At 60.0% G+C, this 115,343-nt stretch carries 107 protein-coding genes (1 of these 107 cut by a window edge); 53 read left to right on the top strand and 54 right to left on the bottom strand.

Annotation, left to right across the window (positions count from 1 at the left end; translation table 11 throughout):
* Positions 1-66: 66 nt before the first annotated feature.
* The 5 genes from ppa to ABJ076_RS06320 form a co-directional block, all read right to left on the bottom strand.
* Positions 67-600: an inorganic diphosphatase gene (gene ppa / locus ABJ076_RS06340; protein ID WP_348191877.1), complete on the bottom strand. Its 534-nt coding sequence runs from the start codon at positions 598-600 to the stop codon at positions 67-69.
* Between the two features lie 185 nt (positions 601-785).
* Positions 786-983 (bottom strand): hypothetical protein, encoded by a 198-nt coding sequence (locus ABJ076_RS06335; RefSeq protein WP_348191874.1) that lies wholly within the window; start codon positions 981-983, stop codon positions 786-788.
* Between the two features lie 79 nt (positions 984-1,062).
* Positions 1,063-1,917 (bottom strand): metallophosphoesterase, encoded by an 855-nt coding sequence (locus tag ABJ076_RS06330; RefSeq protein ID WP_348191871.1) that lies wholly within the window; start codon positions 1,915-1,917, stop codon positions 1,063-1,065.
* Positions 1,907-3,169: an MFS transporter gene (locus tag ABJ076_RS06325; RefSeq protein WP_348191868.1), complete on the bottom strand. Its 1,263-nt coding sequence runs from the start codon at positions 3,167-3,169 to the stop codon at positions 1,907-1,909. The genes ABJ076_RS06330 and ABJ076_RS06325 overlap by 11 nt, the downstream gene beginning before the upstream one ends.
* Before the next feature lie 123 nt (positions 3,170-3,292).
* Positions 3,293-3,772, bottom strand: coding sequence for a hypothetical protein (locus tag ABJ076_RS06320; protein ID WP_348191865.1), 480 nt, complete (start codon positions 3,770-3,772; stop codon positions 3,293-3,295).
* Between the two features lie 212 nt (positions 3,773-3,984).
* Between ABJ076_RS06320 and ABJ076_RS06315 the strand changes: the two genes are divergently transcribed.
* A complete protein-coding gene (locus ABJ076_RS06315) occupies positions 3,985-5,187 on the top strand; it encodes a pyridoxal phosphate-dependent aminotransferase (protein ID WP_348191863.1) in 1,203 nt (400 codons plus the stop codon).
* Between the two features lie 71 nt (positions 5,188-5,258).
* Here the strand turns inward: ABJ076_RS06315 and ABJ076_RS06310 are convergent, their stop codons facing one another.
* Both ABJ076_RS06310 and pcaD read right to left on the bottom strand, forming a co-directional pair.
* Positions 5,259-5,897, bottom strand: a complete 639-nt coding sequence (locus ABJ076_RS06310) for a LysE family translocator (protein WP_348191860.1) — start codon at positions 5,895-5,897, stop codon at positions 5,259-5,261.
* 72 nt (positions 5,898-5,969) lie between these two features.
* Positions 5,970-6,755, bottom strand: a complete 786-nt coding sequence (gene pcaD / locus ABJ076_RS06305; RefSeq protein WP_348191857.1) for a 3-oxoadipate enol-lactonase — start codon at positions 6,753-6,755, stop codon at positions 5,970-5,972.
* Positions 6,756-6,974: 219 nt separating this feature from the next.
* Here pcaD and ABJ076_RS06300 point away from each other — a divergent pair, with 219 nt between their 5' ends.
* From ABJ076_RS06300 to lepA, 3 genes are all read left to right on the top strand, one after another.
* Positions 6,975-8,375: an ATP-binding protein gene (locus ABJ076_RS06300; protein WP_348191854.1), complete on the top strand. Its 1,401-nt coding sequence runs from the start codon at positions 6,975-6,977 to the stop codon at positions 8,373-8,375.
* A gap of 193 nt (positions 8,376-8,568) precedes the next feature.
* Positions 8,569-9,573: a lipid A deacylase LpxR family protein gene (locus ABJ076_RS06295; protein ID WP_348191851.1), complete on the top strand. Its 1,005-nt coding sequence runs from the start codon at positions 8,569-8,571 to the stop codon at positions 9,571-9,573.
* Between the two features lie 89 nt (positions 9,574-9,662).
* Positions 9,663-11,465: a translation elongation factor 4 gene (gene lepA, locus ABJ076_RS06290; protein WP_348191848.1), complete on the top strand. Its 1,803-nt coding sequence runs from the start codon at positions 9,663-9,665 to the stop codon at positions 11,463-11,465.
* Positions 11,466-11,588: 123 nt separating this feature from the next.
* Here lepA and ABJ076_RS06285 read toward each other — a convergent pair whose 3' ends face one another.
* Both ABJ076_RS06285 and ABJ076_RS06280 read right to left on the bottom strand, forming a co-directional pair.
* Entirely contained in the window at positions 11,589-12,464 is an 876-nt protein-coding gene (locus ABJ076_RS06285) for a 3-keto-5-aminohexanoate cleavage protein (protein ID WP_348191845.1), read from the bottom strand.
* A gap of 43 nt (positions 12,465-12,507) precedes the next feature.
* Positions 12,508-12,903, bottom strand: coding sequence for a cyclic nucleotide-binding domain-containing protein (locus ABJ076_RS06280; RefSeq protein ID WP_348191842.1), 396 nt, complete (start codon positions 12,901-12,903; stop codon positions 12,508-12,510).
* Between the two features lie 94 nt (positions 12,904-12,997).
* Between ABJ076_RS06280 and ABJ076_RS06275 the strand changes: the two genes are divergently transcribed.
* Both ABJ076_RS06275 and ABJ076_RS06270 read left to right on the top strand, forming a co-directional pair.
* On the top strand, positions 12,998-15,295 hold the full coding sequence (locus ABJ076_RS06275) for a heavy metal translocating P-type ATPase (protein WP_348202632.1): 2,298 nt from the start codon (positions 12,998-13,000) through the stop codon (positions 15,293-15,295).
* Positions 15,296-15,587: 292 nt separating this feature from the next.
* Positions 15,588-17,165 carry a SulP family inorganic anion transporter gene (locus ABJ076_RS06270; protein ID WP_348188669.1) on the top strand — a complete coding sequence of 526 codons (1,578 nt, stop codon included), beginning with the start codon at positions 15,588-15,590 and terminating at the stop codon, positions 17,163-17,165.
* A 21-nt stretch (positions 17,166-17,186) separates the two neighbouring features.
* Here the strand turns inward: ABJ076_RS06270 and ABJ076_RS06265 are convergent, their stop codons facing one another.
* A complete protein-coding gene (locus ABJ076_RS06265; RefSeq protein WP_348188667.1) occupies positions 17,187-18,569 on the bottom strand; it encodes an amidase in 1,383 nt (460 codons plus the stop codon).
* Between the two features lie 205 nt (positions 18,570-18,774).
* On the opposite strand from ABJ076_RS06265, the gene ABJ076_RS06260 reads away from it, so the two are divergent.
* Genes ABJ076_RS06260 through ABJ076_RS06245 form a run of 4 tightly spaced genes read left to right on the top strand, consistent with a single transcriptional unit; the run spans position 18,775 to position 21,519 of the window.
* The gene (locus ABJ076_RS06260) at positions 18,775-19,179 is read left to right on the top strand and encodes a tellurite resistance TerB family protein (RefSeq protein WP_348188665.1); all 405 of its coding nucleotides are present in this window, start codon (positions 18,775-18,777) and stop codon (positions 19,177-19,179) included.
* A 17-nt stretch (positions 19,180-19,196) separates the two neighbouring features.
* A complete protein-coding gene (locus ABJ076_RS06255; protein ID WP_348188663.1) occupies positions 19,197-20,105 on the top strand; it encodes an NAD(P)-binding domain-containing protein in 909 nt (302 codons plus the stop codon).
* Complete coding sequence (locus ABJ076_RS06250) at positions 20,102-20,728, top strand: HAD family phosphatase (protein ID WP_348188661.1); 627 nt, start codon at positions 20,102-20,104, stop codon at positions 20,726-20,728. The genes ABJ076_RS06255 and ABJ076_RS06250 overlap by 4 nt, the downstream gene beginning before the upstream one ends.
* Positions 20,729-20,772: 44 nt before the next feature.
* Positions 20,773-21,519 carry a sulfite exporter TauE/SafE family protein gene (locus ABJ076_RS06245; protein WP_348188659.1) on the top strand — a complete coding sequence of 249 codons (747 nt, stop codon included), beginning with the start codon at positions 20,773-20,775 and terminating at the stop codon, positions 21,517-21,519.
* Positions 21,520-21,607: 88 nt separating this feature from the next.
* Here the strand turns inward: ABJ076_RS06245 and groL are convergent, their stop codons facing one another.
* Positions 21,608-23,263: a chaperonin GroEL gene (gene groL, locus ABJ076_RS06240; RefSeq protein ID WP_348188657.1), complete on the bottom strand. Its 1,656-nt coding sequence runs from the start codon at positions 23,261-23,263 to the stop codon at positions 21,608-21,610.
* Positions 23,264-23,280: 17 nt separating this feature from the next.
* A complete protein-coding gene (gene groES, locus ABJ076_RS06235) occupies positions 23,281-23,571 on the bottom strand; it encodes a co-chaperone GroES (protein WP_348188655.1) in 291 nt (96 codons plus the stop codon).
* 195 nt (positions 23,572-23,766) lie between these two features.
* Here groES and ABJ076_RS06230 point away from each other — a divergent pair, with 195 nt between their 5' ends.
* Positions 23,767-24,024, top strand: a complete 258-nt coding sequence (locus ABJ076_RS06230) for a hypothetical protein (protein ID WP_348188653.1) — start codon at positions 23,767-23,769, stop codon at positions 24,022-24,024.
* An 83-nt stretch (positions 24,025-24,107) separates the two neighbouring features.
* Here ABJ076_RS06230 and ABJ076_RS06225 read toward each other — a convergent pair whose 3' ends face one another.
* Entirely contained in the window at positions 24,108-24,872 is a 765-nt protein-coding gene (locus ABJ076_RS06225; protein WP_348188651.1) for a hypothetical protein, read from the bottom strand.
* Positions 24,869-25,507 (bottom strand): helix-turn-helix domain-containing protein, encoded by a 639-nt coding sequence (locus tag ABJ076_RS06220; protein WP_348188649.1) that lies wholly within the window; start codon positions 25,505-25,507, stop codon positions 24,869-24,871. The genes ABJ076_RS06225 and ABJ076_RS06220 overlap by 4 nt, the downstream gene beginning before the upstream one ends.
* A gap of 487 nt (positions 25,508-25,994) precedes the next feature.
* Here ABJ076_RS06220 and ABJ076_RS06215 point away from each other — a divergent pair, with 487 nt between their 5' ends.
* Together ABJ076_RS06215 and ABJ076_RS06210 are read left to right on the top strand one after the other, a co-directional pair.
* Positions 25,995-27,074 carry a COX15/CtaA family protein gene (locus ABJ076_RS06215; RefSeq protein ID WP_348188647.1) on the top strand — a complete coding sequence of 360 codons (1,080 nt, stop codon included), beginning with the start codon at positions 25,995-25,997 and terminating at the stop codon, positions 27,072-27,074.
* Between the two features lie 85 nt (positions 27,075-27,159).
* On the top strand, positions 27,160-28,440 hold the full coding sequence (locus ABJ076_RS06210; RefSeq protein WP_348188645.1) for an ArgE/DapE family deacylase: 1,281 nt from the start codon (positions 27,160-27,162) through the stop codon (positions 28,438-28,440).
* A gap of 96 nt (positions 28,441-28,536) precedes the next feature.
* Here the strand turns inward: ABJ076_RS06210 and ABJ076_RS06205 are convergent, their stop codons facing one another.
* From ABJ076_RS06205 to ABJ076_RS06195, 3 genes are all read right to left on the bottom strand, one after another.
* A complete protein-coding gene (locus ABJ076_RS06205) occupies positions 28,537-29,964 on the bottom strand; it encodes a hypothetical protein (RefSeq protein WP_348513295.1) in 1,428 nt (475 codons plus the stop codon).
* Between the two features lie 1,403 nt (positions 29,965-31,367).
* Positions 31,368-31,661 (bottom strand): 50S ribosomal protein L28, encoded by a 294-nt coding sequence (rpmB, locus tag ABJ076_RS06200; protein ID WP_028467733.1) that lies wholly within the window; start codon positions 31,659-31,661, stop codon positions 31,368-31,370.
* A gap of 157 nt (positions 31,662-31,818) precedes the next feature.
* Positions 31,819-32,331, bottom strand: coding sequence for an Lrp/AsnC family transcriptional regulator (locus ABJ076_RS06195; RefSeq protein WP_036555324.1), 513 nt, complete (start codon positions 32,329-32,331; stop codon positions 31,819-31,821).
* A gap of 211 nt (positions 32,332-32,542) precedes the next feature.
* On the opposite strand from ABJ076_RS06195, the gene ABJ076_RS06190 reads away from it, so the two are divergent.
* Positions 32,543-32,932: a ribbon-helix-helix domain-containing protein gene (locus ABJ076_RS06190; RefSeq protein WP_348188640.1), complete on the top strand. Its 390-nt coding sequence runs from the start codon at positions 32,543-32,545 to the stop codon at positions 32,930-32,932.
* An 8-nt stretch (positions 32,933-32,940) separates the two neighbouring features.
* Here the strand turns inward: ABJ076_RS06190 and ABJ076_RS06185 are convergent, their stop codons facing one another.
* From ABJ076_RS06185 to ABJ076_RS06165, 5 genes are read right to left on the bottom strand one after another with little or no spacing between them, the layout of a single operon-like run.
* On the bottom strand, positions 32,941-33,798 hold the full coding sequence (locus ABJ076_RS06185; RefSeq protein ID WP_348188638.1) for a TIGR01459 family HAD-type hydrolase: 858 nt from the start codon (positions 33,796-33,798) through the stop codon (positions 32,941-32,943).
* 59 nt (positions 33,799-33,857) lie between these two features.
* The gene (locus tag ABJ076_RS06180; RefSeq protein ID WP_348188636.1) at positions 33,858-35,075 is read right to left on the bottom strand and encodes an EAL domain-containing protein; all 1,218 of its coding nucleotides are present in this window, start codon (positions 35,073-35,075) and stop codon (positions 33,858-33,860) included.
* Positions 35,076-35,096: 21 nt separating this feature from the next.
* Positions 35,097-36,161 carry a quinone-dependent dihydroorotate dehydrogenase gene (locus ABJ076_RS06175; protein ID WP_348188671.1) on the bottom strand — a complete coding sequence of 355 codons (1,065 nt, stop codon included), beginning with the start codon at positions 36,159-36,161 and terminating at the stop codon, positions 35,097-35,099.
* Between the two features lie 10 nt (positions 36,162-36,171).
* Positions 36,172-36,537: a DUF952 domain-containing protein gene (locus ABJ076_RS06170; RefSeq protein ID WP_348188634.1), complete on the bottom strand. Its 366-nt coding sequence runs from the start codon at positions 36,535-36,537 to the stop codon at positions 36,172-36,174.
* Between the two features lie 42 nt (positions 36,538-36,579).
* Positions 36,580-37,392 (bottom strand): alpha/beta hydrolase, encoded by an 813-nt coding sequence (locus tag ABJ076_RS06165; protein WP_348199317.1) that lies wholly within the window; start codon positions 37,390-37,392, stop codon positions 36,580-36,582.
* 80 nt (positions 37,393-37,472) lie between these two features.
* On the opposite strand from ABJ076_RS06165, the gene ABJ076_RS06160 reads away from it, so the two are divergent.
* Entirely contained in the window at positions 37,473-37,829 is a 357-nt protein-coding gene (locus ABJ076_RS06160) for a MerR family transcriptional regulator (RefSeq protein WP_348188630.1), read from the top strand.
* Between the two features lie 163 nt (positions 37,830-37,992).
* Positions 37,993-38,838, top strand: coding sequence for a branched-chain amino acid aminotransferase (locus ABJ076_RS06155; RefSeq protein WP_348188628.1), 846 nt, complete (start codon positions 37,993-37,995; stop codon positions 38,836-38,838).
* Between the two features lie 99 nt (positions 38,839-38,937).
* Here the strand turns inward: ABJ076_RS06155 and ABJ076_RS06150 are convergent, their stop codons facing one another.
* From ABJ076_RS06150 to ABJ076_RS06125, 6 genes are all read right to left on the bottom strand, one after another.
* Complete coding sequence (locus ABJ076_RS06150; RefSeq protein WP_348188626.1) at positions 38,938-39,399, bottom strand: dihydroneopterin aldolase; 462 nt, start codon at positions 39,397-39,399, stop codon at positions 38,938-38,940.
* Between the two features lie 106 nt (positions 39,400-39,505).
* A complete protein-coding gene (locus tag ABJ076_RS06145; protein ID WP_348188624.1) occupies positions 39,506-39,829 on the bottom strand; it encodes an NIPSNAP family protein in 324 nt (107 codons plus the stop codon).
* A gap of 111 nt (positions 39,830-39,940) precedes the next feature.
* Positions 39,941-41,461: a 5'-nucleotidase C-terminal domain-containing protein gene (locus ABJ076_RS06140; protein ID WP_348188622.1), complete on the bottom strand. Its 1,521-nt coding sequence runs from the start codon at positions 41,459-41,461 to the stop codon at positions 39,941-39,943.
* 86 nt (positions 41,462-41,547) lie between these two features.
* A complete protein-coding gene (gene cobT, locus ABJ076_RS06135; protein WP_348188620.1) occupies positions 41,548-43,419 on the bottom strand; it encodes a cobaltochelatase subunit CobT in 1,872 nt (623 codons plus the stop codon).
* Positions 43,420-43,443: 24 nt separating this feature from the next.
* Positions 43,444-44,445: a cobaltochelatase subunit CobS gene (cobS, locus tag ABJ076_RS06130; RefSeq protein ID WP_348188618.1), complete on the bottom strand. Its 1,002-nt coding sequence runs from the start codon at positions 44,443-44,445 to the stop codon at positions 43,444-43,446.
* 68 nt (positions 44,446-44,513) lie between these two features.
* Positions 44,514-45,092, bottom strand: coding sequence for a J domain-containing protein (locus ABJ076_RS06125; protein WP_348188616.1), 579 nt, complete (start codon positions 45,090-45,092; stop codon positions 44,514-44,516).
* Between the two features lie 115 nt (positions 45,093-45,207).
* Here ABJ076_RS06125 and ABJ076_RS06120 point away from each other — a divergent pair, with 115 nt between their 5' ends.
* Both ABJ076_RS06120 and ABJ076_RS06115 read left to right on the top strand, forming a co-directional pair.
* Positions 45,208-45,474: a BolA family protein gene (locus ABJ076_RS06120; protein ID WP_348188614.1), complete on the top strand. Its 267-nt coding sequence runs from the start codon at positions 45,208-45,210 to the stop codon at positions 45,472-45,474.
* A 143-nt stretch (positions 45,475-45,617) separates the two neighbouring features.
* The gene (locus tag ABJ076_RS06115; protein WP_348188612.1) at positions 45,618-45,950 is read left to right on the top strand and encodes a ribbon-helix-helix domain-containing protein; all 333 of its coding nucleotides are present in this window, start codon (positions 45,618-45,620) and stop codon (positions 45,948-45,950) included.
* Here the strand turns inward: ABJ076_RS06115 and ABJ076_RS06110 are convergent.
* From ABJ076_RS06110 to ABJ076_RS06090, 5 genes are all read right to left on the bottom strand, one after another.
* The gene (locus tag ABJ076_RS06110) at positions 45,932-46,498 is read right to left on the bottom strand and encodes a DUF2889 domain-containing protein (protein WP_348188610.1); all 567 of its coding nucleotides are present in this window, start codon (positions 46,496-46,498) and stop codon (positions 45,932-45,934) included. The genes ABJ076_RS06115 and ABJ076_RS06110 overlap by 19 nt on opposite strands.
* A 101-nt stretch (positions 46,499-46,599) precedes the next feature.
* The gene (locus ABJ076_RS06105) at positions 46,600-47,049 is read right to left on the bottom strand and encodes a CBS domain-containing protein (protein ID WP_348188608.1); all 450 of its coding nucleotides are present in this window, start codon (positions 47,047-47,049) and stop codon (positions 46,600-46,602) included.
* Positions 47,050-47,097: 48 nt separating this feature from the next.
* The gene (locus ABJ076_RS06100; protein WP_348188606.1) at positions 47,098-48,456 is read right to left on the bottom strand and encodes an HlyC/CorC family transporter; all 1,359 of its coding nucleotides are present in this window, start codon (positions 48,454-48,456) and stop codon (positions 47,098-47,100) included.
* Positions 48,456-49,586: a 3-dehydroquinate synthase gene (gene aroB, locus ABJ076_RS06095; RefSeq protein WP_348188604.1), complete on the bottom strand. Its 1,131-nt coding sequence runs from the start codon at positions 49,584-49,586 to the stop codon at positions 48,456-48,458. Before aroB ends, ABJ076_RS06100 begins: the two co-directional genes overlap by 1 nt.
* 39 nt (positions 49,587-49,625) lie before the next feature.
* A complete protein-coding gene (locus ABJ076_RS06090; protein WP_348188602.1) occupies positions 49,626-50,207 on the bottom strand; it encodes a shikimate kinase in 582 nt (193 codons plus the stop codon).
* Between the two features lie 414 nt (positions 50,208-50,621).
* Here ABJ076_RS06090 and ABJ076_RS06085 point away from each other — a divergent pair, with 414 nt between their 5' ends.
* The 6 genes from ABJ076_RS06085 (at position 50,622) to ABJ076_RS06060 (ending at position 59,384) form a co-directional block, all read left to right on the top strand.
* Complete coding sequence (locus tag ABJ076_RS06085) at positions 50,622-52,454, top strand: hypothetical protein (protein WP_348199316.1); 1,833 nt, start codon at positions 50,622-50,624, stop codon at positions 52,452-52,454.
* Positions 52,455-52,458: 4 nt separating this feature from the next.
* Positions 52,459-53,379, top strand: coding sequence for a site-specific tyrosine recombinase XerD (gene xerD / locus ABJ076_RS06080; RefSeq protein ID WP_348188598.1), 921 nt, complete (start codon positions 52,459-52,461; stop codon positions 53,377-53,379).
* A gap of 82 nt (positions 53,380-53,461) precedes the next feature.
* Entirely contained in the window at positions 53,462-54,418 is a 957-nt protein-coding gene (locus ABJ076_RS06075; RefSeq protein WP_348188596.1) for an acetyl-CoA carboxylase carboxyltransferase subunit alpha, read from the top strand.
* A gap of 122 nt (positions 54,419-54,540) precedes the next feature.
* Complete coding sequence (locus ABJ076_RS06070) at positions 54,541-55,527, top strand: HlyD family efflux transporter periplasmic adaptor subunit (RefSeq protein ID WP_348188594.1); 987 nt, start codon at positions 54,541-54,543, stop codon at positions 55,525-55,527.
* On the top strand, positions 55,520-58,258 hold the full coding sequence (rbbA, locus tag ABJ076_RS06065; protein ID WP_348188592.1) for a ribosome-associated ATPase/putative transporter RbbA: 2,739 nt from the start codon (positions 55,520-55,522) through the stop codon (positions 58,256-58,258). The genes ABJ076_RS06070 and rbbA overlap by 8 nt, the downstream gene beginning before the upstream one ends.
* Positions 58,259-58,262: 4 nt before the next feature.
* Entirely contained in the window at positions 58,263-59,384 is a 1,122-nt protein-coding gene (locus ABJ076_RS06060) for an ABC transporter permease (RefSeq protein WP_348188590.1), read from the top strand.
* A 9-nt stretch (positions 59,385-59,393) separates the two neighbouring features.
* Here ABJ076_RS06060 and ABJ076_RS06055 read toward each other — a convergent pair whose 3' ends face one another.
* The 3 genes from ABJ076_RS06055 to ABJ076_RS06045 form a co-directional block, all read right to left on the bottom strand.
* Positions 59,394-60,254, bottom strand: a complete 861-nt coding sequence (locus ABJ076_RS06055; protein WP_348188588.1) for a carbon-nitrogen hydrolase family protein — start codon at positions 60,252-60,254, stop codon at positions 59,394-59,396.
* 24 nt (positions 60,255-60,278) lie between these two features.
* Positions 60,279-60,545 (bottom strand): glutaredoxin 3, encoded by a 267-nt coding sequence (gene grxC, locus ABJ076_RS06050; protein WP_348188586.1) that lies wholly within the window; start codon positions 60,543-60,545, stop codon positions 60,279-60,281.
* A gap of 112 nt (positions 60,546-60,657) precedes the next feature.
* Positions 60,658-61,398 carry a ComF family protein gene (locus ABJ076_RS06045; RefSeq protein WP_348202631.1) on the bottom strand — a complete coding sequence of 247 codons (741 nt, stop codon included), beginning with the start codon at positions 61,396-61,398 and terminating at the stop codon, positions 60,658-60,660.
* Between the two features lie 78 nt (positions 61,399-61,476).
* Between ABJ076_RS06045 and ABJ076_RS06040 the strand changes: the two genes are divergently transcribed.
* Entirely contained in the window at positions 61,477-62,418 is a 942-nt protein-coding gene (locus ABJ076_RS06040; RefSeq protein ID WP_348199313.1) for a methyltransferase domain-containing protein, read from the top strand.
* Positions 62,419-62,652: 234 nt separating this feature from the next.
* Positions 62,653-64,365: a cache domain-containing protein gene (locus tag ABJ076_RS06035; protein WP_348191176.1), complete on the top strand. Its 1,713-nt coding sequence runs from the start codon at positions 62,653-62,655 to the stop codon at positions 64,363-64,365.
* 57 nt (positions 64,366-64,422) lie between these two features.
* Here the strand turns inward: ABJ076_RS06035 and ABJ076_RS06030 are convergent, their stop codons facing one another.
* The 6 genes from ABJ076_RS06030 to ABJ076_RS06005 form a co-directional block, all read right to left on the bottom strand.
* On the bottom strand, positions 64,423-65,073 hold the full coding sequence (locus tag ABJ076_RS06030; RefSeq protein WP_348199312.1) for a carbonic anhydrase: 651 nt from the start codon (positions 65,071-65,073) through the stop codon (positions 64,423-64,425).
* 79 nt (positions 65,074-65,152) lie between these two features.
* Positions 65,153-65,986: a sugar phosphate isomerase/epimerase family protein gene (locus ABJ076_RS06025; protein ID WP_348191170.1), complete on the bottom strand. Its 834-nt coding sequence runs from the start codon at positions 65,984-65,986 to the stop codon at positions 65,153-65,155.
* 212 nt (positions 65,987-66,198) lie between these two features.
* Positions 66,199-67,788 (bottom strand): DUF3369 domain-containing protein, encoded by a 1,590-nt coding sequence (locus tag ABJ076_RS06020; protein WP_348191167.1) that lies wholly within the window; start codon positions 67,786-67,788, stop codon positions 66,199-66,201.
* The gene (locus ABJ076_RS06015) at positions 67,781-70,015 is read right to left on the bottom strand and encodes an ATP-binding protein (protein WP_348191165.1); all 2,235 of its coding nucleotides are present in this window, start codon (positions 70,013-70,015) and stop codon (positions 67,781-67,783) included. The genes ABJ076_RS06020 and ABJ076_RS06015 overlap by 8 nt, the downstream gene beginning before the upstream one ends.
* A gap of 217 nt (positions 70,016-70,232) precedes the next feature.
* Complete coding sequence (locus tag ABJ076_RS06010) at positions 70,233-71,621, bottom strand: PAS-domain containing protein (RefSeq protein WP_348191162.1); 1,389 nt, start codon at positions 71,619-71,621, stop codon at positions 70,233-70,235.
* Between the two features lie 8 nt (positions 71,622-71,629).
* Positions 71,630-72,142 carry a PAS domain S-box protein gene (locus tag ABJ076_RS06005; protein ID WP_348191188.1) on the bottom strand — a complete coding sequence of 171 codons (513 nt, stop codon included), beginning with the start codon at positions 72,140-72,142 and terminating at the stop codon, positions 71,630-71,632.
* Here ABJ076_RS06005 and ABJ076_RS06000 point away from each other — a divergent pair.
* The 8 genes from ABJ076_RS06000 (at position 72,023) to ABJ076_RS05965 (ending at position 81,098) form a co-directional block, all read left to right on the top strand.
* The gene (locus tag ABJ076_RS06000; RefSeq protein WP_348199318.1) at positions 72,023-72,568 is read left to right on the top strand and encodes a hypothetical protein; all 546 of its coding nucleotides are present in this window, start codon (positions 72,023-72,025) and stop codon (positions 72,566-72,568) included. The genes ABJ076_RS06005 and ABJ076_RS06000 overlap by 120 nt on opposite strands.
* A gap of 672 nt (positions 72,569-73,240) precedes the next feature.
* On the top strand, positions 73,241-74,002 hold the full coding sequence (locus ABJ076_RS05995) for an SDR family oxidoreductase (protein ID WP_348191156.1): 762 nt from the start codon (positions 73,241-73,243) through the stop codon (positions 74,000-74,002).
* Positions 74,003-74,039: 37 nt separating this feature from the next.
* Entirely contained in the window at positions 74,040-75,203 is a 1,164-nt protein-coding gene (locus ABJ076_RS05990) for a M20 family metallopeptidase (protein ID WP_348191153.1), read from the top strand.
* 116 nt (positions 75,204-75,319) lie between these two features.
* Positions 75,320-75,943, top strand: a complete 624-nt coding sequence (locus ABJ076_RS05985) for an NAD(P)H-dependent oxidoreductase (RefSeq protein WP_348191150.1) — start codon at positions 75,320-75,322, stop codon at positions 75,941-75,943.
* On the top strand, positions 75,943-77,814 hold the full coding sequence (locus ABJ076_RS05980; protein WP_348191147.1) for a monovalent cation:proton antiporter-2 (CPA2) family protein: 1,872 nt from the start codon (positions 75,943-75,945) through the stop codon (positions 77,812-77,814). The genes ABJ076_RS05985 and ABJ076_RS05980 overlap by 1 nt, the downstream gene beginning before the upstream one ends.
* A 90-nt stretch (positions 77,815-77,904) precedes the next feature.
* On the top strand, positions 77,905-79,974 hold the full coding sequence (locus ABJ076_RS05975) for a radical SAM protein (protein WP_348191144.1): 2,070 nt from the start codon (positions 77,905-77,907) through the stop codon (positions 79,972-79,974).
* Between the two features lie 90 nt (positions 79,975-80,064).
* Positions 80,065-80,637, top strand: a complete 573-nt coding sequence (locus tag ABJ076_RS05970; RefSeq protein ID WP_348191141.1) for a nitroreductase — start codon at positions 80,065-80,067, stop codon at positions 80,635-80,637.
* Complete coding sequence (locus ABJ076_RS05965) at positions 80,634-81,098, top strand: GNAT family N-acetyltransferase (RefSeq protein ID WP_348191138.1); 465 nt, start codon at positions 80,634-80,636, stop codon at positions 81,096-81,098. The genes ABJ076_RS05970 and ABJ076_RS05965 overlap by 4 nt, the downstream gene beginning before the upstream one ends.
* A 12-nt stretch (positions 81,099-81,110) precedes the next feature.
* On the opposite strand, the gene ABJ076_RS05960 is transcribed toward ABJ076_RS05965, so the two are convergent.
* Positions 81,111-82,019, bottom strand: coding sequence for a homocysteine S-methyltransferase family protein (locus ABJ076_RS05960; protein WP_348191135.1), 909 nt, complete (start codon positions 82,017-82,019; stop codon positions 81,111-81,113).
* Positions 82,020-82,174: 155 nt separating this feature from the next.
* On the opposite strand from ABJ076_RS05960, the gene ABJ076_RS05955 reads away from it, so the two are divergent.
* The 3 genes from ABJ076_RS05955 to ABJ076_RS05945 all read left to right on the top strand — a co-directional run bounded on the left by ABJ076_RS05955 (position 82,175) and on the right by ABJ076_RS05945 (position 86,409).
* Positions 82,175-83,143 carry a TAXI family TRAP transporter solute-binding subunit gene (locus ABJ076_RS05955; RefSeq protein WP_348191132.1) on the top strand — a complete coding sequence of 323 codons (969 nt, stop codon included), beginning with the start codon at positions 82,175-82,177 and terminating at the stop codon, positions 83,141-83,143.
* 78 nt (positions 83,144-83,221) lie between these two features.
* Positions 83,222-85,021, top strand: coding sequence for a TRAP transporter fused permease subunit (locus ABJ076_RS05950; protein WP_348191129.1), 1,800 nt, complete (start codon positions 83,222-83,224; stop codon positions 85,019-85,021).
* Between the two features lie 38 nt (positions 85,022-85,059).
* The gene (locus ABJ076_RS05945; RefSeq protein ID WP_348191126.1) at positions 85,060-86,409 is read left to right on the top strand and encodes an adenylosuccinate lyase family protein; all 1,350 of its coding nucleotides are present in this window, start codon (positions 85,060-85,062) and stop codon (positions 86,407-86,409) included.
* 3 nt (positions 86,410-86,412) lie between these two features.
* Here the strand turns inward: ABJ076_RS05945 and ABJ076_RS05940 are convergent, their stop codons facing one another.
* Positions 86,413-87,171 carry a phytanoyl-CoA dioxygenase family protein gene (locus ABJ076_RS05940; RefSeq protein ID WP_348191123.1) on the bottom strand — a complete coding sequence of 253 codons (759 nt, stop codon included), beginning with the start codon at positions 87,169-87,171 and terminating at the stop codon, positions 86,413-86,415.
* Between the two features lie 125 nt (positions 87,172-87,296).
* Here ABJ076_RS05940 and ABJ076_RS05935 point away from each other — a divergent pair, with 125 nt between their 5' ends.
* From ABJ076_RS05935 to ABJ076_RS05920, 4 genes are all read left to right on the top strand, one after another.
* Entirely contained in the window at positions 87,297-87,941 is a 645-nt protein-coding gene (locus ABJ076_RS05935) for a bifunctional 4-hydroxy-2-oxoglutarate aldolase/2-dehydro-3-deoxy-phosphogluconate aldolase (protein ID WP_348191120.1), read from the top strand.
* Positions 87,938-88,879 (top strand): sugar kinase, encoded by a 942-nt coding sequence (locus ABJ076_RS05930; protein ID WP_348191117.1) that lies wholly within the window; start codon positions 87,938-87,940, stop codon positions 88,877-88,879. The genes ABJ076_RS05935 and ABJ076_RS05930 overlap by 4 nt, the downstream gene beginning before the upstream one ends.
* A gap of 210 nt (positions 88,880-89,089) precedes the next feature.
* Positions 89,090-90,562 (top strand): inorganic phosphate transporter, encoded by a 1,473-nt coding sequence (locus ABJ076_RS05925; protein WP_348191114.1) that lies wholly within the window; start codon positions 89,090-89,092, stop codon positions 90,560-90,562.
* Positions 90,563-90,642: 80 nt separating this feature from the next.
* Positions 90,643-91,659 (top strand): NAD(P)-dependent oxidoreductase, encoded by a 1,017-nt coding sequence (locus ABJ076_RS05920; protein WP_348191111.1) that lies wholly within the window; start codon positions 90,643-90,645, stop codon positions 91,657-91,659.
* Between the two features lie 12 nt (positions 91,660-91,671).
* Here ABJ076_RS05920 and ABJ076_RS05915 read toward each other — a convergent pair whose 3' ends face one another.
* The 3 genes from ABJ076_RS05915 to ABJ076_RS05905 form a co-directional block, all read right to left on the bottom strand.
* Complete coding sequence (locus ABJ076_RS05915) at positions 91,672-94,872, bottom strand: efflux RND transporter permease subunit (protein ID WP_348191108.1); 3,201 nt, start codon at positions 94,870-94,872, stop codon at positions 91,672-91,674.
* Positions 94,869-95,990, bottom strand: a complete 1,122-nt coding sequence (locus tag ABJ076_RS05910; RefSeq protein WP_348191105.1) for an efflux RND transporter periplasmic adaptor subunit — start codon at positions 95,988-95,990, stop codon at positions 94,869-94,871. The genes ABJ076_RS05915 and ABJ076_RS05910 overlap by 4 nt, the downstream gene beginning before the upstream one ends.
* Positions 95,991-96,160: 170 nt before the next feature.
* Positions 96,161-97,582 (bottom strand): M20 family metallopeptidase, encoded by a 1,422-nt coding sequence (locus tag ABJ076_RS05905; RefSeq protein ID WP_348191102.1) that lies wholly within the window; start codon positions 97,580-97,582, stop codon positions 96,161-96,163.
* A 226-nt stretch (positions 97,583-97,808) separates the two neighbouring features.
* Here ABJ076_RS05905 and ABJ076_RS05900 point away from each other — a divergent pair, with 226 nt between their 5' ends.
* Complete coding sequence (locus tag ABJ076_RS05900) at positions 97,809-98,651, top strand: isocitrate lyase/phosphoenolpyruvate mutase family protein (RefSeq protein WP_348191100.1); 843 nt, start codon at positions 97,809-97,811, stop codon at positions 98,649-98,651.
* A 20-nt stretch (positions 98,652-98,671) separates the two neighbouring features.
* Here the strand turns inward: ABJ076_RS05900 and ABJ076_RS05895 are convergent, their stop codons facing one another.
* The 4 genes from ABJ076_RS05895 to ABJ076_RS05880 all read right to left on the bottom strand — a co-directional run bounded on the left by ABJ076_RS05895 (position 98,672) and on the right by ABJ076_RS05880 (position 100,851).
* Positions 98,672-99,487, bottom strand: a complete 816-nt coding sequence (locus ABJ076_RS05895; RefSeq protein WP_348191097.1) for a TIGR00282 family metallophosphoesterase — start codon at positions 99,485-99,487, stop codon at positions 98,672-98,674.
* Positions 99,484-100,095 (bottom strand): 5-formyltetrahydrofolate cyclo-ligase, encoded by a 612-nt coding sequence (locus ABJ076_RS05890; protein WP_348191094.1) that lies wholly within the window; start codon positions 100,093-100,095, stop codon positions 99,484-99,486. Before ABJ076_RS05890 ends, ABJ076_RS05895 begins: the two co-directional genes overlap by 4 nt.
* A 197-nt stretch (positions 100,096-100,292) precedes the next feature.
* Complete coding sequence (zapA, locus tag ABJ076_RS05885; protein WP_348191092.1) at positions 100,293-100,625, bottom strand: cell division protein ZapA; 333 nt, start codon at positions 100,623-100,625, stop codon at positions 100,293-100,295.
* Between the two features lie 4 nt (positions 100,626-100,629).
* The gene (locus ABJ076_RS05880) at positions 100,630-100,851 is read right to left on the bottom strand and encodes a hypothetical protein (protein ID WP_348191089.1); all 222 of its coding nucleotides are present in this window, start codon (positions 100,849-100,851) and stop codon (positions 100,630-100,632) included.
* Positions 100,852-101,146: 295 nt separating this feature from the next.
* Between ABJ076_RS05880 and tkt the strand changes: the two genes are divergently transcribed.
* The 4 genes from tkt (at position 101,147) to thiE (ending at position 105,909) form a co-directional block, all read left to right on the top strand.
* Positions 101,147-103,165, top strand: coding sequence for a transketolase (gene tkt, locus ABJ076_RS05875; RefSeq protein ID WP_348191086.1), 2,019 nt, complete (start codon positions 101,147-101,149; stop codon positions 103,163-103,165).
* Positions 103,166-103,229: 64 nt separating this feature from the next.
* Positions 103,230-104,237: a type I glyceraldehyde-3-phosphate dehydrogenase gene (gene gap / locus ABJ076_RS05870; RefSeq protein WP_348191082.1), complete on the top strand. Its 1,008-nt coding sequence runs from the start codon at positions 103,230-103,232 to the stop codon at positions 104,235-104,237.
* Between the two features lie 27 nt (positions 104,238-104,264).
* Complete coding sequence (locus tag ABJ076_RS05865) at positions 104,265-105,194, top strand: class I fructose-bisphosphate aldolase (RefSeq protein ID WP_348191079.1); 930 nt, start codon at positions 104,265-104,267, stop codon at positions 105,192-105,194.
* Positions 105,195-105,270: 76 nt separating this feature from the next.
* On the top strand, positions 105,271-105,909 hold the full coding sequence (gene thiE, locus ABJ076_RS05860; RefSeq protein ID WP_348191076.1) for a thiamine phosphate synthase: 639 nt from the start codon (positions 105,271-105,273) through the stop codon (positions 105,907-105,909).
* Positions 105,910-105,924: 15 nt separating this feature from the next.
* Here thiE and ABJ076_RS05855 read toward each other — a convergent pair whose 3' ends face one another.
* Both ABJ076_RS05855 and ABJ076_RS05850 read right to left on the bottom strand, forming a co-directional pair.
* On the bottom strand, positions 105,925-106,275 hold the full coding sequence (locus tag ABJ076_RS05855; RefSeq protein WP_348191185.1) for a GNAT family N-acetyltransferase: 351 nt from the start codon (positions 106,273-106,275) through the stop codon (positions 105,925-105,927).
* Between the two features lie 24 nt (positions 106,276-106,299).
* Complete coding sequence (locus ABJ076_RS05850) at positions 106,300-106,458, bottom strand: hypothetical protein (protein ID WP_348191073.1); 159 nt, start codon at positions 106,456-106,458, stop codon at positions 106,300-106,302.
* 278 nt (positions 106,459-106,736) lie between these two features.
* Here ABJ076_RS05850 and efp point away from each other — a divergent pair, with 278 nt between their 5' ends.
* The 6 genes from efp to ABJ076_RS05820 all read left to right on the top strand — a co-directional run bounded on the left by efp (position 106,737) and on the right by ABJ076_RS05820 (position 113,060).
* The gene (efp, locus tag ABJ076_RS05845; RefSeq protein ID WP_348191070.1) at positions 106,737-107,303 is read left to right on the top strand and encodes an elongation factor P; all 567 of its coding nucleotides are present in this window, start codon (positions 106,737-106,739) and stop codon (positions 107,301-107,303) included.
* Positions 107,304-107,375: 72 nt separating this feature from the next.
* Entirely contained in the window at positions 107,376-108,179 is an 804-nt protein-coding gene (locus ABJ076_RS05840; protein WP_348191067.1) for an inositol monophosphatase family protein, read from the top strand.
* Positions 108,180-108,284: 105 nt separating this feature from the next.
* A complete protein-coding gene (locus ABJ076_RS05835; RefSeq protein ID WP_348191064.1) occupies positions 108,285-109,397 on the top strand; it encodes an OmpA family protein in 1,113 nt (370 codons plus the stop codon).
* Positions 109,398-109,519: 122 nt separating this feature from the next.
* Entirely contained in the window at positions 109,520-110,656 is a 1,137-nt protein-coding gene (locus ABJ076_RS05830; RefSeq protein ID WP_348191061.1) for a flagellar motor protein MotA, read from the top strand.
* Between the two features lie 13 nt (positions 110,657-110,669).
* Positions 110,670-112,262, top strand: a complete 1,593-nt coding sequence (locus ABJ076_RS05825) for an OmpA family protein (protein ID WP_348191058.1) — start codon at positions 110,670-110,672, stop codon at positions 112,260-112,262.
* Between the two features lie 348 nt (positions 112,263-112,610).
* Complete coding sequence (locus tag ABJ076_RS05820) at positions 112,611-113,060, top strand: hypothetical protein (protein ID WP_348191055.1); 450 nt, start codon at positions 112,611-112,613, stop codon at positions 113,058-113,060.
* Positions 113,061-113,262: 202 nt separating this feature from the next.
* On the opposite strand, the gene ABJ076_RS05815 is transcribed toward ABJ076_RS05820, so the two are convergent.
* Positions 113,263-115,053 (bottom strand): ABC transporter transmembrane domain-containing protein, encoded by a 1,791-nt coding sequence (locus ABJ076_RS05815; RefSeq protein WP_348191053.1) that lies wholly within the window; start codon positions 115,051-115,053, stop codon positions 113,263-113,265.
* Between the two features lie 126 nt (positions 115,054-115,179).
* Here ABJ076_RS05815 and rpmE point away from each other — a divergent pair, with 126 nt between their 5' ends.
* Positions 115,180-115,343: the 5' portion of a 50S ribosomal protein L31 gene (gene rpmE / locus ABJ076_RS05810; RefSeq protein WP_028467674.1), read on the top strand. The gene runs 55 nt beyond the window's last position; 164 of the gene's 219 nt are visible here — the first part of the coding sequence; it begins with the start codon at positions 115,180-115,182; its stop codon lies off the right edge, out of view.

Raw genomic sequence — 115,343 nt, 5'->3', positions numbered from 1 at the left:
AAAACCGCGCCGCCCCTTACGGGCCGGCGCGGCTGCATTCAGATAGCGCTTTCGGAAGGTGGCGCATTACTTCGCGGTCTTCGCCCGCTCGATCGCTTCCAGGATCGTGGTCCGGGCAGACTCGGCGTCGCCCATTTCGATGAACTTCACCCACTTGTCCTGTTCGAGGTCCTTGTAGTGCTCGAAGAAATGGACGATCTGCTGGATCAGGATTTCCGGCAGATCACGATAGCTTTTCACCCCGGCATAGTAGGGATGCAGCTTTTCGACCGGCACCGCGATGATCTTCTCATCCATGCCAGCTTCGTCTTCCAGATGAACGACCCCGATCGGGCGGCACGGGATGACCGCGCCCGGAATAACGCCGGAACCGGTGATGACGAGGATGTCGGCCGGATCGCCGTCGTCGGAAAGCGTGTTCGGAATGAAACCGTAATTCGCCGGGTAGAACATGGCGGTATGCAGGAACCGGTCGACCATCATCGCGCCGGAATCCTTGTCCAGCTCGTACTTCACCGGAACGCCGCCCTGGGGAATCTCAATAACGGCATTAACTTCGTACGGCGGGTTCGGTCCGGTCGAGATCTTACTTACGTCCAAGGGTCTTGCTCCATTCGCACGGGACACCTAGCGAGCAGACCCTCGCACACGGTATTCCCGCCTTGTATCGGATTGGCGACAGAAAACTTTTGCGGCGCAGCATTTGCGGCAATGCGGCACGAAGGTCAAGTGTCGAATGGACGCAGCCATGGAGAAAGCCCGGACGGCAGGCTGATCAAATGCTGTTACTTATCGGATTCACCGTGCTCGCCGACATAGCGTGGCTTAGGCTTGCGGCTGCCTGGCGCCGAAGCTTCACGAATGGAATTCTCTACCACTCGTACAAGATGATCGCGCATATCGTCGGCGATTTTACCTCCATTCAAAGTCTGCAGAAGGCTCTCGGCAGCTTCGAACTCAAAGCTCAGATTAACAGTGCGCATCGATCAATTCCCCTTGCCAGTGGATTGGCACCATCCTCGCACGCACAGAGACGATTTCAACCCTTCGCTGTTTTGGAAATCACATCGCGGAGCCCGGTGTAACGTCACGAAGATAGTCTCCGATCCCTTTCGACTGATTCCATTGCCGCGGATAACCGAGAGAGACCTCGTGGAAACGAGTCCCGTCGACAACGTCAGTCCTGCGGGTATGCAGGTGACCGGTGACAACATTGATGGCGCGGAACCGGCGATGCCAATCATGGGTCATCCGGGTGCCGCACCAGGGCACGAACCTCGGCACCCGGGGAATGTGGATGAGGTCCTCACGCAGTGGCCAATGATTGATCAGCACGGTCCGTGCGCCTTCTGGCAACGCCGAAAGCCGGGCTTCGGTCTCCGCACAGCGGGCCACGCACCAAGCGGGCCGATCCGGATATGGATCGGGATCGAGCAGCAATTCATCCACCGGCACCGCATGCTTCTCCCTCACCCAGTCTTTCAGACCGTCAAGCGATACATCGTTCGGCCGGAAGCTATAATCATAGAGCAGAAAAAGAGGTGCGATGAAGACTGGCCTTCCATCAAGATCCACAGGCCATCTGGGATATGGATCTTCCGGAGTGACAACCCCCGCCGACCGCGCAAGTTCGACCAGATGGCGGTAGCGGAGGTCACCCCTCCGGGGCACCCCACCGGGCCTCTGATCGGTCCAGAGATCGTGGTTCCCCGGGACCCAGATCAGTTTTCCGAACCGTGACCCCAGGAAATTCACCGCGTCGGCGAACACTTCCTCCCGCTCGGCGATATCCCCCGCCAGGATCAGCCAGTCGGCGCCATGATCAGGCATTTCGGCAAGCGCGTTTCTGTTCACCTCGGAGGCGAGGTGGAGGTCGGAAATGGCCCAGAGCCGAAGCGTATCCGGTTCAACCATCATGCTCGGGACCCGTGCGCCGTGCTTCCATGGCATCGCGGATGGTGGTCCGTCGCCCAATTATCAAGAACAGTGCGAGGCACGCGATGGCGCACCCGGCCACCAGCGGCCATTGCAAACCGGCCCAGTCCGAGACCCAGCCCATGACCAGGGCTCCGATTGCCGGGCCGCCGCGGAACAGCATGCCGTATAGCGCAACCACCCTGCCCCGCATATCCTCATCTACCGTCGCCTGTATCAAGGTCTGCGCACCCGCGCCATGAGTGACCATCGCGGCACCGGCGAGAGCCAATGCAACCAGCGCCACCCAGAAATTCGATGTCAGACTGAAAACCAGCAACGACGCGATCATCGCCCCAACACTGACAAAAGAAAGCTGCACCAGACCTTCGAGGCCGCCGCGCTGACCGAGATAAAGTCCTCCGATCACAGCGCCGATCCCGGTGGCCGTCGCCATCATCGACAGCCCCTCGGCTCCCCTGCCGAAGATCTCGGCGGCGAAACCCGGTAACAGCTCGAAGACCGGGCGCATGGCAATGCAGGTGATCAGCATCAGGATCAACATCGGACCGATGCCGGGATGGGTCAGCGCATAGCGATAACCGTCGGTCATCTGAGTGAAGATCCCGACGCGGTGTTTCGGCTTATTCCCGATCATCGTCGGCCGGATGATCCAGAGTGCTACGATGAACGGCAGATAACTCAGTGCATTGGCCAGGAAGGCATAGCCCGCGCCATAGCCGACAATGACCACACCAGCGATGGCCGGGCCGACAAAGCGGGCCGCATTGAAGATCACCGAATTGATCGCCACCGCCGAGGCGACATCCTCGCGCCGGACCAGATTGGGGATCATCGCCATTCTGGCCGGCTGCCAGAACGAGACAACGATCCCTGTGAACAGCGCAAGCGAGAACAGCCACCAGATGGTCAGCGCGCCGGAAAGCGTCAGGATGGTCAGCGCCGTTGCCTGAACCATGTTGAGACATTGCGCGACCCGGGCAATCGACAGCCGGTCGAGCCGGTCGGCAAGGGTTCCGGCAAGCGGGCTCAGAATGACCACGGGGAACAACTCGGCAAATGCTATGATGCCGAGCCAGGTCGGGCTCTCGGTCAGCTCCCAGGTTACCCAGCCGACAGCAATCCGCTGCATCCACAAACCAATGACGGTAAGAGAGCTGCCGGCGCAATAAATGGCGTAATCGCGATTGCGGAACGCCTGACAAAAGCGCGCCACGGATGTTTTGAGGGACATGATTTGTTTGTAGTCCAATGTCCCGGACTTGGAAAACACTTAGAAACGGAATGGAACACGACCGATTTCGGAATCAGTTATGTCCACCGAGGGGCGAGGGGCAAGGCATGCGCCGGGCCGGAATCAATCCGCCGGGAGTTTTTGGCCCATCGAGAGAAGCACCACGCAGGATGCGTTATGCAGCATGTTTTCGAGATCGTCGTGTTCGAGCCGTGCCAAGAGGTGGAACGCCTTGACGCAAACGGGATTGTATTTCGACTTGCTCGCCTCTTCGGACATATCGTTCAGCCATTGCCGAACAGGCTCCGCTCCGGGCTTGCGGGGCATGTTCCGATACCGATCCATCATGCCGCCCATCAGCGGCAGCAAGCCATGCTTTCCGCGCCAGACCGCCTCCTCGCGCCGAAATTCATGACGGTCGTGTACCTTGCCCAGCAGATAATGCATCAGACCACAAAGAAACTGCTCCAGCCGCCGCATCTCCAAGTCTTCGACATCGAGCACGGAATCGCACATAGAACGCGCGAGATCGCGCGCCCAGACATCGCGGTCGAGAGTGCCGGCGCGGGGTATTGCATGTTCTGATCTACGTATTGGGTCCATAGCGTTGTTCTTACACTCTAAACTCTTTAATTTACTATGAATCTCTCGCCGGTTTTCTGAATTTCAAGAGATTTTCCTGCCAACTTAGTGCTGTCCGGCCAAATTCTGATCCAAAGCCACTTCAAAGTCAGGACATTCCCGCGCTTGAATGCACAAGGTGCCGGGCGTAGGCTCTGCCTTCCGTCTTATCAGCCAGCTTTTCCGAGGAAATAATGAGCTTCATCGCTGACCGTCTCGGCCGGATCAAGCCGTCACCCACCATCGCCATCAGCGCGAAAGCGCGCGAGCTTAAAGCCGCGGGCGGCGACGTCATCGGCCTCTCCGCAGGCGAGCCGGATTTCGACACACCGGCCCATATCATCGAAGCCGCCATCGACGCGATGAAGCGCGGCGATACCCGCTACACGGATCCGGACGGTACGCCCGAGTTGAAGGACGCGATCTGCCGCAAGTTCAAGCGGGACAACAATCTCGACTATTCGCGCAACCAGATCACCGTCGGCACTGGCGGCAAGCAGGTGCTCTACAACGCTCTGATGGCCACGCTCAACCCGGGCGACGAAGTCATCATCCCGGCACCCTACTGGGTCTCCTATCCGGACATGGTGCTTCTGGCCGAAGGCGAGCCGGTCATCGTCCCCTGCCCGCAGGAGATGGACTTCAAGCTGCAGCCGGAAGATCTGGAGAAGGCGATCACGCCGAAGACCAAATGGATCATCCTGAACAGCCCGTCGAACCCGTCCGGCGCCGGCTACACGAAGGAAGACATGAAGAAGGTCACCGACGTGCTGATGAAGCACCCGCACGTCTATGTCATGACCGACGACATGTACGAGCGGCTGGTCTATGACGATTTCGAGTTCTGCACCCCGGCTGAAATCGAGCCTGGGCTGTATGACCGGACGCTGACCGTAAACGGCATGTCCAAGGCCTTCTGCATGACCGGCTGGCGCATCGGCTTCGCGGCAGGCCCAGTGGAGCTGATCACCGCGATCCGCAAGATCCAGTCCCAGTCGACCTCGAACCCGTCCTCCATCAGCCAGGCTGCCTCGATCGCCGCGCTTGATGGACCGCAAGACTTCATCGCCCAGAACAACAAGGCTTTCCAGGCCCGTCGCGATCTCGTGGTCTCCATGCTCAACCAGGCCAGTGGCCTGAACTGCCCGACCCCGGACGGCGCCTTCTATGTCTATCCGTCCTGTGCTGGTGTCATCGGCAAGAAGAAACCGGACGGCAAGGTGATCGAAAACGACGAAGATTTCTGCACGTACCTGCTGGAAGCGGAAGGTGTCGCGGCAGTGCATGGCGAGGCTTTCGGCCTCAGCCCGCATTTCCGGATCTCCTATGCGACCTCGGACGCAGTGCTGGAAGATGCCTGTGAGCGTATCCAGCGGGCCTGCGCCGCGCTGAGCTGACGCTCTTCAGAGACCTGAACAAAAAGCGCCGCCCGGAGGATTTCGGGCGGCGCTTTTCTTTTTGAAACGGATCAGCGTTCTGTCAGGGCCAGTTTTACCGCGAATCCGGCGAAAGCCGCCGCAAAGGTTCTTTGCAGCCAGCGCATCGCCCTTGCCGAGGCAAGAACGCGTTTGCTGACTTGCTCCGCCGCAAAGCCGTAGATCACGAACACCGCGAACGTCATGACCATGAAAGTCACCGCCAGCAGAAAGAAGCGCGCGATCGCATCCGGTGCGCCTTGCGGGACAAATTGCGGCAGGAAAGCGAGAAAAAAGATCGAGAGCTTTGGATTGAGAATGTTGATCAACGCACCTCGCGCCATGATCCGAAGATGCCCTTTGGTAGAGCCGTGCTCATCATCCGGACGAGCGACCGCAAGCGCACCGCTTTCCCGCCACAGCCCCCATGCCAGATAGAGCAGATAGGCGACACCCAGCAGTTTGACCACCTGAAAAGCCACCGCACTCGTATGGAGCAACGCCGCCAAGCCGAGCACACTCGCCAGCAGGTGCGGAACAATTCCGAACGTGCATCCAATGGCCGCGGTCATACTCTGACCCGGACGCCCGAACAGGCCATATGAAAGGGTGTAGATAACGCCCGTACCCGGTGCGAGCACGACGAGCAGGGCGGTTAGCAGAAATTCTGGCGAAAGCGAATCCAGCATCATGATCGGTCCTAACCAAAACTGTATCTGGAAAACGGTACGGAAAAACAGTCACGCCGCATGAACGGTCGAAAGTCAGGTATTAAGAAACTTAAGCATCTCTTTAGTAAAGGCTGCGGGCTGTTCGTAATTCGAAAAATGTGCCGCCTCCGGGATCTCGACAAAGAGGGAGCTCTTGATCAGGCCATGGATTTCCCGCGCATGTTCCGGCGTCGTCGCCGGATCGTCGGCGCCGACGATGACCAGGGTCGGTGTATCAATGCTGCCGATGGTCTCGCGCTGGTCCATGGCCTGAATAGCGCGGCAGCAGCCGATGAAGCCCTGTGGCGGGGTGCCGAGGATCATCTCCCGGACGGTATCGATATCCTGCTTGAGCCGCAGTTGGCTCGCCGGGGTGAACCAGCGCTCGATGGTGGCATCTACAACCGCCGCCATACCGCCCTTCTCAACCGTACGGACGCGACCGTCCCACATTTCTTTTGTCGGCATATGCGCGCTGGTATCAGCGAGGATAAGTTTCTTCACCCGGTCCCGGTGCCGCACCCCGAGCATCTGGCCAACCATTCCGCCCTTGGACAGACCGCAATAATCCGCCGTATCGATACCGATCCCGTCGAGCAACGCCACCGCGTCGTCGGCCAGCATCTCGATTGAATAAGCGCCGCCCGGTGCATCGGATTGACCGTGCCCCCGGCTGTCATACCGGATCACCCTGAACCCGGCGGACGTCAGGTCGGTTATCTGCGGGTCCCACATGTGGAGGTTTGAGGCGAGAGAATTGGACAGCAATAGTGGACGGCCATCCTCCGGGCCGTCGATCCGGTAATGCAATCTGATCCCGTTGGCTTCGATATGCAGCATGTTTTCCTCCCATCGTTCCCGAACAGTTTTCTGTTTTCAAGGAACGTTAACACCGTGTCCCGAGGCCAGTCCCGCCCATCACCGGCATATAATTGTTGCGGCGCCGGAAACTCGGAAAAATATTGATTTATTTCAAATACCAGCAATCATTATCTGGAAACCTGCTCTGATGCGTCTCTGCTGGCACAACAAAGTTGGCACCACGTGAAGGATGCGAGCATGATTACGCCGGAAAACCTGCTGGTTGGTTATTCTGCTCTGACGAACCTTATCGTTAGCGCGGCTTTCCTCTTCCTATGGAGTCGGCTGCGTTGGCAGCGACTTATGAGTTTCGGCATTTCTTTTGCGGCCATCAGCCTGGTCCTCATCTATATCGTCTCGGGACGTTACATGGGCACGCACCCCTTGCATCACCCACTCGGAACGGCGGCGGCTTTAGTCGGCCCTGCATTCCTTCTCGCAGGATGCATCGACCATGTGGGTAAAAGAGTCCCGTGGCGCTTAATTGCAGGAGCAGCAATCGCGCTCTGGATCGTTACCCTGGTTCTCTTCGAGACGACCGGAACGCGCAGTATTGTTTTTTTACCAGTTGTGTTCGGCGTGATGTTTGTCTTTTGTGCCATTTTGTTCTGGCTGCATCAGAAAACGCTCGGCGGGCGGATACTCTCCGGCCTCTTCCTGTTGCGCGGAATTATCATGCTGCCCTGGCCTTTCGTCCTCTTCACACCATCGATGAGCGTGATTTTGGTGGCAGCCCAGGTTCTGGTGCTTGCGACCGGATTGGCCCTAATCGTCGCCGAACTATTGCGGGCTCAAAGTGACCTTGCCGGAGCCAACACAGCCCTGCATAAGCAAACTATTGCATTGCAAGCAGCCAACGAAAAAATCGGCGCCGAGCGGCAACTCGCAGTCAGCGCGAGCAATGCAAAATCGAATTTCCTGGCCAACATGAGCCACGAGCTCAGGACCCCGCTGAACGCAATTATGGGCTTTTCGGAGATCATCGCGAAGAGCCCCGCAGAGCAAACGGCGAGCCGATATATGGGCTATGGAGCGGATATTCATCAAGCGGCCACTGCCCTTCACGATTTTGTTGCTCAGGTTCTCGAGCTCTCGCGGATCGAGGCCAACAGGATCGATTTCAACCCGGAAACGGTCGATGTCGAGGCGCTGGTCGGCAAGGCTGTCTCCGCCGCACGCCTGAAAACCGGCTCAAGCCCGGCGGAAATCATCCGTTATTTCGACGAAGGGACGGGCTCGATCGAGGGTGACGAAAATCTCCTGAAACAGGCACTTTCAGGCATTCTGATCCGGGCGCTCCGGTTCACCGGGGGCAGAGGGACAGTCCATGTCAGCGCAGGACCAGAGGCCGATGATGGCGTCCGCATCGAAGTAAGAGACAATGGCCCCAGTCTCACGGACAATGAAATTGCCGACGCCTTCAACGCGTTCAATACAACCAACGCCACGGTCGCCCATACTGGAGGCGGTATAGATCTCTCTCTACCTCTAGCAAAACGCTTCGTGGAAGTGCATGGCGGAGAAATCTCGATCAACAACAACGCGGAGACGGGAAGCGTTGTCGCCATTGATCTGCCCAGGCGCCTGTTGCGGCATTGACGCTCCGGGGCAGTAGCGCAAGTCTTTGTCCCGCAAACCGTTTTCGCATTGCAGCCCCCCGGACGCGGCCCTATTCTCGCCTTACGACCTGTTAAAAAGAATGCTTTGTAACAACGCCGCTGCTGTTTCTGTCTCGGCAGACGGGTGGGCTATGCCACCAGGGAAACCAAGCAAAATTGGCATCGAGAAACTCATGAGAGTGATCCGCCTTGCAGTGCTGGCCATGTCTGCCGCCGCGTTTTGCCCTGCTTTCGCTGGGCCGGCACAGGCTGACCCGGTAAACAAAGAACGGGACTGGACGGTAAACCTCACCTTCGAGAATGATCTCGTTAACGGCGCCGACCGCGATTACACCAACGGCGTGGCCTTGCAATGGACCGACACCTTGAACCGGGATCCCTATGGCGTCCGCTCCGCGCTGGCTCCGTTCATCGATCCGAGCGCGGATTTCCGCGTGACCTACCAGCTCGGCCAGAACCTTTACACGCCGCAGGACATAGAGCGAAAGACTCCCGACCCGGCGGACAGGCCCTACGGGGCCTGGCTCTATGGTGCAGTAGGGGTGCTCGCGGATACTGGCGACAGCGTGACCTCGTTACAGCTCAGCCTCGGCGTGGTCGGCCCGGCCGCCCTCGGCGAGCCGGTACAAAGCTTTGTGCACAGCCTGATAGACACCCGCGAGCCGCGGGGCTGGGACTCCCAGCTGAAGAACGAACCCGCGCTGTTGCTGACGGCCGAACATAAATGGGCCAACCAGCTCCTCGAGGCCCCCGAAGGCTTCCAAATCGACGCCTCGCCCTATATCGGCGGCGCGCTCGGCAACGTCTTCACCCATGCCAACGCGGGCATGATGGTCCGCTTCGGCAAGGACCTGCCGTCTGACGATTACGGGCCGCCGCGCATCCAGCCAGGCACGCCAGGTTCGGGCTATTTCGTCCCCCGCGACAATTTTGGCTGGTACCTGTTTGCCGGGATCGAGGGCCGGATGGTTGGCCGCAACATATTCCTCGACGGCAATACCTTCCGGGATAGCCCCTCGGTCGACAAGAAGCTGATGGTCGGCGATTTCACCTACGGGATCGTCTTAAATCTCGGCCGGACCCGAGTTTCCCTGACCCAGGTCATACGGACGCCGGAATTCTCTACCGACCGGGACTTTTCCAGTTTCGGCTCCCTCGGCGTGGCATACAGTTTCTGAAGCAGATCAGCCTCCACCGTTTCCGCATTGCCACATTGCCCGGTCGGCCCTATTTTCCCGGCCAGCAACTTTGACGGTAATCACACTGCATGACCGACCTCAGCCATATCCGTAACTTCGCGATCATCGCCCATATCGACCACGGCAAGTCCACGCTGGCCGATCGGCTCATTCAACTCTGCGGCGGCCTCGCCGACCGGGAGATGAAGGAGCAGGTTCTCGACAGCATGGATATCGAGCGCGAGCGCGGTATCACCATCAAGGCGCAGACAGTGCGGCTGATGTACAAGGCCGACGACGGCGAGACCTATCAGATCAACCTGATGGATACGCCCGGCCATGTCGATTTCGCCTACGAGGTCAGCCGGTCTCTGGCCGCCTGCGAGGGCTCCATTCTCGTGGTTGATGCCAGTCAGGGTGTCGAGGCGCAGACCCTCGCCAATGTCTATCAGGCCATCGAACAGGACCACGAGATCATCCCGGTCCTGAACAAGGTCGATCTACCCGCCGCCGACGTGGCCCGGGTGAAAGAGCAGATCGAGGACGTGATCGGCATCGACACCTCCGACGCCGTCGAGGTTTCGGCAAAGACCGGCCTTAACATCAAGGCCGTGCTGGAAGCGCTTGTGAAGCGCCTTCCCGCACCGACCGGCGACCGCGAAAAGCCGCTTCAGGCAATGCTGGTCGACAGCTGGTACGACGCTTATCTCGGTGTCATGGCACTGGTCCGGGTGCGCCAGGGCGTGCTGAAAAAGGGCCAGAAGGTCAAGCTGATGCAGACCGGGGCAACGCACTTGGTCGAGAAGGTCGGTGCCTTCACGCCGAAGCTGACCGAGTTCAAGGAAATCGGTCCGGGCGAGGTCGGCTTCATGAGCGCCTCGATCAAGACCGTCGCGGATTGTCAGGTCGGGGATACGATCACCGAGGAAAAACGGCCCTGCGACGCGCCGTTGGAAGGCTTCAAGCCGAGCATCCCGGTGGTCTTCTGCGGCCTCTTCCCGGTCGATGCCAACGACTACCCGGACCTGCGCGACAGCCTCGAGAAGCTCCGCCTGAACGATGCCAGCTTCAGCTTCGAGGCTGAAAGCTCCGCCGCGCTTGGCTTCGGATTCCGCTGTGGCTTTCTCGGCCTGCTCCATCTGGAAATCATCCAAGAGCGGCTGGAGCGCGAGTTCAATCTCGATCTAATCACCACCGCGCCGAGCGTGGTCTACCGGATCAACCTCACCAAGGGCGAGCAGATCGAGCTGCACAATCCGGCGGACATGCCGGACGTGATGAAGATCGAAAGCATCGAGGAGCCCTGGATCAAGGCAACGATCATGGTGCCGGACGAGTATCTCGGCCCGGTCCTATCGCTGTGCACCGAGCGGCGCGGCGAGCAGATCGAGCTGACCTATGTCGGCAGCCGGGCCATGGCGGTCTACAAACTGCCGCTGAACGAAGTCGTCTTCGACTTTTACGACCGCCTGAAAAGCATCTCGCGCGGCTATGCCAGCTTCGACTATGCGCTGGAAAGCTATGAAGAAGGTGATCTGGTAAAACTCAGCGTGCTCGTGAACCAGGAGCCGATGGACGCACTCTCCATGATCGTCCACCGCACCCAGGCCGACTTCCGCGGCCGGGCCATGTGCGCCCGGCTGAAGGACCTGATCCCGCGCCAGCTCTTCAAGATCGCCATCCAGGCGGCGATCGGCGGCAAGGTCATCGCCCGTGAGACGGTCAGCGCCATGCGCAAGGACGTGACCGCGAAATGCTATGGCGGCGACATCAGCCGGAAGAAGAAGCTGCTGGAAAAGCAGAAGGAAGGCAAAAAGAAGATGCGGCAGTTCGGCAATGTCGACATCCCGCAGACCGCCTTCATCGAAGCGCTCAAGATGGGTGATAACTGATCTAAATGTCTGTTTTCCCGGACTTGATCCGGGATCTTGTGGATCAGGGAACTACGCCGTTGAAAGATCCCGGATCGGGGTCCGGGAAAACGGCTTGGGGATAACACCCAAGGGTGATCGGGTTTACCTCAGTCCCGCCCGCACCTCGTCCGGTGTTGCCAGCGTGCCGCCCGCCGCTTCGATCAGCCGCGCCGCCTCCTCCACCAACGCGACATTCGTCGTCTCGGCTCCGAACGGCTGATCCTCCAGCCCGACGCGGACATGGCCGCCGCGTTCCACCGCTGGCGCGATCAGCGGGCGGATGTCGACGGCGAGGCCTGCCACCATCCAGGGGGTGCCCGGGGCTTCCGCCTCGCGCAGCCTGTTGTAGGCCTCGAGCGCGTAGAGTTCCGGCGGGAAGCTGAAGGTCAGGCTGTCGGAAAACATGTAGCGGTAGAGCGGGGTCGGGCAGCCGGATGTCGCGCGGTGCAGGGCCGCGCCCTGGCGGATGAAGCCGGGCTCGTAGATGGCATAGCTCGGATGCAGGCCTTTTTCGGCGCAAAGCTCCAACCCATACCGCACATGGCTTTCAGGGTTCAGATAGGTAAAGCCCTCCCGGCCTTCAGCAATCCAGGCATCGTGGGTGATGTTGGTGCTGCCGGGATCGACCACGGACCATTCGATCAGACCGCGTTCGGCCAGGCCCTTCACATGCGCAAAGCGCTGCGCCGGGCTCATCGTGTCGGAAACATTCGGCAGTCCCGCCATCGGCAGGGTGCCATAGATGATCACTTTTTCATCCACCGCGCGGACCCGCTCGATCACCTCGGCATAGGCGTCGGTGGTATCCACCTGCAGGCCGGTATTCACGTCATAAGGATGGAAGTGGACGATCGCCGCGCCAGCTTTCGCGCAGGCGATGCAGTCAGCGGCAATCTCTTCCGGCGCAACCGGAATGGCGGGCTGGTTTTTCCGGGTCCAGGGGCCGTTGATGGCGGCTTCCAGCCAGATCTTGCTCATCGATTCCCTCCTCCGGAGGCGGACTACCTTGCCCAAACCCGCGTTAATCCTTCGGAATTTCCAGCAACCCCTGAGGGCGCGACCGGGCGACTCTCTTCGAGGTTCGGGTCAGGCGATCGATCAGGGATTGCATGAGATAGCGGATATAGGGATCCATCTCCGCTATCTTGATCTGGACGAGCTTGCGGTCGACCACCGTCACCAGCGTGTCTTCAAGACACTGCGCAGTTGCCGTGCGCGGAACATTTCCGATCACGCTCATCTCGCCGAACATTTGATTCGCGGTGATCACGTCAAGCGACTTGCGGTCTTTTCCGGTACCGACGGACACCTCGATGGATCCGCTCCGCAGGATGAAGGCCTCGTCTCCGGGATCCCCTTCGGAAAAGATAACATCGCCTTTATTGTAGCGCCGGGTTGGCGGATCTTTATATTCCACAGTCAGCCTCCAGAGATGCGCAATACTATTGAGCGCGTAGCGCCGTTCATCGGGTAAGCGCAATGCCGTGTGCTACAGGGTGCCAGAGAAAGCCATGATTTCAACACGTCTTTTAGGCCGTTTGCTGATCGGCATCGCCACCACCGGGCTCGCCGCGGGTCTGATCACCTGGCAGCTTGATCACGACAAGGCGGCAACCTGGATCTGGGGCCTTGCCACCCTGCCCGTCGTTGTCTCTCTGGCAGTGAGCATTGTGCGCGACCTGCTGGCGGGCCGCATGGGGGTGGATGCGGTCGCGCTGCTCTCGATGTCGGCGGCCCTCGCTCTCGGCGAAACGCTGGCGGGCGTCGTCGTGGCGGTGATGTATGCCGGCGGCAACGTGCTTGAGGATTTCGCAGTCTCCAGGGCCGAGCGCAATCTGAAAAGCCTGACTGACCGGGCGCCGCGCACCGCACATCGCTATATCGACGGCACGCTTGAGGATATCGACGTCGAGCAGGTCGCGATGCACGACCGATTGCTGGTACGCACCGGCGAGATCGTTCCGGTCGACGGTGTCGTCCTGGAAACCGGCGCCGAGGCGAATGCCGTCATCGACGAGGCCGCCCTGACCGGCGAGCCGATCCCGGTACAGCGCCATGCCGGCGAGCCGGTGCGTAGCGGTGCCGTCAATGCGGGCGTACCCTTCACTTTGCAGGCAACCGCCATTGCGAGCGAAAGCACTTATGCGGGGATTGTCTCCATGGTCGCGGCGGCGCACACCGCGCGGGCGCCCTTCATCCGTCTCGCCGACCGGTTCGCGCTGCTGCTTCTGCCGCTGGCGGTGGTGGTTGCGGGCGGCGCCTGGATCCTCTCTGGAGACCCAGTGCGCGGCCTCGCCGTGCTTGTCGTCGCCACACCCTGCCCGCTCATTTTGGCAGCCCCGGTCGCCTTCATCTCCGGCGTCTCGCAAGCCGCCCGGCGTGGCGTCCTGGTGAAAGGCGGCGCAGCGCTGGAAGCACTGGCAAGGGCCCACACCATCCTGTTCGACAAGACCGGTACGCTGACCGTCGGCGGTGCCCGTCTGGTCGCCATCGAGACCGCACCAGGCATCAACCCCGACGACGTGCTGCGCCTCGTCGCCTGTCTGGAACAGGCTTCTCACCACGTTATTGCCCAAGCCATCGTCACAGCCGCCGAGACCCGCGGCCTGACGCTGGTGCCGCCGAAAGACGTCCGGGAAGACCTTGGCGCCGGGCTTGCCGGCACGATCGAGGGCAAACGGATCGTCGCCGGAAGCCTGACCATGACGACGGGCGGCAATCAGCGCGCACCCTGGGTGGAACGGGCCCGGCGCCGGGCCTCGTGGCGCTCGGCCCTCTCCGTGTTCGTGACAATCGACGGTGAGCTGGTTGGTGCACTGTTGCTCGGTGATAGCCTGCGCCGGGAAGCGCCCCGCGCCGTCCGTGCCCTGCGGGACGCCGGGATCGGCCGCATCGTTATGGTCACTGGAGACCATGCCGATGCGGCGGAGACCATCGGCGCCGCACTCGATCTCGACGCCGTGCTGGCCAACCGGGTGCCCGCCGACAAGGTGGATGCGGTTGAATTCGAAAAGAAGCGCCATCCGACCCTGATGGTCGGCGACGGCATCAACGACGCACCGGCACTTGCATCCGCCGATATCGGCATCGCCATGGGCGCGCGCGGAGCCAGCGCCAGCTCGGAAGCCGCCGACGCAGTGGTGCTGGTTGACCGGCTGGACCGTGTCGCCGACGCACTTGCCATTGCCAAACGTTCTCGGCGCATCGCCATCGAAAGCATCGTCGCTGGAATGGCGCTGTCGCTCATCGCCATGGGCTTCGCCGCCGCCGGTCACCTGACGCCGGTCGCCGGCGCTCTTTTGCAGGAAGGCATCGACATTGCTGTCATCCTGAACGCTCTCCGTGCGCTGGCGCCTCCCGGCATCGGCATCCGCGCAAATCTGCCGGAGGAAGCGGCCCGGCTCCTCCGCGAGGAACATCAAGAGGTTGAAGGCTGGCTTGACCAGCTGCGCGCCCATGCCGACGCCCTGGACGATGCACAAGGCGCCGAAGCCTTGGCTCATATCGCTGACGCCAACCGCATCATCAATGACGAAATCGTGCCGCACGAGCGCGAGGACGAAGACACCATCTATCCTCAGCTCGCTCCTCATCTTGGCAATTCCTACGGCCTGGCGGCAATGAGCCGGGCCCACCGCGAAATCCAGCATCTCGGCCGCCTGCTCGACCGCTTGGTGACCGGCATCGGCGAGGAGGAAGCCGACCGCTATCTGATCCGGGACGCACAGCGCATCATCGAATCCGTCGATGCCTTGGTCCGCATCCACAATGCACAGGAAGAGGACATCTTCGATTTCGCGGCAGGCTGAGGGGGCAAGCGGGAGCGTGCTGAAACGGCAAAACCGAGCAGCCTTAATTTAAAGTTCATTAATTTCAGATAGTTCATTAAAAGGTTCCTGAGTCGCGCAAGTCACACATGCAATGTTGCGTTGCGCAATTTCATTGAGGCAAACGCGCGATTCTGTAATAAGAGCGGCAGATAATGCTCTCTCCTGCGTGCCCGGAGAAACCGTCCGGGGACGGAAGAGTGAGCGTCGGGCTCCCCGAAACCATACCAGACGAATGAGACGCGCTCCCATGCTGCAAGCGGTGAAATCGCTTATGTCGTCCGCGACAGGAAATAATAACGGGGACAAAAAGCTGACCCCGCTCCAGTTCAAGGCTGATGTCCTAGCAGGCCTGACGGTTGCTCTGGCCCTTGTGCCGGAAGCCGTCGCTTTCGCCTTTGTCGCGCATGTGCACCCGCTGGTCGGCCTTTATGCGGCCTTCATCGTCGGCCTGATCACAGCCCTCATCGGCGGTCGCCCGGGCATGATTTCCGGCGCGACTGGCGCACTGGCGGTCGTCATGGTCGACCTGGTGATCCGGCACGGCGTCGAGTATCTGTTCGCCACCGTCGTGCTGATGGGATTGCTGCAGATCGTTGCCGGCGTCATGCGTTGGGGCAAATTCATCCGCATGGTGCCGCATCCGGTCATGCTCGGTTTCGTGAACGGCCTCGCCATCGTTATTTTCCTGGCCCAGCTCGGCCAGTTCAAGGTGAAAACACCGGACGGCGACCTCACATGGATGACCGGCGAGCCGCTCTATCTCATGCTCGGCTTTACTGCCCTCACCATGGCCTTGATCTACGTCGTCCCGCGCATCACCAAATTCATTCCGGCACCGCTGGCCGCTGTCGGTATCGTCTCGCTGATCGTCATCGGCTTCAATCTGGACCTGCCGCGGGTCGGCGATCTCGCCAGCATCCAGGGCGGGTTGCCGACCTTCCATATCCCGATGGTGCCGCTGTCGCTTGAGATGCTGCAGATCATTCTGCCCTATTCCCTCATTCTGGCAGCCATTGGGCTGATCGAAAGTCTGCTGACCCTGAACGTGGTCGCAGACATGACGGAAACCAAGGGCGGCGCATCCAAGGAATGCCTGGCCCAGGGCGTCGCCAATACCGTCACCGGTTTCTTCGGCGGCATGGGCGGTTGCGCCATGATCGGCCAGAGCGTGATCAACGTGAAATCCGGCGGCCGCACGCGGATCTCCGGTATCGCCGCCGCGCTGTTCCTGCTCAGCTTCATCCTGTTCGCCTCCGGCTTGATCGAACAGATCCCGCTGGCCGCCCTGGTCGGCGTCATGTTCATGGTGGTGATCGGTACCTTTGCCTGGAAGAGCCTCACGATCATGCGCCGCATCCCACGCAAGGACGCGCTGCTGATCGTGCTCGTCACCGCCGTCACCGTGATGACGGATCTGGCTGTCGCGGTGATCGTCGGCGTCATCCTGTCGGCTCTGTTCTATGCATGGAACGCGGCAACACGGATGCATGCCGTCTCGGGCATCGACGTCTCCGGCGCCAAGATCTACAGCCTGGAAGGGCCGCTTTTCTTCGGCTCCACGGAAAGCTTCCTCTCCCAGTTCACGCCGAAGGATGACCCCGACCGCGTGGTGATCGACTTCATGAATTCCCGCGTCGTCGATCATTCCGGCCTGCAGGCCATCGAGAGCCTCGCCAAGCGCTATGACGAACTGGGCAAGCGTCTGCAGCTCCGGCATCTGAGCCGTGACTGCAAGGTGTTGCTCGGCAAGGCAGGCCAGCTCGTGGAAGAGCGCGACGACGAAGATCCGACATACGGCGTCGCGACCGATTACGATCTCAAAACCGGACAGGTGGGCACCGGGCACTAAGCCCGGTCAACCTGACTTCTGTCAGGAGACCGGTGCTTCCGGTCGGCCGACAACAGCTTCAATTGCGAGGCCGACCGAGAGGGCGTGTGCGTCCATGCCGTGACGGCAGAGGATCTGCAGCCCCACCGGCAGGGCGGAGCCATACTGGTGCACTGGCAGGGATATTCCGCAAAGGCTCCAGAGATTGCCCGGCTGTGTGTTCCGGGATGCCGCCATTGAGCGTGCTGCGCCTTCCGGCGCTTCCAGATCTGCAAGCGGCATGGCGACCATCGGTGTGGATGGCATGACAATCCCGTCGAGGTTGCGCAAAGCCGTGTCGGCGAGCGGTTTCAACGCCTTGTGCCGGCGGCAGGCGAGGGAATAATCGACCGCCGAAACATCAAACCCGATAGCGGCGCGCATAGCCGTCACGCTGTCCATCCCGTCACGCCCCGCGGTAAACCGATCAATGCCGAGGCTGGCAAGGACTTCCGGGCCGACAATGGTCGGGAACACCGTCTCCCGCTCTCGCGGGTCCGGCAAATCCTCGGCGGTCAGCTCGACCAGTGTCACACCGGCCTCTCGGAGCGCCCCAAGGGCCTTCTCAACACAATCGGCGACCGCATCGTCGAGATCCTCGAAAAAGAACTCACGCGGCACCCCGAGCCGCAACGCACTTGCCTCCGCCGGCTGCGGTGCAGGTAGTGCGGAAGTCGCAGCATGCACGAGCGCAGCATCCGCCGCGGTTCGGCAGATCGGCCCGAGAGAATCCAGTGTGGGCGACAGCGGAAACACCCCGTCGGTCGGGATAAGCCCAACACTGGTCTTCAAACCGAACAGACCGCAGAGCGCTGCTGGAATGCGGATCGAGCCGCCGGTATCCGAGCCGAGCGCGAAAGCGCACATGCCCGCTGCCGTCGCTGCCGCGGAACCGCTGGAGGAGCCGCCGGGAAAGCGGTGCGTATCGAGATCCCATGGATTCCATGGCGTGCCTCGCGCTTCGTTGATTCCAGTCGCGCCAAGCGCAAACTCAACGGTTTTGGTCTTCCCAAGGATGACGGCACCGGCACGCTTCAGTGACTTTACATAGCTACCCTCAGGGCCGGTGATATCGGCGGACTCGATCAGGGAGCCGTTCGTGGTCGGCATGCCTTCGACAGCATAGATATCCTTCACCGCCATCGGCACGCCCATGAGCGGGCCCAGATCGGTACCGGCACGCAGCAAACTATCCATCGCCTGAGCCATGCGCAGGGCACTCTCAGCTCCAATATGCTGAAAAGCGCCGACCTGACCGTCCAGAGCATCAATGCGATCAAGACAGGCACGCGTCACCGCTTCGCTGCTGGTCCGCCCTGCTCGGAGGTCCTTCGCAAATCCTACGATGCCGCCCTTTTCAAACGGATCCTCCGGTGTTCTCGCCATGCACTCTGCCCCCATCTGCCTCGTTTACGCCTTTTTCGAAAGCCAGATTAGCCCCGTCGACCAACCGGGAGGAAGAAGCGTTGTGCCATGACACTGATCCGGAGCTGTGCGGAATTGCACAGCCAGCCCCACTCCGGGGTATCGCTTACGATCGCGAGCCGCTATATCCTTGGGTGAACACGCAATTTAGAGAGCCAGGCGAGCGATGATCACAACCCACTCCGCCCTGATTTATGCCATGGTCCTGAGTGCGGCCGCAGATGGCAATGTTGATGACGAAGAGCTGAACACGATCAGCGAGATCATCAATGTGCTGCCGATTTTCCAGGATTTCGAGACCGGCAATTTCGGTCAGATCGCCAGCTCGGCGATCGATCTGTTGAGCGAAACAGATGGTCTCGATGCCGCTGTAGACCAGATCAAGCGCACCTTGCCGGAGAAACTCTGCGCGACCGCATACGCTCTGGCCTGCGATGTCGTCGCTGCCGATGGCACGGCGACCCAGGAAGAACTGCGGTTCCTTGAAATGCTCCGCCATGAACTCAACGTCGATCGGCTGACGGCCGCAGCGATCGAGCGCGGATCAGCAGCGCGCTACGCCCGGCCCTGAGGGAGACGGGCGGCATCATGCCAGCCCCGAAATCGCTTGATGGTCGCAGAATAGGTCTCGTCGGTCTCGGCCGGCGCGGCCTCGCAGTCGCCCGTAAACTCACGGCCGAAGGTGCACGCCTGCATGTATGGACTCAAAACACCGAAAAAGCCGCCGCTCTCGGGGAAGCCCATCCCCTGATCGAGATCGAGCCTTGCCCACGGGATGTTGCGCGTTACACGGAAGCAACTCTGATCGCCGTCAACAGCGACGATGCTCTCGAACGGGTCGTTTTCGATCCTGAAGAGGACCGCTACGGCGTGCTGCACGGGACCCCACCCGACGGTCTGATCGTCGACATCGGAGAGAGCGCCCCAGCAACAACCCGGAAATTCGCCGACCGAGTCCGGCAGAGCGGCAGGATTTGGCTCGACGCACCAGTGACCGAAACCACATTGGGCGGGACGATCTCGATCGGCGGCACCGATATGGCGCTCGCCCGGATCTGGCCCTTCCTCAATGCTCTCGGAAGCAAGGTCCTGCATGCCGGGCCGGTCGGCTCGGGTCAGGCGATCCGGACCTGCGGTGCGGCAATCCATGGCCAGATGGTCCAGGCTCTCGCAGAGGGATTGGCCCTGGCAGCTGCCTCCGGGGTCGAGGCCGATGCGCTGCTGGCGGCCCTCGCCGACAGTGCCGTCGGCGGCGCCGTGCTGTCGGAAAGCGGACGCCGCATGGCCGACCGTGAATTCCGCGCCGGTCGGACCGTCCGCGAGCAGGCAGTGCTGGCGAACCAGGCGCTGGAACTGGCGCGCACGGCCGGCATCACGCTGACGGGCCTCGCCAACAATGCGGAACATTGGCAGACCCTGCTTGATGGATCCCAGGGCGATCTGAACATATCCTCTCTCATCATCGAGATCGCCGAAGGCCGGAAGGAACCGCAATGACGGCCATTGACGCCGTTCTTTTCGATGTTGGAAATGTCCTCATCGAATGGGACCCCCGTCACCTTTATCGCACCATCTTCGTGCAGGATGACGGCTTTGCCGATGAAGACCGGGTGACATGGTTCCTCACGGAAATCTGCACCATGGACTGGCACGTCCAGCACGACCTCGGCCGCAGCCCGGAAGAGCAGATCGCCACGCTGGCCCCGCGCCACCCGGAGCATGAAGACCTGATCCGGGCCTTCTATGAGCGTTTCCAGGAGATGATCCCGGGCGCGATCGAACCCATGGTCGCCGCAAAACAGCACATGAAAGCGACAGGTACCCGGGTCTACGGGTTGACCAATTTCGGCGTGGAGACCTTTGACGATACCCGGCGCCGGTTCGACTTCCTGAACGACTTCGAAGACGTCGTCGTCTCTGGTGCAGAACGCATGAAGAAGCCCGACCCGGCGATCTTCAAGCTCTGTATCGACCGGTTCAACATCGCCCCGGAGCGCACGCTTTTCATTGATGACAGCGTCGCGAATATCGACTCCGCCCGCACACTCGGTTTCGAGACACACCTCTTCGACAGTCCCGACACCTGCCTGAAAAAATGCCGGATGCTTGGCCTGATCTGACTCTCGCGCATTGCTGCGTCGGCAAGACCGGCTAGACTGAGACCATGCAGGACCCCACCCTTCTCGCCGCAGCCGCCGCGACCTTCTTTCTCGCCGGGACAGTAAAAGGCGTGATCGGGCTCGGGCTTCCGACGATCACGCTTGGCCTGATGACACTATTGCTGGATTTGCCGAGCGCCATGGCACTTCTCATCGTCCCATCGCTGGCGACAAATCTCTGGCAAGCTGCCATCGGCGGGCATATGCGGGAAATCCTGCGAAAGACCTGGCCTTTTCTGCTCACAGCCACGGTAACGATCTGGATCGGCGCCCAAGCCCTTCACCATGTCGACTTGTCCTATCTTTCCGCGCTGCTAGGCCTGCTGCTGATTGCCTATGCAGCCATCGGCCTTGCCGGGTTCAAGCTTTCAATGTCGGCCGCCACCGCTTTCCGGAGCGGAACATTGTTCGGGATAACCAATGGCATCCTGACCGGAATGACAGGATCTTTCATGGTTCCGGGTGTGCTCTATCTGCAGGCGATGGGGATGCAAAGGGACATGCTGGTTCAGGCCATGGGCATGCTGTTCATGCTCTCAACTGCGGCTCTGGCCATCGCGCTCGGGAACGGTGCGCATATCGACCCGGAACTCGGCCTCGCATCCGCGCTCGGCCTGATCCCCGCAATCCTCGGGATGGTGCTTGGACGCAAGATCCGCGGACATCTGTCGGAGGTCCGTTTCCGGCAGGTCTTCTTCGCGGGCGTGCTTACCCTCGGCTTGTACATCGTCGCCAGCGCCGGCCTTTCCTGATCGGCACAGGAGCAACAATCGGCGCAAAAGAAAAACCCTCCAGGGCGTGCCCTGGAGGGTTTCTCGTAAAGGTATCTGGAGGCCTGGCTTAGAAGCCCATGCCACCCATGCCGCCCATGTCCGGCATGCCGCCGCCAGGCATACCGCCACCGGCACCCTTCGGCTCCGGCTTTTCGGCAACCATGGCTTCCGTGGTGATCAGCAGACCAGCAACGGAACCGGCATTCTGCAGAGCAGAGCGCACGACCTTGGCCGGATCAATGATGCCGGCTTTGACGAGGTTCGTGAACTCGCCCTTCTGCGCATCAAAGCCCCAGTCGGTGTCTTTCGACTCCATCATCTTGCCGACGATGACCGCGCCGTCTTCACCGGCGTTATTGGCGATCTGACGTGCCGGGACCTGGATGGCCTTGCGCACGATGTTGATGCCGATCTTCTGGTCTTCGTTGTCGGTCTTGAGAGACTCAAGCGCCTTCACGGCATAGAGCAGAGCAGTACCACCACCCGGTACAATGCCTTCCTCAACCGCAGCGCGGGTCGCGTGCATCGCGTCGTCGACACGATCCTTGCGCTCCTTCACCTCGATTTCGGTCGCACCACCGACGCGGATAACGGCAACGCCGCCAGCCAGCTTCGCGAGACGCTCCTGCAGCTTCTCACGATCATAGTCGGAGGAAGTTTCCTCGACCTGGGCGCGGATCTGGCTGCACCGTGCTTCGATGTCGGTCTTCTCGCCGGCACCGTCGACAACAGTGGTCTCGTCCTTCGTGATCTGGACGCGCTTGGCGGTGCCGAGCATTTCCAGGGACACGTTTTCGAGCTGGATGCCGAGGTCTTCGCTGACCACGGTGCCACCTGTGAGGATAGCGATATCTTCCAACATCGCTTTACGGCGATCACCGAAGCCCGGAGCCTTCACGGCAGCGACCTTCAGGCCACCACGCAGCTTGTTCACAACCAGGGTCGCCAGGGCTTCGCCCTCGACGTCCTCGGCGATGATCAGCAGCGGACGGCTGGACTGAACGACCTGCTCGAGAACCGGCAGCATAGCCTGCAGGTTGGAGAGCTTCTTTTCGTGCAGCAGGATGTAAGGGCTTTCCAGCTCGCAGGTCATCTTGTCAGCGTTTGTGACGAAGTACGGGGAGAGATAACCGCGGTCGAACTGCATGCCCTCGACAACGTCGAGTTCGGTGTGCAGGGACTTGGCTTCTTCAACCGTGATGACGCCTTCGTTGCCAACCTTCTCCATCGCCTTGGCGATCATTGCGCCAATTTCGGCTTCGCCGTTGGCGGAGATGGTGCCGACCTGCGAGACTTCATCAGTCGTGGAGATTTTCTTGGCGCGCTTTTCGATGTCAGCGACGACAGCTTCGATCGCCGTGTCGATACCGCGCTTCAGGTCCATCGGGTTCATGCCAGCGGCGACGGCTTTGGAGCCTTCGCGGACGATGGCCTGAGCCAGAACCGTTGCAGTGGTGGTGCCGTCGCCAGCGATGTCGTTCGCCTTGGAAGCAACTTCACGCACCATCTGTGCGCCCATGTTTTCGAACTTGTCTGAAAGCTCGATCTCTTTAGCAACGGTCACGCCGTCCTTGGAGATGCGCGGGGCACCGAAGGACTTGTCGAGAACAACGTTGCGGCCTTTCGGGCCAAGCGTAACCTTTACGGCATCCGCGAGTACATCAACGCCAGCCAGCAGGCGGGCCCGTGCATCGGTGCCGAATTTAACTTCTTTAGCAGCCATGATGGATCAGCCCTTTCTTAGGATTCCAGAACGCCCATGATGTCGGACTCTTTCATGATCAGCAGCTCTTCGCCGTCGATCTTGACTTCCGTACCCGACCATTTCCCAAACAGCACGGCATCGCCGGCCTTGACGTCCAGCGGCTGCACTTTGCCGCTTTCGTCGCGCGCGCCAGTACCGGCAGCGACGACTTCGCCCTGCATCGGTTTTTCCTTGGCGGAATCGGGAATAATAATGCCCCCGGCCGTCTTTTCCTCGCCTTCAAGGCGACGGACAACGACCCGGTCATGCAATGGCCTGAATTTCATGCCAAAACCTCCGAATTAAGCGTCTATTTGACGTTTCCAATGAGTGCTCGCCGGAGCGAACCTAACTTATTAGCACTCACCACCGGCGAGTGCTGAGGATGTAGGGAATGGCGCTTCGACTGTCAAGGAATTGGCGCGGGGCGCGGAGAAAAAACACTGTTCAGGCGTCCATGGACGGGAACATATTGCTCCACAATGAAAGACATGGTGACCGCGCCGTGCGTTGCCAAGAGGTTTTCTGAGCGCGTTTCAAACCTGCTGGATCAAGACCGGCGGCAGCTTGAACGCCGCGTGACCACTGCCAGAATTTTCTACCGCTTGCCGGACTATCCGGATCTTTTGCAATGCTTCATCTGGCAGACCCATGATGTATCTGGGGTCTGCTCCGGTAGGAGGCAGGAGCTTACGTTAAGGCCAATTATCGAAGATTTTTCCATCAATATTCGTCGGTGAGCAGGACTCTGAAGCGACACCAGACCTGACTTTCGCTGCGGCCGCACCAACTTCCACTCTATGTTTGAGTGTTTCGCAAATCGTCAAGCAAGCTTATAAAGAATCGGAATGGCTGCTGTGTTGTTTTGCTCGAAATTATCCAGAACGAATGGCTTGAACGACCTGTTGAAAAGCAACGCCGGTAAGATATTACGAAGCCCGTCCCAACGGCAGTGGTTGATAATAGTATAGGGTACTTGGGTTGCGTCATCTGGCAGTAGAACGGTGGAATTGTCGAGGCCGGTCTGATCCTGAAACCAGCCCGCTGTGTAATTCCACACCTGAAGATTGACATCCAAACTGTCTGCATAGAAATAGTTGAACAAGAAGATGCCATTGGTTGCGTGATCGACGGGGCCGATCCTGCGTGCGTTGGACGCTGCAATGCTCATGACATTGTGTGAATTCTCTTTGATATCCGCCACAAGCGCAGCCCATTCAGGTGTCTTTTGGTATTCTTTTGCTGCATCGACGGTCACGAATTCCACCAGCAAGACAACGTCAAATTTTGCGATTTTGACCTCTGGTCGCTTGTTCAAAAACGCCCCTCGTCCAGGGGGAATGATCACAGCTTTGAAGACAGTGGCGTCAAAACCGGCATCAGTCGTACCCAGCTTCTGTGCAAAAGCCTTAAGCGTGCCGAGCAGTTTTTTCTTCGCCTTACTTTCCACGAAAAAGCCTATTGACGGGCGGTGATCAACCTCGATTGCAAGCAAGAGGTAGCCGGATTGCGCGGGCTCGATCAGTGACACTTCAGGAAATTTGTTCTTAGGGCCAACGATTTGCAAGGCTTCACTCTGATTGGTCATTCTTCTTGGCTTCTCGTTTGGGTGAGAGTTTGCGCGACAATCTTCAAGTGGGTTTTGGCTAGCGACTTGGCATGCGCGACATCAGCTTTGGATGCGTTGCCGTGCAAGTACGTGATACGAAGCCCCGCGAGCGGCCCGATGACCTGCCAAATTGCGACGTCGACAGGAATGTCCTTCCGCAATTCTCCTCGCGCCTGCCAAACGGTGAAAGCCGGTCGCAATCGTGCGGAAACATCCTGCAACATATTGCCGAGCCCATCTGGCCCCATACGCAAGACGAGTGAAGCAAACGCTTTGGCGCGCGGGGTCGACCACGTTGCGACAATGTTCCCAAACATTTCCGGGATTGCGATCTGCATAGGAGTTTTGTCGGACGCCAGAGAAGTTCCGGCGCTTGCCAGCAGATCAGGCCCGGCAAGTTTCAGAAGAGCCTCAAATATCTCTTGCTTGCCTTTGAAGTGGGCATAAAGCGCAGGATCACTCACGCCAACTTTTGCAGCGATTTGGCGGACCGTCGCGCCGTCGTAACCGCGTTCGGAGAAAACTTCCAACGCAGCGTCTAGGATGCGACCTCGCGTTTCTGGTCGATCAGTCAGCGGCGGACGGCCGCGCCTTGGCTTGGGCGATTCAATCATTTTAATAAATTAGCGCTTATTAATTTTATATGCAACCCCGCGCGAGTAAGATTTGTTTCTTGAATGGTCTAGAATATGGCTCGGGTCAGAAAGTCGACGGGAATACAGGCCTTTATAAAGTTTGCAGCGTTGGCCAAATGGGCTCTTCCTTCGTATTCGCTGCGGGCTGCATGAATGGCCAGTTCGTTAACGTACGATCCTGCCCCCCCTAGCGGAGCAGCCCCCCATCTCCGGAGTTCCCTAAGTTCCGGCGGTTCCTCAACTACTGGCGCCTCACTATCGAAGCCCCCATTCACTCGGGACCGATCTCCGCAGGCCCCTTGACCCGAGTGCGAGCATCACCGACGCGGATGTCAAATTTCGTCTGCACTGATCCACATGCCCGCTCGACTTAGGGACACGGAAGGGGTGCGGCATTGCATCCATTTGACCTGAGCCGCGCCTGACGCCACATTCCGCCGGAACAGAACCGAGAACGGAGTGCGGCGTGAACGCGTCCAGCCAATCCTACACACCGGCCCTGCCCGAACACGCAGCGGTCGATCGCCCGGTTGCCTGGTGGCTTTCAGGCGTCGCTATCATGGTGTTCCTGATGATCGTCATCGGCGGCATAACGCGGCTTACCGAGTCCGGACTTTCAATGGTCGAGTGGCGTCCGTTGATCGGCTGGCTGCCGCCAATGAGCGAGCCGGAATGGTACAGGGTCTTCTCGCTCTATCAGGACACACCGGAGTTCCAGAAGGTGAATGCCTGGATGACCATCGACGATTTCAAGCAGATCTTCTTCTGGGAGTATCTGCACCGGGTCTGGGGCCGGCTGATCGGCATCGCTTTCGCCGTTCCGTTCATTGTGCTGGCCCTCACCGGCCATATTCGCCAGGCGCTCTATCCGAGGCTCGGCTTCCTCTTCCTGCTCGGCGCAATCCAGGGCGGCATCGGCTGGTGGATGGTGAAAAGCGGGTTGGTGGACAACCCTGCCGTCAGCCAGTACCGGCTGGCAATTCATCTGTCTGTCGCCCTGCTGATCCTCGCCACACTGATCTGGACCGCTTTAAAGCTCATCCGGACACCCGCCGAGACCAATCGCAAATACCGCCGCCATGCCGTCGCTGTGTTGCACCTGATCGCCATCACAACCATTGCCGGAGCGTTCGTCGCCGGACTGGATGCCGGATTGATCTACAACACCTTCCCTCTGATGAACGGGCATGTGATCCCGCCGGACTATGCCTTCGCCGAGCCATTCTGGATCAATCTCTTCGAAAACCCGGCCACGGTGCAATTCAATCACCGCATCATCGCCATCCTGACCTTCGCCAGCATCGTCTGGCTGCTGGTCCGGGTAATGCGCGCCACGGACATCGCCCCCCGCACCCGCCTCGCCATCCACAGCCTTGCCGGCATGGCCACCATTCAGGTCGCGCTTGGTATCGCGACCCTTCTTGCACAGGTGCCCGTGACATTAGGAGCCGCGCACCAGGGCGGCGCGGCGCTTACGCTTGCGGCTGCTATTTGGGTTTTGTTTGAGACTTCGGGGCCACGCGCGGCCTCCGGCCGTTCTGGCTGATCGCGAACCACACTGATGGCTATGGGCTGCTTGTCTCTCCGCTTCGGGCATGGCGATACTTCTGCCGCAAGGACAGGAGACACCAATGCCCGAACAATCAGTCGCGGCCGAAATCATGCGCGCCGTGGATGCAGGATTCGACGCCCAGCTCCAGCTTAGCCAGGAGCTGGTGCGCTGCCCCTCAACGCGCGGGCAGGAAGCGTCGGCGCAGGACCTGATGGCCCATGCAGCTCGGGATTTCGGTTATGCCGTGGATATGTGGCATATCGATCCAGACGAGATCGCCAAGCATCCCGGGTTTTCCCCGGTCGATGTCTCTTACGAGAATGCCCTGACTGTTGTCGCTTCCTGGCGGCCGGAAAATCCAAAAGGCAGATCGCTTATTCTGAACGGACATGTCGATGTCGTCCCGATCGGGCCGGAGAAAATGTGGACTCGCGCCCCGTTCGGCGCCGAGATCGACGGCGACTGGATGTATGGCCGTGGCGCCGGGGACATGAAGACGGGCACCGTCAGCGCGCTGTTTGCCATGGACGCCCTGAAGCGGGCGGGCTACCGCCCGGGTGGCATCGTGCATTTCGAATCAGTGATCGAAGAGGAATGCACAGGCAATGGCGCGCTCTCGACGCTGGTGCGCGGCTACAAAGCAGATGCGGTGTTGATCCCGGAGCCAACCGGCGAGACTTTCACACAAGCTCAGGTCGGCGTGGTCTGGATGCGAGTCAAGGTTGCCGGCATTCCGGTCCATGTCGCCCATGCGGGCAGCGGACAGAATGCGATCGAGGCCTGCATTCCGCTCTGGAGTGCCCTGCACGCGCTTGAGGACGAGTGGAACCTGCCGGAAAACAAGCACCCCTCCTTCAAGGACAACCCGCACCCGCTGAACGTGGTGATCTCCCAGATCGAGGGTGGCGACTGGACGTCCAGCGTCCCGGCCTGGTGCACCTTCGAAGTCCGCGTCGGGCTCTATCCCGGTGTCGACCCGGCGACTATCCAGGCCCAGCTGACGGAGACGATTGCCAAGGCCTCGAAGTCCCATACTTTCCTGGCAAACAATCCACCGGAAATCGAGTGGCAGGGCTTCCTGTCGCCAGGATATGAAGTGCCGGAAGGAACGCCGGGCGAGCCCCTGCTCGACCGCTGCCATGAAACAGTGTTCGGAGCCCCGCTCGGACGCCGGTCCTCGACCGCGCTGACAGATTCGCGCTTCCATGGCCTCTATAACCAGACACCGAGCTATGTCTATGGAGCCATCGCGGAGAATGTGCACGGCTTCGACGAACGGGTAAACCTGCCTTCCGTCCGCCGGGTGACGGCGGCTATGGCTCTGTTCATCGCTGACTGGTGCGGGCTGGAAAAGATCTGAACACCGCAAACTGAAGAGGAGATATAAGCTGTCTCCTCTTCAGTAACTCGGATCTGGGGATAAACCAGATGCGTGCCGTTTAAAACAATAGCAACGCTATTTCGGCACATCGCCTGAACGCCGGAATCTTTCGAATGCCTGACCACCGTGCTCTGCCATCATATCGGGGGGCCCGTACCTACCCTGATCCGGTAACTGCGCGGCAAGCTGGTCAATGAGGAGAGTTCCGGCACTGGTTACCTCCCCGTCCCCGAGAACGAGCATCGGCTGCCGGAAGCTCCACACCCGAGCGGGAGACAATAGACCCGCTCCGCGAATGAGGTTCAGGAGGTCATTTGCAATCGTCTCCTTCACAGGAACCCGGCTGGGTATCTGACCTGAAGCAATCCGGTCTTCCTCCGCACCCTCGATTACCGAGCAACCAAACAGATCAGGCTGGACCAGCATCTCCATGCGCTCAAAGTCTCCCAAAACGGCAAGGGCCGCATCCGCAAACCCGTTGTCCGTTGCGCTCAGGCGCGGCACCCAAAGATTCTTCAGCATGTTCGAACACACATAGATCAATTGCGGCTGCAGACTGCGCATAAGAACTCCGTGCTGCAGTCTGGAATAAACCCGAGATGGATCGGACGGCATTGTAGAGTCCGCAGGATCGATACAGTACGGCTCGACACGCGACGACATGTTTTCAAGAAAAAACTGCCCAAGTTCATGTTCCGGAATATCCAGTACACCGTCAGAACCACGCCAGGATTCTATTTCCGGAACGGCTGAAGCGGAAATCGGATAGTCGAGCGTATAAAAGACATCCGTTTTGTCTTCTTCCAGACGCTGGGCGATATAGGAAAAAGCAGCTTTCGAGAAAAAGCTGTCCGCGCCGAGAGAGATGCAATCGGCGTTCTCAGTTGCGCCAATGCACATCGGAACCCATTGCGCGATCAGCATCGCTATATAGTTAGTATGTGAAATTCCGGCGGTCAGAACCGGGGTAATATCGATGAGCGAAATGCGATACAGCGCTTCCAGTTTTGCGAACATCGGCTGGCGCCGGAGATAGTTCAGCGTTTCAGGTGTCGAGACAAACTGAAAAACAGTTTCACGGCTGTCCCAGAGCCTTTTATTTTCCTCCGACAAAAGGCTTGAAAGGCCATACTTCAGCCAAATGTCAGAGAATTCCTCCCCCCACACAAGCACGCTCACCAGCAAGCGTTTCTCGGATTTCCAGGCAATCGGGCACTCTCGATACTGGCGCACCGCTGAAGCGACATGACGAACTTTGAATAATTCCAGGTCGACCACAGGGTGCGCCAGTTCAAGGTCCTGGCTCCGTTCCATATAATCCAGAACCTCGTCGACGTGACCTCGAAGCAAGTGAAAGATCAGGAATCCGACGAAGCCTGAGTCCCGCAGCAAATCGGGCCGGCTTTCGTGAAGGCGCTCATGGGTCCGGGAGAAAAACAGATCAAGATGCCGCGCAGCTCCTTTTCGGTCTCCCGCTGAGGCATGGTCCAGCGCGAGCGCCAAGCGAACTGCCGGCGCGCGCGACGCCATGGGCTCAAGTATGATGAGGCAATGCTCACAACCTTTCTTGTCTTCCAAGGCATCCAGCGCCGCTAAGCGCCGGCTCCAAGCCTCCGTATTCCGAGGATCGCAAGACACCCACGCTGCGGCTGCCAATGAAGCCGCGCGCGCGTCTTGCAAAGACCATCTGAGTGTAAACAGGGCGCGCCAAGCTTCCGACCTTTGCGGTTCCAGGAGCAGCGCAGTAGTAAGACAGTGCACCGCGAGCTTATGGTGCCTGCGCCCTACTGCGTATTCCCCACGGCATTGCCACGCATCCGCGTCAGAGGGAGTGAGGAAACACATGTGACGAAAGTGCCGCTCAGCGTCATTCGCCAAACCGTGCCAAGCTGAAACGTCACCAAGATAACGAATGATAGACGGGTGCTCAGGCTGAAGTAAATAGGCCCTCCGTATCTCCGAAAGTGCTCCTTGGCCATTTCCAAGCCCGCCAGAGCACTGGGCCAAGAGATACCGGTGACCAGCATTGCCTGGTTCAACTATTGTCGCCCGTGTGGCGGCAGCAACCGATGCCGACCAGTCTCCCTCTGCCACGGACAATTCAGCCGACTGCACATGGGCCAGTACACTCTCGGGTCTCGCCAGGAGCGCTCGCAGGATAAACGGCCGGGCGTTTCCTTCACCGGATGTTCTCATGGCTTGCGCAAGCTGAATGCTCAGCGCGTCATCAAGGGGATTGGTACGGGCAGCAACTGAGAGTGGCGCCACAGCCGCAGCGATCTGCCCGACATTGAGCAAAATCAGCCCAAGAAGATGCGCGGATCGATGATCCCTAGAATCTCTCTTCAATGCGCTCTGACATATCGACACGGCGTCGCCTGGGCGCCCGGAATTGAGGGCCTCAAGAGCAGCATCATAAGACAAATTTGCACTCAAAGCAGCGCGCCCCAACGCCCGTCAAAATGCAGCCCCCAGATTAGGGAGCTCAAGCATTCCCAATTTAAGCTTAACGCGATGCAGAATATCCGTCACTCCATCGCGTTATAAAAAAATAATTGAACTATCCGCATGCACGCCTATTCCAACGCCACCGCACACGATCCATTTTTTCCTTAGCCAAGGCCAGATTGAGCATCAGGCCCGCATCGCTGCCTCTTCGCAGCGCGCTTCGTAAAACTATTCGCAATCTGGAGTTTTGTGAGGTGCGTCAAAACGAGCCCAGACAAACGGGTGACATGGAACTCTCAGATACTTATTTGCAAGATCGCCAAGCGCGCCAGCGTCCACAGTACCCCCTTGGGGGCTCAGGACTTCTCCACACCTCGGTCAGAGTTTTTCATGGGCCGAAAACGAAAAACGCCCGCTGAAAGCGGGCGTTTTCCATAACCAAAATTGCGTAAGCCGTATTAGGCGGCTTTTGCGGCAGCGGCCTTCACGATGCGGCGCTTCAGAGCGCGGGCTTCGAGGCCGAGCTGTGCGTTCTTCGCTTTCAGCATGTAAGCATCAAGGCCACCGTTATGTTCGATGGACCGGATCGCATGCGTGGTCAGACGCAGGCGGACCATCTTGCCGAGCGCATCGCTCATCAGCGAGGTCTGCTGCAGGTTCGGCAGAAACCGGCGGCGCGACCTGTTGTTCGCGTGGCTCACATTGTTGCCGGTCTGGACACCCTTACCGGTGATTTCGCAACGACGCGCCATTTTTCTAATCCTCGGTCAACACGATAGAATTGGATTTCGCGGAGCCAGGCTCCACGAGGAAGCAGGGCATATACGCGAGCCCTATTTTTCAGTCAAGCGGATTCAGGTCAAAACCGGGGCCACGGGCCTGATGCTTCTGCCTGGGACCGCCAATTGCCTACTCGTTCTCGACCAGGAACATCGGCGGCATGGCAGGTCCGACCCTGACGCTCGGCCCGGCCGCGATCATCTTGCCTTTCACCGGCGAAGACAGAACGATGGAGGTCGTCGTCTCGCCATACTTGCGCATCTGGGAGATCACATGCTCCAGATGCACCATCGAGGAGACAATCACCTTGATCATGTAACTGTCCTGCCCGGTGACATGGTGACACTCGAGCACTTCGCTCAATGTGTGAGCAACAGTCGCGATCTTGTTATAATGCTCGCCGGAGGTCTTCAGGTGAATGAAGGCGGTTGTCGGATATCCGAGCTTGTCCGGATTCACCGTGGTCCGGTAGCCGGTGATGATCCCTGCATCCTCCATCCGGCGGACCCGCTCAGCGATGGCCGGAGACGACAAGCCGACCCTGCGGCCCAGTTCACTGAAGGAAAGCCGGGCATCTTCCTGCAGAACGCGCAGCAATTGCCAACCAACCTTGTCCAGTTGTCCCTCACCGTTCGCGCTCATGGGAATTTTCCTTCTGCCCGCCAGTTTCAAGCAGATCATAAAGCCCCGCGGCCGCTCTGCAAAGCAACTCCGGCAACGCGCTGTGACAGCCGGATGAACCTGACGTTCAAACGCCTCAAACGCGAAGATGCTGATCGATATTGCACTACCAGTAGAAATGCGGCACGTTAACCATACAGTTGTGTGCTTAAGTAAATCGGGAGCATCAGGAGTGGCACGCGTAATAGGGAGCGACCGGATCAGGAAGAACGTCACGATCGGTCATAGACGCACAAGCGTCAGTTTGGAAGCTCAAGTCTGGAATGGCCTCTCCGATATCTGCAAGAGAGAATCGATTGGCATGGACGGGCTTTGTACCTTGGTTGCCGAGCGACGGCAGGAATCGAGCATGTCATCCGCATTGCGCGTCTTCCTGCTGACATACTTCCGTCTGGTGGTGAGTAACATTGAGGATGTGCTAAGCGCAGCACCGGCAACGGGCCTAGGCGAAAGCAGGCAGGAACCGATTCCCGGCTATCTCGACATCGCCCTGCAGCGCTTTGCCGTCGAGCAAAAGCAATATGCGCTCAGCGATCAGGGCTCCGGAGACACCGCCCACTAGCCTCCGTGTCACCAGGCCAGCACGTCCGAGAAGTAAGTCGGGCGTGCGCCATGGCGTGTCGCCAGAGCATCAACCCTCTCCCCGATGTCAGCAGTCGCTGCGAGCGCTGCGGCATGAATACCACAGCCCAGCAGCAGGCTGGCGACACCCGTCCGGTTGGCGCCGAGGATATCGGTCTCGAGATTATCGCCCACGACCAGAACCCTCTCGGCCGGAAGGCCGATGCGGTCGAGACAGCGCGCGAAAATCTCCGGATAGGGTTTGCCGAAATAGCGTACCGTGCCGCCAATTTCCTCATACCGCTCTGCCATCGCACCGGCACAAATATGGCGCGCGCCGCCATGGATGACCGACTTGTCGGGATTGGCGCAGATCATCGGCAGATTACGGGCAATAGAGGCCGATAGCTGGATTTCGTAATCTTCCAGTCGGGATTCCGTGCTTTCGGGCCCGGCGTTGAGGATCCAATCCGCATCCTCGACACTGTCCACCACCTTAAAAGAGCCGTCCGGTACTGTGTCCGGGAACCGGCTCCGGCCCAGCCAGAGAACCCGCTCGCCAAGAGCCGCCGATGCCGCATCACGCCGGCTACCCACGATATCAGCGACCATGCCGCCCGATGTGACGACTTCTGTGAACCAAGAAAGATCGAACCCGATGCCCGTCAAACGCTCTTCGACAATGGCGGGAATGCGCGGCGAGTTGGACAGCACGAGGATCTTCTTATCCATATCGGCCAGAGCCCTGACAGTTTCCAGTGCCTCTGGGAAAGCGTTTCCGCCATCATAGAGCGTGCCCCAGACATCAAAGATGAACCCGTCATAACGGTCGGCGATCTCGGCAAAGGCGGACAAAGGCGTGATCATTCCCAGACTCCGGGCGCGATGAAAATTTCAGAATTCTCTCGCGGCACTGGGCCGCGCACTTACTTGGTGGGGGCAGTGGTAGGCCGTGGCTCCCCGAAGAGATAGCCCTGACCGAAGTCGATTTTTAGATCGAGCAGATCGCGCAACATGTCCTCGGACTCGATCTTCTCGACGATCAGATCCATGGCACACCGGTCGAGCGCTCCCTTGAAGCGGCTCATGTCGAGCTGGGGGTCGTCGCCCCGGGCCATCTCATGCAGCATGTGCGCCCCAACCTTGATGTATTTGAAGCCGAGATCCGCCAGATGCGGCAAATCGAGATCAAGTGTGCGCACCTGGTCGAGCGAGAAATGGAAACCCAGATCCTGCAGACGCTGCAGATTGACCTGGGTCTCGTAGGTCGGATTGACGATCGCTTCCTGCTCGAACTCGAAAAACAGGTTCGGCGTCAGCTTCTGATTGTCGGCCAGGAACTCGATGAAATCGGTGAAGAAGTCGACATCCGTCAGCGAGCTGTCCGAGATGTTGCAGAAAAAGGCGAGGCCCGGTTGCCCGCGCACGGCCCGGCGTACCAGCTGAATGCACCGGAACAGCAGCATGTTATCGATGACTGCGACCAGTCCGGCCGCCTCAGCGACCGGGATATATTGCTCCGGCATGATGACCCGGCCGCGATCGTCGACGATACGGGAGAAGCATTCGTAGAATTGCCGCTTGCGCTGGGGCAGGTTGACGATCGGCTGCAGATAGAGATCAACCCTGTCTTCCCGGAGCGCCTGCTCCACGATGGTCAGCACCTCGTCATCGTCGATCAGAAGCAGCGGCTCGCTCGCCCCCGACGCAGCGGCGACAATTGGCAGCCCGGTATCTTCTTCTTCCGCTTTCTGTTTCGCGGCGGCTGCCGGTTTCGCCTTTGGTTTGTCAGGCGCCTTTGCCGAAAGCTGCCCCAGCAGCCCCTGCAGAACCTTCAGCTCAGACACCACGTGGCCGCTGTCCGGCATGGCATCTATGGTCTCCCGAATGGCGGAGACTTCCTCGCGCGCGGCATCCAGATCATGCCGGGTGACTGCCAGCTCATGCGCCAGCACCTCAAGCTGACGCTCAGAGGATTCCCGGGAAGCCTTCACCGACATCCCCATATGCACGAGGCTCGCGATGGTAAGCAGGAGCAGCCCTGCCCCCCATCCCGGCAATCCGACGAACGGGATAACCGGCGCCAGCACCGCAATCGCGATGGCAGGAAACAGATAGAAGCTAACGATCAGGACGTGACGCAACTGCGCGGTCCCCTTTCCGGTTCAGGGCGTGGCCCCAGATTCCACGCCAATAGCCTCCGTCACGGAGGAACAACCGTCCCTTTCAAGCAGCGTGCCAAGCTCCTCGGCAATCCGTCTGACGAGACCGGGACCTTTATATATCAAAGCGGTGTAGAGCTGAACGAGAGAGGCACCGGCCTTGATCTTGGTATAGGCAGCCGCTCCCGAATCGATCCCTCCGACTCCGATCAGAGGGAGCTTTCCGCCGGTCAGCCGATAAGTCTTCGCCAGGATTGCGGTCGAAGACTCGAACAACGGCGCTCCGCTGAGCCCACCCGTCTCTCCCTTGCGCGCGCCCTTCAGGCTTGCGGGACGGGCAATGGTGGTGTTTGAGACGATCATCCCGTCGATCTCCTCATCCAGCACAACGCCGATAATCCCCTCAAGCTGCGCATCGTCCAGATCGGGAGCGACTTTCAACAGGATTGCAGGGCTTGTCCCACCTGCGGCCTCCGCCCGCGCGGCCTTGGCGGCCTTCAACAATTCGCGCAACGGCCCTGGCGCCTGCAAATCCCGCAGGCCAGGCGTGTTCGGTGAGGAAACGTTGATCGTGATGTAATCGGCCAACGGCGCTGTCGCCCTGACGCCTGCCGCGTAGTCGCCCTCAGGCGTCTCCACGCCCTTGTTGGCACCGACATTGGCGCCGACGATACCCTGCGTCCGGTCGCGGTGGACGAGCCGGGCCACTCCGGCTTCAAGGCCATTGTTGTTGAAACCGTTGCGGTTGATGACCGCACCATCCTCCGGCAGACGGAACAACCTCGGGCGCGGATTGCCAGGCTGCGGCCGCGGCGTCATGGTGCCGACTTCGACGAAGGCCGCACCAAGCTTAAGAGAGCCGGCAAAAGCTTCCGCATCCTTGTCGAACCCGGCGGCGATACCGACCGGATGCGGGAAGCGAAGGCCGAACAAGGATTGCCCGAGGCGTACATCCGGCACCCAGCCGCCCGTGGACGGGCCAAGCCCGGCGGACAAGGCTCGAACGGTAAGACGGTGTGCGGTCTCTGGATCAAGGCAGCGCAGCAGGGGAAGGGCAAGATCAGCCAGCATACCGGGTCTATTCCGCCTTCATGGCTGGGAAGACGTGCAGACCGTCTTCGCCCAACGGCAAATCAAATTCAGCAGCGACCGTGCTGACCGGCAAAGGCCCGTACAGGTGCGGGAACAACTCCCCGCCACGCGCAGGTTCCCACTTCAAAGCCTCTCCCAGCGCAGCGCTGTCCACCTCCAGCAAAACAAGACCGGACTCACCACTGCGGTGCTTGGCCGCGCTCCCGACGACCTGAACAGCCGTCGAGAAATGCAGAAATCCGTCAGCATTATCCTCGCGAGAGCCTTGGTAGGAGCCGGCGGTCTTGGCACGATCCCAGTCGGCCCGGCGCGAAAGGTGGTAGATCCACCGATATGTTGAATTGTCTGTCATGGCCGGAGCATACCGGCCCGGCCCGGCAAGCTCAATTCCCCGTTAGCCGTCGCCGGCGCTCTCTTCCCGGCGGCGCAAAAAACCCGAGACCAGGACTGCCAATTCGTCTGGACATTCCATCGGCGCAAGATGTCCGCTGTCCAGTTCTGCGCGTTCCGCACCAACTATCGCTTCGGCAAGAAACTCTGAATGCAGCGGCGGTATCATCTGATCCTGACGGCAGCCCACCACCAACACTGGTTGACGGAGCCGCTGAACTTCTTCACGGACATCAATCTTGAGATCCAGCGCAATCTGCCGCGCCATGCCGTCCCAGTTGGAGGTCGACGCAATCATCGCGACGGCCTCCCTCACGCCCTCTTCGCCCATCGCCGCCAAAGCAGCGCTGCTGAATCCGGTCATCATGACCAACCGCGCCATCGCTTCACGGTCCGTCCGGATGAGATGCTCCCACAATCCAAACTGCAATCTGGCGCGCACATCATCGGCCGACTGAAAGCCCGCAAGCAATATCAGGGACTTCACCCGTTCCGGCTGGCGAGCGCCGATCCAGGCCGCAATCAGCGCACCGAGGGAGAACCCCATAAGATGGAAGCGCTCGATTCCTGCGGCATCAACGGCAGCGAGGACCTGCTCCGCGACATAGTCCACACTGAGTTCACGGCCATCATCGGTCGTCTCTCCCGATCCCGAATAATCCGGCCTGACCAAAGTCCAGTTTGTTTGAAGTCGCTCGGTCAGAGCACCCCAATTTGTTTCTGCGTCACCGCCCGTCCCATGGATCAGAACGAGTGCCGGTCCGGAACCATCCACCTTGTAGGAAACGCGAGAGCCTTCGAATGTGGCAAATGCCATCATGTAATCTCCAATGAGTATCAAATCACTGTCAATAACGCTAAACTCTGACAGTGTTGTCAGAGTCAAGGAGCCAATGAATGCGCATCGGCCAGCTATCGAAACTCTCGGGGGTGAGCGTTCGTATGTTGCGATATTACGAGCAGGAAGGGTTGCTCGCCCCACCGCGCAAGGCATCGGGCTATCGCGACTATGACAAGGGTCATCTTGAAACCGTGCGCCGGGTTCGGCAGCTCAACGAAGCCGGTTTGCGTCTCGAGACAATCAGACGCTTTCTGCCATGTGTGAGGGGGGAACGACCCGAATTCGATCCTTGCCCAGATCTGATAGCCGCCCTCGACGGGGAAATCGGGCGTCTCGACGATCAAATCGCCCGTCTTTCCGGTAGCCGGCACATGCTCAATGGATATCTGGAGAGTATGACAGCCGCTGAATAGCATGCGACAGATACCGTCCTCCGAAATCCCAGGATTGTTTCACGCGCTATAGGAACAATTGGATCATTGGCATCGCCAGAGGGGCCGGGCTAATGTGCCAGAAAATTAGGGGCGCGTCCGTTGACCCCGCTATGACCTATTAAATCAATTCTGGAGCATTCCAATGAAGTCGCTGACGTATCTCGATGGCGAATGGCAAGAAGGCAATCCGCCGGTTCTCGGTCCGGCAACTCTCGCGACCTGGCTCGGGTCCGTGATTTTCGATGGCGCCCGCTCTTTCGAAGGAACAGCTCCGGATCTTGACCGGCATTGCCAGCGCGCCTGTGCCTCGGCTGAGAAAATGGGCATGAAGTCCCCGGTCAGCGCCGAAGAAATTGAACGTCTGGCCCGGGAAGGCATCGCCAAGTTCCCGGCCGATACCGCCCTCTATATCAAGCCACTGATGTGGGCAGAGGACGGCTGGATCTATCCGGACCCGGCAACCACGCGCTTCATGCTGCATATCTTCGAATCGCCGCTGCCGGAGCCGAAGGGCTTTTCGGCACATATCTCCAGCCGGCGCCGTGCCGCCCCGGATCAGGCGCCGACCGATGCCAAGGCGGCCTGCCTTTATCCGAATGCAGGCCGCGCCCTGCGCGAAGCGAACGAAGCCGGGTTCGACAATGCCATCATGCTGGATCCGGTGGGCAACGTTGCCGAGTTCGCCACTTCCAACGTCTTCATGGCGAAGGATGGCGTGGTGAGAACGCCGGTGCCGAACGGAACCTTCCTGAACGGCATTACCCGCCAGCGCATCATCAAGCTGTTGCGCGAGGATGGCGTGACCGTTGAGGAAGCGACCGTCACCCCGACGGACCTGCGGGAAGCAGATGAACTCTGGTCCACCGGCAACCATGCCAAGGTCACCCCGGTATCCCGATTCGAAGACAGGGAATTGCAGCCAGGACCGATCGCCGCCCGCTGCCGTGAACTCTATTGGGGGTACGCGAAGAAAAACGCGGCGCTCTAGGGAGCGGCGCACAACAAACAGCGTCAACCCGTGGCAGCTTCGCTGCGGGTTGACGAACGATTGACCGGCCGAAGTTTGTCCAGGTCAGCTTTTTAGAGATCAGCTTTCCGGGCGGAATTTCTCGATCAGAGTGCCGACGCCGCCGACATCCTTGAAGATATCGAGCTTCTCGACCTCGACCTTCACCGCCAGTACGCGGCGATCATCGAAAGCGAGCTCGCAAATCCGTTCCGCGAACCCTTCGACCAGCAGGACGTGGCCCGCTTCGGCGATCATGCGGATACGACCGATGAAAGTCTCGTAACAGAACACGCGGCTGTAATGGCTGCCGATACCGTCTTCCGGATAATCCAGGGTCAGGTCGACCGAGATCTTGACCCGCTGTGGATCCGCCTTTTCGAACTCATGCACGCCAATGAACATATTGAGCACAAGGTCACGGATACGCACCGTGTAGCCTGAACGGGGTTTGGCATTGGGGGCCGCATCGCGGACCACATCCAGCGGCGTCACATTATCGCCAATCAGGTCTCTCGCCACCGGCTCTTCCCTTCGTTTCATCCCGATCCAGCCGCCATGCGTATCGCATTGAGCGCTCCACGAACATCCGAAATCCGTCACGAAACCGCAATTTCCGACAGGACGGCTGGATCAGGGCGATGCAATGTCAGGTTTTGATATCGAAGAAATCGACCGGCTTCATCAGAATGTTCTGCTGTTCCACAAGCCCGCCGAACTCGGCGCTGTGCTTGGTATATGTGAGCCAATCCGGATCGGCCCACATGGCGGCCCGCTTGGCTTCGCGGTCGCCCGCACTCTCGTAAACCCAGATATGGATATACTGGTTAGGGTTACCGGTTTCGGTGACCATATAGGCGAGCGGCTGGCCCAGATGCTTGGTCTGCGGCGCCTTGCCGTACTTCTCGTAAATCTCGAGATGTTTTTTGATGGTACCGGGGCGACAGGTGTAAGTACGCACGTCGAGCAGCATGTAATCCTCCCAAAAATTTAAAGTCCACGCGCAGCATAAGCGTTGCAGGGCACAGCCTCCAGCGCCGAGCTGGAATGAGACGCGAGACGTCGGGGAGACAGTACCGTAAATCTAATCTAGTCGGCGCACCCGCCCATCGACCTTGGTTTTGACGCCACCTCTCTCCTGAACATACTCGATGACCTGACTGGCCATCAGACGTGCCGAACTCGCATCGATGACAATCTCGCCCTTCTCGAACGTTTTGTACCCATCACCGCCTTTTGCAATGAAATCGTTGACTGCAACGACATAGACCTTGCCGAGATCAAGAGGTGTATGCGCGACCTTCACATCCGACACACGGGAGCCCGCAGGCTTCCGGCCGTCATAGGCAAAACTGATGCCTGAAACATGCGGGAAACGCCCCGCCCCCTTCTCCACTTGCGAGACTCCGTTTTCGAGAGCCGCAAGCAGATCCGGACCCTTCAGCCGCATGGTCACCGTCCGGTTGCCGAAGGGCAGTTCCGTCAACACATCTTTCCGGATCAACATGTGGCCCGCCGCATAGCTGGTGTCGCCTCTAATACCGCCACCATTTGTGAGCGCCGCATCAGCCCCTGTCGCCGCCCTCATCGCATCGGCGATCAGGTTGCCGAAGGCGTTTTCCGCCGTACGCACTGAGGCCCGCCTTGTATCCAGCGCGACCTCGGTCACACCGACATCGGCTGCAAGTTCTTGATCCAGTTTGGAGCTATAAGCCGCGACTTTTTCCGCAAGGACAGGGTCCGGCTCAACATCAATCGTATTAATCAGCGAGAAGCTCGGTTGCCAGACCAGTTTCGGCCCGTTCCGGCCCTCGACCCGATCGATGGTAATATCCATGATCCCGACAAAATTGCCCTGGCTCCCGGACTTCAGAATGGCTTGCTTTCCGTCATAGAGCACCAGCACCAGATGGTCGTGCCCCCCGAGCACAATGTCGATACCGGCCACCTGGCGCAGTGTCTCCAGATCTGTCTGATAGACCGCGTGGGTCAGAGCGATGACGAGATCCGCACCATCTTCGCGCAGTTCCGCCGAGATTTCTCTCGCCGTCTCCGCGAGCGGTGCGAAGTCGACATCGGGGCCGGAGCTCGAAAGGCTCGGCGTATCGGCCGTCGTCAGGCCAAGCAACCCGATCTTGTACTCACCCGCCGCAACCATGCGTGAGCGCTCGGCCCCCGGGAAACCGGGTTTGCCCTTGTAAGACACATTGCTTCCAAGCACCGGATATTCAGCTTCCTTGAGACGCTGTATCAGGACGTCCGGGCCGAAGTCGAATTCGTGATTGCCGAGCACGGCCGCATCGAAACCGATGGCGTTTGCCAGGGCCACCATATGGGCCCCCTTGTCAAAGCCGGACAACAGGGAGGGAGAGAGCATGTCGCCGCCGAAAGTTAGCAGCACCTGCCCGCCTTCAGCCTCAACCCGATCGCGCTCGTAGCGCGCAATGCTGGCGATTTTCGCGGCTCCGCCGGCCCCTGCCCTGGCGTCAAGCCGGTCCCAGTCATTCACGTGAACGATCGACAGGCGCAGTGGCTCTGCACTGACTGAGGCTCCGAAAGCCGCGAACAGCGTAAGCAGCAATATCGTATGGAGCGTGGCGCGCATGGCTTCTCTCCGAAAACAAACCTGTCGAAGACTAGCCTGTTTTACGGGAAAATTCACCTATAGTGGTGAAAACCTTAGCTATTCCGCTACGCGGACCGACGCATATCGGCGCGGCGGTTCCGCGGCGTATCCTCGTCAAAGAGGCTGGTCAGCTGATCCATCATGGTGCCGCCGAGTTGCTCGGCATCGACGATTGTCACCGCACGGCGATAGTAGCGCGTTACATCGTGGCCGATGCCGATGGCGACCAGCTCAACCGGGGACTTGTTCTCGATATACTGGATGACCTCGCGCAGATGACGCTCCAGATAGTTCCCCGGATTGACGGAGAGCGTGGAGTCATCAACAGGCGCACCATCCGAAATCACCATCAGGATGCGCCGTTCTTCCGGCCGCCCCAGCAGCCGCTGGTGCGCCCAAAGCAGAGCCTCGCCGTCGATATTTTCCTTCAGGATACCTTCACGCAGCATCAGGCCGAGCGACTTGCGGGCATGGCGCCACGGTGCGTCAGCAGGCTTGTAGACGATATGGCGGAGATCGTTCAGCCGTCCCGGATTCACTGGCTTGCCGCCCTGGATCCAGTTCTCCCGCGACATGCCGCCCTTCCAGGCCTTGGTCGTGAAGCCCAGCACCTCGACCTTCACGCCGCAACGCTCGAGCGTGCGGGCGAGAATGTCGGCACTCATTGCCGCAATAGAGATCGGCCGACCGCGCATGGAGCCGGAATTGTCGATCAGCAGGGTTACGACGGTATCCCGGAAATCCGTGTCTTTCTCGTGCTTGTAGGAGAGCGAGCTGTCCGGCTGCACGACAATACGGGCAAGCCGCGCCGCGTCGAGAATGCCTTCCTCGAGATCGAACTCCCAAGACCGGTTCTGCTTCGCCATCAGCTTGCGCTGCATCCGATTGGCCAGACGCCCGATCATGCCCTGCAGATGGCTGAGCTGCTGATCCAGCAGAGCGCGCAGGCGCGCCAGCTCCTCGGCGTCGCACAGCTCATCCGCCATGACGACTTCGTCATATTCGGTCGTGTAGGCGTGGTAGCTTTTCAGCAGCTTGTTGCCGTCATCGGCATTCTGCATTTGTGGCGGTGTGCCGGGATTGGCCGGCTGCTCGTCGCCCTCGCCGGGCTCGAAGTCACCATCCTCGCTGTCTTCGCCCTCACCGGCCTCGTCGCCGGAATCCATGTCGGACGGGACCATTTCGGACGACGTACTGTCTTCCGCGGTCCCTTGCGTCCCACTGTCGTTCAGCTCGTCGCCTTCACCGCCATCGTCTTCCGCCTCTGAATCGGAATCCGACTCGTCGGTCATACCCTCGTCGCCGATTTCGAGATCGAGATCACTGATCAGTTGGCGGGACAGTTCGGCATAGGCTTCCTGGTCTTCGAGATGGCTGGACAACTCGGAGAGCGTGTCGCCGATCTTGGAATTGACCCAGGGACGCCAGAGATCGACCGCACCCTGGGCGCATTCCGGAGGCGGAGCACCGGTAATCGCCTCACGAGCCATCAGCCGGACCACCTCGGAAAGCGCAACATCGTCTTTGTCGGTAACGCTTTCCAGACCCTGCTTTTGGTAGCGCTGCTCCATTGCCGATTCGAGGTTCCGAGCAACGCCGGACATCCTAATGGCGCCGAGCGCCTCGACCCGGGCCTGCTCAGCCGCATCGAAGATTTCCAGCGCGGCCTGGCCGGACGGCTGGCGGCGGGCATGGGTAGCGGCATCATGGAACCGAAGCTTCAGAGCAAGGCTGTCCGCCTCGCCGCGAACCCGCGCGACATCCTCGGCCGGAAGCCCGCGCGGCGGGGATGGCAGGCGCACCCGGTCCCCCGAGGCACTGGCCTGATCCGCGCCATACGTCACCTCCAGCTCCTTCTCGTGGGCCATAGCCCGCACGCAGGATGCTGTCGCGCGCTTGAAATCCTCAAGCCGGTCGTCGTCCGCCATTGATGCCATCGGGTCCTGTCCGCGCCGCTTTCTCTATTCCGCCGCGCGGATGCTGGTCTCCGGCAGGTCGGCCCCGAAACAACGCTGATAGAATTCGGAAACCGTGGCCCGCTCGACCTCGTCGCACTTGTTGAGGAAGGTCAGACGGAATGCCGTCGCCACATCCTCGAAGATGGTCGCGTTTTCAGCCCAGGTGATCACGGTCCGCGGCGACATCACCGTGGAGATGTCTCCAGCAATGAAACCGGCCCTGGTGAGATCGGCCAGGGAGACCATGTTTGAAATCGTCTCGCGGCCTTCCGGCGTGTCATAGCTCGGCAGTTTCGCCAGAACGATATCCACCTCACGGTCATGCGGCAGGTAGTTCAGCGTGGTGACCACGTTCCAGCGGTCCATCTGACCCTGGTTGATCTGCTGGGTGCCGTGATAGAGCCCGGTGGTATCGCCGAGGCCGACCGTGTTGGCGGTAGCGAAGAGGCGGAAACACTTGTTCGGATGAATAACCTTGTTGGTATCCAGCAAGGTCATCTTGCCGTCGGCTTCCAGTACACGCTGGATCACGAACATCACGTCGGCCCGGCCGGCATCGTACTCGTCGAACACCAGCGCCACACTGTTCTGCAACGCCCAGGGCAGGATACCTTCACGGAACTCGGTGACCTGCTTGCCGTCGCGCAGAACAATCGCGTCCTTGCCGATCAGATCGATCCGGCTGATGTGGCTGTCCAGGTTCACCCGGACACACGGCCAGTTCAGGCGCGCCGCGACCTGCTCGATATGGGTCGATTTACCGGTGCCGTGATAGCCCTGGATCATGACCCGTCGGTTGTGCGCGAAACCGGCCAGAATCGCGAGGGTGGTCTGTTTGTCGAACAGGTAGGTCGGGTCAAGCGTCGGAACGTAATCGCTCGCTACGCTGAAGGCTGGCACCTTCATATCGACATCGATGCCAAAGGTCTCGCGAACCGAGACCTCCGTATCCGGGGCTTCGATATTGTGCGCAGGTTTGCGCTCGTAAACATGTGCTGCCGACATGGCCCTATTCCCAAATGATGTGGGTGACTATCCGGTTCGGGAGGACCCGTAGCGAGGCTCCCATGCCTTCAAGTTAGAAACTTTTTCAAAGTCGTATAGGCCTCGTTGATGATTTTCAACCGTTCTTCGGCCTCTTTGTTCCCGCCATTTGCGTCGGGATGATGTTTTTTCACAAGCTGCTTGTAGCGGGATTTCAGCTCAAGCTCGGTAACCGGCGGAGCCAAACCCATGATCGCGAAAGCTTTTCCCTCCGCCGTCTCGCTGCCCGGGCGCGCGGGACCGGAACCGGACGCAGCCTCCATATCCTCGTCACCATTGAGCGCACCGAACGGGTCTCTGTATTCGCCGGCAACAAACTTACGGTATGCGGCGGCGGTACCCAGCGGCCAGGTCGGCCGGTCCCAGGTGGTTGAGCGCCGGATCTCCTGCTCAAGCTCCTCTGCGGAGGCGCCCTCGTAATAGTTCCAATGTTTGTTGTATTCCCGAACATGATCGAGGCAGAACCAGTAATAGTCGGACAGATCACCACGCCCTTTTGGCGCACGATACTCACCCACGGAAGCGCATCCGGGCGCGTCGCAGCGCCGGAAGCCGGGTTCGGCACCGTAGGTATCGATCTTCAGGGACTCGCTCTGCGCCTTCCGCATACCGTGCGTTCCAAATTGTCGCTAGTCCAGCTCATGCTAGACATCGAAAATGCGGTTCTATTCCCGCCATATAACCAGATAGTCCCCGATGGGGGACACACAGGGAGATAAGTTAATGTCCGTGACTGAGACGATCAAAGTCAAATTAACGTCCGCGTTCGCACCGGAGCATCTCGCAGTTATCGATGACTCGCACAAACATAAGGGCCATGGCGGCTGGCGCGAAGGTGGAGAGACACATTTTAATGTCGAGATCACGTCCGATGCATTCTCGGGAAAATCCCGTGTGGACCGCCAACGCATGGTGCATGAGGTTCTCGCCGCAGAACTGGCGGACCGCGTCCACGCCCTGTCGATCCGGGCCAAAGCACCGCAGGAGTAAACCGCCGAAATAGTTAAAATGCAATCAGTGAGGGATATGAAAATAAACAATCGTTTTTTAGTTGCGCTCGATTTGCATACACTGATACATCAGACTTTAATCTGCCGAAATCCGGCAAGGACAGAACGTTTGCGGATAACACGGTGTCAACTCTCTTAAGCAAGAACGTACTGATCGACGGCCATCGGACCAGCATGCGGCTGGAGCCAGCCATGTGGGAGGCACTCACCCATATCGCGGTCCGGGAAAAACTTACAATTCATCAGATCTGCGGGCTCGTGAACCAGCACAGGATGAACACGTCCCTCACCTCGGCGACGCGAGTCTTCATCCTCGGTTACTTCCGCATTCTTGCCGTCAGCCTAGAGCGGGATACACTTCAGGACCGTGAGCGCTCGATCATGACCAGGGTGTTCCGGCAAACGGAGGAATTCCGCAACACGCCTTCTAATAATCGTTACTCTGGGCCCTTGTAGAACTCAGGCCAGATATCCTTCACGACAGGACTGCTTTCCCCAAATGCGTGACAGGAGTTCAGAAGGGGCGGACGGCTGGTCCGCTTCGGCTCTTCCTCTCCGGCTTCCCGTCTTTTACGCGCACTTTCGCCATAAAGGGTCTGGTAAGCGGTGGTCGCCATCGGCCAGAGCAGTTCGACCAGATGGGTACATCCCTCGGCACCGCCAAGCGCGGACAGCACCTTCTTACGCCAGCCAGGCCCGATCCTGATGCCTTCCAGACGCTGGAAATTCGCCGTAATGTCCGGGCAGATAGCAAATGGACCGGCGTCGGTGATCGCTTCCACCGCGAGAATGTTGAGATCGTCATCAACAGTCAGTCGGATCGACATGTCATGGATCGGCTCTCCGGCCGGAATGCCATCCCTGAAACTGTTCGGAACCTCGTAGGTCTTCACATCCGTGATGTGTCCCTCAATGTCGAGATGACCGTCCTCACGGCGAAAGCCCTCGCATGTGACGCGACGCGTATGGACTTTCCGGCGCGGTACCGGGCTAGACAGGGGCATTGATCTCTCCGGAATGATATTGCTTTGCGGCAAAAATCATTCCGGACCGCGCCGAAGTCAATTCCCGACAATTCCCCAAGCGGGGGAAACCCGGCTCCGGTTCAGGGTAGGCCGGCCATTCCCGAGCCCGAAATGAAGGCCTCGCGCTCCAGAACGGCCTCTTCCAGATCCTCGCGGACAGCAGCATAGATGTCCCGGATCGAGACCATACCGATGATCTTGCTGTCTTCCTCGACGGGCAGGTGCCGGAAGCCGCCTTCCTGCATGCGCTGCAGCGCATCCATCACCGAAGCCTTGGGGCCGATGGTCTCCGGTTTCGGGGTCATGATCTCTGCAATGCGCGTCTCGCCCGGCGCTTTCTCTTCCGCCACGAGTCGGCCTGCGATATCCCGCTCCGAGAGAATTCCGACCAGCTTCTCATCATCAAGGATAAGAAGCGCACCTATCTTGCGTCTTGTCATGAGCTTGGCGGCCGCAAGAACCGTTTCATTGGGGGACAGCGACGAGAGGTCCTGTTTGCTAACCACATCCGGCACGATGAGTCTGGCCATGGCATTCTCCCTAATAGGTTTATATTTATCTGGGGAGATTATACCAAATCACGAGGCATCTGGGACTCGGGTCGTTTCAAGAACTTCATTTTCGGTTTCCGCCGGGGTTACCCGGGAGACCCGCAGCAACGTGATCTGATTGCGATGACGGCGCAAAATCTTGAACCGAAAGCCATAAAAAACGAACTCCTGCGCGACATTCGGGATGGTTCTCGCCTCATGCAGAATCAACCCGGCGATGGTCGATGCTTCATCATCCGGCAAGTTCCAGTCAAACTCACGATTGAGGTCCCGAATCGTAACGGTACCATCGATCACATAAGATCCGTCTGCCTGCGGCCGCACGCCGGCGACCGCAATGTCGTGCTCGTCGCTGATCTCGCCGACGATCTCCTCGATGATATCCTCCAGGGTCACAATGCCTTGGAACGCTCCGTATTCATCGACCACGAGCGCGAAATGCTCGCGCCGGGCGCGAAAGGCCTGCAGCTGGTCGAGCAAGGTGGTGGAGGCAGGAATAAACCAGGGGTCCGATGCAACCTCCCGCATATTGAGCTGCTCCAGCTCTTCCCCGCTCAATCCTTTCACCGCGCGCAGCACTGCTTTGGCGTGGACGACCCCGATAATCTCGTCATGATCTCCCTTGAACAACGGCAGCCGTGTGTAAGGGCTTTTCATAATCTGCGAGATGATATCCTCGACAGTGTCGTCGACATCGAGCATCTCGACCTGTCGCCGATGGGTCATGATCTCCTCAACCCAAACCTCGCTCAGGTCGAGGATCGAACGCAGCATGGCCCGTTCTTCACGGACCTCCTCTTCGTCGACTTCAACCTTGTGTCCGTGCAGTTCGATCAGGCCTCGAAGCTCCTCTTCTTGCTCCGAATGACCGAACTCTTCCGCGATCCGGATACCGAGCATGGACAGAATCAGACGGACAATACCCCTCACAATCTTGGCAATTGGGCTCAGGATAAAGACGATAGCGTTGATAACCGGGGCGACGGCAAGCGCCACCCGATCAGAATTGTTAAGCGCGTAGGTTTTCGGGAGAACTTCGGCGAAGATCACAACCACGACCGTCATGACGAGCGTCGCGTAGACAACTCCATGCTCACCAAAAAACCGCAGGAACACCGTTGTCGCCAACACGGATCCCAGGATGTTGGTGATGTTGTTCCCGATCAGGATCGCACCGATCATGGTCTCGCTGTGCTCGCGCAGCGCGAGAACGCGGGATGCCCGTTGGTCCCCTTTACGGTCTAGCTGGTGCATCCGGGCATATGAAGACCCTGTGAGGCCCGTTTCCGACCCGGAGAAAAACGCAGAAAATACAATCAGCAGCAAAATGCCCCCGATCGTCAGCAACAGTTCAGCGTCCATCAGATCCACGAAATTTTCTTCCATCAGACGCCGGCCGCGGCCGAGAGGTCTTCTTCCAGCATGGTGCGCACGGCATCCGGCGTAACATCATCGCTGGTGAAAGCCTCGCCAATTCCCCGCGCGAGAACGAACCGGATGGTTCCATCACGCGCTTTCTTGTCCCGGCGCATGGACGCAAGCAGCGCCTCGGCGCTCCAGCGCGCCGCGCCCGGAATATCCGCCACACGTGTCATCAGCCCCATGGCCCCGAGATGAGCCCGTGCCCGCTCCGTATCCTGGCCGGCGCAAAGGCCGAGACGGCGCGACAGCTCCAATGCCTGGATCATGCCGATCGATACGGCCTCGCCATGCAGCAACGTACCATCAAACCCGGCCGCCGCCTCGAGCGCGTGACCGAAGGTATGACCGAGATTCAGGAGCTCCCGCAATCCGGCTTCCCTCTCGTCTGCGGCCACCACTGCGGCTTTTGCTTTGCAGCTTTCGACAACTGCGGAGATTCGCGCCGTCTCGTCACCGGCAATAAGGGCCGCGCCATGCTGCTCAAGCCACTCAAAGAAGGCAGCGTCACGAATCAAGCCGTATTTGACGACCTCCGCGTAGCCAGCCAGCACTTCGCGCTTCGAAAGAGTATCGAGTGTTCCAGTATCCGCCAGCACCAGCCTCGGCTGATGAAACGCACCGACCAGATTTTTGCCCTGCGGCGTGTTGATGCCGGTCTTGCCGCCGACCGAACTGTCGACCTGAGCCAACAGCGAGGTGGGGATCTGAATGAAATCGAGACCACGCATCACGGACGCAGCGCAGTAACCGGCAAGGTCACCGACCACCCCGCCGCCGAGCGCGACCACGGCCGTCCGGCGATCGACGCCGTCTTCCAGCATACGGCAACAGACATGCTCGAAATCGGCAAAGCTCTTTGATGATTCGCCTGGCGGAACCGCGATGGTCGTTACCGTGATACCTACCGCGCCCAGCGACCGTTTAAGCGGATCGAGCCAGTACCCCGAAACCGTCGAATCGGTAATGACGAAGACCTTGTTTCCCCGGATCAGAGGCTTGATCTCTTCGCCAGCATTTTCGATCAGCCCGGGCCCGACACGAATATCGTAACTGCGTTCTCCGAGGCCAACGGGAACCGTCTGGGTCGTCGTCATCGTAATTCCTGTTTCAAAACATAGGTTCCGTGATGCCGCTCATCCGGCGGGAACGGCTTTGTGCGCGTCGTCGAAATAATCCATGAGAACGTCGTAAGCCTGATCGACCGTTGCATCGAGCGGCCCTCTGCGCGATTCGATCCAAAGATCGGCTTCCTCATAAACGGGATAACGCTCTTCCATCAATTTCGCGAGCACCGCCTTGGGGTCTTTCTGCGCCAGAAGGGGACGGCCCTGACGACGGCTGACACGCTCGTAAAGCACGTCGATATCGGCCTTGAGCCAAAGAGAAACTGCGTTCTCGGAAATTGCGGTACGGGTCTCCTCCGCCATGAAGGCACCACCACCGGTCGCCAAAACGACGGGCGGTCCGCTCAGGATGCGCTGAATCACCCGTTGCTCGCCGCGACGGAACTCAAGCTCGCCGAAACGCTCAAAAAATTCGCTGATCGTGCAGCCTGCCGCGTCTTCAATCTCCCGGTCGGCATCGACAAAATGCATGTCGAGTCGCTGCGCCAGACGGCGCCCGACACTGCTCTTACCGGCCCCCATAAGGCCGACGAGAACGATGCTTTTCAGTTGGGACTGTGGCGTATCCGCCAGATCAGAGTGATTCACCATGGGAAGCAGGTTCTGGCTCCGGACGAGACGCGAATAGCGTTTCCAGTCAAATCCGGCACCTCTCCTTTCCTCTCCCTCGTTGAACTCACCGGATGCGGTCGGTATGCTGCCGCAAACGCGTCATAATCTGCCGCTAGCATAACTTTCCCAATATGGCGTTGCAAACGCATTGGGGACGTTGCGCGCGGGTCGGCCGGACCGGTGTCGCGTGAAACCGTAATTCATGGGTCCGCAGCATGAAATTGACGTTCTGGGTCGTTATCGTCATAGCATTGTTATTTGGCGGCGGCTTCGCATTCCTGTCCACGTGGGACATCCCGGCTCCGACCAGCCAGATCGAACAGGTCCTCCCGAATGATAAATTCCCCCGCTAGTAGCCGAATTTGGCACCGGCGTGCTGGTTTTTGTGTGCTGATGCTGGCTCTGTCCCTGCCATTCTCCGCAGGGAATGCGCTGGCACAGGGCGCGCCCAAGCCATTGCTGCCATCTCTTGGTGCGCCGAAACCGCTGCTCCCGCCAGCCTCGGATTCAAATTCTCCTGCCAGCGCCGTTCAGACCGCCCCCAGTCCATCGGCTGACAGCGGCACAACGAACGCCAAGGATGGTATCTCCGTCAATTCGCTGGACACAGTTTCCGGAGAGTCGGTTGGCACCATAGGCAGAGACGAGTCGGCCCTGCCGGCCTCCATGTGGGACGGCACCCCCCGCAGCGCCATTCAGCGCATGCTGGCGTTGGTTGGCGAAGCACCGGCGACCGCTGCCTTGCGTGACCTGATGTTGCGCATTCTGCTCAGCCCAGCCGCCGTACCCCAAGCAACCGATCCAACTGACCAGACAAGCGTCGTCAACGCCCGCATCGACGCCCTTGAACGTCTGGGGGCCTGGCCGGACTACATCCGGCTTCTCGACATTGCTCCGGCTGGCAACGATGAGACGGCATTGCCTCCGGCGATGCGCGCCCGGCTCAAGACAGATGCAGGCTTCCTGACCGGAGATACCGGCACAAGCTGCACCATTGCCCGCGAGGCCATGCTGGCACTGCCGGAAGACCGTTACTGGCAGAAGGCGGGCGCCTTTTGTCAGGCCCTTGACGACGAATGGGAAAGCGTCGAATTCAACCTCCGCCTGATGCTGGAACTCGGCGATCAGGACGCACGCTATTTCGAGCTTATGCGCGCCGTCAGCGGCACCATATCCAACCTTCCGCAAATGCCGGAAGCGGCGCAGCTCAGGCCGCTCGACATCGCCATGATGCGGGTTGCCGGTGTCGCGCCGGCCATGCCGGACCCCGGTGCTGTCCCACCGTCATTGATCCCCGTCCTGACCTCGTTCAAGGCCTTGCGTTTCGAGGACCGGCTGCGTCTTGCCGAACGCGGAGAGAGACTTGGCCTGGTTGACCGGAGTGAGCTGATCGCACTCTACGAGTTGGTCGATATCGACCCGTCGCAGATGCAGAACGCACTCACCGCCGCCGCTGCCGATCCAAGCGCAAACGGCCGCGCCCTGCTTTTTCGGGCGATTGCCAGCCAGACCCTGCCGCTGGCCCGTGCCCAAGCCATCCAGCAGGCCCTAAATCTTGGCCGGAACGAGGGCCGTTACGGCGCCACGGCCCGTCTTTATGCCCCTCTGATCCAGGAAATCCCGACAACCTCTCCCTATGCCTGGTTCGCCGCCGATGCGGCATCCGTCTTCATCGCCGCTGGCATGAGCGAAGCCGCTGCACCATGGATGGAAATGGCCGCCCGCGAGGCGCGCATGGGACCGGAACAGGCAACCGCTTGGCGAGATGCAGTTATCATGTCCCGCCTTTCCGCCGGTGAGGATGTCCCGCTTGAGAAAAATTTTCTTCGAGAATGGTGGCGCGGCGTCCGAAACATCGCCCCGGAAAACGCCCCGGCACGCGCGACATTGTTGTTCGGGTTGCTTGAAGCAACCGGCGCCGAGACGCCCGGCACGGTCTGGCGCGGTCTGATCGACCAGGCAGCACCAAAGGACACCAAATCACCGCCCCCTGCCCTGCTGTGGGCCCGCCGTGACGCAGCCGCGAATGGCCGCCTCGGAGAGGGTGCCTTGCTGACCGTGCTTTCGCTCTCCGGCGCTGAGTTAATGGAGTACGATACCGGAACGCTCACAGAGAGCGTTCGGGCACTCTCGGAGCTCGGACTGGACCAAGACGCCTACCGGCTCTCCCTGGACATCTATCTGGCCGCGTCCAGCGTGTCGGCCCAAGCAACCGCGGGAGAGTGAGCAGATGAGCCCGGATAGCGGGGCCATCGAACGCTTTCTTGAAATGCTGATTGCCGAGCGCGGTGCGTCAGGCAATACGGTCGACGCCTACAAACGCGACCTGCGGGACTTCGCCGGCAGTCTGGTGAAGCGCAAGCAATCGATCAGCAGTGCCTCAAGCGATGACATCCGGGCATATCTTGACCTGCTGGAGCAATCCGGCATGGCACCGCGCACAGCTGCTCGACGGCTCTCCGCGATCCGGCAATTCTATCGCTTCCTCTATGGCGAAGGGGACCGAAGTGACGATCCCTCCACCGCCATCGACAGTCCGCGCCAAGGACGTCCGCTGCCGAAAATCCTGAGCGAAACGGAAGTGGACCTGTTGCTCACCACTGCCCGCAACAAGGACGGCACCGATGGACTGCGCCTGACCTGCCTGCTCGAAATCCTTTATGCCAGCGGCCTCCGGGTCTCAGAACTCGTCGCGCTCCCGCTTGCGTCCGTCGCGCGCGACCCTCGTGTGTTGATCGTACGCGGCAAAGGCGGCAAGGAGCGCATGGTGCCCCTGACCGATGCCGCCCGGGACGCCATCATTGCCTACAAAGAAGCACGCAGCAGCTACCTGCCCGAAGGCGCGACCTCCGCATTTCTTTTCCCGTCCCGGAGTAGCGAAGGCCACCTTACCCGCAGGCGCATGGGGCAGCTTCTGAAAGAGCTCGCCATCGCGTGCGGGTTAAGTCCCGCTACTGTTTCGCCGCACGTTCTGAGACATGCTTTTGCGACTCACCTTCTGGATCACGGCGCGGACCTCCGCAGCGTCCAGCAGATGCTCGGGCACGCGGACATCTCGACCACCCAGATTTATACCCACGTGCTCACGGAGCGACTGAAAGCGCTGGTGAGCGAGCATCATCCCCTGGCTAAACCCGACGGCAGAACCTGACCCGCCGAGGCAATCCAGACATTGTAACCCAAAGCCCGGACGAGTATGGTGCGGCGCTTCCTAACATAGTGATTCGACGGATATGCGCGTCTTTCTGGATTTCGAAAAGCCGATTGCCGATCTTGAAGGCAAGATTGAGGAACTGCGTCACCTCTCATCCGAGGGCGATATCAATATCGCTGAAGAGGTGGGCAAGCTGCAGGCCAAGGTCGAGCGCCAGCTCCGGCAGTCCTATCAGAAGCTAACGCCGTGGCAGAAGGTGCAGGTTGCCCGGCATCCGGACCGGCCACATTTCAAGCAGGTTCTGGCTCATCTGGTTGAGGATTTTACGCCACTCGCAGGGGACCGCTCCTTCGGTGAGGACAAGGCGATCATCGGCGGCATCGGCCGTTTCCGAGGCTTTTCGGCCGTTGTTATAGGCAACGAGAAGGGCGGCACGACAGAAGAGCGGATCGCGCATAATTTCGGCATGGCAAAACCGGAAGGCTACCGCAAGGCGCGCCGGCTGATGGAAATGGCCGACCGGTTCAAACTTCCAGTGCTGACTTTCGTCGACACCGCCGGAGCCTATCCGGGCGTCGGTGCCGAGGAACGCGGCCAGGCCGAGGCCATTGCCCGTTCCATCGAGGGCTGCCTCTCACTTCAGGTTCCGGTCATTGCGTCCATCGTCGGCGAAGGCGGGTCCGGCGGCGCCGCGGCGCTGGCTGTGGCCAACCGGGTCCTGATGCTGGAACATGCGGTCTATTCGGTGATCTCTCCAGAAGGCTGCGCCTCCATTCTCTGGCGTGACGGCGACCATGCCCGCGACGCGGCTGAAGCATTGCGGCTGACCTCCGACGATCTGCTGAAGCTGGGCGTGATCGACGAGATCATTCGGGAGCCCCTCGGCGCGGCGCATCGCAATCAGGAAGTTGCCCTCGACGCCCTCGGCGATGCTGTCGAAGCCAACCTCCGCACCCTCGTGGGAACGGAAGGCGGCACGCTGAAGGCGGACCGACGTCGGAAATTCCTCGAGATGGGCAAAAAAGGCCTCGCCTGACCGATTGTTTTAAGTCGGCGAGTGCTTTGAATTGATCTGGCACAATTCCCGTCTTTGCATCGGGTGATATGTCTCCTCCATTGGCGTCGAAAGATATCGGCACCGATTGAGGGGATTGCAGGATGCTCGGTCACCGCACCATTCTGATAGTGCTGCTACTCACCGTGATCGCGGGCGGGCTATACTGGTATAGCGAGCGCGAGAGCGGCCTGCCGGAAGGCTTTGCCAGCGCCAATGGACGGCTGGAGGCCGAGCGGGTCGATATCGCCAGCAAATTTTCCGGCCGTATCCGCGAAGTGCTGGTAACCGAAGGCGAGATGGTTTCAGGGGGACAGATTTTAGCCCATCTGGACTCAACCGAAATCGAGGCCCAGATCCGGGAAGCCGACGCAGCCGTTCTGCAGGCCAGGGAGGCGTTGAACGAAGCCCGGGCACTGCTGGCTCAGCGCAAGAGCGAGCTGGTGCTGGCGGATCAGGAAATGCACCGGTCCGAGACGCTGGGCGAGCGCGGTTTTGCCAGCGGAGAGACCGTGGACCGCCGACGCAGCCAACGGGCGACGGCCGCGGCGGCCGTCGCCTCCGCCAAAGCAGGCATTGCCCGTGCTGAAGCTGCCATCGCCGCCCGCGAAGCGACAGAAGAACGCATCCGTGCAGATCTAAAGGAATATGAAATTGCCGCCCCCGTCGGCGGGCGGATACAGTACCGGCTGGCTGAACCCGGCGAAGTGACTGCAGCAGGCGGCAAGATCGCGACCATGCTGGATCTGAAACGGGTCTACATGACGGTCTATCTGCCGACACGCGATGCCGGACGGCTCGCCTACGGAGCGGAGGCCCGACTGATCTTCGACGCTGCCCCGGAATATGTCATCCCGGCAACCGTCACCTTCGTCGCTTCCGAAGCACAGTTCACGCCGCGCTATGTCGAGACTGAGAGCGAACGGGACAAGCTGATGTTCCGGGTCAAGCTAACGATCCCGGCGGAAACGCTCGAAGGATATGAGCGCGTCGTGAAGGCCGGTATACCGGGCATCGCCATCGTCCGCACGGACCCCGACATTCCGTGGCCGAGGGAATTCGCCGTCAATCTGCCTCCACTCAATGGCTGACACCGCCTCGCCCATACGCCTTTCCAGCGTCTCCCACCGTTATGGGCGGGTGGATGCACTGCGACAGATCGATGTTGAGATCGCGCCCGGATCGACCGTCGGCGTTATTGGGCCGGATGGGGTCGGCAAATCCACCTTGCTGGCATTGCTCTCTGGAACCAAGAAAATCCAGAGCGGGACGGTCGATCTGTTCGGCGAAGATCTGCGGCGCAAAAACCACAGGCGCCGAGTCTGTAGCCGGATCGCCTATATGCCGCAGGGCCTTGGCAAAAACCTCTACGCCACACTCTCAATCTCTGAGAATCTTGACTTTTTCGCCCGACTCTATGACCAGCCCGAGAGCGAGCGGCAGCAACGGGCGGACGAGCTGCTGCACGCCACAGGACTGTTCCCATTCCGCGACCGGCCGGCGGAGAAACTCTCCGGTGGCATGAAACAGAAGCTGGCGCTCTGCTGCGCGCTGATACACGACCCGGATCTGCTGATCCTCGACGAGCCGACCACCGGCGTCGATCCTCTTTCACGTCGCCAGTTCTGGGAGCTGATCGCGCGAATCCGCGGCCGCCGTCCCTGGATGACGATCGTCACCGCCACCGCCTACATGTCCGAGGCCGAACAATTCGAGCATCTGATAGCCATGCATGACGGCTGCACCCTTGCCGAGGGAACACCTGAGGACCTGAAGAGACAGGCCGGGGCAGACACTCTCGAAGAAGCGTTTCTCGCCCTGCTTCCGGGAAATGACAGTGCCGGTTTTATCGCCCGCCCGAAGCCCGAGACCAGCGAGGAGAGGAGCGCGGAACCTGCAATCGAGGCATCCGGGCTGGTCATGAAATTCGGCGATTTCACTGCCGTCGATCATGTGGGTTTCCGTATCGAACGCGGCGAGATCTTCGGCTTCCTGGGCTCGAACGGCTGCGGCAAGACGACAACCATGAAGATGCTGACCGGCCTGCTCACGCCGACCGAGGGCGAGGCTCGTATCTTCGGCAAACGGATCGGGAAAGACGGCATGGAGATGCGCCGCAGGGTCGGTTACATGTCCCAGTCTTTCTCGCTCTACAACGAGTTGACCGTGCGCCAGAATCTCGACCTGCATGCCGGTCTCTTCCGCATCGAGGGGAGCAGGAAGACCGAACGGATCGCGGAACTGTCCGACCGTTTCGGCCTGGCCCCGGTCATGGAAAAACGGCCAGACGCTCTGCCTCTTGGCATCCGTCAGCGGCTGCAGCTCGCGGTTGCCGTGTTGCACAAACCGGAAATGCTGATCCTGGACGAGCCGACAAGCGGAGTCGATCCGGTCGCCCGGGACGGTTTCTGGAACCTGCTCACCGAACTCTCCCGCGAGGATGGTGTGACAATCTTCATATCGACGCATTTCATGAACGAGGCGGAGCGCTGCGACCGGATCTCGCTCATGCATGCCGGCCGTGTGCTGGCGATGGGTGTGCCGGACGAGTTGGTGGCGGAAGCCGGTCAGGATACGCTGGAAGGCGCTTTCATCGGCCATCTCGAGGCGGCTGCCAAGGATGGCGCGCCTCCGGTCGAGGACCAGACCATCGCTCTTCTGGAGCAAAACGACGGAGATACCAAGATACCGGCCCTGTTCTCCCCGGCACGGCTTTGGGCCATCGCCCGGCGCGAATCCTACGAGTTGAGTCGAGATCCGATCCGGCTGGCCTTTGCCATTCTTGGCCCGCTCATTCTGATGCTGGCGATGGGCTACGGAATATCCTTCGATGTCGAGGATATGCGCTATGCCGTGCTGGATCAGGACCGCAGCCGCGAGAGCCGCATGGTGCTGCGTCAGTTCGAGAGGTCCCGCTATTTCAGCGCCGCGCGGGAGCTGCAGGATACAGAAGACCTGGACCGGCGCATGCAGCGAGGCGAGATCGGCCTTGCGCTCGTCGTGCCGCCCGGATTCGGCCGCGATCTGATCGCCGGTCGCCAGCCGGAAATCTCCGCCTTGCTGGACGGTGCCAATACAAGCCGCGCCGAGACGGCCCGCGGTTATGTTGAAGGCACCTTCAACGCCTTCCTGTCGGAGCTCGAGACCCGGAATGGAACGGATACGGCTAGACAGCCGCTCACCACCATAGAGGTCAGGTTCCGCTACAATCAGGGCTTTACCTCGCAGCAGGCCATCCCGCCGGGGGTGCTGATGATGCTCATGATGATGATTCCCGCCATGCTGACCGCGCTCGGGATCGTCCGCGAAAAGGAGTTGGGCTCCATCACCAACCTCTACGCCTCCCCGGCCAGCCGCTTCGAGTTTCTGGTCGGCAAGCAGCTTCCCTATATCGGCATCGCACTCGTCAGTTTCCTCACGATGATGCTGATGATGTTCCTGTTCTTCGATCTGCTACCGAAATCTAGCGTGCTGGTTCTGCTGGCGGGCGCAGTGCTCTACGCTACCGCGGCCACCGGGTTCGGGCTGCTGGCCTCGACCGTGGCCACGTCGCAGGTCGCCGCAGTATTCGGAACCGCGATCATCGTGCTGGTCCCGACCATCAATTTCTCCGGCATGTTGCACCCGGTCGCAACTCTAGACACGGCCGGGCGGATCATCGGCGAAGCCTTCCCGGCCTCCTATTTCCAGAAGATCAGCGCCGGTGTTTTCAACAAGGGCCTGCCAGTCGCTGATCTGGCGCCCAATCTCGCCATACTTGCGGTCTTTTGCGTGGCCTACTGGGTGATTTCCTCCATCGCCCTGCCAAAACAGGGACGCTGAGAGCATGCGCGCCCTGCTGATCATCCTCCGCCTCGGTATCAAGGAGATCTACAGCCTGGCCCGTGACCCGGTGCTGATGGGGCTGATCGTCTATACCTTCAGCGTCAGCGTCTACACTGTCGCCGACGGCGTCGAGACCGAACTCAGGGACGCGGCAATCGCCATCGTCGACGAAGATGATTCCGTTCTGTCGCACCGCCTCAGGGGCGCATTCCTGCCACCCTATTTCAAGCCGCCGGTCATCATTGGTATCGCCGACATAGACGAGGTACTCGACAGCGGTCGCTTCACATTCGTGCTCGATATCCCCACGAAATTCGAGCTGGGTGTTCAACGCGGGCGGCTTCCGGCAATCCAGCTCAATGTCGATGCGACCGCCATGTCCATCGCCGGGAACGGTGCCGGTTACATCACTTCAATCGTTGAACAGGAAGTCGCCCGCATCATGAACCGGGCAGAACCGGGTGCAGCAGCGGCGGCAAACCTTCAGATCAGGGTCAAGTACAACCCGAACCTTGAAGCCGTCTGGCTGAATGCCGTGATGGAGGTGGTGAACAACATCATCGTCATGGCCATCATTCTTTCCGGCGCGGCAGTGATCCGCGAGCGCGAACACGGTACCATCGAGCATCTGCTAGTCATGCCTGTGACGGCGGCGGAGATCATGATCTCGAAGATCTGGGCGAACGGTCTGGTCATCGTTATCGCCGCGCTGCTCTCGCTCCAATTCGTCGTGAACTGGGGCCTTGGCGTGCCGTTGAAAGGCTCGATAACCCTGTTCGCATTCGGCGCGGCCGTCTTCCTGTTTTCAAACACCGCGCTCGGCGTGATGCTATCGACCTTCGCCCGGTCAATGCCCCAGTTTGCCTTGCTCGCGATCCCCGTCATTGTCGTCCTGCAACTACTCTCAGGAAGCCTGACGCCCTTGGAGAGTATGCCGGAGACATTGCAATGGATCATGCAGCTGTCCCCCGCGACGCATTTCGTCCGGTTCTCGCAAGCCGTGATTTACCGGGACGCGCCGATTATCCTGATCTGGCCGGAACTCGCTATCATGTTTGGTATCGGTTGCCTCTTTTTCGCAATGGCCCTGTCGCGCTTCCGCATCGCGATGGGCACGCGCTAGAGCGGCTGATTACTCTCCGGCCTCGCGCAAGGCGGCATCGTAAAGGTTCGGCCCCGCAAATTCCCGATCGTGGGTCAGGGACGGCACCTTGCCGCGCGCCTCGTCGACCTTTGCAAGATCGATCTCGGCCGTGATGATGCCCGGCTCCTCGCCCGCATCGGCCAGCACCTCGCCCCACGGCGCGACGATGATTGAATGCCCAAAGGTCTGGCGTCCCTTGGAGTGGGTGCCGCACTGGGCGGCGGAGACGACGAAACTGCCATTCTCGATCGCCCGGGCCCGCTGCAGAACGTGCCAGTGCGCTTCGCCGGTCACCTTGGTGAAAGCAGCCGGAGCGAACAGCACCTTGGCACCTGCCTGAGCGAGGGAACGATAAAGATAGGGGAAGCGGATGTCGTAGCAGATGGTCAGGCCGATTGTGCCCCATGGCGTTTCGGCGAGCACGCCTTCCTCACCAGGCTTGTAAGACGCCGACTCCCGATAGACTTGGCCGTCACCGACTTGCACGTCGAACATGTGAATCTTCGTATAACGCGCGGCGATTGAACCATCGGGCGCGATCAGGAAGCTGCGATTGGCAAGCCGTTCGTCATCCGTCAGCTTGACGGAGAGCGAACCGGCATGCAGCCAAACACCGAGTTCCGCCGCGAGGCCACGGAAGGCGATGAGCACTTCATGCTCTTCCTCAACCTTTGCCTTGGCCCGCGCCGCTGGCTTGTCCGGCTCGAACATGCCGACGATTTCAGGGGTGGTGATGAAATCCGCACCGGCGGCCTTCGCCTCCCGGATCATCGGCGAGACTTCGGCGATGTTCACCTCTGGGTCCGGTTTCGAGTTGGTCTGGACACAGGCAACGGTGAATTTCGACATCGGATCAATCCCCTGAACGGACGGTTAGGAGGCTTTCGCCTGCAACATTTCGTCGAGCTTACCACTCGCTTCCAGCGCCGCCAATTCGTCCGATCCACCAACTCCGGCGCCATCGATGAAAATCTGCGGCACGGTATAGCGGCCGTCAGCCTTTTCGGTCATCTCGGCACGCTTCGAACTGCTGGTGCTGACGTCGATCTCCGTAAACGGCACATTCTTGCTTTCCAGCAACCTCTTGGCGCGGACGCAGAACGGGCAAAACATAGTCGTATAAATCTCGACATCGGCCATCAGGTTATCTCCTCGGAAAAGCTTACCGAACCCAAATAGGGACGCTGAGCGCTTCAATCCAGCATTTCGCGCTGCCGGACGCAAGCATCCACGCGCGCGGGCGGCTTGAAGACTAGAGCACGCGTGCCAGCGTGAGGAGGCTGGCGGGTCCCGAGCCCGCTTTCCGACAGGCCCGGATACAGGCTTCCGCTGTGGCGCCCGAGGTCCAGACGTCATCCACCAGAAGAATGCGCCGCCCTGCAATTTTCTCCCGCCGATCGGGCCGCACTGCGAAGGCCCCGCGCACATTCAATGTTCGGGCCGTCTTGCCAAGCCCGCCCTGACTGGGTGTGCGCTTCACCCTGACAAGCGACAGCGGGTCAGAGGGCAGCCCGGTCAGCCGCGCGAGCTCCGCCGCCAACAGGGCCGATTGGTTGAAACGCCGACTGATCCGGCGCCAGGGATGCAGCGGCACTGGTACAATGATGGACTGCTCTGAAAAAAGATCAGCCCCCGCCAATGCCATCCAGCGAGCAAACAAACGGGACAACGTTTCGTCCCCGCCATGTTTGAAGCGCAGGATCATCTCCCGGCTGGCGTCGTCATAGGCCAGCGCGGACCGGGCAACATCGAACAAAGGCGGAGCCGCCATGCAAGCACCGCAAAGAGATCCGGCACCAACGTCGTATTCGAAGGGCAACCCGCAGCAGGCACACCAAGGCGGCCCGAGGAACGTCGCCGACATCCAGCAATCCGAACAAAGTCGGTCATCCTCAACCACCAGCGCACCGCATTTCTTGCAGCGCGGCGGCAACACCACATCGAACAGCCTCCGCCCCAAATGCACAACCGGTCTTCCCAGACTTCCGATCACGCCACCACCATGCTCCCCGACACTCCAACCAGATATTGACGGCATGGGAGGGCCAGAAACATTTCCCCGGCGCCCGCGATGAACTATATCGGCGGCATGACCGATCAGATGCTCGTCTTCGACCGCCGACAGATCCGCCGCAACCGGGACCGCGCCGCCGCAAGCTTCGCCGCCCATGATTTCCTTAAAAGGGAGATCTCCGAGCGCGTCGCGGACCGCATGGCCGACATCCAGCGCCAGTTTCCGCGCCTGCTAGATTTCGGCTGTCATAGCGGCTTGCTGCGCGACAGCCTGGACCCTCGCCTTGGTGTCGAATGGATCGTCGGGATGGACCCGTCAGAACAGTTCGCACGACAAGCTTCCCGAAACGGCCCGGCGCTGGCCGCCGAGGAAGAACTCCTGCCCTTCGCTCCCGCAAGCTTCGATGCCGTCGTCAGCGCGCTTTCGCTGCATTGGGTAAATGACTTGCCGGGCGCGCTCGTGCAGGCCCGGCAATGCCTGAAACCGGACGGCCTTTTTCTGGGTGCAATGCTGGGCGGCGAGACCCTGCACGAATTGCGCGCAGTGTTGACCGAAGCGGAAAGCGACGTGCTCGGCGGTGCCGGTCCCCGCGTCTCCCCCTTCGCCGAACTCCAGGACGCGGCTGGCCTTATGCAAAGGGCCGGGTTCGCGCTGCCGGTGGTCGACAGCGATCTGCTGACGGTGACGTATGAAAACGCCTTCCTGCTGATGCAGGAGCTTCGCTGCATGGGTGAAGGCAATGCCGTGGTAGCCCGGCGCAAGAGCGCCACACCGAAGAGTGTTTTCCTGCGCGCCGCCGAAATCTACCAGCAGCGCCACGGCACGCCAGACGGCCGGATCCCGGCAAGTTTCCAGATCCTCTATCTAACGGGCTGGGCCCCGCATGCTTCCCAGCAGAAACCGCTCAGACCCGGCAGCGCCGCACACCGACTGTCCGATGCACTGGGAGCGACAGAGCTGCCGACAGGAGAAAAAGCACCGGTAAAGCCACACGGCTGAGCGCGACATTTTGCCTCCCCCAATGATCAACCAAACCGCATAAGTTCTTTAATTTCAACGGAATGATCATTCAAAATAGGTGACCTTTTGTCTTCGTCCGGACATTCAGCGCAACGCGTCAGCCTTCGCCATTTCTCCTCTTCCACTATTCCTTTATTAAAATATGGAAATTAGCCGGACGCTTCGTTCTTGCGCTCATGGCTCACATAAAACGAGTATAGTTTGAGGAAAATAATGCGTCTGCGTGACATCGGCTTGTCGGCTAAAATGATGGGATTCGTCGTCGTAATCACCATCCTGAATATGTTGTTCGGCGTCTGGACGGCGATCGATCAGTGGGAAATGCTGAATGCCGGAAAGCGGAGCAGTATCAAATCCATCGTCGAATCCGCATCAAGTATTGTGGGCGGCATCCGAACCCGTGCCCTCAAGGAAGGCCTCAGCGAAGAAGAGGCCAAGGCAGAAGCCGCCAGAGTCCTTGCCGGACTACGCTATGCAAATGGTGATTATGTCTGGGTGAATGACCTGCGCCAGACCGTCATCATGCACCCCATCCAGCCAAGTCTGATCGGCCGCGATGCGTCGGGGATCAAGGATCCAAACGGGGTCGCCGTCTTCACGGAAATCGTCCGGATCGCGGCGAACGACGGGGATGGTTTTCTCCCCTACCAATGGCCGAAACCCGGCTTCGATGCGCCGGTGGACAAGATTTCCTATGTAAAGCTTTACAAGCCTTGGGGCTGGGTCATCGGCAGCGGTGTCTATATTGATGACCTGGCGGCTGAATTTCAGGCGACACTGGTGCGGGACGTTATTTCCGTGCTTCTGATCACCGCCATCATGGTGCTTGTTGCCCTCGTGATCAGGCGGACCATTGTCAGCCCCCTGACCAGGTCCATCAAGGTGATAGACCGGCTGGCCCATGACGATCTGTCCGTCGAAATTGACGCTACCGACCGTAAGGATGAGATCGGCTCCATGGCCGATGCCATCGTTACGTTCAGGGACCGCCTCATGGAACGGCGAAGAATGGAAGAACGGAAACGGGCGGAAGCCGCGGCCCAAATGCGGCAGAAGCAGGCCGTCGATGCGCTTGTGAGCGAGTTCTCCGGCACGATCGAACATGTCGTTGGCAAGCTTGGAGAGGCATCCTCCGCCATGACGAGTACGGCGCAAACCGTCAACCACACCTCCTCCAGCACAAAGCAGCAGGCCGTGACGGTCGGCGAGGCAGCGGATAAGGTCAGTACCAGCGTCGAGACCGTTTCAGCCGCCTCCGAGCAGCTTGTCAGATCGATCGGGGAGGTTGCGCGCCAGGTGGAAGACGCGCACCGGACGACAAGCACCGCACGGGGAAAAACCGAGAAGACCGCGGGCACGGTGCAGCGCCTCGAGAATGCGGCCGACCGGATCACCGAAATCGTCGAGATGATCAATTCCGTCGCGGGGCAAACCAATCTGCTGGCCCTCAATGCCACTATCGAAGCCGCCCGGGCAGGCGAAGCGGGCAAAGGATTTGCCGTTGTGGCCGGAGAAGTGAAGGCGCTGGCGAATGAAACCGCCACAGCGACCAAGGAGATCGGCGACCAGATTTCCGAAATGCAGACGATCACGAAAGAAACGGCAACAGCCATCGCCGACATCGTCACGGTCATTCAGCAGATCGACAGTGTCAGCGGGTCAATCGCCGCCGCAATGGGCGAGCAAAGCGCCGCCACGCAGGAAATCGTCCGTTCGGTCGGGGATGTTTCCAGCAATACGGGGATGGTCGCCAGCAGTATTCGTCATGTCAGGGATGCTGCCGATCAGTCCGGCGTTGCCGCCGAGGCCGTGGCGGAAACCGCAGAGACCCTTGGCAACCAGACGGACGGCCTGCGCAATGATGTCAGCACGTTTCTAACCCGCCTGCGGGAGCTGGGACAGAAGGACAGTATCGCCGCTCAGTAAAGATGACCGTCAGCAATTTCGCTCCGCCGGTTTCCTGAAGCCGGCGGAGGGCATACTTCAGGATTCCTTGAGAGCGCCAGCCTGCGCCACCTTCCGGGAAATCAGCCCGTCGGTGCCACTGACCGTGCAATCGAGATCACGGATTCTGCCATCCCCGAGACCGTAAGCCCAGCCATGCAGATGCAGCGGTGTGCCCGCCTCCCACGTCGCCCGGACGATCGGGGTACGGGCGAGTGTCTGCACCTGCGTTCTGACATTCAGCTCACAGAGCTTGTTATGCCTTTCATCGTCTCCGTTGCAGGTGTGAAGCTCGTCCTCATAACGCTCGGCAACATCGCGGATCGGCTGAAGCCAGTGATCGACGATACCGTGCGCATCGCCGTCCACCGCTGCATGAACGCCGCCGCAGCCATAGTGGCCACAAACGATCACATGCTTGACGTGTAGAACCCCTATGGCGAATTCCAGTACAGACAAAAGATTCAAATCGCCAGGATGGACCAGGTTCGCGACATTGCGATGCACGAAGACCTCACCGGGCGCGAGCCCGGTGATGACATTCGCCGGCACCCGGCTGTCCGAACAACCAATCCAGAGATAGTCCGGAGTCTGCAGCCCGGACAGGCGCTCGAAATAATGCGGATCTTCAAGCAGCTTTCCTTCGGCCCACTCCACATTGTGCTGCAGCAGGCTGGACAAATCAGGCATCGACGCCATCCATTCCTCCAAAGATAAGTCGGATGGATATAAGCGTTGATGGCCTCTTGCGAAAGAAAAACTGCCCGGATCAGCGCGCCAGACCGGCTTTCACCAGATAGTCTGCCGCGTCGAAGATGCGCATGTGGTCTCTCAACTCAAGAATAAGACGAGGATTGGAGGTCAGCTGAGAGAGCGCCCGAAAAACCGAGGCCCAGCGGATCGTTCCCTCACCCATCACCCAGTGCCTGTCTGCATAACCGTCAGCATCCTGCAGGTGCACATGCTCCAGCATGTTACCCGCAGCAACGACGTAATAGTCGACCGGCGGCGCCCCGGTCGAGCCGTGAGCATAATGCGCGTGTCCGGTGTCGATGGAGACGCGCACCCGCTCGCTTTCAAAAGACTCGGCCAACAGAACACGCCAACGCGGATCAACATCCTCGATATTCTCGATCACCAACGTCACGCCGATCTCCTCGGCCCGCTTAACCGCCTCGTCCAGTGTGGCATGCACCCGTCCGACCGCATCTTCCATGCTGCCCGGTTTATTGTCGAAATTGTTGTGATCCCAGGTGGTGAACGGGCTGTGCACAACCATTTGTGTCGCGCCAATTTCCTCGCAGGCATCCAGGCCTTGCATCATCCGCTTTTTCACAACATCACGGACATCCGGGTCCGCCGTATAGATGGTGAAACCCCAGAACGGGCCGTGAATGCCAAGCCGTCCCTGATGCCCAGAAAGCTGTTTCTTGATGTGCGCTGCCAGCGGCTTCCAATCCCCGTTCAGCACCTCGGCCTTTACGAAATCCTGAATTTCCAGGTCCCGCTGACTGTCGATCAGCCAATCGCGGTAACGCTCCAGCATACGGGCCGGCATGGCGGCACCAAGGGTCGGCAAAGGTGCAGATGCGGCGTCTGTCATAATCATGGCTCCGGTTCATGCGGCAGTAGATTCACTCTGGACGCGCTGAGTGTCGCCTGCCTCCGGCCCACATAAAATGGAAACTTTCCTGACATTCGGCAGGAATTCGATGCCGGATTGATCCGCTCCGGCAATGAAGCCGACATCACAAATGCACAAGAAAGACCTGTGGACGTCCCTCTTTCGGACGCCACGACAATAGCGGCCTGCGCCTATTCCTGCTCGGCAAATGAATCCGCAAAACGTTCGCGCACAGCGACGATTTCATCGAAATTCGCCATGAAGAGATCCACGCCAAGAGGGTCGAAATGACGACCGCGTTCTTCTTGTAACAGGCTGACGATCCGATCCAGCGGCCAAGCCTGCTTGTAGCACCGATCACTGCCGAGAGCGTCGAAGACGTCCGCAAGCGCCGTCAGTCGGCCATAGATATGGATATCGTCACCCTTCTTGCCGTGAGGATAACCGGACCCATCCCATTTCTCATGATGCTCAAGGGCGATGGTCGCGGCCGCCTTCAGGATTTTCCGGTTCGATCCGGCAAGCATCCTGTGCCCGAGTTCCGCATGGGACTTCATGACCACCCACTCCTCGGGATCGAGTTTACCGGGCTTGTTCAAAATCGCATCCGGAACCCCGATCTTGCCAATGTCATGCAGCGGCGAGGCCAGCTTGATCAGTTCGACCTCTTCTTCTTCAAGTCCGTAGGCGACGGCAAGAATGCGGCTGATCTCGGCGACCCGTTTCACATGATTTCCAGTTTCCTGTGACCGGGTCTCTACCGCTTCTCCCAGCATATAGACGATCTCGCGCTGGGTGCTCGCGACATCCTCATGCAACTGCGCGTTTTCAAATGCGATGGAGACATTCTGGATGAACAACTCCAGTAGACGCTGGTCCACGTCACTAATCGTTCCGACCCCCGACATATAGGTCAGGTTCACCGAGCCGTGGCGGTCTTCAAAAAAACCGACGAAATCTCCGTCTCCATAATGGCTCGATCGCCGCTTGACGGCATCGTCCAGCCGACCGACAACATCTGCTGGTAGTACTTGATCTGCATGGTCTCCCGCATAATCGCCGAATGCACCCGTCGCCGCTAGAATACGGAGCTTGTCACCGGCATAGGAGGCTGCAAGACCGCCAGCTGCCGTCGGTGAACCTCTCTGCATATAGACGGCGCTCGGGTCGAGATGGAGAAGCGCAGTCAGCTGCTCGAGCGCGCCTTCGGCGAACTTGTTCATCGACTTGAGCTCGAACACATTGGCCGAGGCCTCGATCACCTGTTCCAGACCGCGTTTGTTCTGCTCAATCGTCACTATATCCCGATAGGACCTGAGCGAACTGCACAGAAGGGTAAACAGCTTGGTCGCAGTGAGATCGGTCTTCTCTTTGTAGTCGTTGATATCGTAATCGGCGATTACCTTCCGCTCCGGCGCCTGACCGGGCTGGCCGGTCCGAAGCACGATACGCGAGCGCCAGTTATTGAGGTGTGATCGGATATAGTGCGCCACCTGCAGTCCCGCATCCTCGGTCTCCATGACCACATCGAGCAGGATCAGGGCAGCGTCCTGATGATCGACCAGAACCTCCTTTGCCTCCGCCCCAGAATAGCAGCTGACAAAACTCAGTCCGCGGCCCGCGAACTCGAAATCCGCCAGTGTCAGCTTGGTGACGTCGTGCATCCCAGGATCATCGTCGACAATGACGACTTTCCATTTGGTCTGCGCAGGTTGGATTCCGTCCGCGTCTGCTCCGCTCATATCTTCAGCGGCAAAAATGAGGGCATCGTTATCAGTCATTCGCGGCCTCCGTCTTGACCGGGAGCGTTATGTCGAAACGCGTTCCCTCTCCGGGGGTGCTGAAACAGCGAATAGTGCCGGCCAGCGTTGTTGTCACCAAATTATACACGATGTGCATTCCGAGTCCGCTGCCACCAGATCCGCGCCGGGTCGTGAAAAACGGTTCGAATATCTTCTCGCAGATAGCGGCACTCATGCCTTGTCCATTGTCCTCGAAGCTGATCCTGACCTGATCGCCAGAGAGTATCGTCCGGATCAGAATTTGCCCCCGGACTTCCTGCTCCTGACCTTCGTTCCTGAAGGCATGCGTCAGCGCATTAACCAATAAGTTCGAGAGGACCTGGGAGAACGCCCCCGGAAAACTGTCGATTACAGTATTCGCATCACCTTCCAGAACCAGGTCCACGTTCGGGTGCGCTCTGAGTTGTGGCTTCAAGCTCTGAATGATCTCGGACACGTATGAATCGACATTAAAAGATCGACGCTCTTCACTCGACTGGTCGACGGCAATCTGCTTGAAACTTCGGATCAACTCCGCAGCCCGCCCCAAGTTGACCTCGATGATTCTGCTGCCCTCATCGGCAATCGCGATATACCCGTCTAGCTGAGAGCGCTTGACGGTATCGCTTCTGAAGGCAGCTCCAATCTTGAGTGTCTCCTCGCGAACATGTGTGGACGCGGTCAAGGCCGTGCCGATCGGCGTATTGATCTCATGTGCAATACCGGCGACAAGACCGCCAAGGGACGCCATTTTTTCCACTTGGACGAGTTCGTCCTGCGCAAGCTCGAGTTCGGAAAGTGCTTGCCTCAACTGGTTTTGCGTCTCGATTTGCTCCGTCATATCGACAACGATCGAGACAATGCATCCGTCGCCAACTGGATGACGGCGGACTTGGAAAACCCTTCCGGACGGTGCGTGGTACTGGATCTGTTTGTCAGTCGGATTGCGAATGGATTCCACAAGCACCTGGAACTGCGGCTCATGGTCCGCAGATCCATAGTCACCACGGTTGATCTCGAACCTGATGACTGCTTCGTAATTCTTGCCGCGATCGAGCATTTCGTCGGGCCCCTGGAAGATTTCGCGGAACCGCTCGTTAACAACGACGATCCTCATCTCGGCATCGGTCACAATCATGCCAGCGGGCGCACTGGCGATAATCGACCGGAATAGCGTTTCCTTTTCGGAAAGCTCGGCTTCGACTTTCTTTCCACTGCTGATATCGAGATGCCAAACGATCACCGCGGGCTCACCGGCGAAATTCGTCGGCCTGGTGTTGTGCTGGCACCACCAAACCGAACCGTCACGGCGCTGCCGCACCATCTCAACATTCGTGATGCCTTCACCGTAGAACTGCTCGCTGTGAAGCCGTTCATTGTCCTTTGGATCGCGGAACGAAAACGTCATCGGCACGGGCCAGTCATCCAATTGCAAGTCGTCAGGAATTCCGAAAAGCGCTCTCATGCCGGCGTTGGCGTAAACGCGCTTTCCGGTCTTCCTTGAAAGAATCGTAATCCCCATAGGGCTTCGATCCAGAATGTCGTGGAGGCTCTTCTCGCTCGCCCGAACCCGCTCTTCAGCTTCCTTGCGTTTGGTGATGTCCACCTGCCAAACGATGATCGCATCCATCCCTTCGAATTCTATTTCCCGAGCAGATATGAGACTCCACCAGCGGGAGTCGTCCCAGCGAACCCGTTCGATCTCGATTCCCGCAATCACTTCGCCCCGCATCAACCGATCGTGCAGCATCTGCGGAACCGCCTGATCGACAAAGGTGCTTGCAACCGAAACAGACATTCCGGTTTCTAGATCCGGATATCTGTTCTGAACGACCATCCAGCGGTTCATGAACAGGCGCTTAGTGCCGTCGACCGAAAGAATCGACACCCCCACCGGGCAGCTGTCGAAGAGATCACGCAGATTCTCTCCACTCGGCTCCACATCTTCCAGTACCGCCGAAGGCTGAGACCGATGCACGACCGTCGAAGCTGCAGAGTTCTCTCCGATACGGGCGCGGTGGACGCGATCATGGAGCCATCCTCCGAGTAAGAGAACGGCGATGCCGATCGCGAAAAGCGCATGCTCCATAAACGACCGCCCACGCTCGACAGAATCGACGCTAAGCCACCCAAGAAAGCCTGCATCCAATAAAGCCAATAGAGCGACGACAAGCACAATCAGGTCAAACTTCGTTAAATCACTTGGCAGCCAACGTGATCGGCTCATTCGCTTTCTCGCACCCGAAAAATCGAAGCAACCGATAAATTTAAAGACCGAGAATTAAGATCAAGTAAAAATATATTTTATTGAAATTTCAGATTGTTGAAACGCAGACAGCTGCCGAATTTGGAGTCAAATTGGAAACACCTCAGCCAACAGTAACGAAAAGTATTTCCGTTCACTTATGAGGGTCTACGCTGGTTAATTTCGAGGGTCCGATACCTCACATTTGAGGCCCGCATAACGCGCTCGGACTGTTCGGCAATCCCGCTGCGAGCATCAACGGAAACGGCCAGAGCGCTCTTCCCGCCCCCTCACCCAGGTTGCTGAAACAGCGAATAGTCCCGGCCAGTTTTGTTGTCACCAGATTATAGACAATATGCATTCCGAGTCCGCTACCACCGGACCCACGCCGGGTCGTAAAAAACGGCTCGAAAACGCGATCGCTTACGGCGGCGCTCATGCCTCGTCCGTTGTCTTCGAAACTGATTCTGACCTGATCGCCGATCAGTATCGTCCGGATCACGACCTGGCCACCGCCTTCCTGCTCTTGGTCGAAAGCATGTGTCAGCGCATTCAGCAGCAAGTTCGAGAGGACTTGAGAAAACGCTCCCGGGAAACTGTCGATAACGACATTCGCACCGGCATCCAGAACCAGATCAACATTCGGATAAACTCTGAGCTGCGGCTTCAGACTTTGAATAACCTCGGACAAATATGAGTCGAAGTTGAATGACCTGCGCTCTTCGCTCGACTGGTCGACAGCGACTTGCTTGAAGCTTCGGATTAACTCCGCTGCCCGGTCCAGGTTGGTCTCAATAATCTTACTGCCTTCATCTGCTATCGTAAGATATCCGTCCAGCTGAGAACGCTTGACGGTATTGCTGCTGAAGGCGGCTCCAATCTTGAGTGTCTCCTCGCGAACATGTGTGGATGCGGTCAAAGCCGTGCCGATCGGCGCATTGATCTCGTGTGCAACCCCGGCAACTAGACTGCCAAGGGACGCCATTTTCTCCGCCTGCACGAGTTCATCCTGAGCAAGCTCAAGATCGCAGAGGGCCTGTCGCAATTGCTCCTCGGCCTGTTTCTGCTCGGTCACGTCCATTGCAATGGTGACAACGCTTCCATCCCCTACGGGATGACGGCGCACACTGAAAGCATTGCCTGCCGTGGAGATGTATTCGAAAGGACGAGCATTCGGAGTTTTCAAAGACTCCAGTACATTGGAACGATGTTCGTCGATGTTGGAACCATAATCCCCTCGCTCGGACACATAGCGAATAACGTCAGCATAGTTCTTGCCCGCTTCCATCATCTCCTGCGGTACATCAAGAATATCGCTTAGCTGATCATTGGCCACGACGATTTTCATATCCTTATCGGTCAGGATGATCCCGGCCGGAGCATTGCTGATGGTCGATCGCAGCTGCGCCTCTTTTTCGCGCAACTTCCGTTCAGATTCCTTGCGATCAGTGACATCCGCCTGCCAGGCAAACACAGATGGGACGCCTTCAAAGTCGACTTGTTTTGCCGAGATCAGGCTCCACCACCTTGAACCATCGACCTTGACCCGTTCGGCCTCGAATTCAGTGACACCTCTTCCATCGATCATGGCCTGTCTCAATTCCGGGGGAATCCTCCTCCCACGAAGGTATCTGTAATCAGCATCTCCGCGCCAGACGCTGCATTCCGATACCCGGACATCTCAAAATTCCGGTCATACATGAACAACCGGCGTAGATCCTTGACGGAAAAGATTGAAACGCCCATTGGACAGAATTCGAAAATCTCGCGCAAACGCTCGGCATTGCGGTGGACCTCCTGTTCGGCAGCCTTCCGCTTGGTAATATCCCGGATGATCGCGGTGAAGGAGCGGACTCCGGCCGTACTGACTTCACTCACCGAAAGTTCGATTGGAAAAAGAGATCCGTCCAAGCACCGTCCTTCGAGCTCGGACGTCTGCCCGATGATCGAACTCTCGCCCGTATCAAGGTAGTACTGGATCCATGATTGGTGGGACTCAGCGACATTTTCATTCATGAGAACAGAAACTGGTTGGCCAATAAGGGTTTGGAGGCAGAACCCGAATATTGTTTCCACCGCCTGGTTCGCAGACGTGATCCGGTCTTCCAGGTCGACGCTAATGATCGCATCAGCCGCACTGTCAATGGTATTGCGATGCTTCGCTTCGTTGAATTCAAGCTCCGCCTGAATAGCCTCGCGTTTTGCTATTTCAATGCGCAGCTCTTCCGTTCTCAGCTCGACCAATTCTTCCTGACGGTTATTGAGAGTCTGAATCTCGACGAGCTACCGGGCCCGTTCAGTCACATCCATCAATGTGCCGCACACCGCTGTCTTACTACCATTCTCGAAAAGAGGCCCAACACGCCCCTCCACCCAGCGAACGCTTCCGTCCGCGCGGAGAATGCGGCACTCGATGGCGCTCTCCTCATCGGCCTTCCATGCAATGTAAAACCAGCGGTCCACCGCATCCCGCTCATCCGGGTGAACGATCTGGAGGAACGTCGTCCAGAGTGGCGGCGGGCCGGCCCGGTCTAAACCGAGAATATGATAAGACTGGTCAGACCAGAAAATCTTATCCCCCTCCAGGGCCCAGTACCAGGATCCAACCTGTCCGATCCGTTCTGCGTGGCCGCGCGCCACAATATCAGGCAGAGAGCCTGCAACCGGAGACGCCGGGGATTGCGTAGAGGCTCCGCTGGAAGAATCCGCACGCAAACGCTGGAGGAACAAGGCCGAAAAAGCGGTAATGACAGCGACAAAAATCGAATGCTCGGCGATCCAGTAAGGGCTTCAGGTCACCTGGCCCGAAAACCACCAGAAAGCGCTGTTATGGAGTGCGAGAACGGAGCCCACGATAGCCGACAGCCAAACACGATATCACTAGCCTGATCTCCAATGATAAGCACGATTCATTCCGGTGATTTTTCCTGTGATTTGGAGGATCCCACCTTAAAGGCATGGCGTAAAGAACCGGTAAAACCGGACAATCATAAGAAAAAACACGATGCTCGGCTTTCGACATAAGGAGGACGATCATCGACCTTTTAAACGCGACAACACTCGACCTCTGGTTACTCCTGACCGGTTTCAGTGTTACGCGCCATGCTGAGAAACGGTCTCCTTCCGGCGCGGATATTGTACTTTTCGTCAGCGCCCATCAGAGTGGCTGCACAAGTATTCAAAAACAAAGTCACGCAGGGGGCCGACATGGGAGCTTTCGATCTTAGCGGCAAAGTCGCCGCAGTAACGGGCGGCAACGGCGGCATTGGTCTGGCTATGGCCGAGGGACTTGCCAGGGCAGGCGCATCGATCATGGTGATCGGACGCAATCCCGACAAAAACAATATGGCCGAAGGAAAGCTGGCAGAGCTCGGCGTCAAGGCCAGCGCTTTTGCCGCGGACGTGACCAGCGAAGAAGACTGCGCCGCCGCCATCGCGGCAACGAAAGAGCGGTTCGGACGTCTGGACATCCTGATCAACAATGCCGGCACCAATATCCGCAACGCTCCGCATAAGCTATCGCTCCAGGACTGGCGGACAGTGATCGACACCAACCTGACCAGCGCCTTCATCTGCAGCAACGCGGCCTATCCATTACTGTCGGCCAAGGGCGGCAAGATCATCAATATCGGCTCCATGCTATCGATTTTCGGCTCCAGCTATGGCGCCGCCTACGCTGCCAGCAAGGGCGGCATCGTCCAGCTCACCAAGTCGCAGGCCGTAGCCTGGGCGCCGGAAGGCATCCAGGTGAACGCCATTCTGCCCGGCTGGATCAATACCGATATGACGCGGCAGGCCCGCATTGATGTCGATGGACTGCACGAACGCATCCAGGGCCGCACCCCGGCGGAACGCTGGGGCGATCCCGAAGATCTCGCCGGTGTCGCGGTTTTCCTTTCCGCTTCCGCGTCCGATTTCGTCACCGGCACGGCCATTCCGGTCGATGGCGGATTTTCCGTCAATATCTGACCTCCACGTTCACCTTCAGCTCACTCAAGGACAAGAAATGACCGGCAAACCCATCGATGAGGTTCTGAAGTGGCTGGATAGCCAGCGCGACGCCATGACCGATCTGCTCGAAGAGCTGGTGAACACGGAGTCCGGCACCTACAACAAATCCGGTGTCGATGCGGTCGGCGCCAAGATCGAAGAGCATCTGAACGCTGCCGGTATCGCGACGGAACGAACCGGCGCCGACAGTTTCGGAGACTGCATCCGGGCTGAAATCTCCGCTGCCCCCGGTGGAGCCAACCGGCATATCGTGCTGATGGGCCACAGAGACACTGTCTTCCCGGATGGCACCGTTGCCGAACGCCCCTTCACCAAGGATGGCGATGTCGCCTACGGACCCGGTGTCGCGGATATGAAATCCGGACTGGTGATGAACACCTTCATCATGGAAGCTTTCCACAAGTTCGGCGGCGCGCCTTTCCCGCTGGTCGCGCTCTATACCGGCGACGAGGAAATCGGCTCTCCATCCGGGCGGCCGGTGATCGAAGCCACTGCGCGCGGCGCGCGGGCGGTCTTCAATGCGGAGCCCGGCCGCGAGACCGGCAATGTGGTGACAGGACGCAAGGGCGCATCCTTCTTCAAATTCGAGATTACAGGTGTTGCCGCGCATTCCGGCGGCCAGCCCGAGAAAGGCGTCAGCGCAATCGAGGAAATGGCCCGGAAGATTCAGGCCCTGCATACGCTCACGAATTTCGAGACCGGCGTCACGGTGAATGTCGGTCTTCTCTCCGGCGGCAGTTCCGTCAACACCGTCGCCCCGCTCTGCACCGCCGAGGTCGATGTTAGGTTCAAAACCATGGAGCAGCGGGACCAGGTCTGGCGCGCCATCCAAACCATCCTCGACACGACACACCTGCCGGGTACGGAAACCCGCGTCGTGCAGGAACGCGGCTTCCTGCCGCTCACCATGTCGGACGACAGCCAGAACATCTTCGATGTTTATGTCAGCGGCGCGTCGGAGCTCGGCATGACCATCGACGGCGAGTTCTCCGGCGGCAGCGCCGATAGTGGCTTCACCGCACAGGTCGGCACACCAACACTCTGCTCCACCGGTCCGGTCGGCGGCGGAGCACATTCGATCAACGAGTATTGCCGGCTGGATACGCTGGTGCCTCGGGCCAAGGCCGTCGCCCTTGCGATCTCGCGTCTGAACGCCTGATCTTCGCGCCCAGAGCTGTTAGTCTTCCTGTTATCTGGACTTTCATGCTGTCCGGAAGCATCTGTCTTTTGAGGGATCGTTGGTCTTAGAGAGTTAGCGCGGGGGAGATTTCGGCTATGGCACGCGTCTTGGTTCTCTTTGCACATCCGAGAACCGACCGGTCCGTCGCGAACACGGCCCTGGTGGCCGACGCGCGAGAAATCGATGGCGTCGAACTTGTCGATCTCTATGCCGAATATCCGGATTTCGATATCGATATCGACCGGGAACAACACCGCCTGCGGGAGGCCGATATCCTGGTGCTCCAGCATCCGGTCTACTGGTATTCCTGCCCCGCCCTGCTGAAGGAATGGCTGGATCTGGTTTTCGAGCACGGGTTTGCCTATGGCTCGGACGGAATCGCGCTTGCAGGCAAGCCCATGCTCCAGGTTGCCACCTGCGGCTCAGCCCGGGAGGCCTACAAAAAACGGGGTAAATATCAGAACGAGCTACGGACACTGTTCTCGCCCTTCGAGCAGACCGCGAAGTTCTGCGACATGATCTATCTTGCGCCATTCGGGGTTTTCTCGGCGGAAGATGCCGCGGATGAAAAGCGTCTGAACAGCATCGTCACCGATTACCGCCGCCTGCTGACAGCTTTGCGTGACGGTACGCTTGACCTGGGAAAAGCCGCCACAGCACCTCTGCTGAACGATATCCTCGACGAGGTTATCACCCCCCCGGAACAGGCGACCATCTGATGGGATTCTTCCAGGACGCTTTCATCTATCTGCTGGCAGCTGTCATCGCTGTTACGGTCTCGAACAGGCTCGGTCTCGGCTCCGTACTCGGCTATCTCTTCGCCGGGATCGCTATCGGACCAGTGCTGGGTGTCGTTGCCGGGGCGGAGACCGAAACGGTGAAGCATTTCGCCGAATTCGGCGTGGTCATCATGCTCTTCCTGATCGGCCTTGAACTCGAGCCACAAATGATCTGGCGAATGCGCTGGCAACTTCTCGGGCTCGGTGGACTGCAGGTCACACTGACAACTGCGGCACTGACTGCGGCGGCGATGGCAGCCGGGTTCGCATGGCAGACGTCCCTCGTCATCGGCATGACGCTCGCGCTCTCCTCCACCGCCATCGTCCTGCAAACCCTGAATGAGAAGGGCTGGATGCGATCGCGAGGCGGGCAATCATCTTTTTCCGTACTGCTTTTCCAGGATATCGCGGTCATCCCGATGCTCGCCCTGCTGCCGTTGCTCGCGGTCGGCGATCCTGTGGCCATGGCCGACGGCAATGCGGGGCATCAGGGAAGCATGCTCGACGGCTTTCCCGGCTGGTTCCAGACACTCGTGATTGTCGCCACTATTGCTTTCATCATTCTGAGCGGGCGCTTTCTTGTCCGACCGGCCTTCCGCCTGATCGCGGCTTCGCAGATGAGGGAGCTCTTTACCGCGGCCGCGCTGCTGATCGTCGTCTCCACCGCCTTGCTGATGGACCTCGTCGGGGTCTCCGCCGCGCTCGGAGCTTTTCTGGCCGGCGTCGTGCTTTCGACCAGTGAATACCGGCATGCCATCGAGAGCGATATAGAGCCGTTCAAGGGACTGCTGCTCGGTCTCTTCTTCATCTCCGTCGGTGCTGGCATCGATTTCGGGCTGCTGTTCTCCGAGTTCTTCCTGATCATCGGCATCGCGCTCGGCATCATCCTGGTCAAGGCCCTCGTGCTGCTCGCACTGGCAGGTATTTTCCGGCTACCCTGGCAGGACACCTGGATGTTCGGGCTCGGCCTCGCCCAAGCCGGAGAGTTCGCCTTCGTCCTTTTCGGCTTTGCAGGGTCAAGCGGCGCCATTGCCGGCAGTCTGGTAGAAACCCTGATCCTCGCTGTTGCCGTGACGATGCTGCTGACGCCGCTCCTATTCATCCTGTTCGAGCGCTATGTCTCGCCGCGCACGGTCAGCAAGTCGAGCCAGCCAGCGGACGAGATACCAGAGCCGGGGACAGTCGTGATCGCCGGTGTCGGCCGCGTCGGACAGATCATTGCCCGCCTGCTGATGGCGGAGAATTACAAGATCGTGGTTCTTGACCATGACCCAAATCTGGTCGAACGGATGCGGCAGACCGGCGTGCACAGCTACTATGGCGATGCCACCCGGCCCGACCTGCTCGAAGCCGCCGGGCTCGGCGAGGCCGAAGTTCTGGTCGCGGCGCTCGACGATCAGGACCAGCAGACCGTGCTCGTCCGGCATGTCGCGGAGCATTTCCCGAAATGCCGTATCGTCGCCCGCGCCTTCGATCGCCATCATCTCTATGAGCTGGAGAAGGCAGGAGCCCATGCAATCGAACGCGAGGCCTTCGAGGGCGCGTTGATGCTCGGCCGCCGCACCTTGCGGGAACTCGGCCTGCATCCTTTCAGGGCCGAACAGAAAGTCCGCGCCTTCCGCCGCCACGATATGCAGACTGTCGATGTGCTGCGCGAATACTGGGCTGGGGGAGTCGGAAAGAAGTATCTCACTGCCGTTCGGGAACGTCTCGACGAACTGATGCAGGTTATGCGCTCAGACCGCCTCGCCGGAAAAAAACTTCCAGACCGTGAATGGACGCCGCCGCGCGGCGAAGATGCCGAACGCTGAAATCTGGCATAAAGCTTGCTTTCTCTTTTCTGCTACAATCAAACCGGGTGACTCGCCGGAACCGCACTGCTGGGGGAGAAGAGACAGCTCATGAAGATCCTTATGGTTATCCCGCGTTATGTTGAGCAAGCAGGCGCGTTTTATCATCTTCCTCTCGGACTAGGGTATGTCGCGGCAATAGCAGAACAGGAAGGGCATGAAATCCAGGCGATAAACCTGAACGCGCTTGGTCCCAACTATCTGGATGAACTGCAACTGAAACTCTGGACCTACAAACCAGATCTTTGCAGTACTGGCGGCCTCTCGGCCTTCGTCGCGAAAGTTCAGGAAATTCTCGGCATCTGCAAGGATGTCTGCCCGGACACAACAACCATCATCGGCGGCGGCATGCTAAGTGGCGACCCGGAACCGGCCATGCGCATGACGGGCGCCGATATCGGTGTCATCGGCGAAGGTGAGGATTCGTTCGGAGAGTTCCTGCAGGTTTTTTCCAGCTCCGGCGATCTGGCCACAGTCGATGGTCTGATCTTCCGCAACGACAAGGGCGAGCTGATCCGCAACAAGCCGCGGGCGGCCATCATGGCCCTCGATGATCTTCCCTGGCCCAGCTACGACCTGCTCGGTTTCGGGGATGTGATCAACACCCAAAGCAGCCTTGATACATACTTCTATCAGAGCCAGCCCAATTCGAACCCGCGCAGCATTGACATGATCACCAGCCGGTCATGCCCGTTCAGCTGCACATTCTGCTTCCACCCGGCGGGCAAGGTCTACCGGGAGCGTGACCTTGAGAAGTTCTTCCAGGAAGTCGCATTCTATAAAGAAAAATACCAGATCAACATGGTGCAGATCGTAGACGAGCTGTTCTCACTGCGCCGGGACCGGCTGCACGAATTCTGCGAACGCATGGAGCCGCTGAACCTGCAATGGCAGGTCCAGTTGCACGTCAATAGCTGTGACCGTGAGACGCTGAAGAAGATGGAACGCTCCGGCTGCAGTTTCATCAGTTACGGCGTTGAAAGCATGGATCCGTCGGTGCTTGTCAGTATGAAGAAAAGGGCGAAGGTCGAACGCGTTGACAGCACTCTCCGGATGACTGCCGAAGAAAAGGTCGGAATCCAAGCCAATCTGATTTTCGGTGACACAGTGGAAACGGTTGAGACCGCCAACAATTCACTGAAATGGTGGGCCAAGAACACGGATCTCGGTGTCTATCTAGCCTCCTTGCAGGTCTACCCCGGGAGTCCGGACTATATAGAAGCCGTACGAGATGGTCTGATCACGAACCGCGATCATTTCGTCAATGAGCTTCCAATCTCCGTCAACATCAGCCAGATGAACGCCACCAACCGCACCTTTCTTAGTATTCTATTAGGCGCATACGGCCAAAGTATCCTGAACGTCGCAAAGCATTCATCTCACCGGATTTCCGACACGCAACTCGAAAATCGCAAAACCGCCTACGATATCGATTTCACCTGTCCGACTTGCCAGACCGAAAATCATTACAAGTCCGCGGTCATTGATATCGAGGACAGCCCAAGTCTGCGCGTGGCCTGCCGACATTGCCGCACCCGCCCCTATATTCCGAACCCGCTCAAGAACCGGAGCGCCTACCGTATCCGCAATCTCGAAATCGCCCGCCTGGAAGAAGCACACAAACTTCTCGCGGCAAACGATCACGACGCGGCGTACACCATCCTGGAAAGCATGACCCAACTGGAGGGTTCATCGGACAGGAAGGCCAAGGCCTTCGCCCTGCTGGGCATGATCGAGGCAGCCCGCCGAAACTTCATGCCGGCCACGTTACGCTGGGCGGACGCCGTGCGATTGGCACCGTTCGATCCGGATAATCATGTCGGCTTCGCGCGCGTACTCAGTGTGTTCAAAATCTTCGGCGGCGCGATCCTGCATTACAAGCAGGCCCTCAGGCTCGCCCCGGATCATGCCGAGGCCGCAGCGGAACTCCAGAAAATCGAACGGAACTACAGCACCGCGGAGAAGGAAGTGTTCGTCATTTCCCTGTCGAATGACCTGCCGCCGCAACGTAAATCCCGGGAAAAGAAAAACACCCGGATCAAGCACGCGGACAAGCTCAAACTGGCCGGCGGGCGCTTCGACACGGAGCCGGAATTCGCCCATCTCGAACCGGTGGCCTAAAACACGCTCTTTGGACTTTTCAGATTGCATGGATTGAAATAGAACCAATTTAGTCTCTATTCGATCCAACAAACTCTAAGGACCAATTGCGTGGAAGCTATCGATCTGCTCCTCACCCGCCGTTCCGTTGTCGCCAAGGATATGGCCGGGCCGGGTCCCGACGCGGCCGAGCTGGAAAAAATTCTGACCGCCGGAATTCGAGTTCCAGACCATGGCAAGATTGGTCCCTGGCGCATTCAGGTGCTGCACGAGACGGGCCAAGCCGCACTGGGCGAAGTCTTCGCAAGTCGCTTTGCCGAAATCTGGGGCGAGGACGCCAGCGAGAAAATGATCGCTTTCGAACGGGAACGGCCGAGCCGGGCGCCGGTTCTTCTGGTGGTCACCGCAGACCTGCATCCGGAACACAAGGTGCCGCTGGTCGAGCAACAGATGTCAGGCGGCGCCGTCTGCATGAACCTGCTGAATGCGGCCCATGCACTCGGCTATGTCGCCCAGTGGCTGACGGAATGGCCGGCCTTCGACGAAGGTGTAAAAAAAGCCCTCGGGCATTCCGCCGAGACCGAGATCATCGGGTTCATGTATATCGGCAGCGCCGCGAACCCGCCAATGGAACGACCACGCCCCGATCTGGAGACCGTCGTCTCCGAATGGACAGGCGCGTGAGCGGGCTGACCATTCGCCAGGCAACGCTGGCGGATATTCCGCGCGCAGCCGAAATTTTCCTCGATGCCCGTCTGCTCGCCTACAGCCCGATCTTTTCCGAGACGATCATTCGCGAGACGTCGGCACCCGATCTGCCGAAATGGCCGGCGCTTGTGGAGAGAAATCCACCGGCGTTCTTTCTGGCGGAAACAGAAGCTGGAGTGCAGGGCCTTCTTCTGATCGAGGAGAGACGCCTGGACAGCCTGCACGTAGACCCTGCTTCTCACGGCCTTGGGATCGGACGCGCATTGTTCGAGTTCGCCCGGGACCTGATTGGTCCCGGGATGGATCTCGTCTGCTTGGTCGGTAATGACAGGGCGAAACGATTTTACGAGAAAGCGGGTCTCCGCAACGCCGGCATAATCGACCAGGCAACCGGCAGTGTGGTCAACAAGGGCTATCGCTTCGTGTACGACGGTTAGCGCCTTTGACGGTTAGCCCCTGTTTTGTAATTTGCTTGCCAAGACCTTGATATGGGCGGCACCAATCCCGCAGCATCCGCCGATGACCGTTGCCCCCGTATCATGCCACTTTCTGGCCCACGCCAGATAGGATGGCGGGTCGAGATCCTCGCGCATTTCGCTGAAGCCTTCATTCGCCGGAGTCGTTCTTTCAGCCCGGCTGACCGTCCGGCCAAAAGCATTGGCATACGCGCCGACCCGAACCGTTTCTGGCAAAATAGCCTTCGCTTCCCGGATCGCCTGCTCCATCACTTCCGGGGCGCTACAATTGAACAACACGGCCTCCGCTTCATACAGCATTGCTGCCATCACGGCGTCATGTACGGACTCGCCGGACCGCAGCACGATATCGTCGCCCACATCCCCATCGTCCCTTAGAGTATAGGAGACCCAGAGCGGTTTTGGCGCCGCCTTCAGCGCATCGGCCGCTGCTCGCATTTCAGCGATGCTGCTGGTCGTCTCGATCAGCCAGAGATCGGCATGCGGCGCCAGGCCGTCGACAAATGCCTTAAGCAGGGTTGGTGCGCGCTCCGCATCGAAGTCATCCGGCAGGTAAGAGCCGAACAGCGGAGGAATGCAGCCAGCGACACGGACGCCGGAATGCTTGTCCGCTGCAGCCCGCGCCAGCGCGCCGGACAATTCGATAAGCCGCCTGCCGTCACTGGAAAATCGCTCTTCGCCGATATGATAGGGCACGACCGCATAGCTGTTCGTCGTGATCACCTCGGCTCCGGCTTTGATGAATTCGACATGCGCCAATTCAACGATTTCAGGCGTTTCCATCAATCCAAGCGCGGACCATTCCGGTTGTCTGAATGGGGCACCAAGGCGCTCGAGCTCGCGAGAGAAACCGCCATCAAGAATGATAAGATCCTGAGACATACACATGGTCCTTCCCTTTATCTGTCGTGCCCCGGTATTCCGCCACGGCGTTGCCGAACTTCTGCGTTACGGTTGTTATCCAGAGAAGCCTCTTGCCCGCGAAAGGCAAGATGCTTACCACTCGACGGCCATATGCTTTTCTTCTGGGAGGAACAATGAAAAAGATTACAAAAGTGCTGCGCGCCAGCCTGCTTGGCGCGGCGCTGACAGTCCCGGCGCTGATCGCAGCCGATGCCGGCGCCGAAACCCGCGTGACCTACAAGTCTGCGAAATCGACCTCGTCCTATTACCAGATGGCCGTTCAGGTTGCAGAAGCCGTTAAAAAGGCCACCGGCGGCGGCATGGTACTGACCGTCGAGGAGAGCCAGGGCTCGGTCCAGAACGTCAAGGAAAGCGCTCGCCGCCCCGGCAACTACGTCTTCACCACGCCGCCGGTTCTGGTCAAGCTCGCCATGGCCAACAAAGGCAAGTTCGAGGGCGACACGGATTACAAAACCATCCGCGCCCTGTTCCCGATCCCGTCCCTCACCATGCACTTCGTCGTCCGCGCCGATAGCGGTGTGAAAAGCTTCGAGGATCTTGCCGGCAAGAGCTTCATCATCGGCAAGGGCAGCTTCGGCGCCCGCGAGGCCGCCAAGAACTTCAAGTTGTTCGGTCTTGAAGGCAAGGTGAAGCTGGTAGACGCAGAGCTGAACGCTGCAGTTCCCGCTCTGAAGAACCGTCAGGTCGACGGCTTCGCCACCGCCGGCTCCTACCCTGCCCCGAACGTGATCGAGGCTGCTGCCGGCACCGAGGTCCGCTTGCTCTCCATGTCCGCTGAGCAGATCAAGCAGACCAAGCGCACCAAGCTGGTGATCCCGGCCGGTACTTATCCCGGCATCGATACCGACGTGAACACCACGTCGCTTCCAGTGGTTGCCTATACCACAACGAAGATGAGCAACGACAACGCCTACACGCTGACCAAAGCCTATTGGGACGCAAAGGGCTCTATGGGCAAGACCGCCAAGTGGTGGGACGGCGTGAAGCCGGAAATGCTGGCCAACGTGATCGGCAAGCTGCATCCGGGCGCGGCCCGCTACTATGCGGAAGCCGGTGTCACGATTCCGGACGCCATCAAGTAATCAGAACGTCAAACAGCGGGAGACGGACCGCCGTCTCCCGCGCCTGCCCTTTCCCGATACGCGACCGAGATAGCGCCGATGCTCCCCTCCGCCGATGACCGGGCCGCGCCGATGGGCGCCATGGCCAGTCTCGTGACCCTGCTTGCTTTCGGGTCCGTCGCCTTTCATGTCACCCTGATCTTCACCGGCCTGCTGCCGAACCTTGTCGTGCGGCCGGTACATCTGGCATTGGCGCTGCCATGGGTTTTCATCATCGGCGCGAGTGGTTCCCTCTTCTCCCGGATCTCCGGCTGGCTGCTGGCCACAGCCGGTATCGCCATCTGCGCCTATATCGCCTGGAACACCGACGCCCTTAGCGATCAGTACGGTTACACCGAAGGCTGGCTGCAACGCGCGGGCGGTGTCCTGATCCTGCTGATCGTTCTGGAAATGGCCCGCCGGGCGGTCAAGCTGGCCCTGCCTGCCCTCGCCGTCCTTGCTCTCGCCTATGGTCTGTTCGGCGAATATCTGCCGGGCGAGTTCGGCCATCCGGGCCTGCCCTTCGACAGCTTGCTCGGCACTCTCGTCATTGCCGAGGGCGGGATCTGGGGACCGCTCACCGGCGTCTCCGTCAATGTCGTTGCAATCTTCATCGTGCTCGGCGCCCTGGTCGGAGCAGGACATGGCGGTACCGGCTTTATGAATGTCGCAACCCGACTTGCCGGGCGTCTGAAAGGCGGTGCCGCCAAGGTTTCCGTGCTCGCCTCCGCCCTGTTCGGCTCGATCAGCGGCTCGGCCTCTGCCAATGTGGCCTCCACCGGCGCCTTTACCATTCCGACCATGCGCAGGCTCGGCTACCCGGCGCCGCTCGCCGCCGCCGTTGAGGCTGTCGCGTCGTCCGGCGGGCAGATCATGCCGCCGCTGATGGGGGCCGGTGCCTTCGTCATGGTGGAGCTGCTGGCGACCACCTACGACACCATCGTCGCCGCCGCGATCCTGCCTGCCATCCTGTTCTTCGCCGCCGTCTGGTTCGGTATCGACTGGTTCGCCGCCCGTGACGGGCTGAAGGCGATGGACGCCTCCGAGATCCCGGACCGGCGCACCGTGCTGCGCACGCTGCCTTTCTTCGTCATCCCCTTCGGCGCCCTGCTGTTCGTGCTGTTCGGCACCGGCTACACGCCGCAATATGCCGCCGGTGTAGCCATCTTCGCCGCGGCCGCCATGCTGCCGCTGAACCCAGACGGCTTTGCCGGTTTGAAGGCAACCTGGGATCGGTTGTCTGGCGCCGCCGTGGACGCCGCACGGCAGATCGCCATGATCGCCTCAATCATTCTTTGCGCGGGAATCATCGTCGGCGTCCTGAACATGACCGGGCTCGGCGTCAAGGTGACCTCTGCCATCCTGTCGTTCTCCGGAGGCCAGCTCTGGGCCGCCCTGCTGCTAACCGCGCTGGCCTGCCTGATCCTCGGCATGGAAGTGCCGACTACAGCAGCCTATGTGATCTGCATCTCCGTCGCCGGTCCTGCGCTGCAGGAGCTCGGCCTGCCGCCGCTGACGGCACATCTCTTCGTCTTCTGGTATGCGCTGCTTTCCACCATCACGCCGCCGGTCTGCGGCACCGTCTTCATTGCTGCCGGGATGGCCGATGCGCCCTGGCTGAAGGTCGCGGGCAATGCCATGCGGCTCGGTATCGGCCTCTATATCGTACCGCTCGGCATCGTCGCGAACCCGTCCCTGATCGCCCTCACCGACACGCCATTGCTGGCCCTGGCTGCCTTCGTAAAGCTCGGCGCCGGACTGGCGCTGACAAGCTGGGGCCTCGTCAATGCGACCTCCGGCCTGCGCGCCATCGCGTCCTTTGCTGCCGGACTCGCCCTGGTGTTCGCCTTCGGCTTCTGATGTAGTCTCGTCCCCGTCCAACCAAACGGAGTCCTCGCATGCCCTCCATCGTCGTCAAATCCAGCATCTACGGAGACATGTTCGGCACCGCCGATATGCGCGGCCTGTTCGAGGATGACACCATGCTCGGGCTCTATCTCGATGTGGAAACGGCGCTGGCACGGGCACAGACGAAGCTCGGCCTGATCCCGGAAGCCGCCGCGAAGGCGATCACCGAGGCTGCCGATACCGACAAGATCGACATGGACAAGCTGTCCGCCCGGACACAGATCGTCGGCTACCCGATCCTGCCGCTGGTCGAGCAGCTTTCAGACTGGGCGCCGGACGGGCTCGGGCAATATTGCCACTGGGGTGCGACCACCCAGGACATCATGGATACCGCCGATGTGCTCCAGGTCCGCGCTGGTCTCGATATCGTCGAGGAATATCTTGAGCGGATCGCCGCAGCGCTGGCCAAGCTGGCGCAGGAATATGCCGACACCCCGATGGCGGGCCGCACCCACCTGCAACACGCGCTGCCGGTCAGCTTCGGCTTCAAGGCCGCGACCTGGCTGTCTGCTATCGACCGGCACCGCACCCGCCTGGCCGAGTTGCGTGGCCGGGTCGAGGTTGTGCAATTCTCCGGCGCCGCCGGTACCCTCGCCTCGCTCTCCGGAAATGGCCTGGCGACCCAAGCGGCGCTCGCTGAAGAACTCGGCCTCGCCGTGCCGGACATCACTTGGCACACCATCCGCGACGGTTTCGCCGAGGTCACTGGCTTCCTCGCCCTCGTCGCCGCCAGCATCGGCAAGATCGGCTATGACATCATGCTGATGATGCAAACTGAAACCGGCGAAGTGCTGGAGCCTTACGTTGCCGGGCGCGGCGCCTCCTCGACCATGCCGCAGAAGCGTAACCCGATTTCCTCGGAGATGATGCTGGCCGCCGCCAAGATCGTGCGTGAGCAGCACAGCGCCATGCTGGATGCGATGGTTCAGGACCATGAGCGCGCGACCGGCCAGTGGCATGTCGAATGGCACGCCCTGCCAACCGCTTTCATCGTCGCTTCCGGCGGCCTCGCAGCGGCGGCGGAAGTGCTGGAAGGGCTGGAAGTCCGCCCGGACGCCATGCGTCAGGTACTCGACACCACCAAAGGCCTGATCGTCGCAGAAGCGGTGATGATGGGCCTCGCCCCGCATATCGGCCGGCAGGTAGCCCATGACGTGGTCTACGATTGCTGCCGCAAGGCGCTCTCCGGAGAGGCGACGTTCCTCGACGCGCTGATGGCCGAGCCGGAGATTTCCGGGGCGCTCGACCGGGACAGCGTCGAGGCCCTGACCAAGCCGGAGAATTATCTCGGCGAAGCGCCCGAGATGGTCCGCCGGCTTTTGCTGAAACGGCGCAACTAACCTTCAGGCATTCTCGAACAGGTTCCTGCCCGTCCGGTCTTCGCCCCGCATAAGGAAGACCTTCTGGCGGGATTGGTCCCGGATCTTCTGCGTCTCGGACTTGCGCTTTGCCAATTCGCGGTCGAACAGGCTCGTCGTCGGCATGAACCGCATGGTCATGCCGCGCCGGGGCTTGTCCGAATGGTTCGCCTCCGAGCCATGCAGCAGATAGACATCATGCAGCGAAAGCTGCCCGGCTTTCAGAACCAGATCGACGGCCTCACTTTCATCGAAAGCAGTCGGATCGAGTTCCTGATTCAGGGTCACATCGGTTGCCTCGGTGCGGCTGTGCGCCTTGAGACGTTGGTCCTTGTGCGAGCCACGGATGAATTTCAGGCAGCCGTTCTCCGGCGTCGCATCGTCGACGGCAAGCCAGACTGTGCAGGTCGCGAGCGGCCGGATCGGCCAGTATTCGCCGTCCTGATGCCAGGGCGTCCGTTTGCCGCCATGGGCCGGCTTGGCGAAGAAACTCATGTTCCAGAGCGCAATGTCCGGCCCGATGAGTTGGCCAACCATGTCGAGGATCTCGGGGCTCTCCGCGAATTTCCTGAAAGCCGGCTCGTAGTCAAGAAGGGCAGAACAGTAATCCCTGAATTCCGGATGCCGTTCCAGCAAAGCGGCATGCAGAGCCTTGATCTCCTCCAGCGCATCCGTGTCGAGACGAAAATCAGGGATGACGTAGCCGTCCTCCTGATAGCGGGCAGCTTGATCGGAACTCAGCATTTCTTCCTCCCGTTCCGTTTTTCCGACAGCCTATCGTCCCCGACGGCCTTTGTCCCATCGCGACCGCCTCTTGTCCCGGCAGATGGAATCGTAGAGACTCCTGAACAAAAAGGGGGAAGCGGGGCATGACGGAAAATCGGGGAGAAGCATTGCGCGCAAGGCTTGCAGCGCTGAGGGTCGTGCCCGTGATTCGAACGCCCAGTGCGGATTTGGCGATCCGTGCCTGCGAATGGCTGCTTGATGCAGGAATGCAGGCCCTGGAACTCACCTTCACCACTCCCGATGCCGACCGTGTGATCCAAACCTTCGCCCGTACCGCACCGGACGCTCTGATTGGTGCCGGAACGGTACGAACGCCCGCACAGGCGAAGGCCGCGATCGATGCGGGGGCCGCCTTTCTGGTCTCCCCCGGTGCCGCACCGGGTGTCGGCGAGGCCGCTGCACTGGCCGGGGTGCCTTATCTACCCGGCGCAGCAACCCCAAGCGAAGTCGAAGCGCGCTGGGCAGCCGGCGCGGCTGTCGTGAAGATCTTTCCCGCCCGGGAATGCGGCGGCCCCGGCTTCCTCAAGGCAATCAGATCCGTCTATCCCGAAATTCCCCTGATGCCGACCGGCGGCGTCTCGCCCGACACGGCCAAAGCCTATCTCGATGCCGGAGCACTCTGCCTCGGTATGGGCGGTGAGCTGGTGCCGGTCGATGCCCTGAAGGCAAACGATCCGGGACCAGTCAGGGAAGCGGCAGCACGCGCGCTAGCGGCGGTTCACGGATGATGCAGTTCCCCGAACTTCTCTGCCTTGGCGAGCCGATGCTGGAATTCAATCAGCAACCGGACGAACGCTATCTCACCGGGCATGGCGGCGATACGTCGAATGTCGCCGTGGCCGCCGCCCGGCAGGGTGCCTCAGTCGGTTATCTCACCCGGATCGGACGCGATACGTTCGGCGAAAGCTTTATGGAGCTTTGGGAGAATGAAGGCATCGACACAAGCGGTGTCGAGGCCTGCGCGGACGGTCATACTGGAATCTATTTCGTCACGCACGGTCCGGACGGACACCGCTTCAGCTATCACCGTGCGGGATCAGCGGCGAGCCTGATGACGCCGGACTTCCTGCCACATGGCATGATCCGGGATGCCAAGATCCTGCACATCTCCGGCATCAGCATGGCGATTTCCAACAGCGCTGCCGATACTGTCTTCGCGGCAATCGCACTTGCCAGGGAAGCAGGTGTGAAAGTCTCGGTCGACCCCAATCTGCGTCTGAAACTCTGGCCGCTGGACAGGGCCCGCGCCATGACCCATGCCGCTATGGCGGAGGCTGATATCGCCCTGCCCGGCCTGGACGACGCAACCATCCTGACAGGGAAGAGCGACCCCGATGCCATCGCGGATTTCTATCTCGGTCTCGGAGCGAAAACGGTCGCCCTGACTCTTGGCGAAGCAGGCTGCCTGGTCGCCACAAACGCACAAAGGGAGCGGATTCCGTCCCGCCCGGTTGACGCCGTGGACGCAACTGGCGCAGGGGACACTTTCGACGGCTGTTTCCTTGCGGATTTTCTCCGCAACGGTGACCCATTCCGGGCGGCGCACTACGCCAACACCGGAGCCGCCCTGTCGACACGCGGTTTCGGCGCGGTCGGCCCGATGCCAAAAAGGGATCAAGTTGAAACCGCGATGACAGGCGGCGGCGCGAAGGGCGATTCTGTTTAGGCGATGAGACCAACAGGACTGGCTGGAGTGGTGGCCCGACAGCAAGCCTGCCGGCGGATTCGGTGCTGACGGCTAGGTCAAACCGCTTGCCGCGAAACTGGCCTCACCTCCGCCGACGAGTGCTTTTCCTCTCCGCGCCAATGACTCATAATAATGTTTCCAAACGTCCCCGCTCCCCGGAAACACATTGTGCGCGACCGGATCAATCACATGCAGCTTGATAAATCAGCGTCTCACGCAACAGGAGATCGCAGGGCAGTCGCTGGGATAACCGGAAAGCCGGTCACGCTGTCTTTTCGGCAATGCCTGATCGCGCTTATCTTTTCCAGCATAGCATCGATCATCGGCTACCTTTTCGGCACGCCAGAGGACGCTGTCTTCACCGCGTGCGTGGCACTTGTCGGCGGCTATATGGCCCTGAATATCGGCGCCAACGATGTTGCCAATTCCGTCGGCCCGCTGGTTGGTGCGCGGGCGCTGCCGCTGGGAGCGGCATTGCTGCTCGCCGCCATCGCCGGGACAGCAGGTGCCTTGCTTGCCGGAGAACATGTCGCCGGCCGTATTGCCTTCCGCATCGTCGACCAGGAAATGGTGCGCGATCCGGCACAGTTCGTCACCGGCATGTTGGCGGCCCTGTTGGGTGCCGCGCTCTGGGTTAATGCCGCGAACCTGTTCCGGGCACCGATTTCAACGACACACGCAATCATCGGAGGAATCGTCGGCGTTGCCGTATTTGCAATTGGAAGTGACGCTATTGCCTGGTCGGAAATTTCCCTGATTACATTTGGCTGGTTCCTCTCTCCACTGCTCAGCGCGGCCGCCGCTGTTTTCATCCTCGCATTCATCAAATCCGAACTGCTGGAGGTACAGGACAAGCTCAGGGCCGCCCGGACCTGGATCCCGATTATGGTCGCCGCCATGGCCGCGCTCTTTACCCTGTACCTGATCGCCAAGGGGCTCACCAATGTCTGGGTCCCGACAACACCGGTCCTGGTTACCACCGTCCTTGGCGCCTTTATCGCTGCGCTCGCGATATCCGGTCCTTATATCCGCCGGAACTCCATGGGACTGGCAAACAGAGGCCAGGCCGTGCGGGCGCTGTTTCGCGTCCCGCTTATCGCTGCAGGCGGGTTTCTCGCTTTCTCTCATGGCGCAAACGACATCGCCAATGTTGCCGGACCGGTCACAGCGATACTGCATGTGCAGAAGACATCCGACGTCAGCCTTTCGCCCGACATTCCGACTTGGGTCTTCATACTCGGCGCCCTCGGCCTTTCTTGCGGCCTGCTGTTTTTCAGCTCCGGCATGGTGCGGGTGGTTGCCACCAGGATCACAAAGATCAATCCTATCCGGGCCTATGCAATCGCCATGGCAACAGCCTCGACGGTCACCGCCGCATCGTGGATCGGCCTGCCGGTCAGCACCACGCAGATCGCCGTCGGCGCTATCATCGGGATCGGCATCTACCGCGAGTTCCGTGCCCAGCGCACTCTGGAGAAGCGGGATGTCGAGGCGGGCATCAAGAACGCGGGCACGGGGAACGCGGGAACAGGGAAAAAGCGCAAGCGGCGGCTCATCCGGCGGGATGATGCGATCCGCATTCTCGCGGTGTGGGCGTTCACCTTCCCGGCTTCCGGCCTCATCGCAGCCCTGCTGTTCTGGATCATGGACCGGCTGATTTGAGGCGCAGCCCTTGCCCGTCTCTGCATTTCACGGGATGATCTGAGCTGGCTGATCCTGCCATCTTCTCCGGAGTCCCGTTCATGCATCCGAAGGTCCTTCTGATCGGACATCTTTACCATCCCGACGGTGAAACTCATCTAGCTGCCCGCGCCGATTTGACAGTCCTCCCGGCTCCAACTCGGGAGGAACTTCTGGAAGCGGCCAAAACTGCTCAGGCCATAAGCCCGCGCTATCCACACCGCGCCGATTCAGATGTAATCGAGGCGGCGGAAGATCTGGTGATTATCCATACGTCCGGGCGCGGTACAGATGCCGTTGATGTCGAGGCGGCGACCCGGCGAGGGGTGATCGTCTGCAACAATCCGGGCTTCGGGCGCATCCCGGTTTCCGAACATGCATTGTTCCTGATGCTCGGTCTCTCCCGGCACGGCAGGGAGCATGACGCAATCATGCGCACGGGACGCGGCTGGGAAGACCGGCTGCAGAAGCACAACATCATCCGCGACCTGCAGGGCGGTGTCCTCGGCATCGTCGGGCTCGGCCAGATCGGCTCTGAAATGGCGCGAAAATGCGCCGTCGCCTTCGACATGACCGTGCTGGCCTACGATCCCTATGTCAGCCAGAAACATGCCGAAAGCGTTGGCGCCACACTTTGCCCGACACTCGAGGATTTGCTGGGTAAAGCCGATTATGTCTCGATCCATGCAGAGCTGAACGACGACACACATCACATCATCAACGAGACGACGCTCCGGCAGATGCAACCCCATGCCTGTCTGATCAATACCGCGCGCGGCAAGATCGTCTCCCAGGACGCGCTGCACAAAGCTCTGACGGAAGGCTGGATTCGCGCCGCTGCGCTCGATGTCTACGAGGTCGAGCCGGTCGGGCCGGACAATCCGTTGCTCGCACTCGACAACCTGCTGCTCTCCCCGCATATCGGAGGGCTGACGGAAAGCTTCATGTCCGGCAGCGCGATGGCGGTTGCCACAAAGATCCTGCAAGCCCTTTCAGGCCAGCCACCCGAGGATATCGTGAACCCGGAGGCTTGGGAGCCAGCAAAGCAGCGTGCCATGCGGCTCCTTTCAGGCGCCTGACCCGCACCACAACTAACCGGCCGGCTGCTTTTCCGTCTCGGCGACATCCCGGATATTCTCGGCCTCTTCGAGCTCCCGGTCCAGCTTGTCTGAAGCGTCAGCGCGCGCCGGGGACAGGCTGGCCAGCGCGACATAAATCACCGGTGTCAGATAGAGAGTGAAGGCCGCGGCAAGCCCGAGGCCGCCGAACACGACCCAGCCGATGGCGCTCCGCGCCTCGGCCCCGGGGCCCGTGCTCAGGATCAACGGAAGCCCGCCAGCAATGGTCGAGATCATCGTCATGGAAATCGGTCGCAGGCGAACAAGGGCCGCCCGTTCGACCGCCTGACGCACGCCGAAGCCGCGATCCCGCAGCTGATCCGCGAACTCGACAACCAGAATACCGTTCTTCGCCATCAAGCCGATCATCATGACAAGACCGATCTGGCTGTAGATATTGACCGAGGTCCCCGTCAGCAGCAGAGCGTAGATCGCCGCAGCGATCCCGAAAGGCACGGTCAGAACAACGATTGCCGCACTGGTGATACTCTCGAACTGGGCCACCAGGACGAGAAACACGACGATCATCGCGATGGCATAGGTAATCGCCACCTCGTTTGTGTTTTCCTCAAGCGCCTCCGCCTCGCCCAGCAGGATCAGGCTCACATCGTCCGGCAAAATTTCGTCCGCCAATTGCTGGACGTCCCGGATCGCATCATTCAGCGGCAAGCCGGGCTTGATGTCTGCATCAAGCTCCACGGCGCGGCGCTGCACATGACGGTCCAGTTCGGCCGCCACACCTTCCTCTTTCAGAGTGACCAGACTGGAGATCGGAATGAGTTTGTCCTCGCCAGTCCGGACGTAGAGATTCGTCAGATCGGTCGGGTCATTGATCGCTCCGCCGATGGCTTCAAGCCGGATCGGAATGGACTCATCGCGCACATTCAGGTCGGCGATTTCCAGCCCGTCAATTGTGACCCGCAGAACATCCGCCAGATCCTTCAGGCTGACACCAAGATCGGACGCCCTGCGACGATCGATCTTGATCGAGAGCTGCGGCTGGGTGGGCTGATAGGAAATCCGTACGTCTGAAAGATCAGGTAACCGGTCCTCAATTGCCCGCGCCAATGTCTTCGCAGCCTCAAAGAGCCTCAGATAGTCATTGCCCACCAGCGCCACCTCGACACCGCTCCCGGCGGACCAGATGTTGAGGCTGTTCGGACTGTAGGCGCGGACACGGACCCCCGGGATCTTGCTCATCTTCTGCCGTATCTCGGACAGGATTTCCTGCTGGGAGCGGACGCGTTCCTCCCATGGTGCAAGCGGTGTGGAAATGAAGGTCCGATTAAGATCCCAGCGTCCGACGATAGTGAAGACGGAGCTGATTTCTCCGCTATCCACATAGGGCTGCAAGACAGCCTCCATCAGATCAGCCTGACGGTTGCTGTATTCAAGACTGACTCCATCCGGCCCGTCTCCGCGCACATAAATGCGCCCGCGATCTTCTGACGGGAGCAATTCCTGGTCGAGGTTATTGAAGGTCATCCAGGCACCGCCGGCAATGACCAGAGAAACAGCGACTACAAGGATCGGGACCGAGAGGGCTGCCCTCAGGGTGACGCCATAAAACGCCGCCACATGTCCCCCGAGCCGACCCAGCGCAGATCTCAAGCCCACGCGGCCGGGACCCGAATCCGCAAGCCGCGCGGACAGCGCCGGTACCAGAGTGAGCGCGACGAAGGAGGAAATCATCACTGCGATGGCGAGAACAAACCCAAACTCACGGAACAGGCGTCCGGCTGTGCTCGGCAGGAAGGAAATCGGAACGAATACGGATATCAGCGTGGCAGTTGTCGCGATCACCGCGAAATAGACCTGGCGCGTTCCGAGAACGGCGGCCGCGCGACCACCAAGCCCCTGGGCCCGGCGGCGCTGGATGTTCTCGAGCACGACAATACTGTCATCGACAATCAGGCCAGTTGCCAAAACCAATGCCAGCAATGTCAGGATGTTGATCGAGAAGCCGAGCGCCCAGATCGCCGCAATCGATCCAATCAGCGCAACCGGAATGGACACGCATGGAATCAGTGTCGCCGAGGGAGAACCGAGAAAAACCCAGAGCGTCCCAATGACGATCAGGACTGCGAGTGACAGGCTGAACAGGACCTCGGAAACCGAACCTTCGATAAAAAGTGCATCGTCGGAAGTCACCATAACCTCGATCTTATCGAAGCGCCTGTTCAGGCTGGCGACGGCCTTGGTGACATTCTCCGAGATCTCGATGGTATTGGATTGCGCCTGCCGGATGATGCCGAGACCGATCACCTCCTCGCCATTGACCCGGACCAGGCTTTCCGGGTCCTCCGGACCGAAAAAGACCTGGGCCACGTCCCCGATGCGAACGGCACCACGGATGATGATATCCTCGACCTCCCCCGCCGATTCCACAGTGGCATTGGCGCGGACGAGAAACTCCTGATCGCTGGACGCGAAACTGCCTGCGGGGATATCGAACGGAGCGTCCTCGAGAACAGCGATGACGTCCGCGACAGAGAGCGCGAATGCGCTCAGCCGCATGGGATCGAGCACCACCCGCAGCAAGCGCTCCCGGTCGCCGAATTGGCTGACATCGGCAACGCCGTCGATTGAAATCAACTCCGGAACGACATCCGTTTCAACGACGCGTGTCAGCTCCTCTTCCGTCAGGCCATTCCCGGATACAGCGAGCCTCATCACCGGACTCGCATCCGCGTCGGCCTTGATGACGGTCAGTTGCTCGACACCATCCGGCAATTCGCGCTGAACCCGGCTGACCGCCTCCCGGACATCGGACGCCGCAACATCCAGATCAGCCGTCGGGCTGAACTCCACTCGCATACGGAAATTGTTTTCCTCGCTGGACGAACGGATTTCCCGGACACCGCTGACCCGCGCGACCGCGCCTTCGACCAGGCTTGTCACCTCGCTGTCCATGGTTTCCGGCGAGGCACCGTCAAGAATGCCGCGTACCGTGACGATTGGCCGATCGACGTTCGGCAGCTCGCGCACCTCGACCGCCATGATGGCCGCGACACCGGCGAGCGCGATGAGAAGATTGAGGACCAGTGCCAGCCAGGGACGCCGGACACTGACCGATGGAAGATCGCTCAGCGACGGGGTCTTGGACTGGGAAAGGGCCTTGGGCTGGGAAGGGGCCTTGGGCTGGGAAGAAGATGGGCCACTTGCCGTCGTCATGAGGTGGTCGCGTCCTGACGCGCTTTCACCGGCGGAGCTTCAGGCCCAGCCCCCGGCAGGATCTCAACCTTGATGCCCTCGCGCATGCGGTGCAGTCCCTGGGTCACAACCTTGTCACCCTGCTGGAACGCACCGTCCAGCAGAACAGTCGAAGCCTGCCGCTGCACGATGGAGACAGGCAGGCGCCTGGCGGTGCCGTCGGAAACAGCCCAGACAAAAGATCCGTCTCCACCCCACTGGATGGCGACCTCGGGCACGCTGGCACGTTCCGCCCCTTCAACATCAAGGGTGACCCTAAAGCTCATACCGGGCCGGAACCGATCATCCGGATTTGGAATTCGGGCACGCAGAACAAAAGTTCGTGTCACTTCATCAATCCGGCTTCCCATGTCGTAAATGGTGCCGTCTTCAACAGGCCCGGCTTCCCCGTCCCAAACCGCAAGCCTGACCGGATCGCCGACAGCAATCCTGCCGTGCAAGGCCTCCGCCACTTCGAAGCGGATCAGCAAGCTAGAGCGATCATCAAGAACCGCGATCTCCGTGTCGGTATCCACCCGGTCTCCCACATCGATATCGGTCATGCCGATGCGACCGGAGAACGGCGCGAGAAGAAAGCGGTCTTCCAGCGCAACCTGTGCCCGCTCAAGTTCAATCTGCGCGGCATCAACGGCAGTCACCGCGTCGTCAAGTGCCGCCTGGGTCGAGGCGCCAGACCGGCGAAGTTTCCCCTGACGTTCCGAGATCCGCTGTGCGGCCTCGAGTCGGACGCGGGCCAGATCGACCGCGAGAATCTCCGCCTTGCGGTCCAGCTCGATCAGGATTTGCCCTTTTTTCACAATGGTATCAGCGGCGAGCGCAGTCTCGGTCACCCTGCCGTCCGCGACGGGGTGCAGTCTTGCCGACTGGAATGCCCGCGCTGTTCCGACAGCTTCCGTCCGGAGCCTCTCCTTGAGGAATTGCACATCGGCGACGATAACGGCTGCCGCACGGCTCTTCTTACCCGCGCTCTGTTCGCCAACCTTGTCCTCAATGCCAAACACAGGCCCGCGATAAAACCATCCGCCGGCCACAATGACCGCCCCGACAAGCAATACCAGCAGTTGACGCGTCACGCTCATCCGAACCGTCCCATTCCGCACATCGGACTACCCGAATGCAATGAAGAAGAGTGTAGTGCTCCAACAGGTTTTGTCTATTGCGTCTCGGCAACAGACTGGCGCATCCCCGGAAGAGGCGGGCCGCCGGAATCTCTTACAGCGACCCGCCCGCAACCGGTCTTGCCGCCCGCTTATTCCGGCCGCGGTTGGAGTGGCGGATGCACGTCTTCGGGAATGGGGCAAACATACGGCGTCTTTGCGGTACGGGCCGCGTGATCTGCCTTTGCAGCTGCCAGCAATTCCTCGTCCCGGACCATATCGACAGCGGTTCCCGCCATGATCTTGGCGGCGTGAATCATGCCCTTGTGCGCGGCCGCTGCCTTACCCTGAGCTGTGATTTGCCAGGAATGTCCCGGCGTACCGATAGCATGGGTCGCAACCCGCGCCTCGATCGTCGGCACCGCCCAGCTCACATCGGACACATCGGTCGAACCAGGCATCGAAACACCACGCGCCTCAAGCGGCACGATGAAATCGCACAATGGTGTATCGTCCTTCTCAGCCACACCGGCCCGGAGGTATTCGTTGGAGATATCCGCACCGGTCAGCGTTGCCTGAATCTGCGATGCGTAGGCCTTGTCCTCGGCATCGAACGGCACTGCCCCGAGCCGTTGCATATTGTCGAACATGGCCCGCTTCATCGGGTCGTTATCGAGCATGTTGGAAACTGCACTGACGACCTGCCAGGACATCGTGGTCTCGGTCATCAGGGCAGCGCCTTCGGCCACTTTCTTTACCCGTTCGACCAACGCCTGCATGGTCGCAAGATCGCCGGCGCGCACGGCATGGCGCACCTTCGCGAAGCCCTGCACAACGTTCGGCGCAACCCCGCCCGCATCCAGCATCGCATAATGCAGCCGTGCATCCGGCGGCATGTGCTCGCGCATGTAGTTCACGCCGACATTCATCAACTCAACCGCATCAAGCGCGCTGCGGCCGAGATGCGGCGCGGCGCTGGCATGGCTGGAACGCCCTGTGAAGGAAAAGTCGATCCGGGTGTTTGCCAGCGAGTTGGCGATACCAACCTGGGTCACCCCTGACGGGTGCCATGTCACCGCCGCATCCACATCGTCAAATGCACCGGCCCGGACCATGAATCCCTTTGCGGCGCCGCCTTCTTCGGCCGGACATCCATAATACCGCACGCGGCCCGGAGTGCCTGTCTTCTCAAGCCAGTCTTTCAGGCCCGCGGCAGCCAGCATTGCGGCAGAGCCGAGCAGATTGTGCCCGCACCCATGACCATGCCCGCCTTCTTCGACCGGCTGCGGCTCAGCGATATTGGCAACCTGGCTCAGCCCCGGAAGCGCGTCGTACTCGCCCATGATCGCAATCACCGGGCCGCCTTCGCCCGCCTCGCCCATCACGGCGGTCGGAATACCGGCGACGTTCTCGGTCACCCGGAAGCCCTGCTGCTCCAGCATCTTCCGGTGTTCCTCGACAGAGCGGTATTCGGTGTAACAGATCTCGGGCATGCCCCAGACCCGGTCGGCAAGACCGATGAACTCCTCACGGTGTTCATCGACCAGATCCCAGATCAATTCGGCATTCGACATGGTGGTCTCTCCTGGACGTGTGTTCTCGACCGGATGCAGGCCCGGGAAGGCGGGAAGTCTCAGAACGGGACAGTGCAAGGGTCACTTGGAAGGACGCAAACGATGCGCCCGAGCCGCTATCGGGTCAAGTGTGTCGCACGCACCACAGAGTGTGTGCACCGAATATTATTGTTCACTTTTTGTTCTATTCTTGATATCAAAGCTCGCCGCTAATCGGGAGCAGAAGATGCCGTCACGGAACGAAAAATTCGAAACATTCAGATCCCTGCATTTCGGGGGACGGGCTTTCGTCATGCCGAATCCGTGGGATGCCGGATCGGCGCGAATCCTTGATCATCTGGGTTTCGCAGCTCTGGCGACGACCAGCGCGGGCTACGCCTTTTCCGTCGGCAAACGGGATTCCTTCGCCGGATTGAGCCGGGAAGAAATTCTCCAGAATGCCGCGGCCATTATCGCGGCAACGGACCTTCCGGTTTCAGCCGATCTCGAGGACGGCTTCGGCGCTGCCCCGGAGGCATGTGCGGAAACCGTGAGGCTGGCATCGGAAATTGGACTGGTCGGCGGCTCTATCGAGGATGCAACCGGCAATCCCGATGCACCGATCTACGATTTGCCTGAAGCCACGGAACGTGTCAGAGCGGCTGCGGAAGCCGCAAAAGGCCGCTCGATCCTGATCACGGCACGGGCTGAGAACTATCTCTGGGGCAAGCCAAATCTGGTAGACACCATCGACCGGCTACAAGCATTTTCGGAAGCTGGCGCAGATGTTCTTTACGCTCCGGGCCTGCCCGATATCGACGCAATTGCAACTGTCTGCCGCGCAGTCGACAAACCGGTGAATGTGGTGATGGGCCTGAAGGGCCGGGCTTTTTCCGTAGAGGAGCTTTCAGACGCTGGTGTGCGCCGGATCAGCGTCGGCGGCTCGTTTGCTCGCGCCGCCCTTGGCGCACTGAAGCGGGCGGCGGAAGAAGTTTTCAATGACGGAACCTTCACCTACGCGGAAGACGCCATGCCGGATGCGGAGGCCGCCAGTCTGATGTCGCCGGAGAAGCGCCCTCATCAATTGTAAGAGAGAGCCGAGAGCCGAGATCAGAAATCCGGATACGCCTCGGAAAGCAGGCCGCCAAGGCGGACCGGCGCGACACGGGTCGCCAAACCGGTTCCGTCATCGCTTTCTATCAGCAGGCCGGACACGGTTGCCGGACCCTCGGCCACTTCCAACCTGGGCCGTCCCCACTTGGATAGAAAGCGCTCGACCGGCGCCTCCTTCTGCATGCCGATCACGCCTTCATAGGAGCCGCACATGCCTGCATCGGTCATATAGGCTGTGCCGCCCGCGAGGATCATGTGATCGGCGGTTGGGATATGGGTATGGGTGCCGACGATGGCGCTGATCCGCCCATCGAGGAAATGGCCAAGCGCCAGTTTCTCGGACGTCGCCTCGCCATGCATGTCGATGAAGATGAAATCCGCGCCGTAACCGAGCGGGCATTCCTCGACAATGCGCTCGGCAGCAACGAACGGATCATCGCTGGTATCCATGAACAGCCGCAGGATGACATTGGCGACCAGCACGAAACGTCCGTCCGCCGTCGGAAACAGGCCGCTACCTTTGCCCGGTGTGTCGGCGGGATAGTTGGCCGGACGCAGCAAACGGGACTCGACGTCGAAATAGGTCAGGATCTCGCGTTTGTCGAAAGCATGGTTCCCGGTGGTGATGACATCCGCGCCAGCATCGAAAAGCGCTTCGGCGATATCCGGCGTGATACCGAAACCGCCTGCGGAATTCTCACCGTTCACGATGGCGAAATCGACAGCGAGTTGCTCGCGCAATTCCGGCAGGTGGTTCTGCACCGCCTCACGGCCAGATCGGCCGACCACATCGCCGAGGAACAGCACCCTCATGCTGAATAGCTTTCAAATATGGTCATGTCCGCCTCAGTCAGCATGGCATCTAGCCGCTGGTCGGTAACCTCCCGCGGCACTGCCGGGACCCGCTGTGCCTCGTAAGCGACGCCAACCGCTCGCACGGGTTTGAGGCCGCGCAATCTCTCCAGCGTACGATCATAATAGCCACCGCCATAGCCAAGCCTGAAGCCGGTATCGTCGAACGCGAGCATGGGAACGAGCAGCAGATCAGGCTCAAGTTCCGGCGCCCCGACGTCCGGAGCCAAACCGCCCAGACCAGCCTTCACCAGAGGCGCTCCCGGCCCCCACAGGCGAAAATGCAGGGGCGCAGCCTTCTTGACAACGACCGGCAACACAACGCGATGCCCAAGCGCATGCAGGGCTATCATGAGCGGTCGCGGATCAATCTCGGTTCGGAAAGGCCAATAGCCCGCAATGACTGGGGTATCGGCGCTTGGTGCGGCCGCAAGGAAATGATCGCGGATCGCTGTGTCGGCAGTCTCTCTCAGCGCGGCGTGAGCGATACCGCGCTTTGCCTCGATCTCACTGCGCAAAGCCGCTTTATCGGCGGCGAGTGTTTCATTGAGGGGCGTGAATGCAGGCACGTTAGGCTTTCATCATGAAAGGAATGTGGACGGCACCACCTCGACCGTTGGTCGGTGTAACCCTCTGTGGCCTGCAAAGCAGGTGGGCGCCGCATATCGAGGCCAGGGCCCTGACAGAGACAGCTCCCGAAGGATCGTTTATAGCCCCAGGGATTGTGTGACCTGACAAATCGCGCAGTCACCGTCCAGGGACATATCTAGGCGCGTTCCAGCTGGTCTGCAATGCTCTCGATACGGCCGGCCATCGCATTGAGAGCCGAGACGATTTTTTCCTCACCATCTGAAAGGGATACAGCGCCCCCTTCCGAGGAGACTTCCCGCTCGATTTCGCGCAGGTCCACAAGCTCGTCCGCGATCAGCAGGGAGGCCATGACAAGCAGCCGCGTGTCGCCGATCTGGCCGATCTGCCCGACCAGATCGGCGACATGGGAATCGACCATGGCGGCGAGGCTGGCAATGCGGCTTTCCTGTCCATCTTCACAGGCGATCCGGTAGTTCTTGCTGTTGATGGTGATTTCGACCTGAGCCAATGAACTATCCTTCCAGCACGAATTTCAGGCGGCCGATGGTCTTGTCCAGCTTCTCGCTGACCTCATCGGTGACCCTGGACAGTTCGGCATATTCCTTTTTCGCCGCGTCGAGTTCCGATTGTAGCTCGACAGATCTGGAACTGAGTTCGACCGCATGGTGAGCGGCCGTATCCAGCCGCTCGATAGCGGCTTCAAGACGGGCGGCGGCATCGTCTAGTCGGGACATCAGGTCCGGTCCTTCCAACACTTTGATTCCGGGCGCCTCGCGCCCGGCGGCAGAAGCATACAAAGCCGGATATCCAGGCGTCAACGCGCGCCCATTTTGCGCCGTCGGCCCCGCCCCTGACCGAACCGGTAAAACCCGCGCGAACTACAGAGTTGACGCGCGCGAGGCGGGACGGCATTTTCACCGCGCCTTTAAGGGGCTGAGACAGTGTTCCTGCGCCCGCCCCGCTCATCAGTTGCGGCCTCCCGTCCGGCCCTGTTCCGGAGAAGGGCGCCGCCGAAAACGATTGACGCTCATGAACACGACATCTTCTGCTACAAGCGACGGTACCGGTAGCGCCGTTTCGCACGATATGCTCGCGAACGCCATCCGCGCCCTGTCGATGGACGCGGTTGAGAAAGCGAAGTCCGGTCATCCCGGCATGCCGATGGGCATGGCCGACGTCGCGACCGTGCTGTTTTCCGAGTTCCTGAATTTCGACCCGAAGGCGCCGAACTGGCCGGACCGTGACCGGTTCGTGCTATCGGCCGGCCACGGCTCGATGCTGATCTATTCTCTGCTGCATCTGACCGGCTACGAAGACGTCACGCTGGACGAGATCAAGAATTTCCGCCAGCTCGACTCGAAGACACCGGGCCATCCGGAATATGGCCACACCAGCGGCGTCGAGACCACGACCGGTCCTCTCGGCCAGGGTCTGGCCAACGCAGTTGGCATGGCGCTCGCCGAGCGTATGAACAATGCCCGCTTCGGCGACGATCTGGTCGATCACTACACATATGTGATCGCCGGCGACGGCTGCCTGATGGAAGGTATCAGCCACGAGGCCGCCTCCATGGCCGGCCACCTGAAACTCGGCAAGCTGGTTGTGCTGTTCGACGATAACGGAATCTCCATCGACGGCTCCACCGACCTTTCCGTCTCCGACGATCAGCTGATGCGGTTCGAGGCTTATGGCTGGCATGTCAGCCAGGTTGACGGTCACGATGCCGAAGCTGTTTCTGCCGCCATCGAGGCCGCAAAGGCAGACGACCGCCCGTCTCTGGTCGCCTGCCGCACCAGGATCGGCTTCGGCGCACCAACCAAGGAAGGCAAGTCCTCTTCCCACGGTGCCCCGCTCGGCACCGACGAGATTGCCGGTGCCCGGGAAAATCTCGGCTGGAGTGCCGAACCCTTCGAAATTCCGGCTGACGTGCTCGAAGCATGGCGCGCCATTGGCGTCGACCGCGCAGAGGCGCACATTGCCTGGACCCAGCGGCACGATACGGCCGAAGCCGCAACCCGCAAGGCTTTCGACGCCGCCCTGTCCGGCAAATTGCCCGCAGATGCCGAAGCGGCCATCAAGGCGCTGATTGCCAGGCATGGCGAAGAAAAGCCGAAGCTCGCCACCCGCGTTGCCTCCCAGAAAGCACTGGAAGCATTGCAACCGACGATCCCGGAACTGGTTGGCGGCTCAGCCGACCTGACAGGCTCCAACAACACAAAGGTTGGCGGCCAGGACGTCGTGAACGCCGAGGGCTATGGCGGTCACTACATCTATTACGGGGTGCGCGAGCATGCCATGGCTGCTGCGATGAACGGCATGGCCCTGCATGGCGGTCTGATCCCCTATGGCGGCACTTTCCTGGTCTTCACCGACTATTGCCGCCCGTCGATCCGTCTCTCCGCCCTGATGGGCCTGCGCGTCATCTATGTGATGACCCACGATTCCATCGGCCTCGGCGAAGACGGCCCGACCCACCAGCCTGTCGAGCATGTGGCCGCGCTCCGGACGATCCCGAACCTGAACGTGTTCCGCCCGGCGGACGCGATCGAGACTGCCGAATGCTGGCTCGCAGCGCTGCAGGATGAACATCGCCCCTCTGTCCTGGCGCTGACCCGCCAGGGTCTACCGACACAGCGCAGCGGCGATACGTCGGAAAATCTTTCAGCCAAGGGCGGCTATGTTCTTTCGGACGCCTCGGGCGCGCGCAAGGTCACGATCCTCGCCACCGGCTCCGAGATCGAGATCGCCATGGATGCGCAGAAATTCCTGGAAGCCGATGGCGTCGCCACGGCCGTGGTTTCCATGCCCTCCATTGAGCGCTTCAAGGCCCAGGACGCGGCCTATCGTCAGCAGGTCCTCGGCTCCGGCACACTCATGGTCGCGGTCGAGGCGGGTGTCCAGCAGTGCTGGGACGGCCTGATTGGCCTCGACGGCATCTTTGTCGGCATGAGTTCTTTCGGTGCTTCTGCGCCATACGACGACCTCTACAAACATTTTGGCATCACCAGCGATGCCATCGTGTCCGAGGTCAAAAAACGTCTGGGATAACCCCATCTGCGCCGCCCATCCGGGCGGCGTTCTTGTACGAGACTGAAAATCTGGAGGAAATCTGATGAGCGTCAATGTTGCCATCAACGGGTTCGGGCGGATCGGCCGTCTGGTTCTGAGGGCACTCGCGGAAAGCGGACGGGACGACATCAAGGTCGTCGCCATCAACGATCTGGGTCCGGTGAAGACCAACGCGCATCTTCTGAAGTGGGACAGCAATCACGGCCGCTTCCCGTACGACGTGACTGTTGGCGAAGACACCATTGATTACGGCAAGGGCCCGATCAAGGTGACCGCAGAGCGCGATCCGGCGAACCTTCCGCACAAGGAACTCGGTGTCGACATCGTTCTCGAATGCACGGGCCTCTTCACCAAGCGCGAAGACGCGGCGAAGCATATCGCCGCAGGTGCCAAACGCGTCATCATCTCCGCCCCGGCGACGGGTGCAGACCTGACCGTGGTCTATGGTGTGAACCACGACCAGATCACGGCAGAGCACACGGTGATCTCGAACGCGTCCTGCACCACCAACTGCCTTGCCCCGGTTGCCTATGTCCTGAACGAAGCCATCGGCATCGAGCATGGCTACATGACCACGATCCATGCCTACACAGGTGATCAGCCGACGCTGGACACCATGCACAAGGATCTCTATCGCGGCCGTGCCGCCGCCAGCTCCATGATCCCGACCACCACCGGCGCCGCCAAGGCCGTCGGCCTGGTGCTGCCGGAGTTGGCAGGCAAGCTGGACGGTACATCCGTCCGCGTACCGATGGCCAATGTCAGCCTGGTCGACCTGAAGTTCGTGCCGAAGCGCGAGACCACGGTCGAGGAAGTCAACGCCGCCATCGTCAAGGCAGCCAATGGCAAGCTGAAGGGCATCCTCGGCACCAATGACGAGCCGCTGGTCTCCATTGACTTCAACCACAACCCGAACAGCTCCACCTTCGATCTGGGTCAGACCCAGGTGGTCGAGGGCAAGCTGGTCCGGGTGATGAGCTGGTACGACAACGAATGGGGTTTCTCCAACCGTATGCTGGACACCACCGCAGCGGTTGCCGCGACCCTTTAAAGACCTGAGAGAGAAGGACCGAAGGCGATGAAAATCACCCAACGCGTCAAACGCATCCTCGACAACTACGAAAGCGACAGCCCGGGAACCAAAGCCAACCTCGCCCGCATCCTGATGCAGGGCAAGCTCGGCGGCACCGGCAAGCTCGTGATCCTGCCGGTCGACCAGGGCTTCGAGCATGGCCCGGCCCGCAGCTTCGCGCCGAACCCGGAAGCCTATGATCCGCACTATCACTTCAAGCTGGCAATTGATGCCGGTCTCTCCGCCTATGCCGCTCCGCTTGGCATGATCGAGGCCGGTGCCGACAGTTTCGCGGGCCAGATCCCGACGATCCTGAAAGTGAACAGCGCCAACAGCCTCGCCCGTGACAAGGACGGGCCGAGCCAGGCGTTGACCGGCTCCGTGCAGGAAGCACTCCGCCTCGGCTGCTCCGCAATCGGCTTCACCATCTATCCGGGTTCCGACAATGCCTTCGAGATGATGGGGCAGATCCGCGAGATGACGGAAGAAGCCAAGGCTTACGGCCTCGCAGTCGTTGTCTGGTCCTATCCGCGCGGTGGCGATCTCACCAAGAAGGGCGAAACGGCCGTCGATATCTGCGCCTATGCCGCCCACATGGCCGCCCTGCTCGGCGCCCATATCATCAAGGTCAAGCCGCCGACCGAGCATCTTGAGCTGGAAGCCGCGAAGAAGTCCTACGAAGCCAACAAGATCGCCATCGGCACCATGGCCGAGCGGATCGAGCATGTTGTGCAATCCTGCTTCAACGGCCGCCGCATCGTTGTCTTCTCAGGCGGCGAGGCGAAGGGGCTGGATGGTCTCTACAACGAGATCCGTGGCCTGCGCGACGGCGGGGCCAATGGCTCCATCATCGGCCGAAACACCTTCCAGCGTCCGCGCGAAGAGGCACTGTCGATGCTCAACACCATCATCGACATCTACAAGGGCAAGGCGTAAACCTCGCCCCATACCGCTTAAACGCGGCGCCCGCAGACATGTGCGGGCGCCGTTTTCACATCCAGAGGCAAAAAAGATGTCCGCCAAGTCCGAGCCACGCTGCGAGCTGTACCTGATCACCCCGCCGAAGATCGAGATCGACGTCTTCGCCGAAGACCTCGCCGCCGCCCTCGATGCAGGACCGGTCGCCTGTCTGCAGCTTCGCCTGAAGGATGTCTCCGACGATGAGATCAAGCGGGCTGCGGAAACCTTGCTGCCAGTTTGCCATGAGCGTGGCGTCCCCATGCTGATGAACGACCGTCCGGACCTCGCCCTGCTGACCGGCTGCGATGGCGTCCATGTCGGCCAACAGGATACGCCCTATGCGGAAGCACGCCGTATCTTGGGCGATGAAGCCATGATCGGCGTGACCTGCCACAACTCCGCCCACCTGGCGATGGAAGCGGCGGAAGCCGGTGCCGACTATGTCGCCTTCGGCGCCTTCTATCGGACAGAAACCAAGGAAATCGTCCACTACGCGGAGCTTGAGACACTGCAAAGCTGGGCGGCCATCTCCACCATCCCCTGCGTCGCCATCGGCGGCATCACTCTGGATAATGCACAGCCGCTAATCGACGCGGGCGCAGACTTTCTCTGCGTGATTACGGCGGTGTGGAAGCACCCGGAAGGACCGGCGGCTGCGGTGAAGGCGTTTAACGAGCTGATGGCCGCTTAAGGACCTTCGCTCCTCTCAGTCCCCGACAGCCCAGACCAATCCGTTCCACGTCCTGCCGCCCTCAATACCCTGAAAGAAGTCAAGCAAGGGGCGGCGCACGAGACCAAACCGTCGCATGACGGCCTGGGAACGCCTGTTTTCCGCGCTCGTATAGGAAATGATACCGGTTAGACCGACGCTGTTAACCGCTTGATCGAGCGCGGCCCGCGCACTCTCGGTCGCATAGCCATGCCCCCAAGCGCGACGGGTGAACCTCCAGCCGATGTCATAATGAGGACCGAGCGGATGGTCATCAGACAATCGCGGTATCACACCCGCATAGCCAAGAAATTCACCGTCCCGATCTTCAACGGCCCAGCGAGAAATACCAGACTGGCGGAGTGCCTCTCGCTAGCGCTCGAATTTGGCTTTGCTCGATGAGAAATTGATTGGCCCTGCAAAGTCCACCATCACTTCGACGTCGGCATGCATTTCGGCAAAAGCCTCGAGATGCTGTTCCGCCGAGGAGTTGAGGCGCAATCTGTCTGTTTCGATTACCTGCAGCTTCATATTCGCTTTTCTACAAGCGCGCCATACCGACTAAACCAAGAAGTAAGCGCCTTAGAGACTTTCCCAAAAGCCTGATTCTTAGTTTATTGCCCGATGAACACTGGCAGCAATGCAGTACCTATCAAGGGCGCTGCATTTCTGCCTTGCATTGCTTTCTCCAGCCCCGCCAATAGACTCCACCCGCGCAACCTGATAAAAGCGCGCCGCACCTGAAATACGAGCGCGCCTGCGCAGATTCGCGCGATATCGGCCACCTCGACTGATCGACGGACAGAGATATGAAAATCAACGGTAACGCCATCCGCATCGGTAATGTCATTGAACACAAGGACCGTCTTTGGGTCGCCATGAAGACCCAGGCCGTGAAACCCGGCAAGGGTGGCGCCTTCAATCAGGTCGAGCTGAAGGACATACGGTCCGGCACCAAGCTGAACGAGCGCTTCCGCGCTGACGAGCAGGTCGAGCGCGTCCGTCTGGAGCAGCGTCCGGCGCAGTTCCTCTTCGCCGAGGAAAATCTGCTGACATTCATGGACAACGATACCTACGAGCAGACTCAGATCGACAAAAACCTGCTCGGCGAGAACGTGGTGTTCCTGCAGGACGGCATGGAAGTGCAGATCGAAAGTCACGAGGGCGAGCCGCTTTCCGTGCAGATGCCGGAAACCGTTGTGCTCGAGATCGTCGAAGCCGACGCCGTGGTGAAGGGGCAGACCGCCTCCTCTTCCTACAAGCCGGCCGTGCTGGAAAACGGTGTGAAGATCCTGGTGCCGCCGCATATCGAAAGCGGCACCCGCGTCGTCGTGCGGACCGAAGACAGCACCTACGTCGAGCGCGCCAAGGACTGATCGCGCCTGAGACCGATTGTGGGCGCCGGATCAACCGGCACCACCAATATTCTGTTTTGAACTGGAGAGACCATGGCGAGCCGTTCGCCCGCAATTAACGTGATGGTGAAGGCCGCCATGAAGGCGACCCGCCAGCTGCTGCATGATTTCAATGAAGTCGAGCAGCTCCAGGTCTCGAAAAAAGGCCCTGCCGATTTCGTCTCCAATGCCGATATCGCTGCGGAGAAGACCATTGTCGACGAGCTGAAATATGCCCGGCGTGACTACGGCTTCCTGCTTGAGGAAGGCAACGAGATCGAGAGTAAAGACGAGCTGAAACGGCGCTGGATCATCGACCCGCTGGACGGCACCACGAACTTCCTGCACGGCATCCCGCATTTCGCGATCTCCATCGCGCTTGAAGAGGCCGGTGAAATCGTCTCCGCCGTGATCTACGAGCCGACGCGCGATGAGCTGTTCTGGGCGGAAAAAGGCAAGGGCGCGTTCCTGAACGACCGCCGCCTGCGTGTTTCAGCGCGCCGGAACCTCGAAGACAGTGTCTTCGCCACCGGCATCCCAACTCTGCGCGGCGCCGATCATGCGTTCTACCTGAAGCAGCTTGAAGCGGTGATGACCCGCTGTTCCTCCGTCCGCCGCCTCGGCGCCGCCGCGCTCGACCTCGCCTATGTGGCGGCCGGCCGGTACGACGGTTATTGGGAACGCGGCCTCAGCCCGTGGGATATCGCTGCAGGCCTGCTGATCGTCAAGGAAGCGGGAGGCTACTGCACCGACTACCGGAACCGCGACAAGGCTCTGGAGGCTGGTGAGGTTGTCGCCGCCAACGACCAGGTTCACGGGAAGCTGCTGAAAGTCCTCCGGGACGCAACCAAGGCCTGACCCTCAAGAGAACTGGCCGCGACACCGCTTAGGCGGTTGTCGCGAAAAGGCCTGTTGCGATAAGGTCATCGGTGAGATTAACCCTCCACTCGAGGACGCGCAGACATGGCCGGATCAACTTCCCAGGGCAAATGCCCAGTGCTTCTTCTTCTCGCGGGCCTGATCGGGCTGCCGGCCGGGCCGGCGCTGAGCCAGGAAACCGTCTATATCGGCGGCACTGGCAGTTCGGTTGAGGTCAATCTCGACGTGCTCGATCAGCTCGGCGCGCCACAAACGGTCCCGCAGATGCTGCAAGCCGACATTCGCCGCGATCAGCTCGCTTCCGGAGCGCCGCTGCCCCTTCCGGGCGAAGCAAAAGTTGCTGTGTCCCGCGGCATCCCGATGCCGCCGCCGACACGGCCTGCTGCCACGCAGAGCCGCCGTGTAGTCACAGCGGGATCAACCGCGACGCCGCTGGCACGCGCCCCCAAGAAGCCGGCATCGCCGAGCGCGCGACGCCAGGTCGCGCCCCCGGCAACCATTACCCCGCGCGTTCCGTCTTCAGCCCGTGTCACCGCACCGGTTCCCAGCGCCCCGAAAGTGGCCCGCGCTCCGGCTCCGATTGTTGCCCCACCGGCCAAAGTCGCGATTCAGGCACCCGCTCCAAACGCTCCGGGGAACGTAACCAGGACGGGGACGAAGACCACGATACCGGATATCACGATCCCGGCCCCGCCCAAGGCAACCACCAGCACAGCGACCATCATTCCGCCACCACAACCCGCGGCCATAACCACGCCAGCCATACCGACACCATCTGTCGCCGCGCCAGCCGCTTCGGCCACGTCCGCTAAGACGCCGGAACCGGTCAAACAGGTAGCCTCCGCGGCCCCAAAGACACCGGCTCCCGCGCCGAAAGCCTCAAGCGGCAGCGCGATCAGCATCGCCTTCGACGCAGATACAAAGACCCTTCCGGCGAGCGCCAGCGCGACGCTGGGCGAGGTGGCAGAGAAGATGAAGGCGGACAAATCCATGCGGGTCCAGCTTCTGGCTTATGCCAGCGCCGGTGAACGCTCCGAAGCCAAGGCCCGGCGACTTTCCCTCTCCCGCGCGCTTGAGGTGCGTTCGCACCTGATCGGCAAGGGCATCGCCAGCACGCGGATGGATGTCCGCGCACTTGGCAACCAGGCCTCCTCGGGCTCCCCCGACCGCGTCGACCTGACCCTGGTCAATCGCTGATGAGCACCGGTAGGTGTCGCAACAACCGGAAATCCGCCGCAATTCTTGTCCATAGTGCCGAACAGACGACCGGGCATCAGGCTTAAGCGGCCTTGCCCGGCCACAATCAGGGGATCGATCAGGTGACCAAACCCACGCGTTTTCTCTTCCGGATGGCGATCTTTCTGGCGCTTGTCACTGCAGTCGCGGTGCTTCTGGTTGGGGCGCTGCTGGACGCTTTCATGGCAAATGCCGCGCTGAACGGCATGATCCTGGCCACGCTTGTCATCGGCATCCTTTACGTCGTCCGGCAAGTCATGTCCCTCGGCCCGGAAGTTGCCTGGATCGAATCCTACCGGTCTGGCCAGCCTGGTCTCTCGGTACAGCAGGCACCTGCCCTGCTCGCACCGGTCGCAACCATGCTGGGCGAGCGCCGGGACGACAAAGTCAGTCTCTCCGCCATGTCATTGCGCTCCCTGCTCGACAGCATCGATTCCCGGTTGGCGGAAAGCCGCGACATCTCACGCTACATCATCGGCCTGCTGATTTTTCTCGGGCTGCTCGGCACCTTCTGGGGCCTGCTGCAGACGGTCGGCGCCGTCGGCAATGTAATCGGCAGCCTCAGTATCGAGAGCGGTGATATTGGCAGTGTCTTCGGTGATCTGAAGACCGGCCTGGAATCCCCTCTAAACGGCATGGCAACCGCTTTCAGCTCCTCGCTCTTCGGCCTTGCCGGATCGCTCGTCCTCGGCTTCATGGAACTGCAGCTCGGTCAGGCCCAGAACCGCTTTTACAACGATCTTGAGGAATGGCTTTCCGGCCTGACGCGACTCAGCTCCGGCGGCGGGGTCCTTGCGGACGGGGAACATTCCGCCAGCGCGTACCAGACCGCGCTGTGGGAGCAGACAGCGGACAGTCTCGACAAATTGCAGCGTGTTATTCTGCGCAGCGAGGACGACCGCCGGCAGGCCAACACCAACCTGATGGCCCTCAATGAAAAGCTCGGCACCCTGGTCGACCAGATGCGCCATGAGCAAGATCTGATGCTGAAGATCGGTGAGGCCCAGCTGGAAATCCGTCCGGTGCTGGCCAAGATCGCAGAAGGTCAAGCTGGCGGCCGGGACGAGTTGATGCGTAGCCACCTGCGCAATATCGAGGCATATGTCGCCCGTTTGGTCGAGGAGAGCTCCGAGGGCCGGAACCGGACCGTGGAGGAAATTCGCCAGGAGATCCGGCTGGTCGCCCGGACCATCGCGGCGCTCGCCGAAGAAGAGCGCTAGGGGAGCCGCGGCCATGTCCGCCCGCAGCCGCGCCTCGATGCGCGAGACCAATATCTGGCCGGGGTTTGTCGACGCGCTCGCCACCCTCCTGATGGTCATCATTTTTGTGCTGATGGTGTTCATCGTCTCGCAATTTTACCTGACCCAGGCCTTGTCCGGCCGTGACGAGGCCCTTCACCGGCTGGAAGCCCAGATCTCCGAGCTTTCCGAACTGCTTAATCTGGAGAAGGAAACCAACACTGAGCTCCGGCTCAACGTGGCCCAGCTCTCCACCGAGCTGCAGGCTTCCATTTCCCGCCGCGATGCGCTCAGCCAACAGGTCACCCAACTGGTCTCCCAACGCGATCAGCTTGAGGACCGGCTGGCCGAAGCCGTCCGCGACCGCGCCGGCATGACCCAGCGACTGACCGAACTGGAGAACGGCCGGGCGGGTCTGAACGAGCGGTTGACCGAAGTCCTGAGCGAACGGGATGCCCTGATGGCCAAGCTGCGCTCGGTCGAGAACGATATGGCTATCGCGCAGGCCGAACGGGACGAGGTCACCGCCGGGCTTGAGGACGCCTTCAAGGTAATCGCGGCGGACCGGGAGACGATCAAGACCCAGCTCAAGGATCTGGAGAGCCTGCGCCGCGATCTGGTGGCCCTGAAGCTGGCCCGCGAGGATCTGGAAGCAGAGGTCGCCGACCTGGCTGTCCAGAAACTAGCCCTGCAGAAGACCCTGACCCAGAGCGAGGATGAGCGCGAGGCGGCGGAACTGAGCGCCGAGGAACGCAAACAGCGGATCGACGCGCTGGTCGACGAAATGACGCAGGTCCGGGACCGCAGCAAGGAGTTGACGGCGCAGCTCAACGACAGCGAAGAGCGCACCCTGCTGCAGCAGAAGGAAATCGCCGAACGCGATGTCCGGCTGTCTGAGCTGACCGCCAATTTCTACGATACCGCCACCGCACTCGGTGCCGAGAAGCAGATTTCCTCCAAAGCGCAGGATGCGGTCGCCCTGCTGAACCGGCAGATGCGGGCGCTTCGTGAACAGCTGCTCGCGTTGCAGGAGGCGATGGACGCGCTTGAAGCCAGGAACAAGGCACAGAATGTCGAGATCGTCGATCTCGGCGCCAAGCTGAACCGGGCGCTCGCGACCAAGGTCCAGGAACTGGCCCGTTTCCGTTCGGAATTCTTCGGCCGCCTGCGGGAGGTGCTGAACAACCGTCAGGGCATCCGCATTGTTGGCGACCGTTTCGTCTTCCAGTCGGAAGTGCTGTTCGACAGCGGCTCGGATGAAATCGGCCCGGCGGGCGAAATCCAGCTCCGCCAGTTCGCGGACGAGCTGAAGGATATCGCCGGCAAGATCCCGGGGGAGATCGACTGGATCCTGCAGGTCGAGGGTCACACGGACCCGGTGCCGATTTTCAACGAACGCTTCAAGAACAACTGGGACCTGTCCGCCGCCCGCGCCATCTCGGTGGTGCAGACGCTGATCTCGGAAGGCATCCCGGCAGGCCGCCTCTCCGCTACCGGCTATGGCGAATTCCAGCCGATCGACGAGCGCAAGGACGAGATCGGCAACAGGCGGAACCGCCGGATCGAGATGAAGTTAACGCAACGGTAGAGTTCGCGCGCACCGTCATCCCGGCTCCCGAGCCGAGGCTTTTTCGATCACAGGGCCGCGCCCTCCATCCATGGATCCCGACCTGCGTCGGGATGACGAGCCTTGTAAGGCTTGTTTCGCTTCTCCGCTGTGAACGGTGCTCCACCGAAACTACCCTCATTCCGGCCGGAGAGCCGGAACCTAGCGCAGCTACGCAATGGGTCGATCAGAGCTCCGCCATCGTCAGCCGTGACAAAGGGAATTCCAAAGCCGCAGGATATTTATAACCATTTTAGCTAGATAATTAATTTGATAATTTCAACTAAACAGAGCATCATAAATCGTGTTTTTCAAAAGGAGATTTGGCGAATGAGCTATATGATAGTTAACCCACACCGTAGTGTTTACTTAGCAGTGAAAAGCGCCTCTCCAGTAAAGGGGGCCCACATAGAGATGCTCACAATTGACACCCCAGAAAGTGACTTAATATCGGCGTTCTGGACTATTAACGACGTAGTGGGGGGCGCGCAGATCGCATTGAAAAGTAACCAAGAACTTTGTATCGATTTAAACGCCACGTCCTCGGATACAGTTTCTGATGGCACCACCCTAATACTCGGGATTCCGTCTTCCCCCAATTTCACGCGTTCAAATTTGTGGAGTGTTGGAAGCCTTGATAATCCTGGTACTGCGTCCCAAATCGAGTCAATCGGCAGTGCAGGCGATTATGTTATAGATTCCGGTAGTGCTCCTACTGGGAAAGTCTGGACGGACTTAAACAACAGCAATCAAACATGGCAAGTTCTAGAAGTGCAGTAAGCTTCGCGCACTATGAGTGAGGCATCGTAAGGACGAGATCGGCAAGCGCTGGAACCGCCGGATCGAGATGAAATTGACCCAGCGGCGAAATCAGCATTTCGCCGCTGGGTTTCCCGGACCTGATCCGGGACCTCGTGACGCAGCCCCTCCTTCAGAAGGTCCCGGATCAAGTCCGGGAAAGTTATTCTTGAAGGGCCGCACCCTACTCCGCTGAAATTGCCATACCCGCCGCTGCAGAATCGGCGAATTGCAGCTCGGCCAGATGCCGATAAAGCGGGTTACTCTTCAGCAGTTCGGAATGCTTGCCCTCCGCGATCATCCGGCCGTCTTCAAGGACCAGGATACGGTCGGCCTTCAGCACCGTGGCCAGGCGATGGGCGATGACCAGCGTTGTTCGGCCCGGCATAATGGCTTCGAGTGCCTTCTGTACGGCCCGCTCGCTCTCGGCGTCGAGGGCGCTGGTCGCCTCGTCGAGCAGCAGGATGACCGGGTCACGCAGGATTGCGCGGGCAATGGCGATACGCTGGCGCTGGCCGCCGGAGAGGCGCACGCCTTTCTCCCCGAGATGGGTCTGGAAGCCTTCCGGCAGCGCCTCGATGAAACTTTTCGCATTAGCGGCTTCGGCGGCGGCGATGACGTCGGCATCGGCGGCATCGGGGCGGCCGTAACGGATATTCTCCATCGCATTGTCGGAGAAAATCACCGGCTCCTGCGGCACAAGTCCGATCAAGGAGCGGAAGGCGCGCGGGTCGGTTGCCGTCAGGTCGACACCATCGATCCGGATATGGCCCGCCTGCGGGTCATAGAAGCGCAAGAGAAGCTGGAAGATGGTCGACTTGCCGGCACCTGAAGGCCCAACGATGGCGACCCTCTCGCCGGGCTTAACGGATGCGGTGAAGCCAGTAAGAGACGGGATATCGGGGCGGGCCGGGTAAGAGAAATCGACATCTTCAAAACTGACGATCCCCTTCGCCGGGTCAGCCAGCGGCACCGGATTGGCGGGCGCAGAGACGTCGCTCTCCGCCTGCAGGAGGCCCATCAGACGTTCCATGGCGCCGGCTGCCCGCTGCAGGTCGCCAAGGACCTCTGAGAGCGCTCCCGTGGAGCCTGCGACGACAGCGGCATAGAAGACGAAAGCGGAAAGCTCGCCGGCACTGATCCGGCCGGCCAGAACGTCCTTGCCGCCGATCCACAAAATCACGGCGATGGAGCCAAAGACAAGTGAGATAACGATGGCGGTCAGGGCGGCGCGGGCCCTGATCCGGCCGATGGCGGCGCTCAACGCATCCTCGACCCGGGCGCCGAACCGCTCCCGGTCGACCGACTCATGTGCGAAGGCCTGCACCGCACGGATACCGTAGAGGGTTTCCTCGGCGTAGGCGCCGAGATCTGCAACCCGATCCTGGGTGTCGCGGGACAGCCGCCGCACCTTGCGGCCGAGCACGATGATCGGGATCACCACGATGGGCACAACCAGCAGGACATAGCCGGACAGCTTGGCGCTGGTGATCAGCAGCATGACCAGCGCGCCACAGAACAGCAGCGTGTTGCGCAAGGCGATGGAGACAGAGGAGCCGACCACGGTCTGCACCAGCGTGGTATCCGTGGCCAGGCGCGACAGCAGCTCGCCCGTGCGGGTGGTCTCGAAGAAGCCCGGACTGAGGGAGATCACATGGTTGAAAACCGCCTTGCGGATATCCGCCACCACCCGCTCGCCGATCCAGGAGACCAGAAAGAACCGGGCGTAGCTTGACCCAGCCAGCAGAACAACAACCCCCATCAGGACGATCACCGCCCGGTCCAGCAGCGCCGGATCGCCGGCGGAGAACCCCTTGTCGACCAGCAGACGCAGCCCGTTGCCCATGGCCAGCACGGTGACGGCAGCGACAATCAGCGCCACCGCAGCGCCCACGACCTGCAACCGGTAGGGCCGGACAAACGGCATCAGAGCCCTCAGGGGGCCGAGATTGCGCCGGCTATTCTGTTCACTCATATCGGATTCCCGTAAAAACAGGTTCCTTCGCCCTTGCGCTCGGTCCCTGTCTCCTTTATATCGTCGCGCTCTTATTCACGGATTGATACCCGCGCCCATCAACGCTCGGGGGCAGGAGTACGAAAAATGAAGGCTGATATCCATCCCGAATATCACGCGATCACAGTCGTGATGACCGATGGCACCGAATACCAGACCCAGTCGACCTGGGGTAAAGAGGGCGACGTGCTTCGGCTCGAAATCGACCCGCTGACCCATCCGGCCTGGACTGGCCAGCACCGGATCCTCGA

The sequence above is a fragment of the Nisaea sp. genome (genome assembly GCF_039990255.1).
GTDB lineage: Bacteria > Pseudomonadota > Alphaproteobacteria > Thalassobaculales > Thalassobaculaceae > Nisaea.
This window is presented reverse-complemented; position numbering and strand designations above follow the sequence as displayed.

Coding starts and splice junctions, on each gene's coding strand:
- ABJ076_RS06335 (WP_348191874.1), bottom strand. CDS start 983: ATGCGCACTGTTAATCTGAGCTTTGAGTTCGAAGCTGCCGAGAGCCTT.
- ABJ076_RS06330 (WP_348191871.1), bottom strand. CDS start 1,917: ATGATGGTTGAACCGGATACGCTTCGGCTCTGGGCCATTTCCGACCTC.
- ABJ076_RS06325 (WP_348191868.1), bottom strand. CDS start 3,169: ATGTCCCTCAAAACATCCGTGGCGCGCTTTTGTCAGGCGTTCCGCAAT.
- ABJ076_RS06320 (WP_348191865.1), bottom strand. CDS start 3,772: ATGGACCCAATACGTAGATCAGAACATGCAATACCCCGCGCCGGCACT.
- ABJ076_RS06315 (WP_348191863.1), top strand. CDS start 3,985: ATGAGCTTCATCGCTGACCGTCTCGGCCGGATCAAGCCGTCACCCACC.
- ABJ076_RS06310 (WP_348191860.1), bottom strand. CDS start 5,897: ATGATGCTGGATTCGCTTTCGCCAGAATTTCTGCTAACCGCCCTGCTC.
- pcaD (WP_348191857.1), bottom strand. CDS start 6,755: ATGCTGCATATCGAAGCCAACGGGATCAGATTGCATTACCGGATCGAC.
- ABJ076_RS06300 (WP_348191854.1), top strand. CDS start 6,975: ATGATTACGCCGGAAAACCTGCTGGTTGGTTATTCTGCTCTGACGAAC.
- ABJ076_RS06295 (WP_348191851.1), top strand. CDS start 8,569: ATGAGAGTGATCCGCCTTGCAGTGCTGGCCATGTCTGCCGCCGCGTTT.
- lepA (WP_348191848.1), top strand. CDS start 9,663: ATGACCGACCTCAGCCATATCCGTAACTTCGCGATCATCGCCCATATC.
- ABJ076_RS06285 (WP_348191845.1), bottom strand. CDS start 12,464: ATGAGCAAGATCTGGCTGGAAGCCGCCATCAACGGCCCCTGGACCCGG.
- ABJ076_RS06275 (WP_348202632.1), top strand. CDS start 12,998: ATGATTTCAACACGTCTTTTAGGCCGTTTGCTGATCGGCATCGCCACC.
- ABJ076_RS06270 (WP_348188669.1), top strand. CDS start 15,588: ATGTCGTCCGCGACAGGAAATAATAACGGGGACAAAAAGCTGACCCCG.
- ABJ076_RS06265 (WP_348188667.1), bottom strand. CDS start 18,569: ATGGCGAGAACACCGGAGGATCCGTTTGAAAAGGGCGGCATCGTAGGA.
- ABJ076_RS06260 (WP_348188665.1), top strand. CDS start 18,775: ATGATCACAACCCACTCCGCCCTGATTTATGCCATGGTCCTGAGTGCG.
- ABJ076_RS06255 (WP_348188663.1), top strand. CDS start 19,197: ATGCCAGCCCCGAAATCGCTTGATGGTCGCAGAATAGGTCTCGTCGGT.
- ABJ076_RS06250 (WP_348188661.1), top strand. CDS start 20,102: ATGACGGCCATTGACGCCGTTCTTTTCGATGTTGGAAATGTCCTCATC.
- ABJ076_RS06245 (WP_348188659.1), top strand. CDS start 20,773: ATGCAGGACCCCACCCTTCTCGCCGCAGCCGCCGCGACCTTCTTTCTC.
- groL (WP_348188657.1), bottom strand. CDS start 23,263: ATGGCTGCTAAAGAAGTTAAATTCGGCACCGATGCACGGGCCCGCCTG.
- groES (WP_348188655.1), bottom strand. CDS start 23,571: ATGAAATTCAGGCCATTGCATGACCGGGTCGTTGTCCGTCGCCTTGAA.
- ABJ076_RS06230 (WP_348188653.1), top strand. CDS start 23,767: ATGAAAGACATGGTGACCGCGCCGTGCGTTGCCAAGAGGTTTTCTGAG.
- ABJ076_RS06225 (WP_348188651.1), bottom strand. CDS start 24,872: ATGACCAATCAGAGTGAAGCCTTGCAAATCGTTGGCCCTAAGAACAAA.
- ABJ076_RS06220 (WP_348188649.1), bottom strand. CDS start 25,507: ATGATTGAATCGCCCAAGCCAAGGCGCGGCCGTCCGCCGCTGACTGAT.
- ABJ076_RS06210 (WP_348188645.1), top strand. CDS start 27,160: ATGCCCGAACAATCAGTCGCGGCCGAAATCATGCGCGCCGTGGATGCA.
- rpmB (WP_028467733.1), bottom strand. CDS start 31,661: ATGGCGCGTCGTTGCGAAATCACCGGTAAGGGTGTCCAGACCGGCAAC.
- ABJ076_RS06195 (WP_036555324.1), bottom strand. CDS start 32,331: ATGAGCGCGAACGGTGAGGGACAACTGGACAAGGTTGGTTGGCAATTG.
- ABJ076_RS06185 (WP_348188638.1), bottom strand. CDS start 33,798: ATGATCACGCCTTTGTCCGCCTTTGCCGAGATCGCCGACCGTTATGAC.
- ABJ076_RS06170 (WP_348188634.1), bottom strand. CDS start 36,537: ATGACAGACAATTCAACATATCGGTGGATCTACCACCTTTCGCGCCGG.
- ABJ076_RS06165 (WP_348199317.1), bottom strand. CDS start 37,392: ATGGCATTTGCCACATTCGAAGGCTCTCGCGTTTCCTACAAGGTGGAT.
- ABJ076_RS06160 (WP_348188630.1), top strand. CDS start 37,473: ATGCGCATCGGCCAGCTATCGAAACTCTCGGGGGTGAGCGTTCGTATG.
- ABJ076_RS06155 (WP_348188628.1), top strand. CDS start 37,993: ATGAAGTCGCTGACGTATCTCGATGGCGAATGGCAAGAAGGCAATCCG.
- ABJ076_RS06150 (WP_348188626.1), bottom strand. CDS start 39,399: ATGAAACGAAGGGAAGAGCCGGTGGCGAGAGACCTGATTGGCGATAAT.
- ABJ076_RS06145 (WP_348188624.1), bottom strand. CDS start 39,829: ATGCTGCTCGACGTGCGTACTTACACCTGTCGCCCCGGTACCATCAAA.
- ABJ076_RS06140 (WP_348188622.1), bottom strand. CDS start 41,461: ATGCGCGCCACGCTCCATACGATATTGCTGCTTACGCTGTTCGCGGCT.
- cobT (WP_348188620.1), bottom strand. CDS start 43,419: ATGGCATCAATGGCGGACGACGACCGGCTTGAGGATTTCAAGCGCGCG.
- cobS (WP_348188618.1), bottom strand. CDS start 44,445: ATGTCGGCAGCACATGTTTACGAGCGCAAACCTGCGCACAATATCGAA.
- ABJ076_RS06125 (WP_348188616.1), bottom strand. CDS start 45,092: ATGCGGAAGGCGCAGAGCGAGTCCCTGAAGATCGATACCTACGGTGCC.
- ABJ076_RS06120 (WP_348188614.1), top strand. CDS start 45,208: ATGTCCGTGACTGAGACGATCAAAGTCAAATTAACGTCCGCGTTCGCA.
- ABJ076_RS06110 (WP_348188610.1), bottom strand. CDS start 46,498: ATGCCCCTGTCTAGCCCGGTACCGCGCCGGAAAGTCCATACGCGTCGC.
- ABJ076_RS06105 (WP_348188608.1), bottom strand. CDS start 47,049: ATGGCCAGACTCATCGTGCCGGATGTGGTTAGCAAACAGGACCTCTCG.
- ABJ076_RS06100 (WP_348188606.1), bottom strand. CDS start 48,456: ATGGAAGAAAATTTCGTGGATCTGATGGACGCTGAACTGTTGCTGACG.
- aroB (WP_348188604.1), bottom strand. CDS start 49,586: ATGACGACGACCCAGACGGTTCCCGTTGGCCTCGGAGAACGCAGTTAC.
- ABJ076_RS06090 (WP_348188602.1), bottom strand. CDS start 50,207: ATGGTGAATCACTCTGATCTGGCGGATACGCCACAGTCCCAACTGAAA.
- ABJ076_RS06085 (WP_348199316.1), top strand. CDS start 50,622: ATGCTGGCTCTGTCCCTGCCATTCTCCGCAGGGAATGCGCTGGCACAG.
- xerD (WP_348188598.1), top strand. CDS start 52,459: ATGAGCCCGGATAGCGGGGCCATCGAACGCTTTCTTGAAATGCTGATT.
- ABJ076_RS06075 (WP_348188596.1), top strand. CDS start 53,462: ATGCGCGTCTTTCTGGATTTCGAAAAGCCGATTGCCGATCTTGAAGGC.
- ABJ076_RS06070 (WP_348188594.1), top strand. CDS start 54,541: ATGCTCGGTCACCGCACCATTCTGATAGTGCTGCTACTCACCGTGATC.
- rbbA (WP_348188592.1), top strand. CDS start 55,520: ATGGCTGACACCGCCTCGCCCATACGCCTTTCCAGCGTCTCCCACCGT.
- ABJ076_RS06060 (WP_348188590.1), top strand. CDS start 58,263: ATGCGCGCCCTGCTGATCATCCTCCGCCTCGGTATCAAGGAGATCTAC.
- ABJ076_RS06055 (WP_348188588.1), bottom strand. CDS start 60,254: ATGTCGAAATTCACCGTTGCCTGTGTCCAGACCAACTCGAAACCGGAC.
- grxC (WP_348188586.1), bottom strand. CDS start 60,545: ATGGCCGATGTCGAGATTTATACGACTATGTTTTGCCCGTTCTGCGTC.
- ABJ076_RS06040 (WP_348199313.1), top strand. CDS start 61,477: ATGAACTATATCGGCGGCATGACCGATCAGATGCTCGTCTTCGACCGC.
- ABJ076_RS06035 (WP_348191176.1), top strand. CDS start 62,653: ATGCGTCTGCGTGACATCGGCTTGTCGGCTAAAATGATGGGATTCGTC.
- ABJ076_RS06030 (WP_348199312.1), bottom strand. CDS start 65,073: ATGCCTGATTTGTCCAGCCTGCTGCAGCACAATGTGGAGTGGGCCGAA.
- ABJ076_RS06025 (WP_348191170.1), bottom strand. CDS start 65,986: ATGACAGACGCCGCATCTGCACCTTTGCCGACCCTTGGTGCCGCCATG.
- ABJ076_RS06020 (WP_348191167.1), bottom strand. CDS start 67,788: ATGACTGATAACGATGCCCTCATTTTTGCCGCTGAAGATATGAGCGGA.
- ABJ076_RS06015 (WP_348191165.1), bottom strand. CDS start 70,015: ATGAGCCGATCACGTTGGCTGCCAAGTGATTTAACGAAGTTTGACCTG.
- ABJ076_RS06010 (WP_348191162.1), bottom strand. CDS start 71,621: ATGATCGATGGAAGAGGTGTCACTGAATTCGAGGCCGAACGGGTCAAG.
- ABJ076_RS05995 (WP_348191156.1), top strand. CDS start 73,241: ATGGGAGCTTTCGATCTTAGCGGCAAAGTCGCCGCAGTAACGGGCGGC.
- ABJ076_RS05990 (WP_348191153.1), top strand. CDS start 74,040: ATGACCGGCAAACCCATCGATGAGGTTCTGAAGTGGCTGGATAGCCAG.
- ABJ076_RS05985 (WP_348191150.1), top strand. CDS start 75,320: ATGGCACGCGTCTTGGTTCTCTTTGCACATCCGAGAACCGACCGGTCC.
- ABJ076_RS05980 (WP_348191147.1), top strand. CDS start 75,943: ATGGGATTCTTCCAGGACGCTTTCATCTATCTGCTGGCAGCTGTCATC.
- ABJ076_RS05975 (WP_348191144.1), top strand. CDS start 77,905: ATGAAGATCCTTATGGTTATCCCGCGTTATGTTGAGCAAGCAGGCGCG.
- ABJ076_RS05960 (WP_348191135.1), bottom strand. CDS start 82,019: ATGTCTCAGGATCTTATCATTCTTGATGGCGGTTTCTCTCGCGAGCTC.
- ABJ076_RS05955 (WP_348191132.1), top strand. CDS start 82,175: ATGAAAAAGATTACAAAAGTGCTGCGCGCCAGCCTGCTTGGCGCGGCG.
- ABJ076_RS05950 (WP_348191129.1), top strand. CDS start 83,222: ATGCTCCCCTCCGCCGATGACCGGGCCGCGCCGATGGGCGCCATGGCC.
- ABJ076_RS05945 (WP_348191126.1), top strand. CDS start 85,060: ATGCCCTCCATCGTCGTCAAATCCAGCATCTACGGAGACATGTTCGGC.
- ABJ076_RS05940 (WP_348191123.1), bottom strand. CDS start 87,171: ATGCTGAGTTCCGATCAAGCTGCCCGCTATCAGGAGGACGGCTACGTC.
- ABJ076_RS05935 (WP_348191120.1), top strand. CDS start 87,297: ATGACGGAAAATCGGGGAGAAGCATTGCGCGCAAGGCTTGCAGCGCTG.
- ABJ076_RS05930 (WP_348191117.1), top strand. CDS start 87,938: ATGATGCAGTTCCCCGAACTTCTCTGCCTTGGCGAGCCGATGCTGGAA.
- ABJ076_RS05925 (WP_348191114.1), top strand. CDS start 89,090: ATGCAGCTTGATAAATCAGCGTCTCACGCAACAGGAGATCGCAGGGCA.
- ABJ076_RS05920 (WP_348191111.1), top strand. CDS start 90,643: ATGCATCCGAAGGTCCTTCTGATCGGACATCTTTACCATCCCGACGGT.
- ABJ076_RS05915 (WP_348191108.1), bottom strand. CDS start 94,872: ATGACGACGGCAAGTGGCCCATCTTCTTCCCAGCCCAAGGCCCCTTCC.
- ABJ076_RS05910 (WP_348191105.1), bottom strand. CDS start 95,990: ATGAGCGTGACGCGTCAACTGCTGGTATTGCTTGTCGGGGCGGTCATT.
- ABJ076_RS05905 (WP_348191102.1), bottom strand. CDS start 97,582: ATGTCGAATGCCGAATTGATCTGGGATCTGGTCGATGAACACCGTGAG.
- ABJ076_RS05900 (WP_348191100.1), top strand. CDS start 97,809: ATGCCGTCACGGAACGAAAAATTCGAAACATTCAGATCCCTGCATTTC.
- ABJ076_RS05895 (WP_348191097.1), bottom strand. CDS start 99,487: ATGAGGGTGCTGTTCCTCGGCGATGTGGTCGGCCGATCTGGCCGTGAG.
- ABJ076_RS05880 (WP_348191089.1), bottom strand. CDS start 100,851: ATGTCCCGACTAGACGATGCCGCCGCCCGTCTTGAAGCCGCTATCGAG.
- tkt (WP_348191086.1), top strand. CDS start 101,147: ATGAACACGACATCTTCTGCTACAAGCGACGGTACCGGTAGCGCCGTT.
- gap (WP_348191082.1), top strand. CDS start 103,230: ATGAGCGTCAATGTTGCCATCAACGGGTTCGGGCGGATCGGCCGTCTG.
- ABJ076_RS05865 (WP_348191079.1), top strand. CDS start 104,265: ATGAAAATCACCCAACGCGTCAAACGCATCCTCGACAACTACGAAAGC.
- thiE (WP_348191076.1), top strand. CDS start 105,271: ATGTCCGCCAAGTCCGAGCCACGCTGCGAGCTGTACCTGATCACCCCG.
- ABJ076_RS05850 (WP_348191073.1), bottom strand. CDS start 106,458: ATGAAGCTGCAGGTAATCGAAACAGACAGATTGCGCCTCAACTCCTCG.
- efp (WP_348191070.1), top strand. CDS start 106,737: ATGAAAATCAACGGTAACGCCATCCGCATCGGTAATGTCATTGAACAC.
- ABJ076_RS05840 (WP_348191067.1), top strand. CDS start 107,376: ATGGCGAGCCGTTCGCCCGCAATTAACGTGATGGTGAAGGCCGCCATG.
- ABJ076_RS05835 (WP_348191064.1), top strand. CDS start 108,285: ATGGCCGGATCAACTTCCCAGGGCAAATGCCCAGTGCTTCTTCTTCTC.
- ABJ076_RS05825 (WP_348191058.1), top strand. CDS start 110,670: ATGTCCGCCCGCAGCCGCGCCTCGATGCGCGAGACCAATATCTGGCCG.
- ABJ076_RS05820 (WP_348191055.1), top strand. CDS start 112,611: ATGAGCTATATGATAGTTAACCCACACCGTAGTGTTTACTTAGCAGTG.
- ABJ076_RS05815 (WP_348191053.1), bottom strand. CDS start 115,053: ATGAGTGAACAGAATAGCCGGCGCAATCTCGGCCCCCTGAGGGCTCTG.